Origin of the sequence: Pannonibacter sp. XCT-53 (assembly GCF_009915765.1) — a bacterium.
Lineage (GTDB): Bacteria > Pseudomonadota > Alphaproteobacteria > Rhizobiales > Stappiaceae > Pannonibacter > Pannonibacter tanglangensis.
This window is the reverse complement of the sequence record NZ_JAABLQ010000001.1, coordinates 621126-730866: the sequence shown is the minus strand read 5'-3', so window position 1 is coordinate 730866 and position 109741 is coordinate 621126. Positions and strand designations below refer to the sequence as shown.

114 protein-coding genes and 5 tRNA genes (2 of these 119 only partly in view) are annotated in these 109741 nt (G+C 66.6%); 58 read left to right on the top strand and 61 right to left on the bottom strand.

What is annotated here, in order from left to right:
* From rplK to GWI72_RS03395, 7 genes are all read right to left on the bottom strand, one after another.
* Positions 1-367, bottom strand: partial view of a 50S ribosomal protein L11 gene (gene rplK, locus GWI72_RS03425; protein ID WP_161675645.1) — the 5' portion only. It extends 65 nt beyond the left edge of the window; only the first 367 of its 432 coding nucleotides appear in the window; the start codon lies at positions 365-367; the stop codon falls past the left edge of the window.
* 146 nt (positions 368-513) lie between these two features.
* A complete protein-coding gene (nusG, locus tag GWI72_RS03420) occupies positions 514-1047 on the bottom strand; it encodes a transcription termination/antitermination protein NusG (protein ID WP_161675644.1) in 534 nt (177 codons plus the stop codon).
* Positions 1048-1085: 38 nt separating this feature from the next.
* Positions 1086-1283 (bottom strand): preprotein translocase subunit SecE, encoded by a 198-nt coding sequence (gene secE, locus GWI72_RS03415; protein WP_161675643.1) that lies wholly within the window; start codon positions 1281-1283, stop codon positions 1086-1088.
* A gap of 105 nt (positions 1284-1388) precedes the next feature.
* Positions 1389-1464: transfer RNA gene (locus tag GWI72_RS03410), tRNA-Trp, on the bottom strand.
* A 118-nt stretch (positions 1465-1582) separates the two neighbouring features.
* On the bottom strand, positions 1583-2773 hold the full coding sequence (tuf, locus tag GWI72_RS03405; RefSeq protein WP_161675642.1) for an elongation factor Tu: 1191 nt from the start codon (positions 2771-2773) through the stop codon (positions 1583-1585).
* Positions 2774-2948: 175 nt separating this feature from the next.
* Positions 2949-3022: transfer RNA gene (locus GWI72_RS03400), tRNA-Gly, on the bottom strand.
* Positions 3023-3044: 22 nt separating this feature from the next.
* Positions 3045-3129: transfer RNA gene (locus GWI72_RS03395), tRNA-Tyr, on the bottom strand.
* A 543-nt stretch (positions 3130-3672) separates the two neighbouring features.
* On the opposite strand from GWI72_RS03395, the gene GWI72_RS03390 reads away from it, so the two are divergent.
* From GWI72_RS03390 to GWI72_RS03380, 3 genes are all read left to right on the top strand, one after another.
* Complete coding sequence (locus GWI72_RS03390; protein ID WP_161707868.1) at positions 3673-4242, top strand: MarR family winged helix-turn-helix transcriptional regulator; 570 nt, start codon at positions 3673-3675, stop codon at positions 4240-4242.
* Positions 4243-4380: 138 nt separating this feature from the next.
* Positions 4381-4887 carry a PaaI family thioesterase gene (locus tag GWI72_RS03385; protein WP_161675640.1) on the top strand — a complete coding sequence of 169 codons (507 nt, stop codon included), beginning with the start codon at positions 4381-4383 and terminating at the stop codon, positions 4885-4887.
* 113 nt (positions 4888-5000) lie between these two features.
* The gene (locus tag GWI72_RS03380; protein ID WP_179956011.1) at positions 5001-5894 is read left to right on the top strand and encodes a TrmH family RNA methyltransferase; all 894 of its coding nucleotides are present in this window, start codon (positions 5001-5003) and stop codon (positions 5892-5894) included.
* Between the two features lie 164 nt (positions 5895-6058).
* Here GWI72_RS03380 and GWI72_RS03375 read toward each other — a convergent pair whose 3' ends face one another.
* On the bottom strand, positions 6059-6541 hold the full coding sequence (locus GWI72_RS03375) for a hypothetical protein (RefSeq protein ID WP_161707867.1): 483 nt from the start codon (positions 6539-6541) through the stop codon (positions 6059-6061).
* Complete coding sequence (locus tag GWI72_RS03370; RefSeq protein WP_161676117.1) at positions 6541-6855, bottom strand: antibiotic biosynthesis monooxygenase family protein; 315 nt, start codon at positions 6853-6855, stop codon at positions 6541-6543. Before GWI72_RS03370 ends, GWI72_RS03375 begins: the two co-directional genes overlap by 1 nt.
* Before the next feature lie 187 nt (positions 6856-7042).
* Here GWI72_RS03370 and GWI72_RS03365 point away from each other — a divergent pair, with 187 nt between their 5' ends.
* Positions 7043-8248: a GTP-binding protein gene (locus GWI72_RS03365; RefSeq protein ID WP_161707866.1), complete on the top strand. Its 1206-nt coding sequence runs from the start codon at positions 7043-7045 to the stop codon at positions 8246-8248.
* 233 nt (positions 8249-8481) lie between these two features.
* A tRNA-Thr gene (locus GWI72_RS03360) sits at positions 8482-8557 on the top strand.
* Positions 8558-9598: 1041 nt separating this feature from the next.
* Here GWI72_RS03360 and GWI72_RS03355 read toward each other — a convergent pair.
* The 8 genes from GWI72_RS03355 to GWI72_RS03320 all read right to left on the bottom strand — a co-directional run bounded on the left by GWI72_RS03355 (position 9599) and on the right by GWI72_RS03320 (position 16506).
* The gene (locus GWI72_RS03355) at positions 9599-10228 is read right to left on the bottom strand and encodes a recombinase family protein (protein WP_161707865.1); all 630 of its coding nucleotides are present in this window, start codon (positions 10226-10228) and stop codon (positions 9599-9601) included.
* A 393-nt stretch (positions 10229-10621) separates the two neighbouring features.
* The gene (locus tag GWI72_RS03350) at positions 10622-10849 is read right to left on the bottom strand and encodes a hypothetical protein (RefSeq protein ID WP_161707864.1); all 228 of its coding nucleotides are present in this window, start codon (positions 10847-10849) and stop codon (positions 10622-10624) included.
* 59 nt (positions 10850-10908) lie between these two features.
* Positions 10909-12957, bottom strand: a complete 2049-nt coding sequence (locus GWI72_RS19980) for a hypothetical protein (RefSeq protein WP_209000047.1) — start codon at positions 12955-12957, stop codon at positions 10909-10911.
* Between the two features lie 184 nt (positions 12958-13141).
* Complete coding sequence (locus GWI72_RS03340) at positions 13142-13453, bottom strand: hypothetical protein (RefSeq protein ID WP_161707863.1); 312 nt, start codon at positions 13451-13453, stop codon at positions 13142-13144.
* Positions 13450-14526, bottom strand: coding sequence for a hypothetical protein (locus GWI72_RS03335; RefSeq protein WP_161707862.1), 1077 nt, complete (start codon positions 14524-14526; stop codon positions 13450-13452). The genes GWI72_RS03340 and GWI72_RS03335 overlap by 4 nt, the downstream gene beginning before the upstream one ends.
* Positions 14523-14762, bottom strand: coding sequence for a helix-turn-helix domain-containing protein (locus GWI72_RS03330; RefSeq protein WP_161707861.1), 240 nt, complete (start codon positions 14760-14762; stop codon positions 14523-14525). The genes GWI72_RS03335 and GWI72_RS03330 overlap by 4 nt, the downstream gene beginning before the upstream one ends.
* 127 nt (positions 14763-14889) lie before the next feature.
* Positions 14890-16017 carry a hypothetical protein gene (locus GWI72_RS03325; RefSeq protein WP_161707860.1) on the bottom strand — a complete coding sequence of 376 codons (1128 nt, stop codon included), beginning with the start codon at positions 16015-16017 and terminating at the stop codon, positions 14890-14892.
* A 231-nt stretch (positions 16018-16248) separates the two neighbouring features.
* The gene (locus GWI72_RS03320; protein WP_161707859.1) at positions 16249-16506 is read right to left on the bottom strand and encodes a helix-turn-helix domain-containing protein; all 258 of its coding nucleotides are present in this window, start codon (positions 16504-16506) and stop codon (positions 16249-16251) included.
* A 105-nt stretch (positions 16507-16611) separates the two neighbouring features.
* Here GWI72_RS03320 and GWI72_RS03315 point away from each other — a divergent pair, with 105 nt between their 5' ends.
* The 4 genes from GWI72_RS03315 to GWI72_RS03300 are packed head-to-tail and all read left to right on the top strand — an operon-like array spanning position 16612 to position 17917.
* Complete coding sequence (locus GWI72_RS03315) at positions 16612-16959, top strand: hypothetical protein (protein ID WP_161707858.1); 348 nt, start codon at positions 16612-16614, stop codon at positions 16957-16959.
* Between the two features lie 15 nt (positions 16960-16974).
* Entirely contained in the window at positions 16975-17412 is a 438-nt protein-coding gene (locus GWI72_RS03310) for a hypothetical protein (RefSeq protein WP_161707857.1), read from the top strand.
* Between the two features lie 11 nt (positions 17413-17423).
* A complete protein-coding gene (locus tag GWI72_RS03305; RefSeq protein WP_161707856.1) occupies positions 17424-17585 on the top strand; it encodes a hypothetical protein in 162 nt (53 codons plus the stop codon).
* A 50-nt stretch (positions 17586-17635) separates the two neighbouring features.
* A complete protein-coding gene (locus tag GWI72_RS03300; RefSeq protein ID WP_161707855.1) occupies positions 17636-17917 on the top strand; it encodes a type II toxin-antitoxin system HicB family antitoxin in 282 nt (93 codons plus the stop codon).
* Between the two features lie 31 nt (positions 17918-17948).
* On the opposite strand, the gene GWI72_RS03295 is transcribed toward GWI72_RS03300, so the two are convergent.
* Positions 17949-19265 carry a tyrosine-type recombinase/integrase gene (locus tag GWI72_RS03295; RefSeq protein WP_161707854.1) on the bottom strand — a complete coding sequence of 439 codons (1317 nt, stop codon included), beginning with the start codon at positions 19263-19265 and terminating at the stop codon, positions 17949-17951.
* Between the two features lie 618 nt (positions 19266-19883).
* On the opposite strand from GWI72_RS03295, the gene GWI72_RS03290 reads away from it, so the two are divergent.
* Both GWI72_RS03290 and gndA read left to right on the top strand, forming a co-directional pair.
* Entirely contained in the window at positions 19884-21320 is a 1437-nt protein-coding gene (locus tag GWI72_RS03290; protein ID WP_161707853.1) for a DUF4214 domain-containing protein, read from the top strand.
* Between the two features lie 243 nt (positions 21321-21563).
* Positions 21564-22973: an NADP-dependent phosphogluconate dehydrogenase gene (gene gndA, locus GWI72_RS03285; RefSeq protein WP_161707852.1), complete on the top strand. Its 1410-nt coding sequence runs from the start codon at positions 21564-21566 to the stop codon at positions 22971-22973.
* Positions 22974-23118: 145 nt separating this feature from the next.
* Here gndA and GWI72_RS19975 read toward each other — a convergent pair whose 3' ends face one another.
* Complete coding sequence (locus tag GWI72_RS19975) at positions 23119-24432, bottom strand: hypothetical protein (protein WP_209000046.1); 1314 nt, start codon at positions 24430-24432, stop codon at positions 23119-23121.
* 223 nt (positions 24433-24655) lie between these two features.
* On the opposite strand from GWI72_RS19975, the gene GWI72_RS03275 reads away from it, so the two are divergent.
* From GWI72_RS03275 to GWI72_RS03260, 4 genes are all read left to right on the top strand, one after another.
* Positions 24656-25249 carry a nitroreductase family protein gene (locus GWI72_RS03275; RefSeq protein ID WP_161707851.1) on the top strand — a complete coding sequence of 198 codons (594 nt, stop codon included), beginning with the start codon at positions 24656-24658 and terminating at the stop codon, positions 25247-25249.
* Positions 25250-25252: 3 nt separating this feature from the next.
* Positions 25253-25858: a flavin reductase family protein gene (locus tag GWI72_RS03270; protein ID WP_161675634.1), complete on the top strand. Its 606-nt coding sequence runs from the start codon at positions 25253-25255 to the stop codon at positions 25856-25858.
* Positions 25859-26142: 284 nt separating this feature from the next.
* Positions 26143-27141, top strand: a complete 999-nt coding sequence (locus tag GWI72_RS03265) for a transglycosylase SLT domain-containing protein (RefSeq protein ID WP_161707850.1) — start codon at positions 26143-26145, stop codon at positions 27139-27141.
* A gap of 105 nt (positions 27142-27246) precedes the next feature.
* Positions 27247-28398: a DUF2336 domain-containing protein gene (locus GWI72_RS03260; RefSeq protein ID WP_161707849.1), complete on the top strand. Its 1152-nt coding sequence runs from the start codon at positions 27247-27249 to the stop codon at positions 28396-28398.
* 74 nt (positions 28399-28472) lie between these two features.
* Here GWI72_RS03260 and GWI72_RS03255 read toward each other — a convergent pair whose 3' ends face one another.
* From GWI72_RS03255 to GWI72_RS03245, 3 genes are all read right to left on the bottom strand, one after another.
* Complete coding sequence (locus GWI72_RS03255) at positions 28473-29009, bottom strand: Hpt domain-containing protein (protein ID WP_161675631.1); 537 nt, start codon at positions 29007-29009, stop codon at positions 28473-28475.
* A gap of 93 nt (positions 29010-29102) precedes the next feature.
* Positions 29103-29885 (bottom strand): NAD kinase, encoded by a 783-nt coding sequence (locus GWI72_RS03250; protein WP_161675630.1) that lies wholly within the window; start codon positions 29883-29885, stop codon positions 29103-29105.
* 113 nt (positions 29886-29998) lie between these two features.
* Positions 29999-30463, bottom strand: a complete 465-nt coding sequence (locus tag GWI72_RS03245) for an Lrp/AsnC family transcriptional regulator (protein ID WP_161675629.1) — start codon at positions 30461-30463, stop codon at positions 29999-30001.
* A gap of 166 nt (positions 30464-30629) precedes the next feature.
* Here GWI72_RS03245 and GWI72_RS03240 point away from each other — a divergent pair, with 166 nt between their 5' ends.
* Positions 30630-31649 (top strand): 1-aminocyclopropane-1-carboxylate deaminase, encoded by a 1020-nt coding sequence (locus tag GWI72_RS03240; RefSeq protein WP_161707848.1) that lies wholly within the window; start codon positions 30630-30632, stop codon positions 31647-31649.
* 174 nt (positions 31650-31823) lie between these two features.
* Here the strand turns inward: GWI72_RS03240 and GWI72_RS03235 are convergent, their stop codons facing one another.
* The 4 genes from GWI72_RS03235 to GWI72_RS03220 form a co-directional block, all read right to left on the bottom strand.
* On the bottom strand, positions 31824-32708 hold the full coding sequence (locus GWI72_RS03235) for a 1-acyl-sn-glycerol-3-phosphate acyltransferase (protein WP_161675627.1): 885 nt from the start codon (positions 32706-32708) through the stop codon (positions 31824-31826).
* A 142-nt stretch (positions 32709-32850) separates the two neighbouring features.
* Positions 32851-34833: a threonine--tRNA ligase gene (gene thrS, locus GWI72_RS03230; RefSeq protein WP_161675626.1), complete on the bottom strand. Its 1983-nt coding sequence runs from the start codon at positions 34831-34833 to the stop codon at positions 32851-32853.
* A 197-nt stretch (positions 34834-35030) separates the two neighbouring features.
* The gene (gene yidD / locus GWI72_RS03225) at positions 35031-35369 is read right to left on the bottom strand and encodes a membrane protein insertion efficiency factor YidD (RefSeq protein ID WP_161707847.1); all 339 of its coding nucleotides are present in this window, start codon (positions 35367-35369) and stop codon (positions 35031-35033) included.
* Between the two features lie 194 nt (positions 35370-35563).
* A complete protein-coding gene (locus GWI72_RS03220) occupies positions 35564-36007 on the bottom strand; it encodes an iron-sulfur cluster assembly scaffold protein (RefSeq protein WP_161707846.1) in 444 nt (147 codons plus the stop codon).
* Between the two features lie 584 nt (positions 36008-36591).
* Here GWI72_RS03220 and folE point away from each other — a divergent pair.
* Together folE and hisI are read left to right on the top strand one after the other, a co-directional pair.
* On the top strand, positions 36592-37227 hold the full coding sequence (folE, locus tag GWI72_RS03215) for a GTP cyclohydrolase I FolE (protein WP_161675624.1): 636 nt from the start codon (positions 36592-36594) through the stop codon (positions 37225-37227).
* Between the two features lie 395 nt (positions 37228-37622).
* Positions 37623-38084 (top strand): phosphoribosyl-AMP cyclohydrolase, encoded by a 462-nt coding sequence (gene hisI, locus GWI72_RS03210; RefSeq protein ID WP_161707845.1) that lies wholly within the window; start codon positions 37623-37625, stop codon positions 38082-38084.
* Positions 38085-38227: 143 nt separating this feature from the next.
* Here the strand turns inward: hisI and GWI72_RS03205 are convergent, their stop codons facing one another.
* Entirely contained in the window at positions 38228-38659 is a 432-nt protein-coding gene (locus GWI72_RS03205; protein ID WP_161675622.1) for a CBS domain-containing protein, read from the bottom strand.
* A gap of 122 nt (positions 38660-38781) precedes the next feature.
* Positions 38782-39477 carry a rhomboid family intramembrane serine protease gene (locus GWI72_RS03200; RefSeq protein WP_244314192.1) on the bottom strand — a complete coding sequence of 232 codons (696 nt, stop codon included), beginning with the start codon at positions 39475-39477 and terminating at the stop codon, positions 38782-38784.
* A gap of 652 nt (positions 39478-40129) precedes the next feature.
* Between GWI72_RS03200 and GWI72_RS03195 the strand changes: the two genes are divergently transcribed.
* The 3 genes from GWI72_RS03195 (at position 40130) to GWI72_RS03185 (ending at position 42619) form a co-directional block, all read left to right on the top strand.
* The gene (locus GWI72_RS03195; RefSeq protein ID WP_161675620.1) at positions 40130-40768 is read left to right on the top strand and encodes a PAS domain-containing protein; all 639 of its coding nucleotides are present in this window, start codon (positions 40130-40132) and stop codon (positions 40766-40768) included.
* A 98-nt stretch (positions 40769-40866) separates the two neighbouring features.
* Entirely contained in the window at positions 40867-41511 is a 645-nt protein-coding gene (locus GWI72_RS03190; RefSeq protein ID WP_161675619.1) for a PilZ domain-containing protein, read from the top strand.
* A 490-nt stretch (positions 41512-42001) separates the two neighbouring features.
* Positions 42002-42619 carry a transglutaminase-like cysteine peptidase gene (locus GWI72_RS03185; RefSeq protein ID WP_208995763.1) on the top strand — a complete coding sequence of 206 codons (618 nt, stop codon included), beginning with the start codon at positions 42002-42004 and terminating at the stop codon, positions 42617-42619.
* A 164-nt stretch (positions 42620-42783) separates the two neighbouring features.
* Here GWI72_RS03185 and GWI72_RS03180 read toward each other — a convergent pair whose 3' ends face one another.
* Together GWI72_RS03180 and GWI72_RS03175 are read right to left on the bottom strand one after the other, a co-directional pair.
* The gene (locus tag GWI72_RS03180; RefSeq protein ID WP_161675618.1) at positions 42784-43311 is read right to left on the bottom strand and encodes a gamma carbonic anhydrase family protein; all 528 of its coding nucleotides are present in this window, start codon (positions 43309-43311) and stop codon (positions 42784-42786) included.
* A gap of 25 nt (positions 43312-43336) precedes the next feature.
* A complete protein-coding gene (locus tag GWI72_RS03175; RefSeq protein WP_208995762.1) occupies positions 43337-43663 on the bottom strand; it encodes a DUF6949 family protein in 327 nt (108 codons plus the stop codon).
* A gap of 219 nt (positions 43664-43882) precedes the next feature.
* On the opposite strand from GWI72_RS03175, the gene GWI72_RS03170 reads away from it, so the two are divergent.
* Positions 43883-44566 (top strand): hypothetical protein, encoded by a 684-nt coding sequence (locus GWI72_RS03170; RefSeq protein ID WP_161675617.1) that lies wholly within the window; start codon positions 43883-43885, stop codon positions 44564-44566.
* Between the two features lie 130 nt (positions 44567-44696).
* Here GWI72_RS03170 and GWI72_RS20100 read toward each other — a convergent pair whose 3' ends face one another.
* Complete coding sequence (locus GWI72_RS20100) at positions 44697-44918, bottom strand: DUF3126 family protein (protein WP_161707843.1); 222 nt, start codon at positions 44916-44918, stop codon at positions 44697-44699.
* Positions 44919-45291: 373 nt separating this feature from the next.
* Positions 45292-46125: a serine O-acetyltransferase gene (gene cysE, locus GWI72_RS03160; protein ID WP_161675615.1), complete on the bottom strand. Its 834-nt coding sequence runs from the start codon at positions 46123-46125 to the stop codon at positions 45292-45294.
* Positions 46126-46325: 200 nt separating this feature from the next.
* On the opposite strand from cysE, the gene GWI72_RS03155 reads away from it, so the two are divergent.
* A complete protein-coding gene (locus GWI72_RS03155; RefSeq protein ID WP_161707842.1) occupies positions 46326-47114 on the top strand; it encodes an enoyl-CoA hydratase in 789 nt (262 codons plus the stop codon).
* Positions 47115-47306: 192 nt separating this feature from the next.
* Here GWI72_RS03155 and GWI72_RS03150 read toward each other — a convergent pair whose 3' ends face one another.
* Positions 47307-48185 carry an alpha/beta fold hydrolase gene (locus tag GWI72_RS03150; RefSeq protein ID WP_161675613.1) on the bottom strand — a complete coding sequence of 293 codons (879 nt, stop codon included), beginning with the start codon at positions 48183-48185 and terminating at the stop codon, positions 47307-47309.
* Positions 48182-48934, bottom strand: coding sequence for an alpha/beta fold hydrolase (locus tag GWI72_RS03145; RefSeq protein WP_161707841.1), 753 nt, complete (start codon positions 48932-48934; stop codon positions 48182-48184). Before GWI72_RS03145 ends, GWI72_RS03150 begins: the two co-directional genes overlap by 4 nt.
* 239 nt (positions 48935-49173) lie before the next feature.
* Here GWI72_RS03145 and GWI72_RS03140 point away from each other — a divergent pair, with 239 nt between their 5' ends.
* The 6 genes from GWI72_RS03140 to GWI72_RS03115 all read left to right on the top strand — a co-directional run bounded on the left by GWI72_RS03140 (position 49174) and on the right by GWI72_RS03115 (position 53632).
* Entirely contained in the window at positions 49174-49419 is a 246-nt protein-coding gene (locus tag GWI72_RS03140) for a zinc-finger domain-containing protein (RefSeq protein WP_161675611.1), read from the top strand.
* A gap of 91 nt (positions 49420-49510) precedes the next feature.
* Positions 49511-50710, top strand: coding sequence for an FAD-dependent monooxygenase (locus GWI72_RS03135; protein WP_161675610.1), 1200 nt, complete (start codon positions 49511-49513; stop codon positions 50708-50710).
* Between the two features lie 133 nt (positions 50711-50843).
* Positions 50844-51605, top strand: a complete 762-nt coding sequence (locus tag GWI72_RS03130; RefSeq protein ID WP_161675609.1) for a competence/damage-inducible protein A — start codon at positions 50844-50846, stop codon at positions 51603-51605.
* A gap of 128 nt (positions 51606-51733) precedes the next feature.
* Positions 51734-52243, top strand: a complete 510-nt coding sequence (gene gpt, locus GWI72_RS03125; protein WP_161675608.1) for a xanthine phosphoribosyltransferase — start codon at positions 51734-51736, stop codon at positions 52241-52243.
* Between the two features lie 185 nt (positions 52244-52428).
* The gene (locus GWI72_RS03120; RefSeq protein ID WP_161707840.1) at positions 52429-52836 is read left to right on the top strand and encodes a hypothetical protein; all 408 of its coding nucleotides are present in this window, start codon (positions 52429-52431) and stop codon (positions 52834-52836) included.
* Positions 52837-52939: 103 nt separating this feature from the next.
* Positions 52940-53632 carry a L,D-transpeptidase gene (locus tag GWI72_RS03115; RefSeq protein ID WP_179956010.1) on the top strand — a complete coding sequence of 231 codons (693 nt, stop codon included), beginning with the start codon at positions 52940-52942 and terminating at the stop codon, positions 53630-53632.
* Positions 53633-53789: 157 nt separating this feature from the next.
* Here GWI72_RS03115 and sfsA read toward each other — a convergent pair whose 3' ends face one another.
* The 5 genes from sfsA to GWI72_RS03090 all read right to left on the bottom strand — a co-directional run bounded on the left by sfsA (position 53790) and on the right by GWI72_RS03090 (position 57603).
* Positions 53790-54491, bottom strand: coding sequence for a DNA/RNA nuclease SfsA (sfsA, locus tag GWI72_RS03110; RefSeq protein WP_161707839.1), 702 nt, complete (start codon positions 54489-54491; stop codon positions 53790-53792).
* Positions 54492-54498: 7 nt separating this feature from the next.
* Positions 54499-55944, bottom strand: a complete 1446-nt coding sequence (locus GWI72_RS03105) for a TrkH family potassium uptake protein (RefSeq protein ID WP_208995760.1) — start codon at positions 55942-55944, stop codon at positions 54499-54501.
* A 245-nt stretch (positions 55945-56189) separates the two neighbouring features.
* The gene (locus tag GWI72_RS03100; RefSeq protein ID WP_244314191.1) at positions 56190-56873 is read right to left on the bottom strand and encodes a copper uptake system-associated protein; all 684 of its coding nucleotides are present in this window, start codon (positions 56871-56873) and stop codon (positions 56190-56192) included.
* A gap of 118 nt (positions 56874-56991) precedes the next feature.
* The gene (locus GWI72_RS03095; RefSeq protein WP_161707838.1) at positions 56992-57444 is read right to left on the bottom strand and encodes a hypothetical protein; all 453 of its coding nucleotides are present in this window, start codon (positions 57442-57444) and stop codon (positions 56992-56994) included.
* 74 nt (positions 57445-57518) lie between these two features.
* Positions 57519-57603: transfer RNA gene (locus tag GWI72_RS03090), tRNA-Leu, on the bottom strand.
* A gap of 281 nt (positions 57604-57884) precedes the next feature.
* Here GWI72_RS03090 and map point away from each other — a divergent pair.
* From map to GWI72_RS03075, 3 genes are all read left to right on the top strand, one after another.
* A complete protein-coding gene (gene map, locus GWI72_RS03085) occupies positions 57885-58712 on the top strand; it encodes a type I methionyl aminopeptidase (RefSeq protein ID WP_161675604.1) in 828 nt (275 codons plus the stop codon).
* Positions 58713-58750: 38 nt separating this feature from the next.
* On the top strand, positions 58751-59461 hold the full coding sequence (gene radC / locus GWI72_RS03080) for a RadC family protein (protein ID WP_161675603.1): 711 nt from the start codon (positions 58751-58753) through the stop codon (positions 59459-59461).
* Between the two features lie 114 nt (positions 59462-59575).
* The gene (locus GWI72_RS03075; RefSeq protein ID WP_161707837.1) at positions 59576-61840 is read left to right on the top strand and encodes a putative bifunctional diguanylate cyclase/phosphodiesterase; all 2265 of its coding nucleotides are present in this window, start codon (positions 59576-59578) and stop codon (positions 61838-61840) included.
* An 82-nt stretch (positions 61841-61922) separates the two neighbouring features.
* On the opposite strand, the gene meaB is transcribed toward GWI72_RS03075, so the two are convergent.
* On the bottom strand, positions 61923-62876 hold the full coding sequence (meaB, locus tag GWI72_RS03070; RefSeq protein WP_348272634.1) for a methylmalonyl Co-A mutase-associated GTPase MeaB: 954 nt from the start codon (positions 62874-62876) through the stop codon (positions 61923-61925).
* A 4-nt stretch (positions 62877-62880) separates the two neighbouring features.
* Entirely contained in the window at positions 62881-65544 is a 2664-nt protein-coding gene (gene ppdK / locus GWI72_RS03065) for a pyruvate, phosphate dikinase (RefSeq protein ID WP_161707836.1), read from the bottom strand.
* Between the two features lie 310 nt (positions 65545-65854).
* Here ppdK and GWI72_RS03060 point away from each other — a divergent pair, with 310 nt between their 5' ends.
* Both GWI72_RS03060 and GWI72_RS03055 read left to right on the top strand, forming a co-directional pair.
* A complete protein-coding gene (locus tag GWI72_RS03060; protein WP_161707835.1) occupies positions 65855-67654 on the top strand; it encodes a tetratricopeptide repeat protein in 1800 nt (599 codons plus the stop codon).
* A 7-nt stretch (positions 67655-67661) separates the two neighbouring features.
* Positions 67662-68576: a 4-(cytidine 5'-diphospho)-2-C-methyl-D-erythritol kinase gene (locus GWI72_RS03055; RefSeq protein ID WP_161675599.1), complete on the top strand. Its 915-nt coding sequence runs from the start codon at positions 67662-67664 to the stop codon at positions 68574-68576.
* Between the two features lie 212 nt (positions 68577-68788).
* Here the strand turns inward: GWI72_RS03055 and GWI72_RS03050 are convergent, their stop codons facing one another.
* Positions 68789-69745: a polyprenyl synthetase family protein gene (locus GWI72_RS03050; RefSeq protein ID WP_244314265.1), complete on the bottom strand. Its 957-nt coding sequence runs from the start codon at positions 69743-69745 to the stop codon at positions 68789-68791.
* 244 nt (positions 69746-69989) lie between these two features.
* Between GWI72_RS03050 and GWI72_RS03045 the strand changes: the two genes are divergently transcribed.
* From GWI72_RS03045 to GWI72_RS03035, 3 genes are all read left to right on the top strand, one after another.
* Complete coding sequence (locus GWI72_RS03045) at positions 69990-70220, top strand: putative signal transducing protein (protein ID WP_161707834.1); 231 nt, start codon at positions 69990-69992, stop codon at positions 70218-70220.
* Positions 70217-71005, top strand: coding sequence for a tRNA1(Val) (adenine(37)-N6)-methyltransferase (locus GWI72_RS03040; RefSeq protein ID WP_348272633.1), 789 nt, complete (start codon positions 70217-70219; stop codon positions 71003-71005). Before GWI72_RS03045 ends, GWI72_RS03040 begins: the two co-directional genes overlap by 4 nt.
* A 134-nt stretch (positions 71006-71139) precedes the next feature.
* Complete coding sequence (locus GWI72_RS03035) at positions 71140-71469, top strand: NHLP leader peptide family natural product precursor (protein WP_161707833.1); 330 nt, start codon at positions 71140-71142, stop codon at positions 71467-71469.
* A 155-nt stretch (positions 71470-71624) separates the two neighbouring features.
* On the opposite strand, the gene GWI72_RS03030 is transcribed toward GWI72_RS03035, so the two are convergent.
* Together GWI72_RS03030 and GWI72_RS03025 are read right to left on the bottom strand one after the other, a co-directional pair.
* On the bottom strand, positions 71625-71897 hold the full coding sequence (locus GWI72_RS03030) for an usg protein (protein WP_161675594.1): 273 nt from the start codon (positions 71895-71897) through the stop codon (positions 71625-71627).
* 133 nt (positions 71898-72030) lie between these two features.
* A complete protein-coding gene (locus GWI72_RS03025) occupies positions 72031-72570 on the bottom strand; it encodes a c-type cytochrome (RefSeq protein ID WP_209000044.1) in 540 nt (179 codons plus the stop codon).
* Between the two features lie 286 nt (positions 72571-72856).
* Between GWI72_RS03025 and GWI72_RS03020 the strand changes: the two genes are divergently transcribed.
* Both GWI72_RS03020 and GWI72_RS03015 read left to right on the top strand, forming a co-directional pair.
* Positions 72857-73813 (top strand): AAA family ATPase, encoded by a 957-nt coding sequence (locus GWI72_RS03020; RefSeq protein ID WP_161707832.1) that lies wholly within the window; start codon positions 72857-72859, stop codon positions 73811-73813.
* 4 nt (positions 73814-73817) lie between these two features.
* Positions 73818-75056 carry a vWA domain-containing protein gene (locus tag GWI72_RS03015; RefSeq protein ID WP_161707831.1) on the top strand — a complete coding sequence of 413 codons (1239 nt, stop codon included), beginning with the start codon at positions 73818-73820 and terminating at the stop codon, positions 75054-75056.
* A 42-nt stretch (positions 75057-75098) separates the two neighbouring features.
* Here the strand turns inward: GWI72_RS03015 and GWI72_RS03010 are convergent, their stop codons facing one another.
* From GWI72_RS03010 to GWI72_RS02995, 4 genes are all read right to left on the bottom strand, one after another.
* The gene (locus GWI72_RS03010) at positions 75099-75824 is read right to left on the bottom strand and encodes an LrgB family protein (protein ID WP_161707830.1); all 726 of its coding nucleotides are present in this window, start codon (positions 75822-75824) and stop codon (positions 75099-75101) included.
* Complete coding sequence (locus GWI72_RS03005) at positions 75821-76204, bottom strand: CidA/LrgA family protein (RefSeq protein WP_161675590.1); 384 nt, start codon at positions 76202-76204, stop codon at positions 75821-75823. The genes GWI72_RS03010 and GWI72_RS03005 overlap by 4 nt, the downstream gene beginning before the upstream one ends.
* A 110-nt stretch (positions 76205-76314) precedes the next feature.
* On the bottom strand, positions 76315-76845 hold the full coding sequence (locus GWI72_RS03000) for a L,D-transpeptidase (protein WP_161675587.1): 531 nt from the start codon (positions 76843-76845) through the stop codon (positions 76315-76317).
* A gap of 171 nt (positions 76846-77016) precedes the next feature.
* Positions 77017-78117: a branched-chain amino acid ABC transporter substrate-binding protein gene (locus GWI72_RS02995; protein ID WP_161707829.1), complete on the bottom strand. Its 1101-nt coding sequence runs from the start codon at positions 78115-78117 to the stop codon at positions 77017-77019.
* A 325-nt stretch (positions 78118-78442) separates the two neighbouring features.
* Between GWI72_RS02995 and GWI72_RS02990 the strand changes: the two genes are divergently transcribed.
* Both GWI72_RS02990 and GWI72_RS02985 read left to right on the top strand, forming a co-directional pair.
* A complete protein-coding gene (locus tag GWI72_RS02990) occupies positions 78443-78955 on the top strand; it encodes a flavin reductase family protein (protein ID WP_209000043.1) in 513 nt (170 codons plus the stop codon).
* Between the two features lie 146 nt (positions 78956-79101).
* Positions 79102-80127 carry a P1 family peptidase gene (locus GWI72_RS02985; protein WP_161675585.1) on the top strand — a complete coding sequence of 342 codons (1026 nt, stop codon included), beginning with the start codon at positions 79102-79104 and terminating at the stop codon, positions 80125-80127.
* Positions 80128-80200: 73 nt separating this feature from the next.
* Here GWI72_RS02985 and GWI72_RS02980 read toward each other — a convergent pair whose 3' ends face one another.
* The gene (locus tag GWI72_RS02980) at positions 80201-83713 is read right to left on the bottom strand and encodes an indolepyruvate ferredoxin oxidoreductase family protein (protein ID WP_161707828.1); all 3513 of its coding nucleotides are present in this window, start codon (positions 83711-83713) and stop codon (positions 80201-80203) included.
* Positions 83714-83867: 154 nt separating this feature from the next.
* Here GWI72_RS02980 and GWI72_RS02975 point away from each other — a divergent pair, with 154 nt between their 5' ends.
* Positions 83868-84347 (top strand): Lrp/AsnC family transcriptional regulator, encoded by a 480-nt coding sequence (locus tag GWI72_RS02975; protein WP_161675583.1) that lies wholly within the window; start codon positions 83868-83870, stop codon positions 84345-84347.
* Between the two features lie 61 nt (positions 84348-84408).
* The gene (locus GWI72_RS02970; RefSeq protein ID WP_161707827.1) at positions 84409-84933 is read left to right on the top strand and encodes a hypothetical protein; all 525 of its coding nucleotides are present in this window, start codon (positions 84409-84411) and stop codon (positions 84931-84933) included.
* Here GWI72_RS02970 and GWI72_RS02965 read toward each other — a convergent pair.
* On the bottom strand, positions 84917-86161 hold the full coding sequence (locus GWI72_RS02965) for an FAD-dependent oxidoreductase (RefSeq protein WP_161707826.1): 1245 nt from the start codon (positions 86159-86161) through the stop codon (positions 84917-84919). The genes GWI72_RS02970 and GWI72_RS02965 overlap by 17 nt on opposite strands.
* Positions 86162-86255: 94 nt before the next feature.
* On the opposite strand from GWI72_RS02965, the gene GWI72_RS02960 reads away from it, so the two are divergent.
* The 3 genes from GWI72_RS02960 to GWI72_RS02950 all read left to right on the top strand — a co-directional run bounded on the left by GWI72_RS02960 (position 86256) and on the right by GWI72_RS02950 (position 88759).
* Positions 86256-86795 (top strand): hypothetical protein, encoded by a 540-nt coding sequence (locus GWI72_RS02960; RefSeq protein WP_161707825.1) that lies wholly within the window; start codon positions 86256-86258, stop codon positions 86793-86795.
* Between the two features lie 76 nt (positions 86796-86871).
* Complete coding sequence (purB, locus tag GWI72_RS02955) at positions 86872-88200, top strand: adenylosuccinate lyase (protein WP_161675580.1); 1329 nt, start codon at positions 86872-86874, stop codon at positions 88198-88200.
* 4 nt (positions 88201-88204) lie between these two features.
* Positions 88205-88759, top strand: coding sequence for an RBBP9/YdeN family alpha/beta hydrolase (locus GWI72_RS02950; RefSeq protein ID WP_161707824.1), 555 nt, complete (start codon positions 88205-88207; stop codon positions 88757-88759).
* Between the two features lie 46 nt (positions 88760-88805).
* Here GWI72_RS02950 and GWI72_RS02945 read toward each other — a convergent pair whose 3' ends face one another.
* Positions 88806-89579, bottom strand: a complete 774-nt coding sequence (locus GWI72_RS02945; RefSeq protein ID WP_161675578.1) for an HpcH/HpaI aldolase family protein — start codon at positions 89577-89579, stop codon at positions 88806-88808.
* 225 nt (positions 89580-89804) lie between these two features.
* On the bottom strand, positions 89805-90128 hold the full coding sequence (locus GWI72_RS02940; protein WP_161675577.1) for a DUF1476 domain-containing protein: 324 nt from the start codon (positions 90126-90128) through the stop codon (positions 89805-89807).
* A 275-nt stretch (positions 90129-90403) separates the two neighbouring features.
* Between GWI72_RS02940 and purC the strand changes: the two genes are divergently transcribed.
* From purC to speB, 5 genes are all read left to right on the top strand, one after another.
* Entirely contained in the window at positions 90404-91201 is a 798-nt protein-coding gene (gene purC / locus GWI72_RS02935) for a phosphoribosylaminoimidazolesuccinocarboxamide synthase (protein ID WP_161675576.1), read from the top strand.
* Positions 91202-91377: 176 nt separating this feature from the next.
* Complete coding sequence (gene purS / locus GWI72_RS02930; protein ID WP_106752908.1) at positions 91378-91617, top strand: phosphoribosylformylglycinamidine synthase subunit PurS; 240 nt, start codon at positions 91378-91380, stop codon at positions 91615-91617.
* 66 nt (positions 91618-91683) lie between these two features.
* Positions 91684-92355 (top strand): phosphoribosylformylglycinamidine synthase subunit PurQ, encoded by a 672-nt coding sequence (gene purQ, locus GWI72_RS02925; protein WP_161707823.1) that lies wholly within the window; start codon positions 91684-91686, stop codon positions 92353-92355.
* A gap of 33 nt (positions 92356-92388) precedes the next feature.
* A complete protein-coding gene (locus tag GWI72_RS02920) occupies positions 92389-92637 on the top strand; it encodes a DUF2164 domain-containing protein (protein WP_161675574.1) in 249 nt (82 codons plus the stop codon).
* Between the two features lie 401 nt (positions 92638-93038).
* Complete coding sequence (gene speB, locus GWI72_RS02915) at positions 93039-94010, top strand: agmatinase (RefSeq protein ID WP_161707822.1); 972 nt, start codon at positions 93039-93041, stop codon at positions 94008-94010.
* 79 nt (positions 94011-94089) lie between these two features.
* Here speB and GWI72_RS02910 read toward each other — a convergent pair whose 3' ends face one another.
* The gene (locus GWI72_RS02910) at positions 94090-95457 is read right to left on the bottom strand and encodes a methyl-accepting chemotaxis protein (protein ID WP_161707821.1); all 1368 of its coding nucleotides are present in this window, start codon (positions 95455-95457) and stop codon (positions 94090-94092) included.
* A 268-nt stretch (positions 95458-95725) separates the two neighbouring features.
* Here GWI72_RS02910 and purL point away from each other — a divergent pair, with 268 nt between their 5' ends.
* The 4 genes from purL (at position 95726) to GWI72_RS02890 (ending at position 99136) form a co-directional block, all read left to right on the top strand.
* On the top strand, positions 95726-97924 hold the full coding sequence (gene purL, locus GWI72_RS02905; RefSeq protein WP_161707820.1) for a phosphoribosylformylglycinamidine synthase subunit PurL: 2199 nt from the start codon (positions 95726-95728) through the stop codon (positions 97922-97924).
* 97 nt (positions 97925-98021) lie between these two features.
* Complete coding sequence (locus tag GWI72_RS02900; protein ID WP_161675570.1) at positions 98022-98255, top strand: BolA family protein; 234 nt, start codon at positions 98022-98024, stop codon at positions 98253-98255.
* A gap of 62 nt (positions 98256-98317) precedes the next feature.
* Positions 98318-98638, top strand: a complete 321-nt coding sequence (grxD, locus tag GWI72_RS02895) for a Grx4 family monothiol glutaredoxin (RefSeq protein ID WP_161675569.1) — start codon at positions 98318-98320, stop codon at positions 98636-98638.
* 207 nt (positions 98639-98845) lie between these two features.
* The gene (locus tag GWI72_RS02890) at positions 98846-99136 is read left to right on the top strand and encodes an antitermination protein (protein WP_161675568.1); all 291 of its coding nucleotides are present in this window, start codon (positions 98846-98848) and stop codon (positions 99134-99136) included.
* Positions 99137-99365: 229 nt separating this feature from the next.
* Here GWI72_RS02890 and ttcA read toward each other — a convergent pair whose 3' ends face one another.
* Together ttcA and GWI72_RS02880 are read right to left on the bottom strand one after the other, a co-directional pair.
* Positions 99366-100343, bottom strand: a complete 978-nt coding sequence (gene ttcA / locus GWI72_RS02885) for a tRNA 2-thiocytidine(32) synthetase TtcA (protein WP_209000042.1) — start codon at positions 100341-100343, stop codon at positions 99366-99368.
* 183 nt (positions 100344-100526) lie between these two features.
* Positions 100527-101234 (bottom strand): substrate-binding periplasmic protein, encoded by a 708-nt coding sequence (locus GWI72_RS02880; protein ID WP_161707819.1) that lies wholly within the window; start codon positions 101232-101234, stop codon positions 100527-100529.
* A 201-nt stretch (positions 101235-101435) separates the two neighbouring features.
* Between GWI72_RS02880 and GWI72_RS02875 the strand changes: the two genes are divergently transcribed.
* Complete coding sequence (locus GWI72_RS02875; protein ID WP_161707818.1) at positions 101436-102161, top strand: peptidase; 726 nt, start codon at positions 101436-101438, stop codon at positions 102159-102161.
* A gap of 81 nt (positions 102162-102242) precedes the next feature.
* Here GWI72_RS02875 and rpsD read toward each other — a convergent pair whose 3' ends face one another.
* The 3 genes from rpsD to GWI72_RS02860 form a co-directional block, all read right to left on the bottom strand.
* A complete protein-coding gene (rpsD, locus tag GWI72_RS02870; RefSeq protein WP_161675565.1) occupies positions 102243-102860 on the bottom strand; it encodes a 30S ribosomal protein S4 in 618 nt (205 codons plus the stop codon).
* A gap of 271 nt (positions 102861-103131) precedes the next feature.
* Entirely contained in the window at positions 103132-103920 is a 789-nt protein-coding gene (murI, locus tag GWI72_RS02865; protein ID WP_161675564.1) for a glutamate racemase, read from the bottom strand.
* Positions 103917-104780, bottom strand: a complete 864-nt coding sequence (locus GWI72_RS02860; protein ID WP_161709077.1) for an RNA methyltransferase — start codon at positions 104778-104780, stop codon at positions 103917-103919. Before GWI72_RS02860 ends, murI begins: the two co-directional genes overlap by 4 nt.
* A gap of 326 nt (positions 104781-105106) precedes the next feature.
* On the opposite strand from GWI72_RS02860, the gene GWI72_RS02855 reads away from it, so the two are divergent.
* Complete coding sequence (locus GWI72_RS02855; protein ID WP_161707817.1) at positions 105107-107317, top strand: NADP-dependent isocitrate dehydrogenase; 2211 nt, start codon at positions 105107-105109, stop codon at positions 107315-107317.
* Positions 107318-107904: 587 nt separating this feature from the next.
* Here GWI72_RS02855 and GWI72_RS02850 read toward each other — a convergent pair.
* Genes GWI72_RS02850 through cutA form a run of 3 tightly spaced genes read right to left on the bottom strand, consistent with a single transcriptional unit; the run spans position 107905 to position 108800 of the window.
* Complete coding sequence (locus GWI72_RS02850) at positions 107905-108174, bottom strand: Txe/YoeB family addiction module toxin (RefSeq protein WP_161707816.1); 270 nt, start codon at positions 108172-108174, stop codon at positions 107905-107907.
* Complete coding sequence (locus GWI72_RS02845; protein WP_106752926.1) at positions 108171-108422, bottom strand: type II toxin-antitoxin system Phd/YefM family antitoxin; 252 nt, start codon at positions 108420-108422, stop codon at positions 108171-108173. Before GWI72_RS02845 ends, GWI72_RS02850 begins: the two co-directional genes overlap by 4 nt.
* 60 nt (positions 108423-108482) lie before the next feature.
* A complete protein-coding gene (cutA, locus tag GWI72_RS02840; RefSeq protein ID WP_161707815.1) occupies positions 108483-108800 on the bottom strand; it encodes a divalent-cation tolerance protein CutA in 318 nt (105 codons plus the stop codon).
* Between the two features lie 129 nt (positions 108801-108929).
* Here cutA and GWI72_RS02835 point away from each other — a divergent pair, with 129 nt between their 5' ends.
* A protein-coding gene (locus tag GWI72_RS02835; RefSeq protein ID WP_161707814.1) for an NADP-dependent isocitrate dehydrogenase crosses the window boundary here: on the top strand, positions 108930-109741 show its 5' portion. The gene runs 403 nt beyond the window's last position; the window shows 812 of its 1215 coding nt (coding positions 1-812); its start codon is at positions 108930-108932; the stop codon falls past the right edge of the window.

Sequence of the window (109741 nt, the reverse complement as noted above, 5' to 3'; positions counted from 1 at the left end):
CGTCGTTGGCGTTGAGGTCCTTCATCTTGGCCAGGGCGATGTCACGCACCTGCGCCTTGGAGACCTTGCCGACGAAACCGCCCTTGCCCGGGGTCTTGGAGCCGGACTTGATGCCGGACGCCTTCTTGAGGAAGAAGCTCACCGGAGCCGTCTTGATCTCGAACGTGAAGGAACGGTCGGAGTAATAGGTGATGACGACCGGGCACGGAGCGCCCTTCTCGATATCCTGGGTCTGCGCGTTGAACGCCTTGCAGAACTCCATGATGTTGAGACCGCGCTGACCCAGCGCCGGACCGATCGGGGGCGACGGCGTGGCGGAGCCAGCCGACACCTGCAGCTTGATGTAACCTTCAATCTTCTTCGCCATACTGCTCTCCTATAAGCATGCCGGGCGACCGGCTTTCAGGAGCGGGTGGTCCGGATCGGCAGCCCGGCGAAGGCCTGCCTTTCCCACCACCCATTTGATGCGGGCGCCTCAAACGCCCGCAGCGGCCACGAGGGCCGCTGTCCGGATCAGCCGACCTTGTCGACCTGACCGAATTCGAGTTCCACCGGGGTCGGACGACCAAAGATCGACACGGCCACCTTGAGGCGCGCACGCTCGTCGTCGACTTCCTCGACAATGCCGGAGAAGGACGCGAAGGGACCGTCGGACACGCGCACCTGTTCGCCGATCTCGAAGCTGACCGAGGGCTTCGGCCGCTCGACACCTTCCTGGACCTGGTTGAGGATGCGCAGGGCCTCCTTCTCGGAGATCGGCTGCGGCTTCTGGTCCGCGCCAAGGAACCCCGTCACCTTCGGCGTGTTCTTGATCAGATGGAAGGCCTCGTCGGTCATGTCCATCTTCACGAGCACGTACCCCGGGAAGAACTTGCGCTCGGCATCGACCTTGCGACCCCGACGCACCTCGACGACCTTTTCCATCGGCACGAGGATTTCCTCGAACAGATCGGAGAGCCCCTTCTGCGCGGCTTTCTCGCGAATGGACTCGGCCACCTTCTTCTCGAAATTGGAATAGGCGTGCACAATGTACCAGCGCTTGGGCATGAGCTCAGATCCGCATCTTGTTTCGTGAATACCGAACGTCAGTTGCCAAGTCCAAGCAACAGGCTCACTCCCCACCCCATCAACTGATCGGCGAGCAGGAAGAAAATAGACGCAATCAGCACCATGAGGAAAACCATGGTGGTCGTCACAGCCGTTTCGCGCCGCGTCGGCCAGATAACCTTGGCCGTCTCGGCACGCACCTGCTGGATAAACGTGAAGGGATTCGTCTTGGCCATTCCGGTTCCGGTCTTGTCACGACGAGCGGGCGCGCAGAATCCTCCGCGCGCCCCGCCCGAGTGGTCCTGTTTAAGGCCTCGGCGGCCAAACTGCAAGAACAAAAATGGCAGGGGCAGCAGGGCTCGAACCCGCGACCTGCGGTTTTGGAGACCGCCGCTCTACCAACTGAGCTATACCCCTGCACGGGCGGCGGATCACGCCGCCCAATTCCTGTCCTGTCTACCCTCAGACCTGCCCGTTTGGCAAGTGAAATCAGAGGGTAAGCGGCGCCGGTTCACAACCGGCGCCAGGCATCACCTTACTCGATGATGGAGGCAACGACGCCGGCGCCGACGGTGCGGCCGCCTTCGCGGATGGCGAAGCGCAGGCCTTCTTCCATGGCGATCGGCACGATCAGCGACACGGTGACGGAGATGTTATCACCCGGCATCACCATCTCGGTGCCTTCCGGCAGTTCCACGATGCCCGTCACGTCGGTCGTGCGGAAGTAGAACTGCGGACGATAGTTCGTGAAGAACGGCGTGTGACGGCCGCCTTCTTCCTTGGTCAGGATGTAGGCTTCGGCCTTGAACTTCTTGTGCGGCTTCACCGTACCCGGCTTGCACAGGACCTGGCCACGCTCAACGTCCTCACGGCCGATGCCGCGGATCAGCGCGCCGATGTTGTCGCCAGCCTGGCCCTGGTCCAGGAGCTTGCGGAACATCTCGACGCCCGTCACGGTCGTCTTCTTGGTGTCGCGGATGCCGACGATCTCGACTTCCTCGCCAACCTTCACGATGCCGCGCTCGACGCGACCGGTCACCACGGTGCCACGGCCGGAGATCGAGAACACGTCTTCGATCGGCATCAGGAACGGCTGGTCGATCGGACGCTCCGGGGTCGGGATGTAGGCGTCGACAGCGTCCATCAGGGCGCGGATCGCGTCACGGCCGATCGCCGCATCGCGGTTCTCGACAGCCGCCAGGGCCGAGCCCTTGACGATCGGAATGTCGTCGCCCGGGAAGTCGTAGGACGACAGCAGCTCGCGCAGCTCCATCTCCACGAGGTCCAGAAGCTCTTCGTCGTCGACCTGGTCGACCTTGTTCATGAACACCACCAGAGCCGGCACGCCGACCTGACGGGCGAGCAGGATGTGCTCGCGGGTCTGCGGCATCGGGCCGTCAGCGGCTGAGCACACCAGGATCGCGCCGTCCATCTGGGCGGCACCGGTGATCATGTTCTTCACGTAGTCGGCGTGACCCGGGCAGTCCACGTGGGCGTAGTGACGGTTGGCCGTCTCGTACTCGACGTGGGCGGTCGAGATCGTGATGCCGCGGGCCTTCTCTTCCGGCGCGGCGTCGATCTGGTCATAGGCCTTGGCGACAGCGCCGCCGACTTCCGCCAGCGTCATCGTGATCGCTGCGGTCAGCGTCGTCTTGCCGTGGTCAACGTGGCCGATCGTGCCAATGTTCACGTGCGGCTTCGTGCGCTCAAACTTTTCCTTCGCCATCGGCGTCGCTCTCTATCCGTTACGCGGTTCAGTCGTTTAGGTTCGAGGCGGGACGCTTTCCGGCCGCTGCGGTCGCCATCTCAGGCGCCCCGGAGGCAGCGAATTGCTTCCCGTTCTGTCCAGGACCCCGGGACAGGGCCTGCCCGTACCGGTCACTCTGATCGGCACCCAGTGATGGAGCGGGTGAAGGGAATCGAACCCTCGTCATCAGCTTGGAAGGCTGCTGCTCTACCATTGAGCTACACCCGCTGACCCGGACTTCGGGAGACGATGGTGGAGGAGGTTGGATTCGAACCAACGTAGGCTTAGCCAACGGATTTACAGTCCGTCCCCTTTAGCCACTCGGGCACTCCTCCATTCCGTCGCGCCTCTGTCCGAAGCAGTCAGGATGGCTTCACAGACCGCCCCGCCGCGAGGGCGGGGTGTCCTGTGGCGCGTGTTATGCAGATGTGCCTTCGCCGTGTCAACGCCGATTTGTCCGGCGGGCCGAATTTTCCGCTCCCCGCTCCCGCGAAGCCTGCAAAAGCATCGGGAGATACGAACTTAATGATTGTTTTCCTTGGGCTTTCGACTGTTTCCACAGGCGCGGACGCAAGCCGCTGAAGCCAGCTGCGTCCCGCGACGTGGCCGGCAAGGCACCGGGACGTCGCGCAAGGATGGGGCAAGCAGGCGGCGGGCATAGGCAGGCATGTGGGCTGAAATGAGGGGCTGACATGGGGGACTGAAACGGCGGCTGGCATGGGGCGACCTGCCGCGCGTCGCAAGTCCTGGTCGCCCCTCCGCCCGGGCCCGGCCCGAAGGCGACGAGAATCAGGCAGGCGACGGCATATTGCAGTTGCAAGAGACGCCGCGATGCGCTCTTGTACCTGCAATACTTACATCACGACCTCGGACGCGCCATGTCGCAGCCACCGGATCCCGCAAGCCAGCGCCCCGCCGATGACGCCGGCACCGACCTCGGCATCAGCACTGGCACCGACCTCGCCCGTCCGACCCCGGCCCTCCCGGGACCGGACAGCGCGACCACGCCGGACGCCGAAACCATGGCACGCCTCTGCCTGGGGCTCGCGGTCCGCCGCACCTCCAATCTCGTCACCCGGCATTACAATGCGCATCTGGCGGAGACCGGTCTGGAGGTGACCCAGTTCTCGCTGCTGGCGGGCATTGCCTCCGGCAAGCCGGCCTCGCTTGGCGACCTTGCGGGGCTGCTGTCGATCGACAGGTCCACGTTGACGCGCAACCTGCGCCCGCTCCAGGCAGCCGGCCTGATCGACCTTCAGGCCGCACAGGGCCGCCGGCAGCTGCCGACGCTGACCGAGAAGGGCGAGACGGTGCTGCGTGCGGCCTCCTCGGCATGGCTGCGGGCCCAGACCGCCCTTGTCGACACGCTCGGGCCAGAGGACACGGCCGCGGTCCGCGCCAGCCTGAGGCGTCTGCGCGACGCGGCACGCCGCCCGGGCGTCCCCTGAGCCCGTCCGGCCCGGTGCGCAGGCCTTGCGAGGGCCGCGCCGCGGGGCCGCCCTGCCCGCCCGCTGCCTCCGGCTGTCGGCCGGCGTGATGCCGGCCGGATCACCCTGCCCTTGAAACTGTCCGAACGGAGACCTTGCATGACCCCTTCCGATGCCTTCCCCGACCTGTCTGGCCACGATCTCGGCGCCCTGCCGCTCGACCGGATCGCCACGCTTTCCGGGCTCGAGATCTTCGAGCACATGAAGGCGGGCCGCCTGCCCGCCCCGCCGATCATGGTGACGATGCAGATCGTGCTGGAGGAAGCCGAACAGGGACGGGCCGTGTTCATCGGCCGTCCGGGCGAGGCGCACATGAACCCGCAGGGCACCGTGCATGGCGGCTGGATCTCCACCATCCTCGACACCGCCATGAGCTGCGCCGTGCATACGGAACTGAAGCCGGGCGAGCTTTACACCACCACGTCGCTGACCGTGAACATGGTGCGCCCGCTGATGCCGGGATCAGGCGCCGTGCGCTGCGAGGGCCGCGTCGCCCATCGCGGCAGCCGGCTCTCCACGGCGGAGGGGCGTCTGGTCGACGCCAGGGGGCGGCTCATCGCCCATGGCACCGTCACCTGCATGATCCTGCCGCTGCAGGCAGCCTGAAGCGGGCGGTGCCTGCCCCCGTCAGTTCCCCCGTCCGGACGGCCGGCGCGGAAAACCGGGCGCGTCGTGAAATCGCGGTTCAATCGCACCGCGATTGCCAGTATGACAGCGCAATGAGTGACGAACCGACCAAACGCCCCCGTTCTGCCGGCCCTGCCGGCTTCCGCAAGTCTGGCGCCGCCGCAGGCAGCGGTGACCGCGCCCCCTGGGAGCGCGATCGCCCCGCAGGCGGCCCCGGGCGCGGCCCGGGCAAGGGCTTCGTGAAGCCGCAGCCGCGCCGCCCCGGCCTGCCGCCGGAAGGCCCGGTGCTGCTCTACGGGCTGCACACAGTCGAGGCGGCCTTTGCCAACCGCGAACGCCGCCGGCTGAAGCTCTACGCCACGGAAAACGCGATCAACCGGTTGCAGGAACGCGGTGTCGCCATCGACGTTCCGGTGGAGATCACCGCGCCCCGCGCCCTCGACCGCATGGTCACGAAGGATGCCGTGCACCAGGGCATGATCCTGGAAGCCGATCCGCTCCCGGCCTACGGACCGAAAGAGCTGAAGGGGGCAAGGCTGATCCTCGCGCTGGACCAGGTCACCGATCCGCACAATGTGGGCGCGATCCTGCGCTCCGCCGTGGCGCTGGCCGCCGATGCCGTGGTGACCACGGAACGGCACGCGCCCGAGGAAGGCTCCGTCCTCGCCAAGTCCGCCTCCGGCGCCCTCGACATGATCCGTCATGTGCGGGTGAAGAACCTCGCCAAGTTCCTCGACGAGATGGGCGAACAGGGCTTCTTCCGCGTGGCGCTGGACAGCGACGGCCCGGCCACGCTGGAAGAAACCGCCTTCGGTGACCGCACCGTGCTCGTGCTCGGCTCCGAAGGCAAGGGCGTGCGGCCGGGCGTGCGCGCGGCCTGCGACACGCTCGCCCGTCTCGACATGCCCGGCGCGATCCGCTCGCTCAATGTCTCCAATGCGGCGGTGCTGTCGCTCTACCTCGCCCGCACAAAGATGGGACTTTGAAGCAGGCAACAGGCCCGGACCTTCCCCCCGTCATCCCGGCCAAGGGTCAGCGCCGAGCCGGAATGACACAGAGGGTTTTTTCAGCCGCCTGAAGCCCGGGACGCTCCGCTCCCGGTTCACCCGGCCTGAACCCGCCAGGTTGACCTGAAAGAGCACCAGGCGGGTCACGCCGCGCGTGCGATCAGTCGCCGGTCAAGCACAGCGGCCAGCCGCTCGGCCTCGGCCAGCACGGCTGCCGTGGGTGCGCCTTCGGTCAGGATCAGCGCATCCACCCGTGCCGGACGGGCCGGATCCTTGCGCGCCGCGCGGACCAGCGTGATGACCTTCGCCTCCGCCTCCGACAGGCGCGAACGGCAGCAGGGGCAATGGGGATCGCGGAAGCGGAAGGTGGTGCGCCGGGTGACGCGGATCGCGCGCATCAGCTGCATCACGGCAACGGCCACCTCGCCGCCGACCGCCGGCCCGAAGGCATCAGCCGCCAGCACCAGCGCCTGTTCCCAGCTGTGCGCCTGCGGCCGGGCATAGGTCAGGCAGAGGTAGCGCAGCACCTGCAGCACCGCCTGTTCGTCGCGCGCCAGCAGCATGGCCGCGCCGCCGTCACAGCTTGGACCACCTGCTGCCGGACCGTCCTTCGGGGTCTCGTCCATCACGCGCCCTCGACGGCGGCAAAGCCCTCGAACTGGGGCGGACCGGCATAGAGGTCCTTGTTGCCGCCGGCGTTGCGATGGGCCTCGCGGAACTGCTCGGACTTTGTCCAGGCCAGGAAGTGCTCGCGGCTTTCCCACACCGTATGCGAGGCATAGAGCGTGATGCCGGCCTCCGCATCCGCCGGTCCCTGCAGCAGGTGGAAGCTGCGGAACCCGGCCATTTCGGACAGGCGCGAGTCACGCCCCTTCCAGACGGCCTCGAACTCCGCTTCCTTGCCGGCCTTCACCTTGAACCGGTTCATGGCGATGAACATGCGGGCTGCCCTTTCGTTCCGGCGCGCGGCGATCGCGCGCAAATACATGACAATTGCACTCATATTTTCTGTTGCTCGCCAGGTCAAGCACCGCGCTGTGGTCAAGCTGCCGCAGGCCTTGGCAAGCGGACACGGGCCGGCTATAGACGTGTAACGTTATTACATTTTAATCCGCAGGAGGGAGATCATGACCAAACGCCTGCCGGTCACCGTGCTGTCGGGGTTCCTCGGCGCGGGCAAGACCACGCTGCTGAACCACGTCCTCGCCAACCGCGAGGGGCTGAAGGTCGCCGTCATCGTCAACGACATGTCGGAGGTGAACATCGACGCCGCCCTGATCCGCGACGGCGGCGCCAACCTGTCGCGCACCCAGGAAGCGCTGGTCGAGATGACCAACGGCTGCATCTGCTGCACCTTGCGCGATGATCTGCTGGTCGAGGTCCGGCGTCTGGCGGCGGAAGGCCGCTTCGATTACCTGCTCATCGAATCCACCGGCATCTCGGAGCCGCTGCCGGTCGCCTCCACCTTCGAGTTCCGCGACGAGGAGGACCAGAGCCTCTCCGACGTGGCCCGGCTCGACACCATGGTCACCGTGGTCGACGCCGCCGGCCTGCTGGCCCACTTCGCGTCCGTCGACAGCCTCACCGACATCGGCCAGTCGCTGGGCGAGGACGACACGCGCACGCTGATCGATCTGCTCACCGACCAGATCGAGTTTGCCGACGTGATCGTGCTCAACAAGGTCTCCAGCGCCACGCCCGCCGATCTGGAGGCCGCCCGCAAGATCATCCGCTCGCTGAACCCGGAGGCACGGCTGGTGGAGGCCGACTTCGGCCGGGTGCCGCTCTCCGACATTCTCGGCACCGGCCGCTTCGACTTCGAGCGCGCCCACACCCATCCGCTCTGGTACAAGGAACTGAACGGCTTCGCCGATCACACACCAGAGACCGAAGAATACGGCATCCGCTCCTTCGTCTTCCGCGCGCGCCAGCCCTTCGACCCGGAAAAGCTGCAGGCCTTCATCAACCGCTCCTGGCCCGGCGTCGTGCGCGTCAAGGGCTTCTTCTGGCTCGCCACACGGCCGGACTTCGTCGGCGAACTGTCGCAGGCCGGCGCACAGGTGCGCACCGAAAAGCGCGGCCTCTGGTGGTCGGCGGTGCCGAAGTCCTACTGGCCGGACCATCCCGACTGGCACCGGTCCATGCAGGGCTACCTCGACCCGGTCTGGGGCGACCGGCGGCAGGAGCTGGTCTTCATCGGCTGCGACCCGATGGACGAGGAGGCGCTGCGGCGGGACCTGGCCGAGTGCCTCGTGCCCGCCAAGGGCTTCACCCCGGCCGCCTGGCGCCACATGGCCGACCCCTTCCCCCTCTGGAGCAAGTCCGCCGCCTGAGGGCCCAGACCGCAAGACTGACAAGACCGGCCAGATCGGCAAGACCGGCCAAACCGACAAGACCGGTCGGACAGCGCCCGGCGGCGACGCCGGGCGCAGCCACCGCACGCGGGTGCTGCCCGAGGCCCCCTCCCGCCGCTTGCCCATCCGCCCGTTGAAAACCGTGGCGAAAGGGGTGCACCGACGCCCGCTTTCTGCTAAAAGCCCCCCATTCGGCCACAACGCGCCACGGCGCCGGTATAGCTCAGCAGGTAGAGCACCTGATTTGTAATCAGGGGGTCACGGGTTCGAACCCTGTTGCCGGCACCAATAAAATCAACAACTTAGCGTCATTCCGGCTTACATCCTGATAGCCCGTATAAGCAGTATATAAACACTGCACTGCCTTCCCCTTTCCCTTCACGCTGATTCCCTTTTTCTCTATTTCATTAAAGAAGGGTCGTCATCGTCGTCATGGTCGTCATTTCCGTTTGATTTCAAATACTTAGGAAGTGACGGGGGTTGTCAGCGGTCGTCATTCGGTCGTCATTGCGCCTCGCACAAGTCAGCCCAGCGCCTCGCCCATGGGTTGCGCTTTAGGCGAGACTCCGGCTCAACCATCTGATTTGTTTAGTTGTTTAGGCTTTCACATCAGGGACAGACTGCCGGAATTCGGCAGGTCATCGCCCCCGCTAGGGGCAAGGTCTTTGTACGGTCCCTAAGACCGGGGGGTATCCGTTCACCTCGACGCGTGTACCCGTGCAAGCGTGTATCACTTGCACAGCGCTCCACTGGTGAAATGCTGGGCCCTTCCGGCCCGTGAGGTATCGCGGGAAGCCGTACGGTCCCTTACCGGCCCCATCCTATTGCAGACAGCTGCGGCAGCTTGCCGGGCTCGGGAAGTAGGGGGCGCGGGAGAAGGGGAAGCCTCAGGCCAATTGCGTGGCTGTTTGACAAGTAAACGGCAATGCCCGTTTGATTTCACTGCAAAGAACGCTGGGGGGGGGGGGCGGCATGAGAAAGGAAATTGCTTGTGATGCACTAAGGCGGGGTAAGCGGATAAAGCTCTGCTAAGATGGGCTTGAACGCATTGTTGAAGTCCATGCGGTGGGGCTCAACAAGCAAAGACAAGAAGTCATGTTTGTGTGGCAGGTCCGGGGCGGCAGCGAGAGTGGCGAACAGACAGGCTGGAAACTGCTGATCCTCGATAAAGTATCGCTAATGCAAGTGACAGATGAGAAGTCAACCGCAGTGCGCGATGCGAAAAATAGGTCAATCAGCACAATGACCCATGTTTATTGTGAGATATGAGTAGATCAAGAGAGAATTATTGATTTTCAGTTTTGTAATATTAATTAAACTCCATCAATTTTAGGCGCTTGCGTCTTCTTTCATCTTCTTTGCGAGCTTCGCAATCGTACCCTTAGCAGCTCCCGTTGCTGCCATGATCATTGACCAGCTGTCGCCACGCTCCAGCATCCGCGCAATCGCGGCGTTGCGTGCCTCGTTCGCCGGACGCCCGGTGTACCGACCGTCAGCCTTGGCCTTTGCGATACCTTCAGCTTGCCGCCGCCGCCGGTCCGCATAATCCTTCCGGGCAATCGCGGCCAGCATGTCGAGCATCATACCGTTGATTGCCTCTGCCATGCGGCTGGAAAATTCGTCGGTTGCCGTGGCGCTGGCGAGCGTCCAGCTTGTCGGCAGGTCCAGGGCAACGACTTTCACGCCTCGGGCAGAAATCTCAGCCTTGAGCCGGTTCCAGTCATCACCGGACAGGCGGGACAGGCGGTCAACCTGTTCGATCAACAAAATGTCACCAGGCTCGCAATCGGCCAGAAGGCGGAACAGCTCGGGACGGTCGAGGCTTGCGCCGCTCTCGTTCTCGATGTAGCGCGCAGCAATCTTCAGACCGCGTTCCTTTGCGAAGGCGTCGAGGGCAGCGCGGGCGCGGGTGGCGTCCTGTTCCTTGGTGGATGCACGAAGATAAGCCCGGACCAACATAAGAACCCCATCGGTCTATTTTGTGTGGTTCAATATGTATCGGTCTATTTAGGGTTATGCAAATGCCTTTTTGCACCAACGCTTTGCGTGGTGCAAAAAAGGTATACCCGAAATGACCAGAAGGCAGTGTCACGCGCGACCGGCGGACGAAGGCAAAGACCGAATGGCAATTTCGCCTCAGCGTACGGCCTGACCTTGGCCAAGTCCGCCGCCTTCTGCCAATATCCGGACACAGCGTTGAGGCATTGGAAATGGCCCGTGGCAGGCCCGAGCGGCCATCCGCCAGACGAATACGAACCGCAGTGCCAAGCGCTGCGGCGGCAGGGCGGAAGTCGGTTGCTACTCTATGCCGTCTGGCTGGACCAGCAGCAACCTAGTCCGGCCAATCGTCCCTCAGGCCCGGCCCCGTGGCCCCAGCGCGCGCTGGGCTGCCTCGACATTGGCAAACCATCCGGACGGCCTGGGAAGCCCGGCAAGCCAGGTCTGCAAGGCCTCCCGGCTGGCCTTTGCCTCTTGCGGTACCACGGCCAGGCGAATGACCGCCGCGAAGAGCGCCGCGTCGTCCGCTTCTTCGAGAATAGCGGGCACGGTATCAGGGGCGATGATGATTGCGACGGGCAAGGGAGGCTCCAATTCAAAATGCAATTTACCAAAACACACTATTCCACCCGCCAATCTGATCAAAGCCATGTGATCAAGATCGTCCGGCTTCCAGCGGCCCGGCGCTTCTCGACCGCTATGCCCTTTGCCCGCAGGAGCGGGGCGGCGCGGGCCACGGCATCGCCAAGCGTGTTGGGCTTGAGGGGCAGGAACTTGCCTCCCGTCGCATCCTCCGCACCCAAGCGCGTAAGGGCAGCAAGCAAAGCCGTTGCGGTCCCTTCCCAACGCCCGGTCGGGTGTTCCTCGATCATTAAACGCTCAATTGCCACGGCAACCGGATCGCCCTCAAACACGGCTTCCGCCGTCTCGCGGCGGTTGGCTTCATACGCTGTCATGAAGTCGCCAGCTGTCCAGCCAAGGCCGGGTTCCGCTGCTGCGATGAGCCGGGCGAAGTCTGCCATGCGCGGGGCCCGCTCAAGCTTGGTCGCGTCATAGCGCCGAACAGCCGCCGCGACCGCATCGAGCAACGCCCCGATAATGCCAGGGCGAACAGCTTCCCACGCCGCCCAGAAATCATCTTCAGACTGCCGGGCTGTCTCGTCGATGCGAAGCAGGCGCACGGTTAGCGACCGGTCCGCCATGTCCGCCCGCCCCGTCAAGGACGGGATGCCGTTGACCAGCACTGGGCGCGATCCGGCAAACCAGAACGGTTCAGCATCGGAGTGAAGCTTTCGGGTCAAAAAGCCGCTGCCGGTCGAAAGGCGACAGACGGAATCGCTGAACCAGTTTTCCACTTTCGACAGATTGTCGAATGACAGGACATGCGATGATATCGCCATCGTGAAGAGATCGCGCTCGTCTTTCGGCTGTGCCAGCCCGGAGACTGCCGAAGGGTCTACCAAGCCCCGCAGCAGACGCGCCATTGTCGATTTGCCGGAACCCTGTTCACCACCCAGGGCAAGCACCGGAAACGCACTGCCGCGCCCCCAGAGGGCCGCGACGAGCCAGGCAACGATTAGCCTGAAGTCACCGTCGTCAGCGTTGATGAAACCACGCAGTTCCTCAATTAAATGCCCGGCTTCCGGCTCCGGCAGGGCGTGCATGGTTTCGCCCCGCAGGAACTTGACCGAAGGACGGGCGACGACTTCCCAGCCGTTGCCAGTGATCCGGACCGCCCGCCAGGCGTCGTCACATAGGTCGAGCCAACAGGCTTGCCCGTCCCATGCCGTTCGCAAAAACGTCTTGTGACAGGGGCCCTCCTCAATTGCCCGCACCTGAAGCACCCGCAACGCATCGGCCAGCATTTGCCCGGCAGGCGCGTTCCCGGTCGCGCGGTAAAATTGACCCGCAGCCCATCGCGCAAAGGCGGCGCTGTCGAGCCGCCAATGTTCCAAATGCCCGTTCACTGGCACCGTCGCGAACCCGACCTTCTCCGGCGAGTGCCACAGGTCCGCTGCATCCAGTGATGCAAGAAACGCATCGCGCTTCGGCGGGTTCTTCCGCTCCCGGCGTTTTCCGCGCCCCCCTTGCTTCGCGGTGTCGGCAGGGTTGTCCGGGGCCGTCTCGGGAGCCGGTTCCGGCGCGGTGCGCATGGCTGCATTAACTGGCGCAAAATCATTCCCTAGTGGCGCGGGTGCGACTTCTTTAGCGGTCGCCAACAGATGCAGAACTTTAGCCGTGTGCCAGCGTTCTTGAACGGCGTCTGCCGCATCCCACCCCTTCGCCACGCCTTGCGGCGGCTCGATCACGCGAAAGGACACAGCCCCCGCCGCCAGGGCGAGCCGGGCCACCTCGTCGGCATAGGCCCGGCCCGGCGCGTCCGCGTCCGGCCAGATGACCACCGCCCGCCCAGCCAAGGGCGACCAGTCAGACTTCGCTGCCGCCTTGCCGCCACCGCTTGACGTAGTAGCGACGTGATCCGGCAACAGCACCGCTGCCGCGTCCGCCGCCTTCTCGCCCTCGGTCACAATAACGACCGCGTCCGGGCGCTGGGCGAGCCGGTCGAGGGCGTACAGGGGCCGGTTTTCGGGAATGGCCGTCCAGCGCCACCCTTCGCGCCCGGCGACATTTCGGCACCAGGTTAAAGGCACGACATCCTTGCCGCCATCCGGCTTTTCGAACCGGGCCACGAGGGCGAGAACCGCGCCTGCGGCATTTCGATAAGTCCAAACTGCGGACGGCCTGCCCTTCGTCGGGTGTTCCCTCGGCGGCTTCGGTGCGCTAGGCGGCACAGGCAGCACCGGGAGCCAGGCAGGCACCGCCGCCGGGGCGGCAGGGGCCGGGCTGGCGCTGCTGGAGATCGGGGCAAAGGGGTCAATCGTCATAGGCCATAACCCCCACCATACCGGCCACCTTTTCCGCCGCCTCGGGCTGCTTTAGCTCGAACAGGAAGGCAGCCAGCGCGACGAGATCGCGCCCGCCGTCACCAGTGGCGAAGTCAGCCCACTTGCCCGTAGACAAGTTGACCTTGAGCGATCCATGCCGCCGGTCGCCCCGCTTCGGATTGCGCGCGACCCACTCGACGCCCTCGCGCCGTCCGTCCGGCAGCCAACGGCTGACGATCCCCGGCGCGGCCGCCAGCGCCGCGCTCGCCACTCGTTCGAAGTTGATGCGGCGGCGCTTCATTCTGCCGCCTCCGCAACAGGAACCACCGTTGCAGGCCGGATCGCCTCGCAAAGGCCCGTCGCCAGCGTGGCCCGCGCCAGCCCGTCGAGCGGTAAGCCCAGCGCGGTCGTCAGGATGCGTTCTGCCCACCACCCGGCATAGACACCCGATACCAGAGCCAGCAAGGACAGAAGGTCGTGCCCGTGGGCGGCAACCGCCTCGCCGTGCAGCCGGAACCGACCGGCCCAGCGTCCACCGGCTAGAACCGACAGGCGCGCCTCGCATTTGCCGTGGACATAGACAAAGCCGCTGTCCCGCAGTTCCCCACGGGGAAAAACGGTAACAAGGAGCGCCGCCATGAGGGGCCCCAGGGCGACGGAACGCGGGCGCCCGCTTGCAGTCAGGCGGGTGAGCGCACCTTGATCGAAGATCGCAGGTCGCGCCGTGGCCGGTTCCTTTGCGGCCAAGCTGTCGAAGAAGTCGCGGAAGGCGTGACGCGTCAGGCCGGACACCCGCCAGCCGGTTGCAGCGGACAAGACACGCGCGGCATATGTTCCCGCCGAAAACCCGCTCAACAGCGGCAGCAGGGAAAGCAGGTTTGCCCCGCAACGCGGCATCCCGCTTGGATCAGGGTAAAAGTCCCAGCCGCCGAGATGACCGACTTCAACCCGCACTTCCGGTGTCGCGACCGCATAGGATGGCACGCGCCAGGAGCCCTTCACGATCCGTCCACCCGGCAGCGCGGTCATGACCAACGCGCGCATCAGTGGCGCAAACTGCCGGTCTGCGGCGTGAAGCCGTGCGATAAGCCGGGCATCCGCCAGGGGGGCGAACGAGCCAATGGCAGCTCGCTCGTCCGCCATCGGCTCCGGCGAAGTCCACAGCCGGTATCCGTTGAACCGCATCGACCGCGCCAGCGCGTCGGCGCAATGCGGAACCCGCCAGCCGCCCTCCGGCCCGCCGTGGCGATGGATCGCGCCACAGGCTGGGCACGGCTGGACGATCAGCGCCCGGCCAACCGGAACCGCGACCAGGTCGAGCGCCGAACACTCGGCAAAGCGTGCCACCGGCGCAACGCTATAACCTGCCGTCATGCTGCACCGCCCGCGCGCTGGGCGTCCGCTTCTGTTGTCGTCAGGAAGGTCGCAGCTGTGAATTCAAGAAGATCAGCGCGACGATACCGGACCAGTTTGCCCACTTTGACGAAGCGCGGGCCACCGCCGCGCACGCGCCAGGCTTGCAGGCTGCGGCGCGAGACGTGAAGAAACTCTGCTGCCTGAGCTTCAGTCAGCAAAGCGGACGGATCGGGGGAGAAGTTCTGTTGTGTCATCTGTGCCTCATCGAAACCAACGCACTGAATCGCGCGATGTGCGATGAAGCTGCCTGTGCATCGACCTAAAGTCGTCCAGCTAACCCCCCGCTAACGGGCCAAGGGTTCGCCGGAAAAAGCGTGCACGCTAAAGAACTTCGTAAAACTTACGAATTGTTGCTGGCAATATGAGGAATTCATAAGAATTCCTGAAAATTTCATTTTGCATTTTCGCGGCCTCCTCGTCAAAATTTATCTCTCGGAATATCTTTGCCGTTTTTTCAACTAGGTCTTTGTTTGCAAGAGGTTCATTTTTTCTTCTAATCCGCTCGGGAAACTCGGCGGAAGGGTCCATGTCATCCCAATAAACAAGTTCGGCAGCATCAAGGAACGCCGCGAAATCGCCATCTGTCGTACTCGTCGGATGACTTCCCGTCAGGTAGTAGTAAGCCGCAGCCATGTGCGCGGCAAAAGCACGCCGCCGCCAGACGGGCCGCGCACCGCCCGTATCACTCAGACTGTTGAGCCATGTGTTGGCATGGGTGGCCAGTCCTTGCACGAAGGCCAGGTGTTCACGCACGGATTTGAGCCGGAAGACTTCACTTCGCTTGAACGTCTTGACGCCAAGGCTCATCATTTCGTCATTCCGGCCACGTTTAAACTTGACGAATTCTGCAGTTTGCTCATCAAGCAGATAATCGTCATCGTGATCCGGCTCAGTATAAAGTAAATCTATGTCATATTCATCAATTAATTCTTCGATTAGCGTCAGCGCATCGGTCGCATCAGCTGCAGCCTTTTCAATCTCGGCAACTCTTTCGCGAAGAACTCTTTTGTTCATATCAGTTTTATCTTTATACACTGCCTCCACACCATCGGCGTGGCAGTCGTGCGCGTAGTAGATCGCCCAGCGCACCCAGAAGTAAACACACTTTGACTTCAATTCGATATCGTTCATGCGTCTGGTTTGCTTGCTTCGATCAACAAACCGCTGAACCCATTCGTCCAATTGGTCGAGTTTGGGCCAGGGGTCCGAAGGCTTTTGCATCCACACCCAGCCCGGCGGCAGGGGAAAGTGGTCATGGCGATCAAATGGCATGACATAAAGGTTTTCGCCAAAGAGCCGCCGCCATAGATTTCGCTGCCTAATCGAGCGTGAAACGTAAATCTTGTCTTGCCGTGAAAGACTATCAAAGAAATCTGCCTTGGCTGCAGCCTCGTCTACTTCCCTTTGGACCCAGTGAAGATCATAGTATCCTTTTAGTCCCACATTCATAACAAGACCTCAGAATAGATGATTTAATCAGATATTTGGCATCGAGGCATTTTGCCCAGCCGCACCAGGTCAACCCCGTCAACCGTCAACCGGTGGCGTCAACCCCGTCAACCGCGTCAACCCAACATTTTAGGCGGGGTGTCTGGCCCTTTTTCGGGGTCTTTCCGCCCGTGGCGCGGGTTTGCGGCCAAACGGTCCCTAAAGGTGGGGGGGTGTCGGCAGGGCAGACCATCACCCCTCGACCGCGTCCCGCCGCAGGCGCACCCCAACACCGCCGGAGGCATCGGCGGCCAGGAACTCGACGCCCGCAGCTTCGAGCGCGCCTTGAACGGCTTGGATCGTATCCAGCCCACTGCTGAGGGTACTGCCGCCCCGCGCTTCCATTTTCCGGATCGTCCCAACGTTGACGCCTGCTGTCGTGGCAAGAGCGATCTGCTCTACCCCAACAAGCGCCCGTGCCGCCTTCAGCTGATTTCCCGTCGATAGCATTTCGGACCCCAAAATAGATTTGATAACTATTATCGTAGCTATCAGGTTGACACTTCGTTACGAGTGGTTGTGATAACTATCATAATAACTTTGAGGCGCAAAGCGATGCTGTTCAACCGCTCCACCATCTTCCGCCAAGCATGGGCCAACGCTCGGACCATCCATGCGAACTTCCGCCGCAACGAGCGCCTGTTCGGCCCCGCGCCGTCCTTGCGGTCCTGTTTCAGCAAGGCGCTGCGGGAAGCATGGGCAACGGCCAAGGCCGAAGCTGCCGCCGCGCAGGCCACACAGGCAGCCCGCACCGCCGCCGCAGCCCTGCCGTCCGTCGAGCGCACGCGCCTTGCCGCCGCCGCACAGGACGCCTTGGCCCGTCTCGTTTTTTCAGACGCGCCCATGGCAGCGATCGCCAGCCGCCGGGATGCCCTCAACGCCCAGCTTGCAGCCTTCAGCTGACCGGAGATCGAACCCATGCAGATGCAAAACACTTGCCCTGTGACGGTCCTTGGCATTGAAGCTGACACACTCAGCGCCCTTTATGACCGCCTTGACGAGGCCGGGCGGCTCGCCCAGCCGGAAGCCCGCGACGGGGCCGCCGGGCTCATTGATGCGATTGCCGCAATCGAACACCTCGCCTCGCACCGCACACCGGAAAGCTTCGCGGGGGCCTACTTTAAGGTTTTGCTGATCGTCACGGACCTGAACGACCTGACCAACTGGCCGGACAGAACCGGCCCGGAGCGGGCGGACCTTGAGCGCCGGATGAAGCGCAACATCCGCCACTTGCTCGACTTCCTCAGGCCCCATGCCGGGCCGGAAGTCGCCCTGTTCGACCGCGACGAACAGCATATTGCGCGCCACGCCCAAAGCCCGGACGAAATGCGGCAGCTGCTGGCAACGGCCAAATGAAGGATCGCACCATGACACAGCACACAGACCAGCTGTCAGAACTGATCGCGGATTACCGCGCGGGCATCGAGGACACGATTGAACTTCTCATCACGCTCCTTGACCGGCTCGACGGCGACAGCGATCTTGAGCCCGAACCCGAAGAAGGCCTTGGCATCTACCGGGATTTTTGAAACGTCGAAGCTGACGCCATAGTGAGTGCCAGGGCAAACGAGGAACTGAGATGAATCGCTACGTCGCCTTTTTGCATCAGGACGAAGGCCCCGGCTACGGCATCTCCTTCCCCGATTTTCCCGGCTGCATCAGCGCTGGCGAGACGCTTGATGAGGCCGTTAAAATGGGCACTGAGGCGCTTGCCGCCCATGCGGAAGTCATGCGCGATTATGGCGAAGTGATCCCGCTCCCCCGTGACCTTGACGCCATTCTGACAGACGACAGCCTTGCCGAATGGCTGGAAGGCGCGACCTTTACCCACGTGCCCCTCATCATGGACAAGGGCGCGTAACGCGCCTAGCGCCGCCCCACCTGAAGGGCTGCTATCCCTGTTTCGGCACACGCTTAGGGGGCGGTTTTCTTTTTGCGGCAGCCAGGTCAATTACCTCTGCCGGCGCTTTTTCCCCCTTCAATCCGGCCTCAATCCGCGCGCCGACAGCATCCGACAGAACCCGGATCGGGTCCGCATCGGGGCTCACGTACCGGCTCGTCATTGTCAGGTTCGAATGCCGCAGCAGATGGGAAATCATGAAGGCGTTGCTCCCAGCCTGTCCGGCGAAGGTTCCGACCGTATGTCGCAAATCGTGCAGGCGCACGTCATCGAGCCCCGCATGGGCGCGGATGCGCTGCCAGGCATTTTCAACCACCTCTTTGGACACGTGCCGCTTGGTGTCCGCATCACGGGGCAGCACCCAAGGCCCGCGCCGGGGCAGCCCGGCCAGGACAGCCAGCGCGCCCGCACCAACCGGATGCGCCCGCCGCCCGCCGCCCTTGCGCGCGGGGAAAGCCACGGTCCCAGCTTCCGCGTCCACGTGCACCCATTTGAGTTCCAGCACCTCTGACAGCCTTGCTCCCGTCAGCAAGAGCAACCGGACTGCCGCGATAGCGGGAGCGCTCACGGCCGCACGCCGGGCTTCGGTGTCCTTGGCAAGGTGCTTCAGCGCGTCGCCTTCCGCCTTGACCTTCCAGGGCAACCCCTTGGCTTCCGCTTCGTCCAGCGCCGCCCCAAGCCGGGCCAGCTCATCCATGTTCAGGAAGCGCTCACGTTCGGTTTCAGCGTAGCGCTTGACCAGCCGTGTCGGGTTAGAGTTTTCGGGACGGATGCCCCAGGTTTCCGCCAAATTGAATGCCTTTGACAGGATCGCAAGGGCGAGGTTCGCCTGTCGCGGCGTGTCCGCCAGGGCTTTGTGCAGCTTGACCACATCCGCGCGCGCGAAGCTCGCCAGCTTGTTCTTGCCGATGCGCGGCTTCAGAACCTTCTCGACCACCCGTGTTGCGTGAACGAGCGTGGTAGCAGCGTTGTGCACCTCGACATGCTCGGCGAGGTACTTGTCCAGCAAGTCGGCAACGGTTTCCGCCGTCCGCAGTGCCTGCCGTTCTGCCGCCGGATCACGGCCCATTCGCACCTCGACCAGCTTTGCAGCAGCCAGTTTGCGCGCCTGATCCGGCGCAAGCTCACCGTGGCGGCCAATTACCATCCGCCGCGTCCGTCCCGCCTCTGTCCGATAGGCGAGAACATAGCTCTTCACCCCCGCCGGAGTGATCTGCAAGCCAAAGCCTTTCAGGGCATCATCCCACAAAAAGCTAAGCTTTTCCTGAGGCTTGGCGGCATCGACAACCCTTTTGGTCAGGTTGGGCATCGCAGTTCCGGGCCTTTCTGTCCGATGACGACCATGACAACCCCTGCCAAAACAGTGACGACCTTAAATCATTGTAAAACAACAATAATGACGACCATGACGGCAATGACAGCCTTCGCCATATACTACATAAACGTAAGCTCGCACGTTGCACCCGGCCACGCCGCCAGGTCGAACCACCCACCCTCTGCGAGCTTTCCATATAAGCACCGTATAAGCAGAAGGTGTCAAATTGCATCGCAGACCATCGCAAGCGCTTCATGCTAACTATTTGATTTTGCGTAATCCGTAGTAACCAATCGTATCAGGTGATACATATAAGATGAGATTTGTAATCAGGGGGTCACGGGTTCGAACCCTGTTGCCGGCACCATTTTCCCGATCCCGCTCCGCCTGACCTGGCGCCCTGATGCGAGCCTGAGGGCTTGACCGGTCAGGACGCCCCAGACCCATCAAAACGCGCAGGTGTTGTCCGGGACCAATTGCAGATTGTCACATTCGGGTGTCCCGCAGTAGATAGGGTGTCGGCCTCAGGACAGTCTGTCCGTCTGGCCGCATGTGTCCTGCCGCCGGCCGGATGCCGGCTGCCAGACAGGCAAAACGCGCGGAGCAGAACGGATGCCGATCGCCGGATCCCATTTCAAGAACAGCTACACGTTCACGATCACCGGGATGACGGCGAAGTACGAGGGCTTGCGCCCTGCGCTTGAAGCCAATGCCAAGGCTGTGATCGAGTATCTGTCGAACCATGTCGCCTGGCGCGGCACGCTTGACTTCGTCCTGGCGCTGGAGACGCCGACGACCGAGCACAAGGATGGACTGCTGCCCTCCTACGGTGGCCGGGACGCTGCAACGGGACATACCTTCGCCGGCGCGGAGGCCCTGACCGGGCGCGACGCCAACGGCGCGGACTTCGATGCGGGCGCCTCCCTCTATCCCGCCCTCGACGGGACACTGCGGAACTACGGCTCGCCACTCTACATCGACCCCGCGCCCAATGTCCTGGCGAAGCCGGTCATCCCGGCCGGACACCATGACTTCTTCTCCATTTACCTGCACGAGGTCCTGCATTCGCTCGGGATCTGGTCAACGGCGCAGCACGGTGACAGCGTTTTCGGCAAGACGACCTTTGACGGGCTGACGGTGCAGCGCAACGGCCAGTGGTTCTTTGCCGGGCCGGAAACCCGCAAGCTTCTCGGGCAGGATCTGCCCCTGGACACACAGGGGTCGCGCGACCACTACGCCACCAAGGTCAGGCCGGACGGGCAACCCGATCCGGTCGATCGCGGCCTGATGTGGCAGTTCGGCAATTACGAGCAGAACCGCTGGCAGCTTGGCCAGGTCGACCTCGCCATCCTCAAGGATCTGGGCTTCACCGTTGCCAATCTCGACTGGCTGCAACGGACGGAGCCCGACGACCGCGACCTGTTCAAGGACCGGATCCTGACTGGCGACGGCGGCAACAACCTGTTCCGCGGCGGACAGACGCCGGATGTCGTCGACGGCAAGGGCGGCATCGACATCTTCTACGTCGCCGCCCCGCGGGCCCTGTCGACCCTGACCCTGTCGGGCAAGGGGGCCGTGCTGGCCTCGCCAGGCGGGGGCATCGACACGCTGACCAGCATTGAGCGCATCGGCTACCAGGATGGAACCCTGGCAGTCGATCTCGACGGCAATGCGGGACAGACCTACCGGCTCTATCAGGCCGCCTTCGCCCGGACGCCGGACACCAAGGGGCTGGCCCACAATGTGGCCCTCATGGATGAGGGGCTCTCCCTCAAGGCCCTCTCGGCCGGCTTCATCGGGTCGGCCGAATTCATCCAGCGCTACGGCCAGTCCACCTCCGACACGACCTTCGTCAACGCCCTCTACATGAATGTTCTCGGGCGGACTGCGGATGATGCGGGGCTGAAGGGATGGCTCGACCGCCTCGGCAACGGCAGCTGGTCCCGGCCGGATGTGCTGATCGGCTTCTCGGAAAGCGCCGAAAACAAGGCGCTGGTCGGCAGCGCGATCGCCTCGGGGATCTGGCTGGGGGCGGACGTCAGCATCTGACCGGCAGGGAGACGGCACGCCGACGCTCGGGTCTGCCGCGCCTCCCTCCCGCTTTTCCCCGCATCCGCCCTTGACCACCCGCGCGTGAAAATGTCAGGGGGAGGCGGATGGCCGGGCGGGTGTGCGCGTCGGCCGCGAGACATCTTTGCGAACCGGTCCGGCGCGCAAGCCGGCAGCAGGCGGTGATCCCCGGGTCGCGGCCGTGCCTGTCGTGCTCCAAGCGCCGGCAACAAAGGACCCACGATGGCCAGCACGCTTGCTGAGATCGGCCTCATCGGCCTTGGCACCATGGGTGCCGCCCTTGCCCTCAACATCGCCGAAAAGGGCTTTCCCATCGCGGTGTTCAACCGCACGACGGAGGTCACCCGCCGCTTCCACGCCGAAGCGGGCGCCCTGGCGGCCAATGTCATCCCGACCGAGAGCCTGGCCGATCTGGTCGCCAGCCTGAAGCGGCCGCGCGCGATCATCCTGATGGTTCCCGCCGGTCAGGCCGTGGATGACCAGATCGCGGCGCTGGCGCCCCTCCTCGACAAGGACGACCTCGTCATCGACGCGGGCAACGCCAATTTCCACGACACCAACCGCCGCGCGGCGGCTGGCCTGCCGATGCGCTTTCTCGGCCTCGGCGTGTCGGGCGGCGAGGAAGGCGCGCGCCATGGTCCCTCGATCATGGGCGGCGGCCTGAAGGCCGACTGGGACCGGGTCTCCCATATCCTGGACGCGATTTCCGCGCGGTACCAGGACATTCCCTGCGCCACCTGGATGGGCGAGGCCGGCGCCGGCCATTTCGTCAAGGCGGTGCACAACGGGATCGAATATGCCGACATGCAGATGATCGCCGAGATCTACGGCATCCTGCGCGACGGGCTGGGTCACACGGCCGGCGACATCGGGGCGCTGTTTGCCGCCTGGAACGAGGGCGTGCTGCGGTCCTATCTCGTTGAAATCTCGGCTGCCGTCTCCGAGGCCACCGATCCGGCGACGGGCAAGCCGATGCTGGACGTGATCCTCGACAGCGCCGGCCAGAAGGGCACCGGCCGCTGGACCGCCATCGAGGCGCAGCATCTGGCAACGCCGGTGCCGGTGATCGAGGCGGCCGTGATGGCGCGCAACGTCTCCGCCCGGCTGGACGAGCGCAAGGCGGGCGAGGCCCGCTTCGGCGCGGCGCCCAAGCGTCTCGCCGGGGCAGACGCGCCGTCCGCGGCCACGCTGGAACAGGCGATGATCGCCGGCAAGATCCTCTGCTATGCGCAGGGGTTTGCCATGATCTCGGCAGCCTCCGACAGCTTCGGCTGGTCGCTGCCGCTGCCGGAGATCGCCCGCGTCTGGCGCGCCGGCTGCATCATCCGCTCGGACATGCTGAACGACATGGCCTCGGCCCTGACCGAGAACCCGGGCCGCAACCTGATCCTCGCGCCTGATTTTGCCGCAAGGCTCGAGGCGACCATTCCGGCCCTGCGCCAGGTGGTGGCGCTCGGCGCGCTGAACGGCCTGCCGGTGCCCGCCCTTGCGTCGGGTCTGGCGTGGTTCGACCTGATGCGGACGGCCCGCGGCACGGCCAACATGATCCAGGCGCAGCGCGATTTCTTCGGCGCGCATGGCTTCGACCGGCTCGACGGCCGCGACATCCACCATGGTCCCTGGGGCAGCTGAGCCCGGACGGCCCGGCGCCTGATCCGGACCAACGGGCGAACACACCGGAGGGCTCCGCAGCGATGCGGGGCCCTTCGGGTTTTGGCAAGATGCGGAAGCAAGCGGTCGCCGCCCGGCCAACAGGCCGCGCGCCGGGTGCCCGGGATCAGTTGGAGGTCGACACGCTGCGGGCCAGGACCTCGACCTCCCGGTCCTCGCCGGAGACGACCGTGAAATTGCGGCTGTAGTTGGTGCCATTGTTGCGGGCGATGACTTCATACTCGCCGGCCGCCAGGACGAAGGCCGGAAAGGCACCGGTCTCTTCCACGACGATGTCGCCACCGGGCGTCAGGACCGTCCAGCCGGTGTTGGCGATCGCCTCGCCGCCGGCCTCGTTCACCAGCTTCAGCGTGATCTCCGCCGCCTCGTGGAACAGGGTGGCCGAGGTGAGCTTGCCCGCATCGACGCTGAGGTCCGCGCGCACCACCGCGTTCACCTCGCCATAGCGGCTGGCCACATGGTAGGTGCCGGAATTGAGCCGGACGATCGCGTCCGGCTTCACGCCACCGACGATCAGGTTCCGCTCGCCCTGGGTGTTGTAGTCCATGCCGTAGATGTCGAAGCGAATGTCCTCGGCCGGCAGCGGATCGTCCGCGCTGAGGCCGGCCTCGAGACGGATGCCCCCGGCGTTCAGCACCACGGTCTTGGAGTAGACACCACGCCCGACCACCAGCCGGTTGGTGACCCCGGCAAAGCCGTAGGACGTGTGGATCAGATAGGCGCCCGGATCGAGGCGGAACTCCGCATCGCCGCCCATGGCGGTGGCAATCAGTTCCAGCTCGCCGTTGTCCCTCGGCGTCTCGGAATAGACGCGCCAGACCAGACCGTCCGTGATCTGCGCGCCGCCCTCGGTGAGCCGGGCCACCAGATAGACTGCGCCCTTCTGCGTTTCCTCGATGTCGCCGGGACCGAGCGCGCGCGAGGGCGCGTAGGGCAGCAGGGTGCTGTTGAAGCCCGGCGACGGCGCCGCTGTGGCCGGAGCGGCTGGCCTGGAATTGGGCTGGGATCCGGGCTGCGATCCAGACTGGGAACCGGGCTGGGCACCCGCAGCCTGGCCGGCACCGGCGGCCGCGCCTGTCGGGCCGTCAAGCGGGTTGGGCAGACCGGTCACGGCCGGCGCATTGGGATCGGGCTTGGCTTCGGGAGCCGGCGGAAGGGCTTCCCCCGTATCCTCCTGCGCGCCGGTGCCCGGATCACCGGCACCGTCACTGCCTGATCCGCCCCCGCCAGGGCTGCCGGGACCATCCGGGCCGGGCCTGTCTGCCGGACCCGGTCCCCCCTCGCCACCGGGACCTGCCGCCTCGCCGGCCGGAGCGGAGCGGTCCTGCGCGCCAGCCGGCATCGGTGCGGGCGCGAGCAGGAGAGCCAGCACCACGGCGAGGGCCTGCACCGGCCGGACGAGCGCCTTCAGTTCGGTCATCGGTTGGGTCAAGCCTTGGCAGTCCCTGTTGTGTTCGGTTCCCGGACGCACGTCGGGCGGCGTCGCCGGAGCCTGCGCCAGCGCAGGGCGGGGCAGGCCGGAAAGACGGGATAGAGGCCCGAAAATCAGGCGAATTCAAGTCTGATGCAAGTGCGGTTGACAAGGCGGCGGGAAAGCCGTCCAGATGCGCTCCCGTCCTGACAGTTCCCGGAACAGCGGATCCATGTCCTCCCACACCCCTGCCCGCCCCGAAGTCCTCGAGTTCCTGCTGAGCCGCCGGTCGCATCCGGCCGTCAGCCTCACCGCCCCCGGCCCCGACGCGCCGACGCTGGAGAAGATCCTGACCGCCGCCGCGCGCGTGCCGGACCACGGCAAGCTCGCCCCCTGGCGCTTCGTGCTCTACCAGGGCGACGCCCGCGCGCGAATCGGGCTCCGGCTGGCGGAGATGGCGGAGGCGCGCTTCGGTCCGCTTGACGAGGCACGCCGGCAGCAGGAGCTGACGCGCTTCACGCGCGCGCCGCTCGTCGTCGGGGTCTTTTCCCGCGCGGCCGTGCATCCCAAGATCCCGGTCTGGGAGCAGGAGCTGTCCGCCGGCGCGGTCTGCATGACGCTCGTGACGGCGGCCACCGCCGCAGGCTTCGGCGTACAGTGGGTGAGCGAATGGATCGCCTTCGATGCCGATGCCATCGCCTTCCTGGGCGGCCAGCCGGATGAAAAGGTCGCCGGCTTCGTGCACATCGGCACCGCCTCGCAGCCGCCCTTCGAGCGCCCCCGTCCCGTGCTGGCCGACATCACCAGCACCTGGACCGAGGCCTGAGCGATGTTCTTTGCCCCCGGAGAGCACAAGGCGGCCGGACTGTCGCACAATCCGTTCAAGGCGCTTGTGGCCCCCCGCCCGATCGGCTGGATCTCGACGCTGGACGCCGAGGGGCGCGCCAACCTGGCGCCCTACAGCTTCTTCAATGCGGTCGACGATGCGCCGCCGATCGTCATGTTCTCCTCCAGCGGCTGGAAGAACACGGTCGCCAATGTGGAGGCAACGGGTGAGTTTGTCTGCAACATCGCCACGGAGGATCTCGCCCGGCAGATGAACACGACCTCGGCCAGCGTGCCGGCCGGCGTTGACGAGTTCGAGCTGGCCGGGCTTGCCAAGGCCCCTTCCCGGCTGGTCCGTGCGCCCCGGGTGGCGGCGGCCAAGGCCGCGCTGGAATGCCGCCTGCTGCAGGTGGTGGAGCTGACCGCGCTGGACGGGACCGCCTGCGACGCCCGCGTCGTCTTTGGCCAGGTCATCGGTCTGCATGTCAGCGAGGATGTGGTTGTCGACGGCAGGATCGACATGGCCCGCCTTGGCCTCCTCGCACGGCTCGGCTACATGGACTATGCCGTGACGCGCGAGGTCTTCGCGATGAACCGTCCGGGGGCGTGAACCGCCCTCCCTGGCAAAACTGACCTTGCGGGATCAGGCGAGCGCGTTAAGGTTGGCGCTGGCCCGAGTCGCCTGGCCGCGGCAGTCCGGGGCGCTGCAGGCGCTCCCGTCGCGCCGCTCCGGTGCCCGCCGCCCTGCCCCACCTGTCAGGATTGACAGGAGTATCGGCGGCGAAGCGGTTGAAAAGACGCCTCTTTTCCCCCATGCATCTCGCGCGTTAACCATTTGTTAACCATTATGGCTCGATCTTAACCATAGTTAACAAACATCGAGGAGACGGCGTCATGCGTGTTGCAGATACCACCTCGATCGCGTCCCGGATCGAGCAGGCATTCCAGACGGCAAGCACCAGCACGGGGACGTCCTTTGACTACCTGGTGAAGACGGCTGCACGCGAATCCTCGTTCCAGCCGGCCGCCCAGGCCAGCGCCTCGACCGCCACGGGCCTGTTCCAGTTCGTCGAGCAGACCTGGCTCGAGACAGTCAAGGAATCCGGCGCGCAGCATGGCCTGGAGGCCTATGCGGCCCAGATCGAGCGCACCGCCAGCGGACGTTACGCCGTGGCGGACCCGCAGATGCGGCAGGAGATCCTGGACCTGCGCAAGAACCCGGAAATCTCCTCGCTGATGGCCGGGGCGCTGACCCAGAAGAACGCCGGGTTCCTGCAGGAGCGGCTGGGCCGGCCGGCCAGCGACGGCGAGCTCTATATCGCCCATTTTCTCGGCGCCCAGGGCGCGACCCGGCTGATCACCGGTGCCAGCGTTTCACCGGACGCCCGCGCCGATGCGGTTTTCCCCGCCCAGGCCAAGGCCAACCGCGCGATCTTCTATGAGCGTGACGGCTCGCCCCGCAGCCTGTCGGAGGTCTATGCCAATCTCGTGGGCAAGCACGAGAACTTCTCGCTGATTGCCAATGCCAGCACCGTTTCGCCGCCCGCCGCCAAACCGGCACCGACGGCCGTGCTCGCCTTTTCCGACGAGGCCTCGCAGCGGGTGGACAATGCCTTCCGCGCGACCGACACGAACGCCCCGTTCGAGGCGCTGTTCCGCACCGAAGGCACCGAGACCGCAGCCAGCATGGATGCGTCCTTCCTGTCGGCCTTCGCCAGCGTGCCCGAAGGCCGCCCCTTTGACCGGGCGGTGGGCGGCTCGCGCATGGTCGCCCAGGTGACCGGCAACAGCTTTGCCCAGTCCTTGTTCCAGGACGGCGGCCCGCTCGACCTGACCGGCTTCCTGAGCTACCGCGAGCGCGACGAGGGCAAGGACCTGATGCCGCCGGTGTAAGCCGGCTTCATGCCCGCAGCCGTTATGGTGAACCGAACGTTAAGCCTTTGCATGGCACGCTCCTGACATGGATTGCGTGCCGCAGGGTCAAGAGTTCGGTCAGCCATGATCATTCGCCAGTTTCTTCAGTGGATCGACACCGCACCGCCCGCAGCCCGGGCCGAGGCGACCGGTGCGCTTGCCCGGGCCTTCCTGCATTCGCCGTTGTCGGCGGAGGACCGCGCCGCCGCCGAGGCTGCGCTGACCTGGCTGCTGGATGACCCGGCGCCGGAAGTCCGGTTTGCCATGGCTGATGTCTTCGCCCGCCGGGCAGACGCGCCCCGCCATCTCGTCCTGTCGCTGATGCATGACCGCAGCGAGATCGCCGCGCTCGTCGCCGGCCACTCGCCGCTGGTGCCCGACAGCGACCTGATCGATCTGGCCGCCGCAGGCGATCTCGCGGTGCAGATGGCGATTGCCGCCCGATCCGACCTGTCGGCGCCCGTTGCCGCGGCGCTGGCAGAAGTGGCGCCGGCCTGCGTCTGCGCCGTCCTGCTCGACAACGAGACCGCCCGGCTTCTGGCGTTCAGCCTGTCGCGGCTGGCGGAGCGCTTCGCGACCGAGACGGACCTGCGCAACCGCCTGCTTGCCCGTCCCCATCTGCCGCTGCCGGTGCGCCACAGGTTGCTGACCGCCCTGACGGAAGGCCTGCGCGCCCGCGCGGTCGTCCTGGTCGGCTCGGACCCGGACGAGACGGCAACCTATCTGGACGAGGCCCAGGAACGGGCAACGCTCGTGCTGTGCAGCCAGGCCGGCGAGGACGCGTTGCCCGCCTTTGTCGAGCACCTGCGTGCGAGCGGCCAGCTCACCGCGCGTCTCCTGATCCGGGCCACGGGCACCGGTGACCTGCCGCTTCTCACCACCAGCCTGGCACTGCTCACAGGACAGGACCGCCGCAAGGTCGCCCTGCTGCTCGAAAGCGGACGCGAGGCGGCGCTGCGCGCCCTCATGACCAGCGCCGGACTGCCCGCCCGCACCCATGCGGTGCTGGTGCCGGCCCTCATTGCCTACCGGACGCTGGAGGCGGATCCCCGCGAGATGGCCGCGCCCCTGCTCGTTCGCCAGGTCATGGACCAGGTGGCGCGCACGCTCGAATCGGACCCGGAGGCGGCAACGGCAGCCGGCGAGGATCTCGTGCAGCTCGTGCGGCTTCTGGCGCTCGAGGCGGCCCGCAGCCAGGCCCGTCACTTTGTTGAAAGTTCCCGCCAGGCAGCATGAGAGCGGCATGAGGCAGGCGTGAGGCATGGGTCGCGCCGGCCAGGCCTCGACCGAAGGGCGCGCGGCGTGCCGGGTCAGGCGTCGGGATCGACGGCCCGCCGCAGATAGTCCGCCGTCACCTCGCGCAGCCGCTCAAGCAGCTGCACACCGAGCCTGTTGCTCTCGTCGCGTGCCTTCTCGCTCACCATCGCCCGGATCGCCTCGACGTGCTGACGCAGCAGCACGGCCGGCACCTGCTCGAGCGCCGGCACCGTCTCGATGAGATGGCACAGGCTGCCGGCCACCGACCCGACGAGCGGATAGCCCAGCGTCTGCGACTGGCCCTTGATGTTGTGGGCGGCCTGATACAGCGGATCGAGGGTCTCGCGGGACAGGCCATCCCGGTCGATCGCCTCCCAGGCTGTCCACAGCGCGGCCGCCTCGGTGTCCATCCAGCCATCGAAATGACCGGAGAGGCGCTGCAGTGCGGCCTCGGCCGCCTTGACCGGATCGAACCTGGCCGCCTCGCGCGGACTGAGGACACGCACCTTCTTGCGCAAGTCCTTCGGCGGCGTCACGAATTCGACATCGCTGCCGAAGTCCTGCTCGTCGGACTGGTCGTTGCCGGACATGTTTGACTCCTCTGGGAGAGCCAGCCCCACCCCGGCCAGCCATTGCAACCTGGGAGGAAGCTTGCCGTCTTGAGGCTAAAAAAGCGTTGCGCCTCAGTACCGGAACATCTCGCTCAGGATGCGCTCGTCCCAGCCATGCTCGGGATCGAACATCATGACGCAGGACGAGGCGGTGTCCTCGCGCACGCTGACCTTCGACACGTTGCGGATCTCGGTGTGATCGGCTGCCGCACTCACCGGCCGCTTGCCCCCTTCCAGCACCTCGATGTCGACCACGGCCCGGTTGGGCAGCAGCGCGCCACGCCAGCGCCGTGGACGGAAGGCGCTGATCGGCGTCAGCGCCAGGAGCGGCGCCGAGATCGGGAGAATCGGGCCATGCGCCGACAGGTTGTAGGCCGTGCTGCCGGCCGGAGTGGCAATGAGGCAGCCGTCGCATATCAGCTCGTCGAGCCGGCGGCGACCGTCAACGAAGATGCGCAGCTTCGCCGCCTGGTAGGTCTGGCGCAGCAGCGAGACCTCGTTGATGGCACGCGCCGTGTGATGACCGCCGGACTGGTCCACCGCCTGCAGGAACAGGGGATGGATCGTGGTCACGTCGGCGGCGGCAAGCCGCGCCAGCAGGTCCTCCTCCCGATACTCGTTCATCAGGAAGCCGACGGACCCCCGGTTCATGCCGTAAATGGGAATGCCGGAGTTCATGAAGCGGTGCAGCGTCTGCAGCATCAGCCCGTCACCGCCAAGCGCGACGATGACATCCGCATCCTCGGGCGAGGCATTGCCATAGCGGGCGGCCAGCGCCGTCAGGGCCTGCGTCGCCTCGTCCGTATCGCTGGCCACCAGCGCGATATGTCCTGGCCTGATCTGTGGTCTGGTCATCGCACGTCCCGGCCTATGCCCTTGACCCGCCTTACCGAACTGCGGGGAGGCCCACTAAACAGCATCCCGCCGCCCGCGCCAAGTCTCGTGCAGGCCGAACGGGTACGCCCGGATCAGAAGTCCAGGGGGGCGTTGTCGATGACCTCCTTCATGACGAAGAAGGTCCGCGTCTGGCGCACCCCGGGCAAGGCGATCAGCGCCTCGCCATGCAGACGGTTGAAATCCGCCATGTCGCGCACCCGGATCTTGAGAAAGAAGTCGAAATCGCCCGCCACAAGATGGCAATCGAGCACGAAGGCCAGACGCCGCGCCGCGGCCTCGAAGGCGGCAAAGCTCTCGGGCGTCGAGCGGTCGAGCTCGACACCGACGATCACCAGCGCGCCCCGCTCGACCTTCTGCGGGTTGATGTCGGCGCGGATCGCGCGGATGTAGCCGTCCTCGATCAGGCGGCGGACGCGGCGGTGGCAGGTCGCGGCGCTGACATGCACCGCATCCGCCAGCTCGGCATTCGACATCCGGCCATCCTGTTGAAGAAGCTTGAGAATCTTTCGGTCGATCCGGTCCAGATCATCAGCCATGAAAGATCCTTTCAGAAATGACGGATTGGATTCAGCATTTGCGACAGACACTGTCCTGTCATGACGAGAATGCAGCAGAGAGAGCCGCAACTCTGAAAGGACCTTCGGCGAAGCGCGATGCTAGCGTCAAGCCTGCATCCCCCGCCTTTCAGCACAGGAGGTCCCCATGCTGCATCTCGACAGGTTCCCGCGTTACCCCCTCACCTTCGGTCCGACACCGATCGAGCCGCTGCCGCGTCTCAGTGCAGCCCTCGGCGGCAAGGTCGCCCTCTATGCCAAGCGGGAGGACTGCAATTCCGGCCTCGCCTTCGGCGGCAACAAGCTGCGCAAGCTGGAATACATCGTGCCCGACGCAATCGCCTCCGGGGCCGACACGCTGGTCTCCATCGGCGGCGTGCAGTCCAACCACACGCGCATGGTGGCCGCGACGGCCGCCAAGATCGGCATGAACTGCGTCGTGGTGCAGGAAAGCTGGGTTCCGCACGAGGATGCCGTCTATGACCGCGTCGGCAACATCCTGCTGACACGCCTGATGGGGGCCGACAGCCGCATCGTGCCGGACGGCTTCGACATCGGCATCCGCCGCAGCTGGGAAGACGCGATCCAGTCGGTGAGGGACGCCGGCGGAAAGCCCTACGGCATTCCCGCCGGCGCCTCGGTCCACCCTCTCGGCGGGCTCGGCTATGTGGCCTTTGCCGAGGAGGTGCGGGCGCAGGAGGCCGAGCTGGGCTTTGCCTTCGACTACATCATTGTCTGCGTGGTGACGGGATCGACCCAGGCCGGGATGATCGTCGGCTTTGCCGCCGACGGGCGGGCCGAGCGGGTCATCGGCATCGACGCGTCCGGCACCCCCGCCCAGACCCGCGCACAGGTGCGCGAGATCGTCGACCGCACCGCCCATCTGGTGGAGCTGGGCCGACCGGTCCGCGATGCGGAGATCGTGATCCTCGAGGACTACGCCTATCCGGCCTATGGCGTTCCGAGCGCCGAGACAAACGCGGCGATCCGGCTGGCGGCGCGCACCGAGGCGATGATCACGGACCCGGTCTACGAGGGCAAGTCGATGCAGGGGATGATCGACCTCGTCCGCAAGGGCTTCTTCCCGGAGGGCGCGAAGGTGCTCTACGCCCATCTCGGCGGCGCCCCGGCGATCAACGGCTACAGCTACGCCTACCGCAACGGCTGAGGCGCGCCGCCAGAGGCACGCAGCCCCTGGCGCACGCAGCCCCCGGGCGCATGAAGCACCTTGCAGACGAAGGAAATTGCCGACGAAGTACCTGGCAGACGAAGTACCTGGCAGACGAAGGCCCGGCACGCTGGTGCGTGCCGGGCCCGTGATCCTCGCGCCTCAGCCGGCGGATCAGCTCATCTTTTCCTTGAGCGGCGCGACGATGCGCCGCTCGAACCAGTTGCGCGGAGGCTGCTGCACCGGGCTCGGGGCAAGCTCCAGCACCCGCTCCTGCAGATAGGCCATGACGCCGTTCTGGTCCTTGAAGCCGGCGACATCCTCATAGGGCACGGGCTTGCCGACCCGGACCACGATGGCCGAGCCGAGAATGCGCCGGAACTCCCGCACGAGCAGCGCCAGCCGCAGCGTCAGCGAGAAGCCGCTGACGAAATGGAACAGCGGCGAGTTCTGCCCCTCGAAATAGATCGGCAGCACGGTTGCCTTGGCAGAGCGGATCATCTTGGCGGTAAAGTTCTTCCAGGGGAGTTCCTCGGCCCGCCCGAAGGGCTTGCGGGCCGTGGCCACTCCGCCACCCGGGAAGACGATGACGGTCACGCCTTCCTGCAGCAGCCGCAGCGCCTCGCGCCGGGTGTTCATGTTGGTGCGCAGCGCCTCTTCCGTTTCCTCGAAGTCGACGGGCAGCGAATAGGGCCGGACTTCCGGCACCTTGAGCAGCTCGTTGTTGATGAGGATCTTGAACGGACGGCCAAGCTGCTCGGCCAGCGACAGGATCGCCAGCCCGTCACCGATGCCGTAGGGATGATTGGCGATGATGACCAGCGGTCCGGACGGCAGGTTGGCCGGCGGCCATTCGCCCGAGGCGAACCACACCCGCAGGTCGATCAGGCGCAGGAGCTCGGTCCAGATCTGCGGCGACACGCCGACGGCCGCCGCTTTCCAGTGTTCATAGATGGCCAGAAGCCGCTTGCGGCCGGACAGGCCCTCGACGCCCCGGATCACCCAGCGCTTGAGCGGGGGATGGGCTGGATTGGCATAGCTGAATTCCGCGTGTTCCACCGCCTGGATCCATCAGCTTCTGGCTGCCCGCCGGCAGCCGCACCCACGTCTGTCGATCAGCCTGCGCAAGGCCGACCGGTCTGGCAAGCGCCGCAGCGGGAGAAAATCCCGCCACGGCAAATTTTCTGTGAGCAGGCCGGCGTCAGCGGGCCGCGCGCTTGAGGTCCGGGGCCACCGCTTCCTCGACAAAACCGGCAATGGCCGCCTCGAGCGCCATCGAGGTCTGGTCGGACGCCCCGAGCCGGCGGACGTTGACGGTCCGCTCCTCGGCCTCGCGCTTGCCGCAGACGACGATGACAGGCACCTTCGCCAGCGAATGCTCACGGACCTTGTAGTTGATCTTCTCGTTGCGAAGGTCAAGGTCCACGCGCAATCCTGCCTTGCGCATTGCCTCATGCACCTCGCGGGCATAGTCGTCCGCATCCGAGGTGATGGTGGCGACGACGACCTGCTTGGGCGCGAGCCAGAGCGGGAAGTGACCGGCAAAGTTCTCGATCAGGATGCCGAGGAACCGTTCCATCGAGCCGCAGATGGCGCGGTGGATCATCACCGGCGTCTTCTTCTCGCCGTCCTTGTCGACAAAGAACGCGCCGAAGCGCTCCGGCAGGTTGAAGTCCACCTGGGTGGTGCCGCACTGCCACTCGCGGCCGATGGCATCCTTGAGCGTGTACTCGAACTTCGGCCCGTAGAAGGCGCCCTCGCCGGGCAGGATCCCGGTCTTGATGCGCCCGCCCGACTGCTCCTCGATCTGCTTCAGGACGCGGGTCATCACCTCTTCGGCATGATCCCAGAGCTCGTCCGAACCGACGCGCTTTTCCGGACGGGTCGACAGCTTGACCACGATCTCGTGGAAACCGAAGTCCTCGTAGACCGACAGGATCAGGTCGTTGATCTTCAGGCACTCGGCCGCCATCTGCTCTTCCGTGCAGAAGATGTGCGCGTCGTCCTGGGTGAAGCCGCGCACGCGCATCAGCCCGTGCATGGCGCCCGAGGGTTCATAACGGTGCACGACACCGAATTCCGCCATGCGCAGCGGCAGATCGCGGTAGCTCTTGAGGCCATGCTTGAAGATCTGCACGTGGCCGGGGCAGTTCATCGGCTTCAGCGCGAAGATGCGCTCGTCCTCGGCATCCGGATCGGCGCACTGCACGGAGAACATGTTCTCCTTGTACCAGCCCCAGTGACCGGAGGTCTCCCACAGCGAGGTGTCGAGCACCTGCGGCGCGTTGACCTCGTCATAGTCGCCCGACAGGCGGCGGCGCATGTAGGCGACCAGGCTCTGGAACAGGCTCCAGCCCTTGGCATGCCAGAACACGACGCCCGGGCCTTCCTCCTGGAAGTGGAACAGGTCCATTTCGCGGCCGAGCTTGCGGTGATCGCGCTTCTCGGCCTCTTCCAGCATGTGCAGGTAGGCCTTCAGGTCGGCCTCATTTGCCCAGGCGGTGGCATAGATGCGGGTCAGCATCTCGTTGTTGCTGTCGCCACGCCAGTAGGCCCCGGCGACCTTCATCAGCTTGAAGGCGTCCCCGATCTGGCGCGTGGAGGCCATGTGCGGGCCACGGCAGAGATCCAGCCACTGGCCCTGACGGTAGATCTTCAGGTCCTGGCCTTCGGGAATGGCATCGACCAGCTCGACCTTGTAGGTCTCGCCCTTGGCGGCAAAGTAGCGCTTGGCCTCCTCGCGGCTCCAGACTTCCTTCGTGAAGGCTGCCCCGCGCGCAATGATCTCGCGCATCTTCTTCTCGATGACCGGCAGGTCCTCGGGCGTGAAGGGCCAGTCCTCGCGGGTGTCCGGATGCACGCGCTTGAAATCGTAGTAGAACCCGTTCTCGATCACCGGTCCGATGGTGACCTGGGTCCCCGGCCACAGTTCCTGCACCGCCTCGGCCATCACGTGGGCCGCATCGTGGCGGATCAGCTCGAGGGCGCGCGGGTCCTCGCGGGTCACGATCTCGATGCGCGCATCGGCCGTGATCGGGTCGGACAGGTCGCGCAGCTCGCCATCGAGGGTCATCGCCACGGCCTTCTTGGCCAGCGACTTGGAAATGCCCTCGGCGACCGCCGCACCCGTGGTGCCGGCGTCGTAGGAGCGGATGGAATTGTCGGGGAACGTCAGATGGATCATCGTCGTCTCCTGCTCACTCCTGCAGACGAGGCAGGTAAGCGTTGGGGGGTCAAAGGACGGCGTTTCCATACGGGATTTTGCCGGAGGCGGCAACCGCAGGCGGGCGCAGGCTCCGGCTTCGCACCGGGATGATGCGCCGCGGCAACGAAAATAGATCGCGGCTGCAACAGTTTGGCGACAGCCGGTGCAGCCGTCCGTTACAGCCAGCGCTGGTCGGGCGGGATATGGGCACCGGTCCAGCGGCCATAGCGCCAGGGCAGATACCAGCGCGCCGACGGCGGCAGCCCCTCGGGCACCGGATCATGCCCGGAGGCGCCATAGGGGTTGCAGCGCAGGATGCGCGACAGGCCGAGCCAGCCGCCGGCCCAGAAGCCGAAGCGCAGGATCGCCTGGCTGGTGTAGTCGGAACAGGTGGGCAGATAGCGGCAGCCCCGCCCCATCAGCAGCGACAGCGAATGCCGATAGACCCAGATGAGCCCGAGCGCGAGCCGGGCCGCCGGCGATGGTCGCCCCGGCCCGAACAGGGACAGCGCCACGCCACCCCCGGTGCCGGCCCGGGCCGCAGGGTCCGTATCGGGCAGGCTGGCCTGCCCTGTCCGGATCGACGCTGTCCGGATCGGGCCTGTCTCGGTCGGGCCTGTCTGGGTCGGGCCTGTCTGGGTCGGGCCTGTCTCGGTCAGGCAATGGCGGCACATGGTCGACTCCGGCCTGTCCTTCCGTCGAGGCGATGTCAGGTCGCGGCCGCAGGGGCGGTCTCGAGCTGGTCGAGCGCCGCAACCACGGCATCGAAGGTCAGCAGCGTCGAGGCGTGACGGGCCTTGTAGTCGCGCACCGGCTCGAGGAACCGGAAGTCGGCAAAGCGGCCCTCCGGCGGCGGCCCGTTTTCCTTCAGCATCGCGGTGACGGTCCGGCGCAGCGCGCGCAGCTCCGCCGACGACGCCCCGATGATCGTCCTCGCCATGATGGAGGCCGCCGCCTGCCCGAGCGCGCAGGCCTTCACGTCCTGCGCGAAGTCCGTGACCACCCCGTTCTCCAGCTTGAGATCGACCACCACGGTCGAGCCGCAGAGCTTGGAATGGGCCTTGGCCGTCGCATCGGGCTCGGCCAGCCGGCCAAGCCGGGGAATGTTGCCCGCGTAGTCGAGGATCCGGGCATTGTAGATGTCGTCGAGCATGGGCACTCCAGAATGGACACACCGGGACGGCCGGACGGACCCGATCAGGCAGGCCAGACCGCACCTCCCGGATCAAGCAACCCGGACCAGATGACCCGGGCCAGACACCCTGGTCCAGACACCCTGGACCAGACAACCCGGACCAGACAACCCGGACCAGAGAACCCGGACCGTGTAACCCGGGCCGCCTCCGGAGGGGCACACCTGCCGCCCGGAGCGGATCGACCGCGACCGGTCACCTTTGCGTGATGCCGGACCACGGACATGCCGGAGCAGCGGGCGTCTGCGGGCCATGGGGTCTGCAGGCAATGGGGTCTGCGGGCCATGGGCGTCTGCCGACAGCGGGCCGCCGCGACCGTCCGTGTCGCCGCTTTTGCACGCTGCCGCAACCGTCTATATAGAGCGTCGCACGTTCCGGTGCAGCCCGCCAGATCGCAAGAATGCCGTAACCCCGGTTACAGGATCTTCACCCTCCCGGCAGGAGCCGAGCCCCGGAATGCCAGTCCCGGCACCACGGCCAGTGATCCGGATTGCGGCAGGGCCCGTACTTGACCCATGATGTGACCAGTGAACGAGGACTGACCATGGACGCCATCCTGAAGCCGGCAGACAAGACCGCCGCCCGCAAGGCTCCGCACGAACTCGTGCGCCCGAGCCGTGAGGAAGCCGAAGCGGCAGTCCGCACGCTTCTGGCCTATCTGGGCGATGACCCGGAGCGCGAGGGGCTGCTCGACACGCCGAAGCGCGTGGTGAAATCCTATTCCGAACTCTATGCCGGGTATTTCGAGGACCCGGTCGAGCACCTGAAGCGTACCTTCGAGGACGTGGGTGGCTATGAGGACATGGTGCTGGTGCGGGGCATCCCGTTCCATTCCCATTGCGAACACCACATGCTGCCCTTCATCGGCACGGCGCACATCGCCTACTACCCGAACGGGGGCGTCGTCGGCCTGTCGAAGCTCGCCCGGGTGGTGGACATCTACGCCAACCGCCTGCAGACCCAGGAAAACCTGACGTCGCAGATCGTCTCGACCATCGACGAGCACCTGCAGCCCCGCGGGCTCGCCGTGATGCTGGAAGCCGAGCATCAGTGCATGACCATGCGCGGTGTGCAGAAGGCCGGCGTGTCGACGATCACGACCCAGTTCACCGGCGTGTTCCGGGACGACCCGGCCGAACAGGCGCGGTTCCTGACCCTGATCCGCGGCGGCGCCCGCTGATCGCGCCGCACTGAGGCGCTTGCGGCATCCCTCGACCGGATGCGCGCGCACGGTCTTCAGGCCCTGCCGGAGCAGCCCGGCGGGGCCTGATCCGTTTCGGCGGGCCGACGGTGCCGGCGGCCGGTCCGGCTTCCGGCTGGCGAACCGCGCGGATGTAATGGTATGACACTGCCGACGCCGGCCGCGCCCGTCCCGCCTTCTCCGGAAGCGGGGCAGGCCCTGCCGGCAAACCGGACCAGTCCCGTCCCGACGCCGCCTGGTCCGCGACGCAAATCGCCAGGCCGGCCCCCTCCTTCGTCCGCGGACGGCGGAGGTCCTGCCGTCATGGGGCGAGCGGAGCCAAGGCTCCGCCGTCCCTCCCCGGGGGCCCGCACCGCCAGCAACGAGGTGTTCACGTGTCCATCAAGGACTTCGAGCCGCGCGGCTCACGCACGGAGGTCGAGAATGGCCTCTCCTTCCAGCCCAAGTTCGACGAACTCGGCCTGATCGCCGCCGTGGTCTGCGACGCCACGAGCGGTGACCTGCTCATGGTCGGCTACATGAATGCCGAGAGCCTGCGCAGGACCATCGAAACCGGCGAGGCCTGGTACTGGAGCCGCTCGCGCCAGGAGTACTGGAAGAAGGGCGGCACGTCGGGGCAGGTCCAGACGGTGCGCGAGATCCTGACCGACTGCGACCAGGACGCCCTGTGGCTGAAGGTGGACGTGGGCGGCAACGGCGCCACCTGCCACACCGGTTACCGGTCCTGCTTCCACCGCGCCCTGGTGCCGCATGATGACGGCCGCGTCGGCCTGCGCCTCGTGGAAGACCACAAGGTCTATGACCCGTCCGAGGTCTACGGCCACAGCCACGGCTGAGCCTGGCAAGGGCCTTCAGGCCCGGGCTGCCGCGCCCCGACACGAACGCCCTCGGTCTGCCGCCAAGGCCCTGCGCCTGCCGCCAGACAAAAAAGGGGACGGCCGCACGCCGTCCCCCGATGTGGTTTCGGAGGGAAGCCGGCTCACGCCATGGCGATGTAGTGGCGCATCTGCTCGGCTTCCTGTTCGACCTGGGCGATCCGGTGCTTGACGATGTCGCCGATGGAGACAAGACCGATCACCCGTCCGCCGGAGACGACCGGCATGTGACGGAAACGCCCGGAGCTCATGCCGGCCATGACGGAATTGATCGTGTCGGTCTCGCTGCAGGTCACAACGGCACGGGTCATGACCGTCGAGACCGGCTGCTGCAGGGCGGCCGGCCCCTGTTCCCCGATGACGCGCACCACGTCCCGTTCCGAGACGATGCCTTCGATGTGACCGGCCCCGTCGGTGATCACGATCGCACCGATGCGCTTTTCGGACAGTGTCTTGCAGATGTCGCCGAGCGGGTCGGAGGCCCGGGCCGTGACGACGTCGCGGCCCTTCTGGTTGAGGATGCTGGCAACCGTCATGTGCACTCTCCCTTTTGTCTGTCCGCGTCCCGCTTCGCGTCTCCTCCTGCGAAGCGGTATGACCGCATGATGACAGCAAAAGAGCGCGGGGCGCAAACGCTGCGTTAGGACGAAGTTAACCCTCAGCCGCGCCGGCGCAGCGGGTCCATCAGGGGAAAGGCCAGCAGTCCGGTCACGAAGCCGCCGACGTGAGCCTCCCAGGCAATGCCGCCGCCACCGGTCAGCGCGTCGCCCCACAGGCCGAAGACAGTGTTGAGGATGAACCAGACCGCAAAGTAGAGCCGCACCTGGCGGTTGGCTGCCAGTTCGGCCAGGGTCATGCGTGGAACGCGGTAGGCCGCCGGATCCGAACGGTGCCCCCCGCCCAGCGGGCCGCCGCGCTGGAAGATGAACATCAGCGCCCCCGCGGTCAGGCCGGAAACCGCCGCCGAGGCCCCGACAACAGGCCTGAGGTCATCGGCATGCAGCGCCAGATGCAGCGCCGCGCCACCGACCGCGCAGGCAACGAAGAAGGCAAGGAAGCTGAACGTGTCGAAGCGCCGCGCCAGCGCGCTGCCGAAGGCGACGAGCCAGGCAAGGTTGAAGATCACATGTTCCCAGCCCCCATGCAGGAAGGCATAGGTCACGAAGCTCCAGACATCCGCGCCGCCATGCGGCAGCTCGGCCGCCAGCGGCGTCCCGGCGTAGCGCAGCGGCCAGAAGGCGAAGGCCAGCAGCAGATCGAAATCCTGGTCAGCGCTGAGCAGCCACTGCCGCCCGGCCTCGATGCCGATCATGATCGCCGCAAGCGCGAGGATGACGGTGGGGACGTTGAACATCGGAGCGGGCGCCTCGGGCCCCCGGACGGGAAATGGCTGGTTCATGTGATCCTGGTATCCGCTTTCCCCTTGTGCCGGGCTGGTGTGCCGCGCGCGGGGACTGCCTGTGGATGTGGTCCGGAACCGGGCCGCTGGCAAGCGGAAGAGTGATCACGTTCGGGACAAGGGTAAACGCAGGACCGGTGCGCAGCCGGGCGTCCGGCGCAGGTGAAGGCGCTCGCCCCCTGGCACGAGCCCCGAAACAGGGCGCGCCCGCCACCGGCAAACCGGTGACGGGCGCTGCTCCTGTCGCGTCCCCGCGCTCCCCTCGTAACTCGTGCGCCGCCGCAGGACCGGCCTGCTTGTTTCAGGTCTCGCGTCATCTGCTGGCCCCAGAGTGTCACATCAAGACGTAACGGCAAGTGAAAGGTTCGATTAACCTTAACAGACCCCTAACGCCCGAGCGGTCGTGACCGCGCCGGCCCGCCCTCTCCCCGCCCTCCCCTCGCCCAATCCTTGCGCCTTCCGCGCCCTGTTCGCCCCTTGCCCGCGTCGTGTCCCGGCTGGCACGCCACGTGCTTGGTAAACGCAAAGTAACGATTTCGGCCCGCCCGCTGTCCCGCTTCGGAACACGGACCGGCCATGGGATGCGCCAGGAAGGATCAAGGGGATCATGAAGCACGCCATCAATCGCACCCTGTACCAGTACTGGGACGAGCTGCGCGGCTCGCGGACGGCGCCGAACCGGTCGGAGATCGATCCGGGCCGGATCCGCACGCTGCTGGGCGACACCTTCATCCTCGAGGCCGTCGACAAGGACACCTATCGCTACCGCCTCGCCGGCACCCGCCTGTGCTCGACCCATTGCCGCGAGCTGAAGGGCCGCAATTTCCTGCGCGGCTGGGGCGACAAGGACCGCGAGGCGATGGCAACGATGCTGGCTGCCATCACCGATGACGCGGCAGCGGCGGTGCTGGGCATCGACGGGCACACGGAGCGCAGCCACGTGCTGAAGATGGAAATGCTGCTGCTGCCGCTGCAGGTTCCGGGCGAAGGTCGCAGCCGCATCCTGGGAGCCTGCGCCTATTTCGAGCGCCCCTACTGGCTTGGCCTGCATCCGATCCTGAGCCAGTCGATTTCCAGCCTGCGGCTCATCTGGCCGGACGAGCGGCCGTCGTTCCTGCTCAATGGCGGCGAGGGCCGCAGCTCCGTGCCGACGCTGCCGCGCCACACCCCGGCCGTACCGCCCGCGCTGCTGGGAGCGGCACGGCAGGTCCGCCACCTGACGGTGATCGACGGCGGGAAATCCTGATCCGGTGTCGTGAAATCACCGGATGTTAACCCTCCCTGCCTAACGTTGCCGGTGCGGCATCCGCATGTGCGGGTGCCGGGAAGAGGACCAGGGACCCCATGGCGCCCGCGCAGGCAGCGAAACTGTCGATCTCTCTTGCCAACAAGGGCACCGACCGACGCCGTCACCAGCGGGTCCGGGTGAACATCCTTGGCCGCTTCATGCTGGAGAACCGTCAGGAGTATCCCTGTCAGGTGATCAACATGTCGCCCGGCGGCATGGCCATGATCACGCCGGTTGCCGGTCGTGTCGGCGAGAAGATCGTCGCCTATCTCGACCATATTGGCCGGGTGGAAGGGCGGATCGCACGGGAGATCGAGGGCGGATTCGCCGTCGAGCTGAACGCCACGCCCCGCCGCCGCGACAAGCTCGCCTCGGTCCTGACCTGGCTTGCCAACCGGCACGAGCTGAACCTGCCGGAAGACCGCCGCCACGAACGCTTCGTGCCGAAGAACCCGGTCACCCGGATCGTGCTGCCCGACGGCACCGCCTACATGTGCCGGATCCTCGACGTGTCCCTGTCGGGTGCTGCCCTGTCCTGCCCCGCGCGGCCGCCCATCGGCACGGAACTCGGCATGGGCAAGATGCGCGCCCGCGTCGTCCGCCATCTGGAGGACGGAATCGCGGTGGAATTCGCCGTGATCCAGAACCGCGCGCTGCTTGAGCAGCACATTTCCGGGGAAGACACGACCCCGGCCGGCTGACGCCAGCCCCGCGCGGGCTTGCCTGACATCTCGCAGCCCCTGCACGCGGCGGCCGGGTTTCCCGGGCCGCCTTCTTCCTGTTTGCGCTCCGGTTCCGGGTGTCCTGCACCGCCCGTCCCCTCTCGACGGGCGCAGGCGACCCCGCAGCAGCAGGGAATCCGGCAAAAAATCCCGGACTTGCGCGGATGGTTTCCGCAACCCTAATGGCCTTTTCGACCCTTTTCCGCCGGCCCGGCGCCGCCCGGCAGGCACGGCCGCGACCGGCGACCAGCCCCCTTGAGAGGCCGAAAGACATGGCGCGTCAGCCGCTTGGCAGAAGGTCGATAAAATTTGACTCAAAAGAGCCGACAACTTGAAGCGACATTGAATCAAATTCAAATAAAACTCATGTAAATTACAAATAGAAATTACAGAAACTCTGACCGCGCGACTTATAACCAAGTAAAAATCGGACTGTCATGTTGTTTTCAGCCTTGGGGAGGGCGACAACATGAGTTCGAAACCGAAGTTCAAACTTGTTCTTGCAGCGACCTGCCTCTCGACCGTGATGATGGCATCGTCTGCATCCGCAAATCCAGGCCGCTTCATGGCCATGTCCGGTGTGGCGTCTGCACCCGTGGGTCACCAGACCTTCTGCAGCGAAAACCCGGGTGCCTGCACCGGGGGCACACAGAAGCCGGTGGTGGTGAAACTGTCCGAACAGCGCTGGAACGAGCTGCTGCAGGTCAACGACACCGTCAACAAGTCGATCCGTCCGGTGACAGACAAGGTGCTGTTCGGACAGGTGGAATACTGGACCTACCCGACCGCGGGAGCAGGCGACTGCGAGGAATATGTGCTGGAGAAGCAGCGCGTCCTTGCAGCGGCCGGATGGCCGGCAAGCGCCCTGCTGATCACCGTCGTCAAGGACCTCAACAACGAGGGCCACGCGGTGCTCACGGTGAGGACGGACCAGGGAGACGTCATCCTGGACAACCAGATCGAGGCTGTCCTGCCATGGTATTCGACGCCGTACCGCTATGTGAAGCGGCAGTCGACGACAGATCCGTCCCAGTGGACGGCCATTTCCGACACCCGCGTCACCACGGTGGCCAGTATCGGGAAGTAACCTTCAGGGAGACCTGACGCAGTCCGGCCCGGTCGCGTCCCCACCCTCCCCATCCCTACCACGACCGGGTCGTGGGAGCCGGCTTGCCCCCGCAAGCCGGCTCCCGCCTTTTTCAGGCGGCAGCAACGGGTCCTGCTCTCCCGCGCGGCCGCGCGGGACAGACCTCACAGCATCTCCAGCCCCGCGCGATAGCGGCGCCAGTTGCGCACATAGCCTTCGGCCGAGCGGGTGTTGCGGACAGCGGCCTCCGCATCGAGGCTGCGCACGATCCGCCCCGGCATGCCGACGACAAGCGAATTGTCCGGGATGTCCTTGCCTTCGGCCACCAGCGCATTGGCGCCAATGATGCAGTTGCGACCGATGCGGGCCCCGTTGAGGATCGTCGCCCCCATGCCGATCAGCGTGTTGTCGCCGATGGTGCAGCCATGCAGGATCGCCTTGTGACCGATGGTGCAGTCCGCCCCGATGGTCAGCGGATAGCCGAGGTCGGTGTGCAGCACCGCCCCGTCCTGCACATTGGACCGGGCCCCGACCAGGATCAGCTCGTTGTCGCCGCGCAACACCGCGCCGAACCAGACGCTTGCCTCCTCCTCGAGGCGGATGCGTCCGATCAGCTGCGCGTCCGGCGCGACCCAGGCCTCGCCGCTGTCCGGCAGCACGGGCCGGATGCCGTCGATTGCATAGAGTGGCATTGGGTCCTCCCTTCCCTTCGACCCGTCAGAGCCCGGGGGCGAGCCCGATCACGAGCCGCATCATCACGAGGCCCGAGCAGACGCTCCACATGCCCGCAATGGTGGACGAGGCAACGAGCCAGCCGATCGGCCGGTTCTCGATGCGACGGCCCCGGATGGCGTTGCGCATGATGATGAAGGGGCCGGCGAAGGCGCACATCAGGAACGAGCCGACGGTGCCGACGGCCGATTCGAGGCTGACCTGGAAACGGGGCGGACGGTTGGTCACGAGCTGGTAGAAACTGCCAATGACGCCGGCGGCGACAAAACCGGCGCAGCCCATATAGACAGCCAGAATAAGCTCGAAAAACACGCGTTAACCCCCTGTTAACCATTGAGGCAGAAGCTGCCGGAACGAGTTCGAGGGGTCAAGTGCAATCGTCGTGCCGATTCTGTCGGAACGCTTAACCGAATAGAAACCCTAACGAATGCTTAAATGCGGCCCGGCCCGGGCATCCCGTCCTGAAACGTCTGTCTCGCATTGGCACGCCCGTTGCGGCACAGGCGCTCCCGTGCGCGGGGGGACCGGATGATGCTGCCGACCGCACTGCCCCGGCCAACCGGCTGCAATCCCCTGCATTTCCTGGCCATGACGGGCCTGCTGGCCCTGCTGGCGGCCGCCTACATCGTCCATGTCGCCAGCGGCTGGATCGCGCTCGCCAGCGCGGGCGACACGCGCACCTCCAGCCCCTATCCGCTGGCCCTGCAGGTGGGCGAACACCGGTTCCTGGTGCCTGCCAACATGGTGCCGCGGGCGGAGCAGCGCAATCCCGACCTGCAGCAGGACCGGCTGGTGCTGGAAATGACCTGGCCTGCGCTTGCCGGCTACGCGGGCGGCACACCGGACGCGGAAACCCTGATCACGCTCGACCTGATCGCCTCGCGCCAGGTGGAAACGCTGGGCGAGCGGCTCGACAGCGTCTACCGGCGCCTTGCCGGCGCGCACGAGTTCCGCGGCCCGGCGGGCCTGTCGCTGATCGACATGTCCGGCCGTGCCGGCGCCGGCAACGACGTGATCGTGTTCGAGGCCAGCGAGCGCGACGGCTTCATTGCGCGCTGCCAGACGCCCGAGCAGGGCGTGGCCCGCTGCTTCCGCGACTTCCGGCTGGCACCGGACCTGGTCGTCAGCTACCGCTTCCAGCGCAGCGCGCTGGCGAACTGGGGACGCATGGACCGCCGCATCATCGACCGCATCTCGGCGATGCGGCTCGACTGACAGCCCTTCCCGGCAGAAGACATGCAAAACCCCGGCCTGGGGCGGGGTCCGGGGCCGGGGTCCGGAGCTGGCCCGCAGGCCGGCAGTCTGCCCGTGCGGAGGGGACCCGACGGCCCCGTCCCTGCAGGTCTCAGTCCTCGTCTTCTTCCAGGTCCATCTCGAGGATGGCCATCTGGAAGTTCCAGCTCAGCTCATCGTCCTCGTCGTCGCGGAACACGACCCCGATGAACTCATCGCCGATGAAGACCTCGGCCGAGTCATCCTTGCGCGGACGCGCCTGGACCTTGATGGCCGGCAGGTTGAACTTGCGGCGCAGATACGCCTCGATCTTCTTGATTTCGTCGGATTTCACGTTGTCGCTCCTTGTCGGGCCAAAAGGCGGTGCCCGATGATCTGTGGCCCCTGACGGGAGCCGCGGCCGCTTGACCGGCCCGGATGCGGGCCGTGTGACAGCTGGCGAGGCTCCTGTCAAATCCGCGCGCGACCCTACACGAACCCGAAGGACAGCCAACCGCGCAGTTCGGCTATCCCCGTGATCCTGCGCCCCCGCCACGTGCGGAGGGCCGCGTCAGGCGGCCCAAGTCAGGCTGCCCACGTCAGGCGGCCCAGGTCAGGCGGCCCAGGTCAGGCGGCCCAGGTCAGGCGGCCCACGTCAGGCCGCCACTCCGGGGACCCACTTCTGGGACCCGCTTCGGCCGACGGGCGGCAGGACTTGCTGAGGCCGTTCAGCCCGCCTGTTCCTTGTCGGCAATGATCTGGTCCATCGAGCGGGCCGGTTCGGCGCAGCCCGCCTGCCCCACCACCCGCGCCGGCACGCCGGCGACCGTGGTGTTGCACGGCACGTCCTGCAGCACGACCGACCCGGCGGCGATGCGCGAGCAGCGTCCGATCTCCAGATTGCCGAGGATCTTGGCCCCGGCACCGATCAGCACGCCCTTGCGGATCTTGGGATGACGGTCGCCCTGGTCCTTGCCGGTGCCACCAAGGGTCACGCCCTGCAGGATGGAGACATCGTCCTCGATCACGGCCGTCGAGCCGACGACAAGCCCGGTGGCATGGTCGATGAAGATGCCGCGCCCCACCGGCACGGCCGGATGAATGTCGACCTGGAAGACTTCCGACGACCGGCTCTGCAGATAGAGCGCAAAGTCGCCGCGTCCCTGCCGCCACAGCCAGTTGGCCAGACGATGGGTCTGCAGCGCGTGGAAGCCCTTGAAGTAGAGGACCGGTTCCAGCAGCCGGTTGCAGGCCGGGTCCCGGTCGAACACGGCCATGATGTCGACGCGGAAGATCTCTCCCAGGTCCGGCTCGCTCAGCAGCGCCTCCTGGTAGGTCTGGCGGATCAGCGAGGCAGAGACGACATCGCGGCCGAGCCTGTCACCGAGGCGATGGATGACGGCATCCTCGAGGCGCTGGTGGTTCAGCACCGTCTCGTAGACGAAAGACGACAGCGCCGGCTCATCCAGCACCATCTTCCCTGCCTCATCGCGCAGCTGCTGCCAGACCGGATCGTGCAGGGCGATGGCTCCGGCCGTCTGCCGGACAGGGGTAGTCACCATGGCTTGTCTCCTTTGCGGGCCCACCGGTGCAGGCCGCCGTTGGCGCCAGTCTAGCACAAGGCGGGGCAGCGCCATACCATTGGCCGTCTTGAACACCAACAAGGTTCCGGTCCACTTAACCGCCGGCGCAGTTTTGACAAGAGTGCCGGACACGGCTCGCCGTCGCCCCGCAACCCGCCTGAGACCGCAGGACCCTTCCCATGCAGCAAGATCATTCGCCCGGCCAGATCCGTTGCCACGTCGAGGGCGAGATCGGCTGGCTCGTCATCGACAATCCCGACCGGCGCAACGCCCTGTCGCTGGCCATGTGGCAGGCCGTGCCGGAGGCCGTTGCCCGCCTGACCGCGGATCCGGCGGTGCGCGTCATCGTGCTGCGCGGAGCGGGCGAGGAGACCTTCGTCGCCGGGGCGGACATCTCCGAGTTCGAGACCCTGCGGGGCAATGCCCGCGACGCGCGCACCTACGAGGCCGTGAACGTGGCGGCCTTCGACGCCCTGCGCGCCACGCCCAAGCCGACCATCGCCATGATCCGGGGCCACTGCCTTGGCGGCGGACTGGGACTCGCCGCGGCAGCGGACCTGCGTGTCGCGGCACAGGGCAGCAGCTTCGGCATCCCGGCCGCGCGCCTGGGCCTCGCCTATCCCCCGACCGCGCTGGCCGACATCGTCGCCCTGACGGGGCCCGCCCGGGCCCGCGACCTGGTCTTCACCGCCCGGCGCGTTTCGGCCGAGGAAGCGCATCGCATCGGCCTGCTGGACCGCCTGGTTCCGGCCGACGCGCTGGAGACCGCCGTCCGCGAGCTGGCCGGCACGGTTGCCGCCAACGCCCCGCTCACCATCGCCGCCACCAAGGCCGCGCTGGCCGCCCTGACGAACGGCGATCTGGCGGCCGCAGAGGCTGCCGCCGAACGCTGTTTTGACAGCCGCGATTTTGCCGAGGGCCGAAGCGCTTTCCTGGCCAAGCGCACACCGGACTTCATCGGCAGCTGATTCTGAATCAGAACTTGAACAGATGCAAGGAAACGACGGCAACGAATTGAATTGTCAGACTTTTCCCAGAGTTTCTGAATCAGTGCGGCAAGCAGGTGATTCTGTCTGTCAAGCCGGCGCGGACCTTGATGCGCCGGCCCCGCCAGGGCACTGAGGGGACTGCCGAAGGGACGGCAAGAAGGGACTGGGGCTTCAGGGATGGACCGGCGACAGGTCCCGCAGGAAGCCGATCAGCGCCTCGCCGAAGACATCGTTGCGATCGCCGGCCACCATGTGGCCGGCTGCCTCCACATCGACGAAACGGGCCTGCGGCACCATGGCCCGGAACTCCTCGACATGGGCCAGCGACACCAGCTCCGACCGGCCACCACGGATCAGCAGCACCGGCAGGGACAGGCGGCGCGCCGCGCTGACAAGCTCGTCTTCCGCCATGGCGCGGGACACATCACCATCGCCATGGCGGGCAGAGATGAACTTCGGATCCCAGTGCCAGCGCAGCCGCCCGTCCGGCGTCCGCCGGAGGTTCTTGGCCAGTCCGTCGAGCGACCCGGGTCGCGGCCTGTGCGGCAGATAGGCGGCAATCGCGTCTGCCGCCTCCTCGACGCTGGCAAACCCGTCTTCCATGCGCTCGGACATGAAGGCGACGATGCGCGACACCCCGTCGAGATCAACCCGGGGCGTGATGTCGACCAGCACCAGCGCAGCGAGCGTGCCCGGAGCCTGGTGCCCTTCGGCGAGGATGCCGGCCAGCCCGCCGAGAGACGCTCCGACCAGCACGGGCGGCCGGCCGTGTTCCTGCGTGATCTGGCCGGCCACGGCGACGAGATCGCGGCCGAAATCCCCGAAGGCATAGCGGCCGGAGGCGACCCAGTCGCTTTCCCCGTGTCCGCGCTGGTCAAGGCAATAGGCGACATGGCCCGCAGCCGCGATGCGCTGTCCGGCTCCGGCCCAGGCGTGGCGGGTCTGGCCTCCGCCATGCAGCAGCAGCACCGGCGCGCCGTCCGACCCGAAGCGGTCGGCCACCAGCCGGTTGCCGTCGGCCCCGGCAAAACAGCGCACCGGCCCGCTCATGCCGCCTCCGCCAGGAAGTCGAGGACCCCTTGCTTGAAGACCTTGTCGCCGACGGCAACCATGTGGTCGCGGCCGGGGATCTCGAGGACGCGCGCATCCGGGATCAGCGCCGCCAGATCCTCCGGCGATCCGGCAATGTCGTCCTTGCTGCCCACGGCAACCAGCACGGGGCGGCGAATGCGCGCGACGTCATCTTCCGAGATCTTCTGGCGCGAGGAGCGGATGCAGGCCGCCAGGGCCCGGCGGTCAGACCTGGTCTGCTCGGCAAAGGCGCGGAAGGCACGACCGGTCCGGTCGGGAATGTCGGCAAGGCTCTCCGCCTCAAGCCCCCGCGCGATCGGCTCGGGGTCCCCGACGCCGCTGACCATGCCGTAGCCGAGACCGCCGAAGATGACCCGGCGCACCCGCTCCGGGTGGTTCAGGGTGAGAAAGGCGGAAATGCGCGCGCCCATCGAATAGCCCATGAGGTCGACCTGGGCGAGACCGAGATGGTCGAGCAGGCGGCGGGCATCCTCGGCCATGATCGGCGCGCCATAGTCGGCCGGATCGTAGAACTTGCTGCTGTCGCCATGCCCGCGGTTGTCCAGCGCGATCACGCGGCGACCATCCTTGCGCAGCAGGTCGACCCACCCCGGATAGGCCCAGTTGACGGTCTTGTTGGAGGCGAACCCGTGGATGAGAAGGATCGGATCCCCCTCGCCCTCGTCCAGATAGGCGATCTCGACGCCGTCCGACGAAAACTTGAGCATGTGCACCTGACGCTTACGTTAAAGGAAAACGGATACCCCACACCTTACGCAGTCCCGCTGGCCGCGCAAAGCCCGGAATGGCTGCAGCCGGTTCGCCTGCCCCCGACTTTCGCGGGGGAGAAACGCGGCCGCACCTGCGGCCAATGGCGCAAACCGGTGCAAAGCCCCTACCCATCCGCGCCGCAAGACAGTATGGTCCGGCCATCTTCGTCGTTAAGTCAGACATTTGGACAGGTGCCATGGCGGATCATGTTGTCCCGCATTTCCAGAACACCAGCGGCCACGAGTGTGTCGAGATCGGCGCGCGTGAATTCATGTGCATCGGCGCCAACCCGCCGTTCGATCATCCCCATGTCTTCCTGGATCTGGGCGATGACGACCAGATCGTCTGCCCCTACTGCTCGACGCTGTACAAGTACAACGCGTCGCTGAAGCCGGGCCAGTCCGAGCCGTCCGATTGCGTATGGGTCCCGGTCGCAGCCTGAGGCGCATCGCCCTCCGCGCTGGCCGGTCCGGTGATCCGGGCCGGTCGCCCTCTCCTGCCGCAGCCCGGCTGCGTCCGTGCAGGCCTTGTCCATGACACATCCCTCCTCCGACGCGCCCGTCGTGATCCTGGGTGCCGGGATCGGCGGCCTGACCGCAGCCCTGACACTGGCGCGTGCCGGCTACCGTGTTGACCTTTTCGAGCGCACCGAGCGCCTGCTGGAAGTGGGGGCCGGACTGCAGCTGTCGCCGAATGCGCTGCGGGTGCTGGACGGGTTCGGCCTGCTGCCGGCCCTGAAGGCGCGATCCGGGGAACCGGCCACCGTGCGCATCCGCAGCGCCCGCAACGGGCGCGATCTCGCCCGGGTGCCGCTGGGTCCCGTCGCCCGCGAGCGCTATGGCCTGCCCTATCTCGTGCTCCATCGGGCCGACCTGCAGCAGGTGCTGGTGCAGGCCGTGCGCGAGACAGCCGCGATCCGCCTCACGCTGGGCGCCGAGCTCGGTCCGGTGCAGGAGGCCGGCGACGGCCTCGACATCCAGGTGATCACGCCGGAGGGGGACCGCCAGTTGCGGGCCGCCGCGCTGATCGGCGCCGACGGCGTCCGCTCGCATGTCCGCCAGCAGATCATGGGCGGCCCGAAACCGTCATTTTCCGGCCGCACCGCCTACCGCGCGACGCTGCCGGCGGATGAGGTGCCGGACGAGCTCATGACCGAGACCGGCCTCTGGCTCGGCCCGCGCGCCCATCTCGTGCACTATCCGGTGCGCGCCGGCCGCGAGTTCAACATCGTGGCCCTGGTCGAAGAGGACTGGACCTCGACCGGCTGGTCCGAGCCGGCCGACCGGGACCGCCTTCTTGCCCGTTTTGCCGACTGGCCGTCAGACATCCGCGCGGTGCTGTCCCGGCCCGACGGCTGGCTGCGATGGGCGCTGTGCGCCGTCGATGCCGGCACGCCCTGGGTCAAGGGCCGCATTGCCCTGCTCGGCGATGCCTGCCACGCGATGCTGCCCTTTGCCGCGCAAGGGGCAGCGATGGCCATCGAGGACGCGGCTGTCCTGGGTCGCGTGCTGCAGGGCGCGCGGGACATTCCTGCAGCCCTCGCCCGCTATCAGCAGCTGCGCCAGCCGCGCACCGCGCAGGTGCAGCAGGCTGCCGCCACCAATGCCTCGATCTATCACCTCGGCTGGCCGGCCTGTCTCGCCCGCGATGCGGTGCTGCGCGCCAGCTCGCCCGAGCGGCTGCTGAAGCGAATGGACTGGATCTATGCCTGGCGGGACAGCGCCCCCGCTTGAGCCGGACCCGCGCTTGCGATAAACGCTTTTCTCTGGTCTTGCGCACAGGCGGACGGCCGGCGGCCGGCAGCTTCCGGCAACCGTTGCCGGTCCCGGCCTTGCTCAGGTCCAGCCAGTCGCGCGAGAGGACTGAATGGACGACGCAACGCCACAGACCGTGACAGCCGCCTTTCTCGTCATCGGGGACGAGATCCTGTCGGGACGCACAAAGGACAAGAACATCGGCTATATCGCCGACTTCCTGACCATGTCCGGCATCGACCTGATGGAAGTGCGCGTGGTGCCCGACATCGAGGATCGCATCGTCGAGGCGGTGAACGCGCTGCGCGGCCGCTACGACTATGTCTTCACCTCGGGCGGCATCGGGCCGACCCATGACGACATCACCGCCGACAGCATCGCCAAGGCCTTCGGTGTCGCCATCGACCACGATCCCCGCGCCATGGCGATCCTCGCCGCCCATTACCCCCCCGGCGAGTTCACCGAAGCCCGCCAGCGCATGGCGCGCATTCCGCTTGGTGCCGACCTGATCGAGAACAAGGTGTCGAAGGCGCCGGGCTTCCGGATCGGCAATGTCCACGTGATGGCCGGTGTTCCGAGCATCATGCAGGCCATGCTCGATGCGATCGCCCCGACGCTGCGCACCGGACGCAAGATCGTGTCCCGGACCGTCGATGCCGACATTCCCGAAAGCCGCATCGCCGACGCCCTGCGCCAGATCCAGGCCGACAACCCGGACGTGATCATCGGCTCCTACCCCCGGACCAACGACGGGCGTTTCAGCACACAGGTGGTGCTGCGCTCGCGCGAGCCGGACCGCCTCGTCCCGGTCGCAGCCGCCGTCGAGGCAGCCGTTGCCGCTGCCGTCGCGGCCGCGCAGGCGGCGAGGGGCTGACCGTCCGTCCCGTCACCCCAGCCGTTCCACCCGCCAGGCCGCCCGAACCGCCTTTCCGACAGGCCCCTTCCGACAGGCCCCTTCCGACCGCTCCCCTGAGACCGGTCCCGCCCACAAGGACATGAGACATGGAAAACCCCGAACAGAACAAGGCCTTCCCGGTTTCCTGGGACCAGTTCCACCGCGACGCGCGCGCCCTTGCCTGGCGCCTGTCGGGCCAGGGCGAATGGCAGGCGATCGTCTGCATCACCCGTGGCGGGCTGGTACCGGCGGCCATCGTCGCGCGTGAACTTGGCATCCGCATGATCGAGACGGTCTGCATCGCCTCCTACCATGACTACGAGAACCAGGGCTCGCTGCATGTGATCAAGCCGATCGACCCGAAGGTGGTCGGACTGGAAGGCGGCGACGGCAATGGCGTGCTGGTGATCGACGATCTGGTGGACACCGGCAAGACCGCCCGCGTCGTGCGCGAGATGCTGCCGAAGGCGCATTTCGCCACCGTCTATGCCAAGCCGATGGGCCGGCCGCTGGTCGACACCTTCGTGACCGAAGTGTCGCAGGACACCTGGATCTATTTCCCCTGGGACATGGGCTGGCAGTTCCAGCCGCCGCTCAACAAGAACACCGCCGGCTGACGCGGCGGTCGGGGGCCCCGCCCAACCCGGCCCGGCCCAACCCGGCCCAACCCGGCCAAGCCACGCCAAGCCTGGCGCGACCGAAATGCAACACCGGGCAGAAAAGTTGCTGCCCGGTGCCCCTCACTGTCTTGTGACCGGTCGTCGTCCCGATCCGCGCCACATTCTGTGGCGATGCGGGGCACATGACTGGTTCGACCTTCCTCCCGGCGCTCGTGTGGTGCGGACGGCTTCTCGCCGTGGCCGCGCTGATGATGGTCGCCCTGCGTCCGGCGGCGAGCCTGGCGGCGCAACCGGTCGTGACCGCGGGACCGCAGCTCGTCGCGGGCCTTCTGCTTGCGTCCCTGCCGCTCACCGCCGTCACCGGGCCGCGCCGCGCCGATGGCCAGCAGACCGGCACCGGCGCGCCCAAGCGCTGCCTGTACCTGCAATGCGCGGATCTGGTGCGCGTTCAGACCTCCGATCTGGAACAAGCGGGCCGCCCGGACATTGTCCCTCTCGGACGCTCGCCCCACCGCGCGGCCCGTGATCCGCTGCTGGAGACGGAGGTTCCGCCGCCGAGACGGACGTCCACGGGCCAACCAGTCGTCTGACCGCCGGATCCTTAAGTTCCCGGCAAGTTGAATCTGAGACACAGGACACAACGTCCGGCCGCCGCCCCGGCCCGGACATGCGCCATAATTCCGAGGTCGTTGCATGTTGATCTCCCGCCGCCATTTTCTGGTTGCCGCTTCCGCCACCCTGCTCGCCGGCTGCACCACCCGCTACACCCAGCCGATCCCGACGCCGGGCATGCCCTACGAGCCTTACCAGCCGTCAGGTCCGCGCATCCCGGAGGAGTATCTGCGCATGTACGGGCCGATGCCGCAGGAGCGCTTCCCGCTGCCGGCGGTGGACCTGCGCAAGGTCAATCCGATCTACTACCGCCAGGTCGTGGACTATCCCTCGGCGGAGCCGACCGGGACGATCATCGTCGACACCCCAAACCGCTTCCTCTACCTGACGATGGAAGGCGGTCGCGCCATGCGCTACGGCGTGGGCATCGGCCGCGCCGGCTTTGCCTGGGGGGGCACGGCCCGCATCGCCTACAAGCGCGAATGGCCGCGCTGGACGCCGCCGGCGGAAATGATCGCGCGCCAGCCCGAGCTGGAGGAATATCGCAACGGCATGGAGCCGGGGCTGACCAATCCGCTTGGCGCCCGCGCGCTCTACATCTTCGAGGGCAACCGCGACACGCTGTACCGCATCCACGGCACGGCCGAGTTCTGGACGATCGGCACCGCCGTCTCCTCGGGCTGCGTCCGCCTGATCAACCAGGACATCATCGACCTCTACAACCGCGTGCCCAACGGCACCCGCGTGGTCGTGATCCAGGGCAACGCCGTCTGAGCCGCAGCAGACCGCGGTCGAACGCTTCGAGGGGCTGTCCGCAAGGATGGCCCCTTCCCGTTTGTGACACACACCAACCGAGATGCCGGGCGTGCGGCGCCAGGCTGGGCGGGCCGGGCGTGCGGCCTGGTGGGCCACCCCGCTCAGGCCATCCCGCTCAGGCCACCTCGACCTCGCGCTCGACGCGGATCCGATGCGGGGTCACGGAGCAGCCGAGCGCCAGCACCTCGACGCCGGCCGCACGCGCCTCGCCAAGGGCGGCCGCATAGGCCGGATCGATGTCGGCTGCCATCGACAGGCGGTCGCAGTCGGGCCGCTGGACCAGATAGACCATCACGGCGCGATGCCCCTCGGCCACCATCGCCGACAGCTCGCGCAGATGCTTGGCCCCCCGGTCGGTGACCGAATCGGGGAACTCTGCCAGCCCGGCCTGCCGCATCAGATGCACGTTCTTCACCTCGACATAGCAGCGGGGCCGGTCGGGATGATCGAGCAGGATGTCGATGCGCGAGTTGAGGCCGTAGCGGACCTCGCGACGCAGGCTGGCATAGCCCTCAAGGCCCCTCGCACGACCGGCAAGGATCGCCTCCTCGACAAGACGGTTGGGATGGGCGGTGCTGATGCCGACCAGCACGCCGTCGGCCTCGATCAGCTCCCAGCTGAGCGGAAGCTTGCGCGCCGGATTGTCGGAGCGCGACAGGTAGACCCGGGATCCCGGTGCGTTCAGGCCGAGCATGGAGCCCGGGTTGGCGCAATGGGCCGTGACCTCGCTGCCGTCCTCGTCCAGGATCACGTCGGCGAGGAAACGCTTGTAGCGGCGCACCAGCCGGCCGCTGATCAGGGGGCGGTCAAAATCCATGGCAGCCTCAGTTGGACCAGAAATCGGGGTCGATGAGCACGAAGACGACGATCAGCTCGAGCCGGCCGATCAGCATGGCCGCGGAGAGGATCCACTTGGCCGGGTCCGGCAGGGCGCCAAAGGTCCCGTCGGGACCGACCAGCGGCCCGAGCGCCGTGCCGATGTTGCCGACGGCACTGGCGGAGGCGGACAGGGCGGTGACGAAGTCGATGTCGAAGGCCGCAAGCGCCAGTGCCACAGCCGCCACCGTGCTGATGTAGAGCACCAGATAGACGAGAACCGCGGCAGACAGGTCCGGCGTCAGCCGCGCCTTGCCGAAGTTCTCCGCCGTGACCCGGTTGGGCCGCACCATGCGGCGCAGATGCGAGCGCACCGCGGCCAGCAGCACGAGATAGCGGAAGATCTTGATCCCGCCCGACGTCGAGCCGGTGCAGCCGCCGACGAAGGCGAGCATCAGCACCAGACCGACGACCGGCCCGCCCCACTGGGTATAGTCGCCGATGTAGAAGCCCGTGGTGGTGATGAGCGAGACCACGGTGAAGGTGGCCGCCCGCAGCGCATCGAGGAAGCCCAGATCGCGCGTGGCCCCGAGATAGACGGTGAGCGCGAAGGAGACCATCGCGATCAGGGCGATGAGCGCCCGCACCTGCGGATCCTGCCAGAGCTGCAGCGGCGCCCCCCGGATCGCCTGGATCACCAGGACGAAGGGCAGCGCGCCGGCAAGCATGAACAGGATGCCGACCCAGGCCACGCCGGTGTCGGCGTAGTGCTGGAACGACCGGTCGTGGGTGGAGTAGCCGCCGGTCGCCAGCGTCGTCATCGCGTGGTTGATGGCGTCGAACCCGGTCATCCCGAAGACAAAATAGCCGGCAGCGCAGAGCGCGGTGAGCCCGCCATAGACCACCACCATCAGCCGGATCAGCTCGACCGACCGGCTGACGATCTTGTCGCCGCCCTCGCCGCTCTCGCTCTGGAACAGCTGCATGCCGCCGACCCGCAGGAACGGCAGCAGGAAGATCCCCATGACCGCGATGCCGATGCCGCCGGTCCATTGCATCATCGAGCGCCAGATCAGGATGCCGGGCGGCAGGGAATCAAGTCCGGTCAGCACCGTGCCGCCGGTCGTGGTGAAGCCGGAGACCGATTCGAACACCGCATCCGACACGCCAAGCCCCAGCCAGAAGAACGGCAAGGCGCCGAACAGCGGGATCGTCGTCCAGGCCAGCACCGTCAGCAGGAACGTCTGGCGCATGTTGAGCCCCTTCTTCAGGGAGCCCTCAACGGCAATCGCCAGCAGCATGCCGACCAGCCCGGTCAGAAAGGCCGAAAACACAAAGGCTTGCCAGTCCGCATTCTTGTTGGCCACATCGACGATGGCCGGCACCAGCATCACGGTGGCAAGCGCCACGTACAATATGCCCAGCACGTAGAGAATGGGGCGCAATGCAATCACGTCAGCCAGGTCCTTCACAGCGGTGCAGGACGCCCGGCCGACTTCATGTCCGGACCGCAAGCCCACCCCCGCGCCGCGACATTGCCCCGACGGGCGGCGGCTGTCGAGCCCGCCATCCCCGCATTTCAGCAGGGGCAGTCCGGGTGAGGCCCGCGCCGCGCCCCCTGACGCCGACGTTTCGGACCCGGACCAGCCGGACCAGCTGGCAGCGCCGGACAGGTCCTGTCCGGCGCCGAGCGTGCGCCTCAGGGCTTTGCTGCAGCCGGCGCAGTGCCATGGCCTGCACCCTGCGCACCTCCATGCCCGCCCGAATGTCCGCCCGAATGCCCGCCAGCATGTCCACCCCCGTGGCCATGCGCCTCGCCCTCGACCATGACGGTGCCCTCGAAGCTTGCGAAGAGCGCCAGCGTCTCCGGTGCGATCGAGGCTTCGGCAGACGCAAGGTTCGCGGCAAGAGTTCGGGCATCGTGTTCCGCAATGCCGATCTGCTGGAGGACCGTTGCATCCTTCAGGCTGTCGCCGCTGCACAGGTGAATGCTCCAGCCGTCAGCCTTCTGCTTCAGAAGCGCCCGGCCGCCCCGGCCATCCTGTGTCCAGCCGGCAATCGCCCAGCCTCCGGCGACAACCACCGGCGCAACGGCGAGAGGCTTGCCCTCGCTCTCGAAGATGGACTTGAGCTTGACCGGGATGTCGACCTGCGGATCGCCGGTGACGGCAACGGCCTCAGCTGGGGCGGCATGTGCCGCATGGGCTGCGTGACCGGTCTGGTTCTGGGTGCCGTGGCCGACCTGCCCGTGACCAACCTGCCCGTGACCAACCTGCCCGTGACCAACCTGTTCGGGGGCGGGCGGCGTCTTGGTGCCATGGGCGGCGGCGGGAAGGCAAAGCAGGGCCATCACGGCGGTGCTGGCCAGAAGGGACTTGAACATGGGTGTATCCTGTCAACCGAAAAGGGAAATGCGGCGACACCACGTCAGGCGCGTCGCGCGCGACCAGGTCGCCCGGGCCGCCGGCAGTCCACGGTTCGGATCAGCGGCGGAGAGGGTGTCAGATGTTCAGGAGATGGCGGGGTGGCGCGCGCGGATCGCCAGGCTGCCTCGGGTCCGACCTTGCCGGCACGGCGTGGACCCGGACGTCGAGAACGCGGGGGGGCGAAGCGACAGGCTGCGCCACCCCAGCCGGTGGAGACGGGAGGGCAACCGAGGCCGAAAGCCGGCACGCCTCGCAGGCCGGGCCGGGCGCCGCCTTGTCCTGATTGTGCGTGTCCGGTGCCAGCGCATGGCACAGGACCGGCAGGCTGCCATCCGGCAGGACATAGGCGGAGAGGTCGACGCCGGCTGCGGACCGCAGGACCTGCTGCGGCGACTGGATCACGGCCGAGGTCTGGGCAACAGGCCGGTGCCCATAGGCCAGGACAACCAGTGCCAGGGCGCAGGCAATGCGCATCAGCACCGGAAGCGCGGCCAGTCCCCTCGCCAGGATGTTGGTCCATGCCTGCATGACATCTCTCCCCCACTTTGCGATACCGCGCGAGGGCGGTGACCTGCAAGCCCCGTCAAGGGGACGGCCGGGGCTGGTGCGGACGGCGGGACTCGAACCCGCATGTCAGAAGACGGCAGATTTTAAGTCTGCTGTGGCTACCGGTTTCACCACGTCCGCGGCGAGACGGCATCACCTAGCGCCGTGGATGCGGCTTCGCAAGAGCCTGACGGCACATTCGGGCACTGGCGAACAAAATGCCGCCCTCTCCCCGGAAGCTCTTTCCTTGCGCGATGGCACCGCGCATATTAACGGGGAAGACGACGGCACATGACATGAACGACGAGACCTCTCCGGGAGCCCGCACGATGCGGCGGCGCATCCTAGATCGTTTCCGCCTTTCCTCCCGGCGGATCGCGACACGGCCGAGGCCCGAACAGACACGGACATTATCTTCGCACATGGTCACCTATATCGACGCGGCGACGGCTCCCCTCAAGAACACCGGCCAGGTGCGCCTGTACGGACCCGATGACTTTGCCGGCATGCGCAAGGCGGGCGCCGTGACGGCGGCCTGTCTCGATGCCCTGGCCGATGTCGTCAAGCCGGGGGTGACCACCCAGGAAATCGACGATTTCGTGCAGGCCTTCGGCCGCGAGCACAACGCCCTGCCGGCGACGCTCTACTACCGCGGCTACACCAAGTTCTCCTGCACCTCGATCAACCACGTCGTCTGCCACGGCATTCCCAATGACAAGCCGCTGCGCGACGGCGACATCGTCAACATCGACGTCACCTACATCGTCGACGGCTGGCATGGCGATTCGAGCCGGATGTATCCGGTGGGCGAGCTGAAGCGCGCGGCCGAGCGGCTGATCGAGGTCACCTACGAGAGCCTGATGTTGGGCATCGCCGCAGCCAAGCCCGGCAACACCACCGGCGACATCGGCGCGGCGATCCAGACCTTCGTCGAGCGCGAGCGCTGCTCGGTGGTGCGCGACTTCTGCGGCCACGGTCTCGGGCGCCTGTTCCACGACACGCCGAACATCCTGCACTACGGCCGGCCCGGCGAGGGCGTCGAGCTGAAGCCCGGCATGATCTTCACCATCGAGCCGATGGTGAACCTCGGCCGGCCGCAGGTGAAGGTGCTGAGCGATGGCTGGACCGCCGTCACCCGCGACCGCTCGCTGTCGGCGCAGTTCGAGCATTCCATCGGCATCACGCCCGAGGGCTGCGAGATCTTCACCCTGTCGCCGAAGGGCCTGCACCGGCCCGGCTTCGACCGGTAGGGACGCCCCGCCCCCGACCCAGCCAGAAGGGAGACGCCATGGCCGAGGATGACACCGGATTTTCCGATGCCCCGGCCCCGGCGCACTATGTCGGTCATCGTGACCGGCTGCGCGACCGGTTCCGCGACCACGGCGCGGACGGCTTCGCCGATTACGAGCTGCTGGAGCTGGTGCTGTTCGCCTCCATCAAGCGGGCGGACACCAAGCCGATCGCCAAGGCCCTGCTGGCGCGGTTCGGGTCCTTCGCCGGCGTGCTTGCGGCGCCACGGGCGCGCCTCATCGAGGTCAAGGGGGTCGGCCAGCGCGTCGCCGACGATCTCAAGATCCTGCAGGCGGTCGCCAAGCGCTATGCGAAGGGCGAGGTCAACACGCGCGATGCCCTCTCCTCCTGGTCCAAGGTGATCGACTATGTGCGGGCAGCCAGCTCGCACGAGGAACGGGAAGAGTTCCGCATCCTGTTCCTCGACAAGAAGAACGGCCTCATCGCCGACGAGGTGCAGCAGCGTGGCACCGTCGACCATACTCCGGTCTATCCGCGCGAGGTCATCCGCCGGGCGCTGGAACTGTCGGCGACGGCACTCATCCTCGTCCACAATCACCCCTCCGGCGACCCCACGCCCTCGCGGGCCGACATCCAGATGACGCGCCAGATCATCGAGATCGCCAAGCCGCTGGGCATCGAGGTGCATGATCACATCATCGTGGCACGCGGCACCGAGCTGAGCTTCCGCGGCATGCAGCTTCTCTAGCAAAACGCTGCGGCACTTCAACCAGCAGTGATTAGAAGACTTTTAACTAAACCTGTCGCCCTTTCATTAAGGCATCTGCGCTAGCGTCTCGCGAGCAAGATGGGGTGGGTGCAGATGGAATTCGACTCCAACGCGGGAAACGGACGGATCGTCAACACGATCATCATGCCGGTGATCGGCATCGTGGTCCTGGCGGTCCTGTTCGTGTTCGCCATCCTGGTGTGGTCGTCGAAGGTCACCGACGAGGCGGCGGTCACCAGCCAGAGCAACCTGCTGCGCGAAGCCATCCAGCTCCAGCTCGACCAGGTCGCCAAGCAGCAGGAAGGCGCGGCTGTCTGGGATGACGCCTTCTTCCGGGCCGAACGGGGACTGGAAAACCGCGACTGGCTGCGCCATCACGTGGCGGCCTGGCTGGCGGAAGGCTACGGCCACAGCCGCAGCCTGATCCTTGATTCCGACCGCTCCGTGCTGGTCGTCTACGACCGCTCCGGCGACACGGGCTGGGCCAGCGAGGCGCTGCTGAACGCCCTGAAGGGGCCGATCGCGCGCGTGCGGGCACGCTACATCAACAGCTTCGTGATGACGCCGTCGGGCACCTACAAGTTCCAGCCCGTCTACCGCAACTTCCACCATTCGCTGTTCGAGACCGGCGTGGTGCGGATCGACGCGGCCCCCTACTACTTCTCGGTCACCGCCATCGCGCCCGACCTGCACACGATCGGGGCCGACCGCGAACCGCCGGCCGTGATCGTCAGCTTCGTGCCGCTCAACAGCCTGACCCTCGGCCGGCTCGCCGAAATGGCCGGTCTCGACGGCATCGCGGCGACGCAGCCCACCAACACGCGGCCCGGCATGGCCGACATCCTGCTGAAGGATCCCGGCAACACGCCCGTGGTGCGGCTCAACTGGAACCCGACCCAGCCGGGCTCGGCAATGCTCAACCGGCTGCTGCCGGTGATGGTGATCCTGGCGCTCGCCATCGCCGTGCTCACCGCGGTGCTGCTCAACTACGCCCGGCAATCCACCCGCCGCCTTGCCCGCAGCGAGGCCAAGGCGGTCTATGCCTCGCAGCATGACAGCCTCACGGGCCTGCCGAACCGCGACTTCTTCACCCGCATGCTGACGCAGGCGCTGGCAGCCCAGACCGACGAGCGCGACCTGACGGCGGTCGTCTACATCGATCTCGACCATTTCAAGGACATCAACGACACGCTCGGCCATGCCGCCGGCGACGAGGTGCTGCGGGCCGTAACGGCACGGCTGCGCGGGGTCGTCCCGCCGACCGGCCTGCTGGCCCGGATCTCGGGCGACGAGTTCGCCATGGTGCTGAGCCAGTGCTCGTCGCGCGCGCTGATCGAATACCAGCTGAGCCGGGTGCAGGACGAGCTGATCCGCCCCGTCAAGGTGGCCGGCACGGAGCTGTTCGTCAGCCTGTCGATGGGCGCGGCCATCGCGCCGCAGGACGGCACCGGGGCCGGCGAGCTGCTGCGCAAGGCCGACATCGCCCTCTATGACGCCAAGGCCAATGGCCGTGGCCGCTGGTCGTTCTTCGATCCGGCGATGGAGGAATATGTCCAGACCCGCGACAACATTGCCCGCGAGCTGCGCCGGGCCATCGACAACGATGCACTCGCCGTCGCCTACCAGCCGCAGCTGTCGTCGAAGACGGGAAAGATCACCGCCGTCGAGACACTCGTGCGCTGGACCCATCCCGAACGCGGGCCGATCAGTCCGGCCAACTTCGTGCCGATCGCCGAGGAGACCGGCCTCATCAACGACCTTGGCCTGTGGGTGCTGCGCCGCGCCTGCCGCGATGCGCATCTGTGGCCGGACGTGATGATCTCCGTCAACATCTCGCCGACCCAGTTCCGCCACCCCCGCTTCATCGACCAGCTGATCGAGACCCTCGCCTCCTATGACCTGCCGCCGTCGCGGCTGGAGATCGAGGTGACGGAATCGGTCTTTGCCGGCAAGGACGCGGCGGTCCTGAACGTGATGAAGCGCCTGCGCGAGCTGGGCGTGAAGATCGCGCTGGACGACTTCGGCTCCGGCTACTCGTCGCTGAGCTACCTGCGCCGCTTCCCCTTCGACATTCTCAAGATCGACCGGGACTTCATCCTGCCGGCAGGCGACTCGGCCCAGGCGCAGGCGATCCTGCGCACGATCATCGACCTGGGCGAGGCGCTCGACATGACGGTCGTTGCCGAGGGGATCGAGACGGCCGAGCAGATGGACTTCCTGACCTCGATCGGCTGCGAGCGGCTGCAGGGCTATTTCATCAGCCGGCCGGGGCCGGCCGAGGAGGTGGCCCCGATGATCGTCAGCGGCGCCATCGACAGCCGCGTCAAGATGTCGACGGGGCGGCTGCGCGCCGGCTGAGTCACCGGCACGGACGCCCCACGCCCGTCCGGATCTGTCCTGACGCCCAGACGGCAGGCGGCGGCGTCCGCGAGAGCGTTTCCTAGAGGAGGCCGAGACGCCGGTCGAGATCGGCACGGATCCGGGCCATGGCCGCAAAGGGTCCGCCGGCGGCCGCCAGTTCACCGGCCACATCAATGCGGCTCGCCCCGGCCCGGCCGTAGCGCGTCAGGACGTAATCCGACACCCAGTCCGTCTGCTGCCGGGCCCGGCGTCCGGCCCCCTGCCCGCTCGAGGCAAGCCAGGCGCGGTGCGCGGCAATGGCCTGCATCAGCTCGCCCGTGCCCGTGTCCTCCACGGCAGAGACCGTCAGCACCGGAACCTTCCAGCCGGACGCGGACAGGCGTGACAGGCTGAGCGCCCCCTCCACATCCGACTTCGCGCGGGCCGCCGCAGCGCCCATGTCGGCCTTGGTCACCACGATGATGTCGGGCAGTTCCATCACGCCAGCCTTCATGAACTGCAGGCTGTCGCCGGAGCCCGGCTGGATGCACAGAACGAGCGTGTCCACGGCAAAGGCTACATCGGCCTCGGACTGACCGATGCCGACGGATTCGACGATCACCTGCTGGCGCGCGGCCCGCATCAGCGCGATGGCCGCAATGGCATGATCGGACAGGCCCCCCAGGCGGTCCCGGGCGGCCATCGACCGCACGAAGATGCCCTGGTCCTCCGGATCCGTCGCAAGCCGGGTGCGGTCCCCCAGCAAGGCACCGCCGGTCAGACGCGACGAGGGATCGACAGCCAGCACGCCCACGGTCTCGCCGGCCGCCCGGAAGCTGCGGATCAGGGCGTTGGTCAGCGTCGACTTGCCGACGCCGGGCGGTCCGGTGAGGCCAAGCGCATGGCCGGCGCCGGTTGCGACCGCCAGGTCGAGCAGCGCCGCCAGCGCGGCGCTGCCCTCTTCCGCCTCAAGGCGCGACAGGGCCCGCGACAGGGCCAGCTTGCCACCGGCCCGCAGACGCTCCAGCTCTGCACGGGCTTCCGCCGCGCCCACCGGCTCAGGCCTTCTTCAGCGCGGCCTGGGCAGCAGCCAGCCGGGCGATCGGCACGCGGAACGGCGAGCAGGACACGTAGTCGAGGCCGACGCTCTCGCAGAAATGGATCGAGGCCGGATCGCCGCCATGTTCGCCGCAGATGCCGAGCTTGATCCCGGGACGGGTCTTGCGGCCGCGCTCGGCCGCGATGCTGATCAGCTCGCCCACGCCATCCCGGTCGATGGAGACGAACGGATCCTGCTCGATCAGTCCCTTCTGCTGGTAGGTGCCGAGGAACGAGGCCGCATCGTCGCGCGAGATGCCGAAGGTGGTCTGGGTCAGGTCGTTGGTGCCGAACGAGAAGAACTCGGCCGATTCCGCGATGTCGCCGGCCCGGAGCGCCGCACGCGGCAGTTCCACCATGGTGCCGACCTGATAGTCGATCGTGACGCCGGTCTCGGCCGCGACGGCCTTGGCCATGGCATCGATACGGCCACGCACCAGATCAAGCTCGGCCTTGAGCCCGACCAGCGGCACCATGATCTCCGGCACGACCGGCGCACCGGTCTGGCGCCCGGCCTCGACAGCCGCCTCGAAGATGGCGCGGGCCTGCATCTCGGCGATCTCGGGATAGGAGACGAGCAGACGGCAGCCGCGGTGGCCCAGCATCGGATTGAACTCCGACAGCTCCAGCGCCCGCTCGCGCAGCTTGTCCGCCGCCACTCCCATGGCCTCGGCCACTTCGGCGATCTCGGCATCGGAATGCGGCAGGAACTCGTGCAGCGGCGGATCCAGCAGGCGGATCGTCACCGGCAGACCCTTCATGATCTCGAACAGCTGCACGAAATCGTTGCGCTGCATCGGCAGGAGCTTGGCAAGCGCGGCGCGCCGTCCCTCCTCGGTGGCCGACAGGATCATCTCGCGCACCGCCAGAATGCGCTCGCCGTCGAAGAACATGTGCTCGGTGCGGCACAGCCCGATGCCTTCGGCGCCGAAGTCGCGCGCGACGCGCGCATCGGCCGGGGTCTCGGCATTGGCACGGACCTTCATGCGGCGACCGCCGTCGGCCCAGGTCATCAGGGTGGCGAAGTCACCCGACAGGGAGGGCTGCTGCATCGGCACCTCGCCGATGAGGACCTGACCGGTGGAGCCGTCGATGGTGATGACCTGCCCCTTGTCCAGCGTCTTGCCGCCGGCGGACACGGTGCCGCTGCGGTAGTCGATGCGCAGGGCGCCCGCGCCGGACACGCAAGGCTTGCCCATGCCGCGTGCCACGACGGCCGCGTGGGAGGTCATGCCGCCACGGCTGGTGAGGATGCCCTCGGCCGCATGCATGCCGTGGATGTCTTCCGGGGAGGTCTCGACGCGCACGAGGATGACCTTGCGCCCGGCGGCCTTGGCCTGCTCGGCCTCCTCCGAGGTGAAGACGATGGCGCCGCAGGCCGCGCCCGGCGAGGCAGGCAGGCCGGTGACGAAGATGTTGCGCTCGGCCTTCGGATCGATGGTCGGGTGCAGCAGCTGGTCGAGCGCGGAGGGCTCCACGCGCAGCACGGCCTCCTTCTCCGTGATCAGGCCTTCGGCCGCCATGTCGACGGCGATCTTCAGCGCGGCCTTGGCCGTGCGCTTGCCGGAGCGGGTCTGCAGCATCCACAGCTTGCCGCGCTCGATGGTGAACTCGAGATCCTGCATGTCGCGGTAATGGGCTTCAAGCCGGTCGCAGATGCGCACGAACTCGGCATGGGCCTCGGGCATCAGCCGCTCCATCGACGGACGGTCGGAGCCGGCCTCGATGCGGGCCTTCTCAGTGATGTCCTGCGGCGTGCGGATGCCGGCCACCACGTCCTCGCCCTGGGCGTTGACGAGGAACTCGCCGTAGAGCGCCTTCTCGCCGGTGGACGGATTGCGGGTGAAGGCAACGCCGGTGGCCGAGGTCTCGCCCATGTTGCCGAACACCATCGCCTGCACGTTCACGGCCGTGCCCCAGCTGGCCGGAATGTCATGCAGGCGCCGGTAGGTCTGGGCGCGGTGCGTCATCCAGGAGCCGAACACGGCGCCGATCGCGCCCCAGAGCTGCTCCATCGGATCCTGCGGGAACGGACGGCCCAGCTCGGCCGCCACCAGATCCTTGTAGCGCTCGATGATGCCGGCAAGCTCGGCCGCCGACAGGTCAGTGTCGAGCACATGGCCGGCCTCGTCCTTCACCTCCTGCAGGATTTCCTCGAAGGAGTGATGGTCAACGCCAAGCACCACGTCGCCATACATCTGGATGAAGCGGCGGTAGCTGTCATAGGCAAAGCGCTCGTCGCCCGAGCTGGTCGCCATAGCCTTGACGGTCTCGTCGTTGAGGCCAAGGTTCAGCACGGTGTCCATCATGCCGGGCATGGAGACACGGGCGCCGGACCGCACGGACACCAGCAGCGGATGGGTCCTGTCGCCGAAAGCCCGGCCCGTCAGCCGGCCGATGTCGGCCAGCGCCGCCTCGACCTCGGCGGCGAGCTCCGCCGGATAGGACTTGTCGTGATCATAGTACCAGGTGCAGACCTCGGTGGTGATGGTGAAGCCCGGAGGCACGGGAAGACCCAGATTGCTCATCTCGGCGAGGTTTGCCCCCTTGCCGCCGAGCAGGTTCTTCATGCCGGCGTCGCCTTCTGCAGCGCCGTTGCCAAACCCATAGACCCACTTGGTCATTCCCGCCTCCCGTCCTCACAGCATGTCCTGCCGGTCTGTCTTGGCCCCGGGCCGGGGGACCCGGCTGCCCGGAGCTGGCGTATTCCTGCTACGCCAGGGTGCCCCGACACAAGCGATTTTTGCACTGCAAACGAGCAAACGTGACGAGAGCCGGCTTGGCAATTGGTCTATACTGAAAACAGGTTTGACCGGGAAATCCGGCATGGGGCCGGACCTGCCTTGCCCCGTTGCCACAAACCCGCCACTCTCATCTGGGTTCACTTGTTCCCGGTGAATCGCAAAGGCTTCGGCCCATCGCCTGCGAGGTTGAATGACGAACGTGACCAACGCCCCGGGGAAACCCCGGACGACCTACCGCTCCCGCCTGCGGGTGTTGCTGACCACGACCCTCGTCGCCCTTGCCCTGCCAAGCCTCAGCCTGCCTGCCCTGGCAAACAGCCAGCCGGAGCCGCCGCGCTACGGCACGCCGGATGATCTCAACATCACCCTGTCGGGCAGCTACCTGTCCGGCCGGCTGGCCACGCGCCTCAACGACTTTGCCTCGGCAGCCGCCTTCTTCGAGGAGACGCTGGCGACCGACCCGGACAATGTCGACGTCCTGGAACGGACCTTCATGCTGAAACTGGCCAATGGCGAGATCGACATCGCCATGGAGCTGGCCGCCGACATGGATGCGCTGAAGGTCAGCAATTTCCTGGCCCATGCGGTCACCGCCATCGGGCACGCGCAGGACGGCAAGTTCCGCACGGCGAGCTCGGCGCTGAAGGCCGACCCGGGCGGCGGGCCGCTGGCGGAACTGACGCTCACCATCACCAAGGCCTGGATGGAGGCCGGAGCCGGAGAGGTCGACAAGGCGCTCAAGCGCATCGACGGGCTGAAGGGTCCGGAGTGGTTCGACGTGTTCAAGGCCAACCATGCCGCGCTCATCGCCCAGAATGCCGGCCGGCCGAAGGTCGCCCTGGAGCGCATCGAGGCCGCCTACAACGCCGACCGGGGCGCCCTGCGGGTGGCCGATTCCTATGCCCGCCTGCTCGCCGCCAACGGCCGCAAGGCCGACGCCCTGACCGTGCTCGACGAGTATGACGAGCTGGCACCCGGCCATCCGGTGCTCAAGCGCACGCGCGAGCTGATCGAGAGCGGCAAGAAGATCCCGCCGCTGGTCCGCTCGCCGATGGTGGGCATCGCCGAACTGATGAACGGTCTCGGATCGGCCATCGGCCGCGACGGGGCCGAGGAACTGGCGGCCGGCTACCTCAACCTGGCGCTCTACCTCGACCCGGATGCTGATTTCGCGGCCATCGCCCTCGGCGGGCTCTACGAGCGGATGGACAATCCCGGCCGCGCCATCGAGGCGCTGGAGCAGGTGCCGGATACCTCGCCGCTGAAGCGCGACGCGGAAATCCAGGTCGGCCTCAACTACAATGCCATGGACAAGGTGGACGAGTCGCGGGCGCACCTCGAGGCCCTGATCAAGCAGGATCCGGGCGATCTGGAGGCCGTGATCTCGCTCGGCAACGTCCTGCGGTCGCGCAAGATGTTTGCCGAGGCCGAAAAGGTCTATTCGACCGGCATCGATTCGCTGAAGGAGATCGAGCCGCAGCACTGGGCCCTGTTCTACTATCGCGGCATCTGCCGCGAGCGCCTGAAGCAGTGGGACAGCGCCGAGGTTGACCTGCGCAAGGCGCTCGAGCTTTACCCCGACCAGCCGATGGTGCTGAACTATCTCGGCTATTCGCTGGTCGACCAGGGCCTCAAGCTCGACGAGGCGCTGGAAATGATCAAGAAGGCGGTGAGCCTGCGCCCGAGCGACGGCTACATCGTCGACAGTCTCGGCTGGGCCTACTACCGTCTCGGCCGCTACGACGAGGCGGTGACCGAGCTGGAGCGGGCCGTGGAGCTGCGGCCGGCAGATCCGGTGATCAACGACCACCTCGGCGACGCCTACTGGAAGGTGGGCCGGCGTCTTGAAGCCCAGTTCCAGTGGAACCACGCCCGCGATCTCGATCCGGAGCCGGAAGAGCTGCCCAAGATCCTCGACAAGATCGCCAACGGGCTGAAGGAGACACCGGCACCGCCGACGGCGTCCAACGCGACCGGCAACGGCGGCTGACCGACGCATGACGGAGAGGGACGAGACCGGGCCGGTGCGGCGCGGGCCGCCGCCGCCCCGGGTGCAGCTTGCCCGCGCCAAGGTCAATCTGGCGCTGCATGTCACCGGCCGGCGAGCCGACGGCTACCATCTTCTCGACAGTCTGGCCGTATTCCCGGCCATTGGCGACGTGCTGCTGGCCGAGCCTGCCGACCAGCTTGACCTGGCGGTGGAAGGCCCCTTCGGTGCGGAGCTGCGGGACACGCCGCCGGAGGCAAATCTCGTCCTGCGGGCTGTGCGTGCGCTCGCGGACGCGCTGGCCATGCCCGTTCCCGCCCTGCACCTGCGCCTGACCAAGCGGCTGCCGGTGGCCTCGGGGATCGGTGGCGGATCGGCCGATGCGGCTGCGGCCCTGCGTCTGGTCGCCAGCCACGCCGGACGCGACGTCCCCGCCGAGGTGCTGACGCGTGTGGCGGCCGCCCTCGGAGCCGATGTTCCGGTGTGCCTCGCACAGGCAGCCCGGCGCATGCGCGGGATCGGCGATGACCTCGCCCCGGTTCCGCCCCTTCCGCCCCTCGGTCTGGTGCTTGTCAATCCACGCCAGCCTGTGGCCACCCCAGCGGTGTTCAAGGCGTTGCAGACGCGGGACAACCCGCCGTTGCCGGATCTGCCCGAGGCCTTTGCCGACGCAAGGGCCCTGACCGGCTACCTCGCTGCCACGCGCAACGATCTGGAAGCGCCGGCGCAGGCCCTCTGCCCGGCCATCGGCGAGGTGCTGGAGGTCCTGCGTGCGCAGGACAGGGTTGCGCTGGCGCGGATGTCGGGCTCGGGAGCGACGTGCTTTGCCCTGTGCGCGCCCGGCGATGTGAACGCCCTGACGAACGACCTGCAGCGCGCCCATCCCGGCTGGTGGGTCGCCGGCAGCCCGGCCCTTCAGGCCTGACGTCCCGAGCCGATGCGCCAGTTCAGCGTGCCGGTCGGGCGTGCTGGTCCGGCGTGCTGCTTCCGTGCGGCTTGCCCGGGGCTGGTGCCCTGCTCCGCCTTTCCTGGCCTGCGTTCTCTGGCCTGCCTTCCCCGGCCCCTGCCGACGTCCGGCGGTCCACCCGGATCGAGCGGGCCGCTTGAGGATGTCCGGGCAGCGTCGGCGGCTCGGGCTCAGCTCACGCGGGCGATGCAGAACTCGACGGCGTCACGCAGCGCCTGACGATGCGGCGTATCGGGCAGCGCCTCCAGCGCCGCAATGGCGCTCGCGCCATAGTGGCGGGCCCGGCGGATCGTCTCGTCGATCGCCCCCAGCCTGCGCAGCAGCGCGATGGCATGGTCAAGATCGCCGTCCCGGATGTCGCCCTGTTCGAGGCAGCGCTTCCAGAACGCACGGTCCTCGTCGGAGCCGCGCTCCAGAGCGACGACGATCGGCAGCGTGATCTTGCCCTCGCGGAAGTCGTCGCCGACCTGCTTGCCGAGATCGGCGGACGAGCCACCGTAGTCGAGGGCATCGTCGACGAGCTGGAAGGCGAGACCAAGGTCCATGCCGTAGCGCCGGGCAGCCGCGCAGATCTCCGGGCTCTGGCCGGAGATGACCGGTCCGACCTCGGAGGCGGCTGCGAACAGCGCCGCCGTCTTGGCCTCGATCACCTTCAGATAGGCCGCCTCGCTGGTCTCGATGTTCTTGGCGGCACCCAGCTGCATCACCTCGCCCTCGGCGATGATGGCAGACGCCTCGGCCAGGATGCGCAGGGCCTCGAGCGAGCCGACATCGACCATCATCTTGAAGGCCTGACCGAGCAGGTAGTCGCCGACCAGCACGCTGGCCTGGTTGCCCCAGAGCTTGCGCGCGGCAAGCTTGCCCCGGCGCATGTCGCTCTCGTCCACCACATCGTCATGCAGCAGCGTGGCGGTGTGCATGAATTCGACGCTGGCTGCCAGGATGACATGGCCGTTGCCGGCGTAGCCGAACATGTCCGCCAGTGCCAGGGTCAGCATCGGCCGGAGACGCTTGCCGCCAGAATCGATGAGGTGCTTGGCAATGATCGGGATCAGCTCGACGTTGGAGCCGGCCTTCGACAGGATCAGTTCGTTGACCTTCTGCATGTCGGCGGCAACGAGATCCATGAGCAGCTGGATACCCGGCTGGGCCTGGCTTTTTTCGGCTGCGGAAGCGACAAGGGCTGCCAAATGCAACTCTCCCAAGGGCGTCTGGTTTGGGCGGACAATAGGCACCTCGGCGGTCCGGGGCAAGGGAGCATTCATTTGACAACCCGTTGAACAGGCTTGTCCACGGCTCAGAACCCGTCATAAACCTTTCACCCGGGCAGGATCTGGCCCGAGTTCACCTCATGCAGAGGCCGCGATCACCATGGAAGAACTGCTCAGAACGAATGATCCGGTGATCATTTCTGTTGTCGAGTCGCTGCTGGGCGAGGCCGGCATCGCGCATTTTGTCGCGGACGGGAACATGAGCATTCTGGAAGGCTCGCTCGGGGTCATCCCGCGTCGCGTCCTGGTTGATCGCGACGAGATCGAGGACGCACGCGGCCTGATGCGCGATGCCGGGCTCGGACATGAACTGAGCGAGCCCCGGGCGTGACGCCGGAGAGCGGCACCACCCGCGACGCGTTCCTGGGCGGCCTCGTGATGGTGGAACAGCCTGCAAAAGGCCGTCACCGGGCGGGTCTTGATGCCGTCTATCTTGCCGCTGCCCTGCCCGAGGGCACGTCGGGCCATGTGGTGGATCTGGGGGCCGGTGTCGGCACCGCCGGGTTCTGTGCCGCCGCGCGTCTGCCCGGCATCCGCGTCACGCTGGTCGACAATGATCCGCTGGTGCTGGAGCTGGCCCGCCGCAGCCTGACCGATCCGCTGAACGCGGCCTTTGCGGGCCGTGTCGCGGTGCTTGCGGCCGACATCACCGCCAAGGGCAGCGTTCGCCATGCTGCCGGCCTGACGCCGGGCATGGCCGATCACCTGATCATGAACCCGCCCTACTACCCCGCGCATCAGTTCCGCTCCTCCCCGGCCAGCCGCAGGGCGGACGCCCACATGCTGGACGAGCGCGGGCTGGAGCCCTGGGCGCGCACCGCGACCGACATCCTGCGCGAGGGCGGATCGCTGACGGTCATCTTCCGCGCCGACGGCCTGCAGGACGTGCTGGACGTGCTGCAGGGCCGCTTCGGCGCCATCGACATCATTCCCTTGCGGCCGCGCCCGGACGCCGCCGCCACCCGCATCCTGCTGCGCGCCATTCGCGCCAGCCGCGCGCCCTTGCGCCTGATGCCGGGCTTCGTGCTGCATGACGGTGACGGCTCGGACTTTCTCCCCGAGGCGCGGGCCGTGATGCGCGACGGCAAGGGGCTGGAGCTGCAGCCGAGACCTTGAGTGGCAGATTTGGGGTCAAACGCCACGGCCAAAGGGCTCTTCCCGTAGATCTTGGCACGAGGATGCTTCGGCAGCGTCACGACGACGATGACGAGGCAGACCTGACTGCATGAGAACTACAAAGGAGTACGCGCATGTCGGAAACTGATCCGCTTATCCAGGCCCGCCAGCACATCGAGAAACACCTGATCAAACGGGCCTCGACCGATGCCGCCTTCCGCGAGCTGCTGAAGTCCAACCCGCATGCGGCCATCAAGGAGCTGATCGGCTCCGACCCGATCCCGTCCTACAAGATCACCGTGATCGAGGAAGCTCCGGGCGAAGCCGTTCTCGTGCTGCCGCGGTCGATCGCCCAGGACGAACTGCCGGATGAACTGCTCGACTTCGCGTCCGGCGGCGTGAGCTTCTCGTCCTTCATCCTCTACGGCCCCCCGTACCCGGAAGGCAAGGGCTGCAGGAAGTAAGACACCTGGACGTCACCTGCATTGGCAAGGTGAAGTCAGGGCCGCCTTCCGCGTCGCATTGATGACGCCGGGCAGGTGCGGACCGCCACACTTTCTGGCACCGGACGGACGGGCAGAACTGACGCTCTGCCCGCTTTTTCATGCACCCGTCGGCGTCAATGGATCAGGAATTCGCCCTTGGCGTAGCGCACGTCCATCGGGCCGATCAGGTCCTTGTGCGCAACGCGGACCGAGTGGATCAACGCCTCGATCTCCCGCTCCCAATAGGCCAGGAAGCGGCGCAGCTCGGGGAACTGCGGCGCCTTGTCCTCGGTCTGCCAGACGAAGCTCTGCAAGAGCGCCGGATGGTCCGGCATGCGATACAGGATCTCGGCGGTCAGGATGCCGTAGCCGGCGAACTGGCGGCGGAAACTCTCACTTGCCTGCATGGATCACCTCTTGACGTGGTTGCCACGGGGAAAGTGTCACGCCGGCGAAGTAAACGCGCAATTAAGAAATCGACATATCATCTGAAAGTTCAATATGTTAGCAGCATGTCTGCATGAGTGCTGCCAGCATCCGTCAACGCGCGGCCGGCCCGCCCAGCGACTTCAGATAGGCCACGAAAGCGTCGATTTCCTCCGGGTCAAGGACCAGCTCGGGCATGTTCTCGTGGCCCGCGACGATGCCTTCGGCAAGGCTCTCCTCCAGCTGCTCGACCGGATAGCGCCGCCACAGGTCGCGGAAGGCCGGCGCCGTCGCCATGGGGCTGCGGTCGTTCAGGCCAAGGGCGTGACAGGCGCTGCAGTTCATCTCGGCGATCCCGCGCCCCAGCTCGACCTGGCTCAGCTCCGCCTGGGGTCCCGTGGGGGCAGCAGCGAGGGTCTGGCCGGACGCGGCACCAGCTGTCGCAGCAGCACCGAGGCAAGCTGCGGCCCCCAGCAGCCCGACAACGGTCAGGCCAGAGACGGTCAGGCTGGCGATGGTCAGGCTGGCGATGGTCCGGCCGGCCCCCTGACGGCCAGCCGCACGAAGGCCTGCCAGCCGACGAACGACGGCAAGACCGGACAGCCGCTTCCGGTCCGTGCCGTGCGCCTCGTTCTCCCTGATCCCGAATCGCATCGCTCTCTCCCTGCATGCTGCGTGCCCCAGCAGGACACCGGCCTGCGCCCCGCACAAGTCCGGCAAAACCCCGAGCCGCGCCCGCACTGGCCCGCCCGAACTGGCCCGCCCGCCGGCACGCCCGCCGGCGGCACGGCCGCCTGTCCGGCGGGTGAGACGGTTTGCCGGCGGGCAGAACTTTCACTGCTGCCAAAGCAGCGCCAGCCCTTATATGCTGCTGCTGCGGGAGACCCCGCCAGATGCCGCCCCCTTGCGCCGGAGAGCGGCCGATGTTCCGGGAGACGCCATGACCGACGACGTTCCAGCCGAGCTGCCTGCCTCCATCGACGCTACGCTTGCCCTGCTCGACGCCGGCGGCTACGTCGCCGACCGGGCGCTGGCGACGGTCCTGCACCTGTCGCTGCGCATGGGCCGGCCGCTGTTCCTCGAGGGGGAAGCCGGCGTCGGCAAGACCGAGATCGCCAAGGTCCTGGCGACGACCCTCGGCCGCGATCTCATCCGCCTGCAGTGCTACGAGGGGCTGGACATTTCCGCCGCCGTCTACGAGTGGAACTATGCCGCGCAGATGGTGGAAATCCGCGTTGCCGAGGCCTCCGGCGACACCGACCATGCCACCTTGTCACGGTCCATCTTCGATGAGCGCTTCCTCATCAAGCGCCCGGTTCTCAAGGCCCTGGAACCTTCGCTGAAGGGACCGCCGGTGTTCCTGATCGACGAGCTGGACCGCGCGGACGAGGCCTTCGAGGCCTTCCTGCTGGAAGTGCTGTCCGACAATCAGGTGACGATCCCCGAGCTTGGCACCATCCGCGCCGCCGAGCCGCCGATCGTCATCCTCACCACCAACCGCACGCGCGAGATCCATGACGCGCTGAAACGGCGCTGCCTCTACCACTGGGTCGACTACCCGGATGCGGAGCGGGAGCTGGCCATCGTGCGGCGCAAGGTGCCCGGCGCGGCCGACCGGCTGACGGCGGAGATTGTCGCCTTCGTCCAGCGCCTGCGCGCCAGCGAGGACCTGTTCAAGCAGCCGGGCGTGGCCGAGACACTGGACTGGGCCACGGCCCTGACGGAACTCAACGAACTGGCGCTTGATCCCGACATGGCCTCCGACACGCTGGGCGTGCTGCTGAAGTATCAGGACGACATCGAGCGGGTGCGTGGCTCACGGCTGCGCCAGATCGTCGAGGACATCCGCAAGGAAGGCGCCCGCGACCTCGGCCAGCGCCCGGCGGGCGGGGCCTGAGCCGATGACCACGGCGGCACCGGCGACGACAGACGCGGAGCGGCGCGGACGGATGGTGGAAAACATCGTCCATTTCGCCCGCACCCTGCGCCGCGCCGGACTGCCCGCCGGCCCGGCCACCGTGGTGGACGCCGTGCGTGCGGTCGAGGTCAACGGCATCGAGAGCCGCGACGACCTCTACTGGACGCTGCATGCCCTGTTCGTGCAGAAGCGCGAGCACCGGGTGCTCTTCGACGAGGCCTTCCGCATCTACTGGCAGAGCCGCGGGCTGATCGAGAAGATGCTGGCGATCCTGTCGCCCGTCGCCCCGCCGCGGGGCGCGCCGGAAAAGGCCAAGGCCGGCCAGACCCGCGTGTCGCAGGCCTTCCAGGCCGCGCGCGAGCGGCGCGAGACTCTGGCCGAGCAGCCCGAGGTGGAGGTGGATGCCCGCTTCACCGTGTCGGGCCGGGAATTGCTGCAGGCCAAGGACTTTGCCCAGATGACCGCCGCCGAGATCGCCGAGGCGAAGGCGGCGCTGCGGGCCATGCGGATCCCGAAGGACCTGATCCTGCATCGCCGCCGGGTCGCCGCCCCGCGCGGCCAGATCGATCCGCGCCGCACATTGCGCGCGTCCCTGCGCGCCGGTGGTGCCATCATCGACCTGAAGCACCGGGCGCGGCAGGAAAAGCTGCCCCCCATCGTGGCGCTCTGCGACATTTCCGGGTCGATGAGCCAGTACAGCCGCATCCTCCTGCATTTCCTGCACGGGATGACGGAGACCCGGCGCGACGTGCACACGTTCCTGTTCGGCACGCGGCTCACCAACGTCACCCGCTCACTGCGCATGAAGGACCCGGACGAGGCGCTGGAGGCCTGCTCGGCCGGTGTCGCCGACTGGTCCGGCGGCACGCGCATCGCCACGGCGCTGCACCTCTTCAACCGCCACTGGTCGCGCCGGGTGCTCTCCGGCGGGCCGACCGTGCTGCTGATCACCGACGGGCTGGAGCGGGAGACCGACGAGGATCTTGCCCGCGAGATGGACCGGCTGCACCGCTCCTGCCGCCGGCTGATCTGGCTCAACCCGTTGCTGCGCTTCGACGGTTTCGAGCCCAAGGCCCGCGGCATCCGCGCCATGCTGCCGCATGTCGACGAATTCCGCGCCGTCCATTCGCTGGAGGCCGTCACCGATCTGGTGAAGGCCCTGTCGGGAACCGGAAACACCGACGCGAAGGTCGATCCCAGAGCCTGGCTCGGGGGGCGGTAGGAGCGTCGCGCGGGACGGAGCGTCCTTGCCGCGCCCCGGCGCTCAGAAGATCCAGCCCCAGACGAGCGGCAGGAGCAGCGCGGTGGCAAGCGCGTTGAGGCCCATGGCAAGGCCGGCAAAGGCGCCTTCGAGATCGCTCATCTGCAGGGCCCGGGCGGTGCCGATGCCATGCGCCGCCGTGCCGATGGCCAGCCCGCGCGAGGCCGGATCGCGCACGCCGAGGAGCGTCAGCAGCAGCGGGCCCAGCGTGGCACCGATCACCCCGGTGATCATCACCAGCACGGCGGTGAGAGAGGGCAACCCGCCGAGCTTGTCGGCAATGCCCATGGCAACGGCGGCCGTGACCGACTTCGGCGCGAGCGAGGCGAGAATGTCCGGCCCGGCCCCGAAGAAGGCACCGATGGCCACCGCCGTTGCCGCCGCCACCGCGCCGCCCGTGAGCAGGCTGACCGTGATGGCAAGGGCCGAGCGCCGCACCCTCTCGATCTGCCGGTAGAGCGGCAAGGCCAGCGCCACGGTGGCCGGTCCGAGCAGGAAGTGGACGAACTGCGCGCCCTCGAAATAGGTGCGATAGTCGGTGCCGGTGACGAGCAGCAAGCCAACCAGCAACAGGACTGCCAGCAGCACCGGATTGGCAAGCGGGCTGAAACCGGCCCTGGCCGAGATCCACATGCCGCATTGATAGGCGATCAGCGTCATGGTCAGCGCCGTCAGCGGGCTGGCGGCGAGATAGACCCAGAGCTCCGTCAGGCTGGCCGGGGCGCTCATGACCGGTCCCCCGTCTCGCCCCTGCCCTCACCGGCACGGGCGCGCTGGCGGCGGGTGAGCAGATGCATCAGGACGCCGGTGACGGCGATGGCGATCAGCGTGCTGCCGAGAAGGGCTGCGCCCAGCGCCCGGGCCTCCTGCGCGATCAGCCCGACATGCAGCACCACGCCAACACCGGCAGGAATGAACAGCAGCGACAGGTTGGAAAGAAACGCATCCCCCACCCGCGTCAGGCCCTCCGGAATGCCGCCCCGGATGACGAGCCCGGCAAACAGCAGGATCATGCCGATCACGGGCCCCGGCATCGGCAGGCCAAGCCCGACGACAATCAGCTCGCCCGCGAGCTGGCAGACGAGAATGACAGTGAGATAGAACAACATCGCCCGCTCCGGCCCCTTCAGGAATCAAGGCTCCAGAGTGTGCGGGCCAGCCGTCAGGCACAAGGTGGCAATGGGGCGCGGGAAGAGTCCGCCTTGTTGAGCTGCCCGCCTTACGGCAGCGCCACGACCGGCGTGTTGACGGCGACGCGGTGGAACAGGTCGGCGATGTCGTCGTTATGCATGCGGATGCAGCCGTAGGAGACCGGGCGGCCGATGCTGTCGGGGCGGTTGGTGCCGTGGATGGCATACTCGCCGCCGGACAGGGTCAGCGCGGCAATGCCCATCGGGTTGTTGGGCGCGCCGCCGGGAATGCGGTCCGGCAAGGACGGGATGTCACGCTTCACTTCGGCCGGCGGGATCCAGGCTGGCTTGACATACTTGCCGTCGATGAAGGTCTGGCCGGTCCAGCTCTTGCCGCGCTTACCGACCGCAACCGGATAGGCGAGCGCCCTGCCCTGCCCGACCACCAGATAGAGACGCCGCTCGCCGTTGCGCACCACGATGGTGCCGGGGGCAAAGCGCGGATCCTCGAAATGCACCAGCGTGCCGCCCGCCTCGGCAGGACGGGTTGCCGTCACCAGCGCACAGACGGCGAGAAACAGCGCCACAGCCATCGAGAGCGGCGCAAGGAACGCGCTCATTGCCCCGGAGCGGGACGCGCGTGCCGGACGTGCCGCACTTGGTGTCGCAAAAGGGCTGGATCCGCCGTGACCTGCCATGGCCTCCACCTGTCTCTGCCGAGGGTCAGGGGCGCAGCCTAGCAGCCGCGCGGCGGTGTGGCAGCCATCGGCAGGGAAAAGATGAAGGAAGGGTTAATCGGTCCGGGCCACGGGCCGGAACGCGCCCTCACGCCAGTCGTAGAAGGCAAAGCCCGGCAGATCCGCGTCCCCGGAGGGCAGGAAGCGCAAGGGCCCGAGAACGGTCTCGAAGCGCCCGGCCTGCAGCGCCGCAGCCACGGCCATCCCGTCGGGACTGCCGGCTTCGGCGACTGCGGTCGCGTAGAGCTCCACCGCGGCATAGGCCGGAAGCGTGTAGCCCAGCGCCTCGTCCTTGCGTGCCCTGAGACGCTCGACCACCGGCCGAGCGCGCTCCAGGCCCGTGGCATCCGGAAGGAAGGCAACCCGGATGCCCTCCGCGGCCGCTCCGGCCGCGACCCCGTACTCGGTGCCCATCACCGCATCGCCGGCAATCACCGGCACCGACAGGCCGAGACCGTCCATGGCCGCCTTCAGGGCGCCGGTGTCGGCGCCATGGGCGGCCACGAACAGCGCGTCGATCTGTTCCCCTTTCAGGGTCGAGGCAAGACCGCGGAAATCCTTTTCGCCCGGCTCGAAGGTCAGGTTGACGGCCTCGCGCAATCCGCCGGCGTTGATCCTTTCCTTCACTGCATCGGACAGCGCCTTGCCGTAGGCGCTGCGGTCGGCAATGAGGGCGACCCGCGCTGCACCGAACTCGGACAGGAGCAGATCGGCAATCGCCCCGGCCTGGGCATCGTCGCGGCGTGCCAGACGGAACAGGCCCGGTCCGGCCCGGTCCTCCGTCAGGCGCGGCGACAGGGACGCGGGGCTGATCTGGACGATGCCCGCCGCCGCATAGACACGGGCTGCCGCCTGCGAGGCCGCCGAACAGACATGACCGACCACCAGACGTACCTTGCTGCCGACGAGCTGGTTGGCAACGGCTTCCGCCTTCTTCGCCTCGCAGCCGTCATCGACCGCCTCAACCTTCAGCTTCTGACCGGCGATCCCGCCACGTGCGTTGACGTCGGCGACGGCTTCGCGCACGCCGGACAGGAGCTGCTGGCCAAGCGGCGCGAAGGGACCGTTGAGCGGGGCCGCGACACCGATGACCATGTCGGCCGCTGCCGGAGCCTGCGACAGGGCGCTGCCCATGACCAGGGCCGCAAGTCCCAAAGCAACCCGTCCGATCCGCCACGTCATGCCCACTCGACCCCTGCCCGACACCTGACCGGGCTGCGGCCTGCTCCGCCCCGGCGCTACACTGTGTCCCTCCTGTACAGTCTGCTGCACGCGCGCGCATCCCTTAAGTGCAACCGGCCCGGCCTCAGCTTGCCCGGCGACGAAAATTTTCTCCAACCAGTCGTTTACCGCAAGGTGCCAGACTGACACGAGCGCGTTATATGCTGCCTCTCGTGGTCATCTGCCCCCTGTCCGGCGGCTGTCAGGCCCGTTTGTCCCGCGCTTCAAGCGCCAGCCGCAAGGGAAGACCTTTCCACCCATGTCCCAGTCGCATGCCGCAGATGCCTTGCCCGCCGTCGACGTCCCGCGCTTTCGCGAGGCCATGAGCCGCATTGCCTCCGCGGTGCACGTGCTCACCACCGACGGCGCATCGGGCCGCTGCGGGGCCACGGTGTCGGCCGCCTGCTCGCTGACCGACGCGCCCCCGGCCCTGATCGTCTGCGTCAACCGCACCAGCCGCATTCATGCGGCCGTGCTCGAGAACCGCGTCTTCTGCCTCAACACGCTGGCCGGCCACCAGAGCGCCCTGTCCGACATCTTCGCCGGGCGCGCCGGCGCCGACATGGAGCCGCGCTTTGCCGCTGCCAGCTGGGAACAGCTGGTCACCGGAGCCCCGGTCCTCAGCGACGCGCTGATGAGCGCCGACTGCAGCCTGCTCCAGGCCCATGACGTCGGCTCCCACACGATCTTTGTCGGCGCCCTCAAGGCGGTGCAGCTCGGCAGCGCCGCCGAGGCCCTCGTCTACAAGGGCCGCGCCTACCACAGCCTGTGACCGGCTGACCGCGACGCAGCGCCACCCTTGCGCTGGCGGCAAAAGCCGCGCAGGCTGGCCTCTCGCCGCTGCCGGTGTCCGTCGCCGCGCAGCTCCCCGAAAGCCCGCAAGCCCGCCCTCCGCGCGGGGCGCGAGGGAGGCAGACCTTGGCCAGACCGACAGGCGCGCCGCGCAACCTGATCACCGACGTGCCGGGGCTCTCCGTCGGCTGGGCCGATGACCATGATCTCAAGTCCGGCGTCACCGTGATCCTGCCCGACCAGCCGGCCGTCGCCTCGGTCGCCATCCATGGCGGTGCTCCGGGCACGCGCGAGATCGCCTTGCTGGAGCCGGAGCAGACGGTCGAAGCCGTCGATGCCATCGTGCTGGCCGGCGGCTCCGCCTTCGGCCTCGATGCCGGCGCGGGCGTGCAGGGACGACTGGCGGAAATGGGGCGCGGGTTCCAGGTCGGACCGGTGCGCGTGCCGATCGTTCCCTCGGCGATCCTGTTCGACCTGCTGAACGGCGGCAACAAGAGCTGGGGCGACGCTGCCCCTTACCGCGATCTCGGCCGCGCGGCGCTGGACACGGTCTCGCGCGACTTCCCGCTCGGCTCCCATGGGGCCGGCTGCGGCGCGACCACGGCCAACCTGAAGGGAGGCCTCGGCTCGGCATCGATCCGCCTGGACAACGGCGTGACGGTCGGGGCGATTGTCGCCGTCAACGCACTCGGACGGGCAACCGTCGGCGATACGCGGCATTTCTGGGCGGCACCCTACGAGCGGGACGGCGAGTTCGGCGGTCTCGGCTATCCCGCGCCGCTGCCGCCGGATGCCGTCGACGTGCGGACCAAGCTCGATGCGCTGTCGGCCGGCGCCAACACCACCATTGCCGCCGTCGCCACCGACGCGATCCTGACCAAGGCCGAGGCCAAACGGCTGGCCGTGATGGCCCATGACGGGCTCGCCCGCGCGCTGTGGCCGGCGCACACGCCGCTGGACGGGGATCTGGTGTTTGCCCTGTCGACGGGGCAACGCAAGCTCGAGCGGCCGATGGCGGACATGGTGCAGCTGGGGGCTGCCGCCGTGTCCACCCTCGCCCGCGCCATTGCCCGGGGCATCTATCATGCAACGCCGGCCCCGGGGGATCCGGTGCCGACCTGGCAGCAGCGGTTCGGCGGGACCCGCGCCTGAACGGCCACCGGTCGCTGCAGCCCGGGCGCGTGCGCGCGCCCGGGACAGGCTGGACGATCCGCCGGGAGGCGGCTTACTCGGCCGCCGCCATGAAGCCTTCCGGGCCCGTTCCGGCCACAAGCTTCTGCATCAGCTGGCTGCGCTTGGCCTCGGCCTTCTCAAGGTTGGCCTCCTTCACCGGACCGAAGCCGCGGACCAGATCCGGCACGCGGGCGATCTCGACCAGCAGGCCGTAGTTGGCCGTGCCGAGATGACGGGTGATCACGGCGACATCGGCGCTGTAGCTGTCGACCAGCGCGCGCTCGGCCTTGCGTTCGGCGCTGTAGCCGAAGATGTCGAGCTTGCTGCCGCGCAGCGACTTGAACCTCGACAGCAGGCGGAAGGCAGAGAAGATCCAGGGGCCGAAGGCGATCTTGGCCGGACGGCCGGTCTTCGGGTCCTTGCGGTGGGCCAGCAGCGGCGGGGCGAGCAGGACCTTCACCTTCTTCGGATCGTCGAACTGCGCCATCAGCTTGGTCTTGAAGGCCGGATCGGCATAGAGGCGGGCAACCTCGTACTCGTCCTTGTAGGCCATCACCTTGTAGAGCATGTCCGCGACCGTCTCGGTCAGGCGGAAGGTGCCCGGGCCATGCGTCGCATCGGCCTTGCGCAGGTCCGCCACCAGCGTGCTGAAGCGGGCCGCATAGGCGGCATCCTGATAGGCGGTCAGCTCGCCGACATAGCGGGCGATCTTCTCGTCCAGCGTCTCGGCCGCCGGCTTCTCCTGACCCGGCAGCGCCGAGAGGATCTGCTGCGGTGCGGCTGCCAGCACGCGCCCGGCACGGAAGGCCTTGATGTTGCTGGCAACGGATGCGCCGTTCAGCTCAAGAGCCGCCTCGATCGCCTCGGCCCGGACCGGCAGGCCGCCGGCCTGATAGGCCATGCCGACCAGCATCATGTTCGCATAGATGGCATCGCCGAAGAGCTTCTCGGCAACGCTGGCCGCATCCACGGGCAGGCAGGTCTGCGAGGCGGCCTCGAGCGACTTCAGCATGCGTGCCTCGTCGAAGGACAGCGTCTGCTTCAGCACGAATTCGGCCGTCGGCGCGACGCGGGTGTTGGCGACGCTGAGCAGCACCGCGCGGTTGGCCAGCGCGAGCTGCTCGGCATTGGTGGCCACCACCATGTCGGAGGCGATCAGCACGTCAAGCGCCGCGGTGGGCACGCGCGGCCCCTCGATCTCGCGCTCCAGCGAGGCAAAGCGCACGTGCGAGGTCACCGGACCGCCCTTCTGCGCCAGACCGGTCATGTCGAGCGTCGAGGCCTGAATGCCGTCGAGATGCGCGGCCATGGCCAGGACAGCGGAGATCGTCGTCACGCCCATGCCGCCGATGCCGGCGACGAGGAGGTTGCGGGTGCGTTCCAGCCCCGGCAGCGTCACCGGCGGCAGGCCGGCCAGCATCGCGTCGATGTCGAGGCCCTTGGTGGTGGCCTTGCGCAGCGCCGCCCCCTCGACCTCGACGAAGGACGGGCAGAAGCCCTTCACGCAGGAGAAGTCCTTGTTGCAGCTCGACTGGTTGATCTGGCGCTTCTCGCCGAACGGCGTCTTCAGCGGCTCGACCGACAGGCAGTTCGACTGCACCGAGCAATCGCCGCAGCCCTCGCAGACGCGGTCGTTGATGAACAGCCGCAGGTCCGGATCCGGGAAGGAGCCCTTCTTGCGGCGACGGCGCTTCTCGGCCGCGCAGGTCTGGTCATAGACGATGACCGTGACGCCCTCGACCGTCTGGAACTCGCGCTGCACGTCCATCAGGAAATCGCGGTGCACCACCTGGGTCAGCGGCGCGAGGTCGCTGCGGCCGATGTAGGCGTCCGGATCTTCCGAGACGACGGCGATGCGCTCGACACCCTCGGCCTCAAGCTGGCGGGTGATCTGCGGCACCGTCAGGTTGCCGTCATGCGGCTGGCCGCCGGTCATGGCGACGGCGTCGTTGTAGAGGATCTTGTAGGTGATCGGCACCCGGGCGGAGATCGCCTGGCGGATGGCCAGAATTCCGGAATGGAAATAGGTGCCGTCGCCCAGGTTCGCAAAGACATGCGTGTCGTTGGAGAAGTCCTTCTGGCCGACCCACAGCACGCCCTCGCCGCCCATGGCGATCTGGCCATCCGTGGTGCGGCCGGCCTGCTCGGTCATGGCGTGGCAGCCGATGCCCGGCAGCGAACGCGAGCCCTCGGGGGTCTTGGTCGAGGAGGAATGCGGGCAGCCGGAGCAGAAATACGGCACGCGCGCCGCACGTTCCGCGTGGCCCTGCGCCCACATCACCTGCATCGTCATCTTCTCGGCGACGCCGCGCATCTCGTCGCTAACCACCTCGTCGGGCAGGAACTTGAGCAGGGCCTGGATGATCTCGGCCGCCGACAGTTCCAGCACATCCGACAGGAAATGCGAGCCATCCGGCGTGCGCTTGCCCCAGATCAGCGGCCGCGAGCCTTCCGGCCAGTGATAGGAGATCGACTTGATCTGCGGTTCCATGAAGGCCCGCTTGTGCTCGACGACGAGCAGCTTCGACAGGCCGCGCCCGAATTCGGAGAATGCCTGCGGCTCAAGCGGCCAGGGCATCGCCACCTTGTAGACGGCAAGGCCGATGTCGCGGGCCCGGGCCTCGGAAATGCCCATCAGGTCCAGCGCCTGCAGCAGGTCGCGGAAAGCCTTGCCGGTGGCGACGATGCCGAAGCGCGGACGGCTGGCCCCGAAGGCGACATGATCAAGCCGGTTTGCCCGGACATAGGCCTGGGCCGCAGGCAAGCGCACATCGCGCAGCAGGCGCTCGGTCTCGAGACGGTTGCCGAGCAGCAGCACGCGGTTGAGGTCCTGGTCGTCACGCGGATCGAACTCGGGCCGCAGGAAGGACAGCCGCTCCGGACGCACCGAAATGGTGGCCGAGGCATCCATCGTGTCGGCAAGGCAGATGATCGCCGCCCAGAGGCCGGAAAAGCGCGACAGCTCGAAACCGTGCAGGCCGTAGTCGAGGACATCCTGGATGTCGGCCGGATTGAGCACCGGCATTTCGGCATGCTCGAAGAAGAATTCGCTCTGCGCCGGCAGGATCGACGACTTTGCGAGATGATCGTCACCAGCGAGGGCCAGCACGCCGCCGTGCCGGTCGACGCCGGAGGCATTGGCCTGCTTCAGCACGTCCCCGGCGCGGTCGACGCCGGGCGCCTTGCCGTACCAGATGCCGAAGACGCCATCGAAACTGGAGCCGCGCCCATGCTGGCGGACCTTCTGGGAGCCCCAGACGGCGGTGGCACCGAGTTCCTCGTTGACGCCCGGCTTGAACACCACGTCATGGGCGGAGAGGTGACGGCGGGCGCGGGTCAGCTCGGTGTCGTAACCGGCGAGCGGCGAGCCGCGGTAGCCGGAAATGAACCCGCCGGTCTTGAGCCCGGCCGCGCGATCCAGGCGCTTGCGGTCGAGCGCCAGGCGCACCAGGGCCTGGATGCCTGTCAGATAAATGCGTCCATCCGTGGCAGAATACTTGTCTTCCAGTGAAATGGACTTGCCGGGCTTGTTTTCGTGCGCAACGATGGGTGCGTGAGCGTTCATCGGATCCCCTCCTCGGCCGGTCGTCCGGCGGGTGGTCAGCGCCGTCAGAACTCAGCCCTTCTACCGACCAATATCCTCCTTTTCCGCAGCGATTTCTGTGCTATTGTGCCGCCACAAGAGCCCGAAGTGGCGCAATCCTTCCAAGAAGCCGGGAATGACTGAAAATTTTCTCCTCGATCCATCGGACATTCGTGTCTTGCGGGTGCTCCAAAGGGACGCCTCACAATCCATTGCCGAAATTGCCAAGGCTGCCGGGATGAGCCAGACGCCGTGCTGGCGTCGCATCAAGAAGCTGAAGGAAATGGGGGTCATCCGCCAGGTGGTGGCCGTCGTCGACCGGGAATCGGTCGGTCTCGGCTTCGTGTCCTATGCCTTCGTGAAGCTCACGGTGCCGAGCCGCGAGAACATGGAGACCTTCGACAAGCTCGTGCATCACTGGCCGGAAGTCGTCACCTGCGAGCGGATCACCGGCGCGGTCGACTATCTGATCAAGGTCGTCACCGACGACATCAAGGCCTATGACAACTTCCTGCGGCTGAAGCTCCTGGACAACACGCTGGTCTCCGACGTGCAGTCCCGGATCGTGGTCAACACGGTGAAGGACACGGTGGCGTTGCCGCTGCGCGAGCGCTGAGCACATTCATCTGCTTTTAAAACGTAGAAAGATCAAAGCAGCCACAGGAAAAAATCAATCGATGCTAGAAATCGCCGGAGGAATTCTAATTGCAGTATTTGTAATTTGGATGATACCGGTGATTTTTGCCTTTCTGATTTTAATAGCAAGACCTACAGCGATTACGATACTTGTATTGATTGCGGTTTATTTGCTATTCCTTGGAATCGAATTCATATATCAGCAGTACAAAAATGATCCAAGATTTTTTTTAACTGTACTAGGATCAACTCTAATAGCTACCGGAATTATTATAGTTTACATTTTTTGCAAAGAAGAATTCCAATTTTTAGGGTGGGTAATATTTAGAGTAGCGACTCACGCAGCGGTGTCAATTTTTGGTATACTGCTGCTGGTCAAGTCAATTCCTGATATTTTATTTGACGATATACAGTATCTAACCCTGATCATGGCCGCGGCTGGAGCAGCATTGCTCTTCATCGGCCTTCTAGGCATGATGGGCGCATCAAAAATCCTTCAAAAGCAATTGACGGAGCTAAAAAAAGGGCAAACGCTCAAGGTCGACTCGGCTAAGCGAACCGATTAGGCGACAGCGGGCCGGGGTCCACGAACGGGACCTGGCCGGTGATCATCTCCGCCACCAGCCGGCCGGTGACCGGCCCGAGCGTGAAGCCCACGTGGCCATGGCCGAAGTTCAGCCACAGGCCCGATTCGCCGGGCGCCGCCCCGGTGACGGGCAGCGAGTCCGGCAGGCAGGGGCGAGCGCCCATCCAGGGCTCTGATTCCACCGGGATGCCGAGCGGCAGGATCTCCCGCGCCTTGGCCAGCGCGCGCGTCACCTGCACCGGCGAGGGCGGCGCATCGCGGTCGCGGAACTCGATGCCGGTGGTAAGCCGGATCCCCTTCTCCATCGGCGTCAGCACGAAGCCGTTTTCCAGATCGACAACAGGCCGGGTCAGCGACACGTTGGCCGGAGGCTTGTAGTGCAGGTGATAGCCGCGCTTGACGATCATCGGGAAGCGCAGGCCGAGGGTCTTCAGGAGGTCCGGGGCCCAGGGCCCGAGACAGATGACGGCGGCCCGCCCCCACACCGGCCCGCGATCCGTGGCCAGCGCCCAGCCCCCGCGCGAGCGGCTGAGCCGCCGGGCGTCGCCGAGATAGAGATGCCCGCCCCGGTCGGTGACGGCCTTGGCGAAGGCTTTTGTCACACCGCCGGGGCTGGAGACCGACTGGCTTTCCGGCCAGAACACGCCGCGGCAGGTGTCCGCCATCAGCGCCGGTTCCAGCTCGTTGATCTCCAGCGGGCCCAGCTCCTGGTATTCGGCGCCGAAGATCCGGGCGAAATGCCGTTCGGTTTCGCCTGCCCGGTAGGCCGCCTCGGTGCGGTAGAGATGCAGCCAGCCGGTCTTGCGGTAGAGCCGCTCGCAGGACGCGAGCGCCGCCAGTGTCTGGTGCTCGGCGACCGCGTGACGCTCGAAACTGTCGATGGCATGGGCAAAGCGCTGCAGCGCCGGCCGGGCCGATTCGCGGCGCAGCGCCCTGAGCCAGGGCAGGATGCGCAGGACCGTCTTCAGGTCGTAGTTGACCGCAGGCGTGCGCCCGAGGACGATATCGGCAAGGAAGCGCCAGTCCTCGGGGAAGCCGATCGGCACGAAACCGTTGCGTTCAATGATGCCGGCGTTGCCATGGGAGGTTTCCTCGCCGGGTTGCCGGCGATCGACAAGGGCGACGTCAAGCCCCTTGCGCTGGAGCTGCAAGGCCGTCGAGGACCCGACGATACCAGCCCCCAGCACGATGACGTCTACACTTTGCACTCCCGCACCTGCCCGCGACGGTTCACCGGATGTTGCCACCGGCATTCTCCGGCATATACCCTGAAACGCAACAAGACACAGGGATAATTCCGCAATGAATTTCAAGGCGCCGGCCGCGAGAAGCCGCGAGGTGCTGCTGGCCGCGCTGATCTGGCCCCTGGTGACGGCGGGGCTGGCGAGCCTGCACCTCGTCCTGGCCGAGGAACCGCTGACGCCGCGGGCCGTCGCCCTCATCGGGCTTTTTGCCGTCGGCGGGCTGGCGGGGGCCATCGTCGGCTGGCCGCTGGCGCTGTGGCTGTCGGACTGGCGGCGGGTCCCGTCCGCGCGCTTTGCCGCCCTGTTCCTGTGCCTCGGCCTTGCCACGGTCGGGGCAACGTCCTTCCTGTATTTCCTACAGTTCCGCGCCTACTACGCCCAGTGGCACCAGCCGACACTGTCGGTCGGCTGGGTGATCGAGACGCTGGTCACCGGCCTCAACGCCGCCTATCTCTTTGCCATCGACGGCCTGCGCATCCTGCTGCCGGCCGGGCTGCCGCTGCTGGTGGGGGCAGCGGTCGTGTTCGTGCGCCGGCGCCAGCGCGAGGACCAGGAGGGCTGCCGGCCAGACGGGCTGCGGGGCGGACTGCGGGGCTGACATCCGGGCTGATTGAGGTTCCGGGCGGTTCCTGCTATTGCGACGCCCAACGCTCCCCCGATAGACGAGGCCCGCGATGATCCCGCGCTATTCCCGCCCCGACATGGTCGCCATCTGGTCGCCAGAGACGAAGTTCCGCATCTGGTTCGAGATCGAGGCCCATGCCTGCGACGCGCTGGCGGAACTGGGCGTGATCCCGAAGGACGCGGCAAGAACCATCTGGGACAAGGGCGGCAAGGCCACCTTCGACATCGAGCGCATCGACGAGATCGAGCGCGAGACCAAGCATGACGTCATCGCCTTCCTGACCCATCTGGCCGAGATCGTCGGTCCGGATGCCCGCTTCGTGCACCAGGGCATGACCTCCTCCGACGTGCTCGACACCTGCTTCAACGTGCAGCTGGTCAAGGCGACGGACCTGCTGCTGAAGGACATGGACGCGCTGCTCGCCGCACTGAAGCGCCGCGCCTTCGAGCACAAGGACACGGTCACCATCGGCCGCTCGCATGGCATCCACGCCGAGCCGGTCACCTTCGGCCTGAAGCTCGCCCAGGCCTATGCCGAGTTCGACCGCTGCCGCACCCGCCTCCTGCATGCGCGCGAGGAAATCGCCACCTGTGCCATCTCCGGCGCGGTCGGCACCTTCGCCAACATCGACCCGCGCGTCGAGGAACACGTCGCCGAGGCCATGGGCCTGAAGGCCGAGCCGGTCTCCACCCAGGTCATCCCGCGCGACCGCCATGCGATGTATTTCGCCACGCTCGGCGTCATCGCCTCGTCGATCGAGCGCCTTGCGACCGAAGTGCGCCACCTGCAGCGCACGGAAGTGCTGGAAGCGGAGGAGTATTTCTCCCCCGGCCAGAAGGGCTCCTCGGCGATGCCGCACAAGCGCAACCCGGTGCTGACCGAGAACCTCACCGGTCTGGCCCGCCTGGTGCGCGGCTACGCCATCCCGGCGATGGAGAACGTGGCCCTCTGGCACGAGCGCGACATCTCGCATTCCTCCGTCGAGCGCATGATCGGCCCGGACGCGACCATCACGCTCGACTTCGCCCTGGTGCGGCTGACCAACGTCATCGACAAGCTGCTGGTCTATCCGGAGCGCATGATGGGCAACATGGACCGCCTCGGTGGCCTGGTGCACTCGCAGCGCATCCTGCTGGCGCTGACCCAGGCCGGCTCCTCGCGCGAGGATGCCTACCGTCTCGTCCAGCGCAACGCCATGAAGGTCTGGGAGAGCTACCAGGTCGCCGGCAGCGCCTCGGTCGACTTCCTGACCGAGCTGCTCAACGACGCCGACGTGCGCAAGTATCTGTCGGAAGACGAGATCCGCGCCCGCTTCGACCTTGGCTACCACACCAAGAATGTCGACGTGATCTTCAAGCGGGTATTCGGCGAGGCGTAAGGCGATGAAGACGGCAGAGGCTGAGATCCTGCTCATCCCCGGCTTCGGCAATGCCGAGGCCGGCCACTGGATGCGCCGCTGGGCGGACAAGATCTCGACCGCCCGGGTGGTCGAGCAGGACAACTGGCTGACGCCGTCGAAGAAGGTCTGGATGGAGAACCTGCGCGCCGAGATCGGGAAGGCCACCCGGCCGGTCGTGCTGGTGGCCCATTCGCTGGGCTGCGTTCTCGTCGCCCATGGCGCGCAGGGTCTGCCGCAGGAGAAGGTCAGGGGCGCGTTCCTCGTCGCCCCCTCCGACTGGGACCGCCCGGGCCTCGTGCCGGAGTTCGACGGCGGCGACTTCGTGCCGGTGCCGCGCCTGCCCCTGCCCTTCCGCACCCATGTGGTCGCCAGCCGGAATGACGCCTACTGCGACTTCGAGGTCGCGCGCGGGCTGGCCATGGCCTGGGGCGCCACGCTGCAGGACGCCGGTCACGCCGGCCACATCAACCTGGAAAGCGGGCACGGCCCCTGGCCGGAGGGCATGATGTCCTTCGCCCATTTCATGGCGCGGCTGTAACGCCGCGCCAGTCAGCCGGCTGCGCCCTGCCCTGCACGCCCTCTTGTCACCCGATCCGCGCCAGCGTGTCCTTCAGCGCGGCGGAGAACAGCGTCAGGTCGACGCCATGGGCGATGAAGCTGTAGCCCATGTCCCGGGCCTGGGCGACGCCGGAGGCCTCGAGGCAGAAGATGCCGGCGATCTTGCCGGCCGCGCGCGTGCGTGCGGCGATATCCTGCGCGGCTGCCATCGTCAGGGGGCCGCCCGGATCGAGCCTTGCCCCCTTGTTCAGCGTCAGCGAAAGGTCGCTCGGCCCGACGAAGATGCCGTCAATCCCCGGCTCGGCAAGGATGTCGTCGAGTGCGGCGATGGCCTCCGGCGTTTCGATCATCGCCAGTGACAGAAGCTCGGTGTTGGCACTCGCCAGATAGTCGGCGGGCGACTTGCCGGCCAGCATCGCGCCGCGCTGCGGTCCCCAGCTGCGCGCGCCAACCGGCGGGTATTTCATCGCGTCGGCAAAGGCCCGCGCCTCGGCGGCGGAGTTGATCATCGGGGCGATGACCAGCTCGGCGCCGAAATCGAGCGCCCGGCTGGCCGTGCCCGATTCGCCGACCGGAATGCGGACGGCCCGGTGCGCACCCGAAAGCGCGATGGCCGCCAGCCCGTCCCGCAGGCTGGCAATGTCATGCATGCCATGCTGCATGTCGAGCGTGACACACGGATACCCGGCCCGGCCCATGACTTCGGCGAGGATCGGAACGGCCAGGTTGGACCAGGCGGTCACGATGGTTTCGCCCGCACGCAGACGCGTGGCGAGGCTGGGCTGGGGTGCATTGGACATGATCTTGGATCCCTGAACTGTCTCGACCGCGTAGCGAGAGGTTCGCCAGCGCCGTCCGGTTGGAGCGGGATCAAAGCCGGTTCGCACCGCGCCGGCAAGCCATGCGACACCGCAGGCTGTCCGGCACCCTCAAACAAGTGCACCGCTGGTCAAGACGCGCGTTTGCGGAGCCCAAAAACAAAGACCCCGCCGAAGCGGGGTCTCGAAGGCTCATCGGAGAACGGCTTATTCGCCCTTCTGGATCTGGTCGATGGCGGTGTGCATCAGCTCGTCCATCGTGCGGCGGATCTGGTGGTCGGACTGGTCGACGGACCCGTTGTCGAAATCGGCCCGGATCTTGCGGAACACGTCCTCGTCGCCGGCTTCCTCGAAGTCGGCGCGCACGACTTCCTTGGCATAGGCTTCCGCCTGCTCGCCGGACAGGCCAAGCCGTTCGGCCGCCCAAAGGCCAAGCAGCTTGTTGCGACGGGCCGTCGCCTTGAAACGCAGTTCTTCGTCATGGGCAAACTTGCCCTCGAAGCCCTGCTGACGGTCATCAAACGTGCTCATCGGGTGCCTCCTCACTGGCGGACAGGTGGTCTGCTCCCCATATGGGGGCTCATTCGGGCTTCTCAATATCGTCCGCTGTCATTCAAATCAACGCGCTATCGCCGCAATTAAGCAGTCGTGCGGAGGTTCGGGAAAAGACCGGCCCGCGCTCATTGTGCTTTTGCGAAGGATCGGTTAAGTTCCGCGCCGCTAATGCGGGGCTAAATGTCGATACCGAGGGGATTGGTCAGCGCACGCGACACCCGGAATCAGACGCCAAGGAGCATCCCGCCTCGATGGATTTCCTCAAACGAACACGGTACGTGCCCATGAATCGCCGCCGGCGCATCTATGAAGGCAAGGGCAAGATCCTCTATGAGGGCCCGGAGCCTGGAACCTTGATCCAGCATTTCAAGGACGACGCGACTGCCTTCAACGCCAAGAAACACGAAATCGTCGATGGCAAGGGCGTCCTGAACAACCGGATCTCGGAATACATCTTCAACCAGCTGAACGGCATGGGCATTCCGACCCATTTCATCCGCCGCATGAACATGCGCGAGCAGCTGATCCGCGAAGTCGAGATCATCCCGCTGGAAGTCGTGGTGCGCAACGTCGCGGCCGGCTCGCTCTCTTCGCGCCTTGGCCTCGAGGAAGGCACCCAGCTGCCGCGCTCGATCATCGAGTTCTACTACAAGAGCGACGCCCTCAACGACCCGATGGTCGCTGAAGAGCACATCACCGCCTTCGGCTGGGCCACCCCGCAGGAGCTCGACGACATCATGGCGCTCGCCATCCGTGTCAACGATTTCCTGTCCGGCCTGTTCCTCGGCGTCGGCATCCGTCTCGTCGATTTCAAGATCGAGTGCGGCCGCCTGTTCGAGGGCGACATGATGCGCATCGTCGTTGCCGACGAGATTTCCCCGGACAACTGCCGCCTGTGGGACATCACGACCAACGAGAAGATGGACAAGGACCGCTTCCGCCGCGACCTCGGCGGCATGCTCGAGGCCTATCAGGAAGTCGCCCGCCGTCTGGGCATCCTGAACGACAACGAGCGCCCCGGCGGCACCGGCCCGACGCTGGTGCAGTAAGCATCCGGCATCGCGCCCCCGAAACGGAAAACCCCTGGCGAACACTTCGCCGGGGGTTTTTGCTTTTCCGGGTGCCGCGCGGGTCCTTGGCTCTTTCGCGCCTGGCCTCTCTGGTGTAAGGAGCGCGCAACGGAAGGCCCAGCGCGGCCGAGGCGATCAACGGAAAGACGACAGCGATGAAGGCACGTGTCACCGTCACCCTGAAGAACGGCGTTCTGGATCCCCAGGGCAAGGCCATCGAGGGGGCGCTGGGCGCGCTCGGCTTCGGCGGCATCGGCGGCGTGCGCCAGGGCAAGGTCTTCGACATCGAGCTGAGTGACCGGGACGCGGCCAAGGCGCGCGAGGAAATCGCCGCCATGTGCGAGAAGCTGCTCGCCAACACGGTGATCGAGAACTACGCCATCGAGATCCTCTGAAGCGGAGGCAGCCGGCCCTGCCGCTGCTGCTCAAGGCGCAAACCAGACCAACGGGGAACCGAGATCATGAAGTCCGCCGTCATCCTCTGCCCAGGCCTCAACCGCGACCGCGACATGCTCTATGCGCTGGAGACGATCACCGGCCGCAAGCCCGCAACGGTCTGGCACACGGACACCGACATCCCGGACGTTGATCTCATCGTCATCCCGGGTGGCTTTTCCTACGGCGACTACCTGCGCTGCGGCGCCATTGCCGCGCGCTCGCCGGTGCTGCAGACCGTGATCGAGCGCGCCGCCAGGGGCGTGCATGTCCTGGGCGTGTGCAACGGCTTCCAGATCCTCACCGAGGCGGGCCTTCTGCCGGGCGCCCTGATGCGCAATACCGGCCTGAAGTTCATCTGCAAGGAAGTGAAGCTCAAGACCGTCAACGCCCGCACCGCCTTCTCGAATGCCTTCCAGGAGGGCGAGGTCTGGCGCTGCCCGATTGCCCACCATGACGGCAACTACTTCGCCGACGCCGAGACGCTGAAGGCCATCGAGGACAACGGCCAGGTCGTGTTCCGCTATGCGGATGGCCAGAACCCGAACGGCTCGCTGAACGACATTGCCGGCATCGTCAACGCCAAGGGCAATGTCCTTGGCATGATGCCGCATCCGGAGAACCTGATCGAGGATCTGCAGGGCGGCCGCGACGGCCGCAAGCTGTTCGAAAGCCTCGTCGGCCAGCTGGTCGCCTGACCAGAAACACCAAACCCGGCGCGGGGACAGGACATGAGCAAGCTCGAACTGCCCCGCGACCTCCAGAGTGACATCGCCAGCCGTCTTGCCGCCTTCTGCCGCACCGAGCTGGACATCGATCTTGGCAACATGGACGCGCTGCGTCTCCTCGATTTCCTGAGCCAGGAAGCCGGCAGCGCCTTCTATACACAAGGCGTGCGCGACGCCGCCGCCCTCGCCGCCCGCCGCTTCGACGATCTCAGCGACGATCTCTCCGCCCTGGAGCGCCACGACCGGCGGTGAGACACCGAGCGGTTGGCGATCAGAAACCCGCCCTCGCCGGTGTTGCACAAACTGACCGCGGCCCCCCTCTCCCCCCTTGAGGGGGAGATGTCCGCGCATGCGGACAGAGGGGGGTGCAGCGCCGCCGCGCTGTTCCACCTTCACTCTTTCCTGACAGGCCCAATACCCCCCTCTGCCCCCGACCGGGGGCATCTCCCCCTCAAGGGGGGAGAGCATCCGGCTCCTGACCACTCCGGGACGACAAACAGCTGTTCGACTGAAGGGACCAGGGCCTTCCACTCGACGTCCCGACTTGGCGGGCACGCAGTCGCTGCCCTTGCCGCTCCCCTCCCCTTGCCGCCCCCCTCCCCTTGCCCCTCCCGGTGCCGATGTGCATGCTGGCGCAAAACGGGGGTGGACTGATGACGGGCGATGACTTCTTCCAGCCGGTGTCCGGCTTTGACCTGCCGCGCTTTGCCGGAATACCGACCTTCATGCGCCTGCCGCATGTCGGCATTGCCGACGACCGCGCCGCGGATGTCGACATCGGCCTGATCGGGGTGCCCTGGGACGGCGGGACCACCAACCGTGCCGGCGCCCGCCATGGTCCGCGACAGCTGCGCGACCTCTCGACCATGATCCGCCAGGTGCATCCGCACACGGGCGTCAATCCGTTCAGGCTGGCGCGCTGCGCCGATCTTGGCGATGCGCCGGTGAACCCGGCGGATGTGCAGGACGCGCTGGCCCGCATCACGGGCTTCTACGACCAGGTGATGGATCTCGGCATCACGCCCCTGTCCGCCGGCGGCGACCATCTCGTCTCCCTGCCGATCCTGAGGGCCCTCGCCCGGCAGGGGCCGCTCGGGATGGTCCAGTTCGACGCCCACACCGATCTCTTCGACGGCTATTTCGGCGGCTTCCGCTACACCCACGGCACGCCCTTCCGCCGCGCCATCGAAGAGGAGCTTCTGGATCCCGAACGGGTCATCCAGGTCGGCATCCGCGGCACCATGTATGACGGCGAGGACATTGCCTGGGGCGAGGCCCAGGGCGTGCGCATCATCATGATCGAGGAACTGATGGAGCGCGGCGTCGAGCATGTGATGGACGAGGTGCGCGAGCGCGTCGGGCGCGAGCCGACCTATGTCACCTTCGACATCGACGGCATCGATCCGGCCTTCGCCCCGGGCACCGGCACGCCCGAGATCGGCGGCTTCACCTCGTTCCAGGCACAGCGGATGATCCGCAAGCTCTCCGGTCTCAACCTCGTCGGCGCGGATCTGGTCGAGGTATCGCCCCCGTTCGATCCGTCAGGCGGCACCGCCTGGCTCGGCGCATCGCTGCTGTTCGAGCTCCTGTGCGTGCTCGCCACGGCCCGCGAGGCAGCCGCATGACATGAAAAGGCATCCTGCGCCCGGGGGCGACAGGATGCAAGGTGGACAGGCAATCAGGCGAACGGGACCTGCAGGCAGATCAGGCCCTGAGCAGCCCGTCGATGTGGCGGATGACCTCCTGCGAGGCCTTTTCCATCTCGGCCATGGCTTTCAGCGCACCATCCTTGTCGCCGGCGGCATGCAGGCTGGCGGCCTGCCGGCCGAAGCGGTGCACCGCCTCGTGGACCGGCAGCAGCGCCGCGAAGGAGGGATGGTTGCGCAGTTTCGGATCGCGGACCCCGTCGTACCACTTGCCAAGCCGGCAGGAGTGGTGATCGTTGAGCTCGTCGCTGTGCAGGTTCTTCAGGCCGACGAGCAGTTCCGAGAGCCGCTTCTTCCACAACAGGTGATCGGACTTGGCGCGATGCAGCACATAGTTGCGGATCTCGCGCTTGTCGAGCTCGGCAAACTGCGCGGTGATGATGGTCTCGGAACTGCCGACCGCCCGGATCACGCTGTCGGCATGACCGGCCGCCGTCTCGGAATGGCGGGCGACCGCGTGCAGGCCCTTCGCAATCTCGCGCACGGCCTCGCTCTGCTGGCTCAGCAGGCCGGCAATGGCATTCATCCGCGAGGTGTTGCCGCCGACATGGTCCAGGACCGAGCCGATCTTGGAGGCCGCGTCTTCCGACTGCTCGACGCTCTCGCCCACGAGACCCTGGACGTCGTCGACCGCCGCCATCACCTCGCCGACATGCACCTGCAGGCGCTCGATGCGGGCGCGGATGTCGTCGGTCGCCTTCTGCGTCTGACCGGAGAGCTGCTTCACCTCGCTGGCCACGACCGCAAAGCCCTTGCCGGCTTCGCCGGCACGGGCCGCCTCGATGGTCGCATTGAGGGCGAGCAGGTTGGTCTGCTGCGCCAGACCGTCGATGGTGGCGACGAAGGTGCCGATCTGCTCGGCCGCGAGCGCCAGCTGGCGCGCGCTCTCGCTCATCTTGTCGAAGGAATCGCCGATCTGCCGCGAAGAGATCGCGGCCTTGCGGGTGGCACCGGCGCCCGAATGCAGCGACTCATGCGCCACCTCCATCGAGGTCGCCGCCTCGTTGGCGGTGTGCGAGATCTGCTCGATCGACGCGGTCATCTCGTCGACGCTCGCCGCCATCACCGAAGCCTGCCGGTCCGTGGCCCGGATCTCGCCGGTGATGCGGGCCGTCGCGGCCATGGCCTCGCTGGCCTGGACCGAAAAGTCCACCGTCTGGCCCAGCTGCGTCTCGTCCTGGCGCGCCAGCGTCGCTGCCAGCGAGGTCAGGGCAACCGCGATGTCGGCCGGCAGCGCCTCGATCCCGCTCAGCGGGGCGCGGGCTTCCAGGGCGCGCAGGGCGCTGACGATGGCCACGACGGAAAGATCAGGGGCTTTGCTTGCGGCAGTCTCGGATGCGGGCGTGGCAGTCTTGAAACGAAACATGGTCTTCCCCTTCGTCATTTCTAACGATAGCTACGACGACAGGCTGAACGAAGACTTAACGCAAGGCGCCAGGCTCGAGAAAATGACGCAGGGTCATCCTGGACTTGGTGCACACCGCCGCCGGCAAGCAGGGACGCCCCACCCCGGCGGCAATCCGCGCCAAGCCTGTGCTTTTGACCCCCGAAGCCCTCCCATTCCCGGCGGTGATCTGTTAAAGGGGGCTCGAACCGCCCCCGGCACTGTCCCTTGCGCAAAGAAGCGGATGCCCATGATCCCGAACGACATCAAGATCACCCCGGACCTCGTCGCGGCCCACGGCCTGAAGCCCGACGAATACCAGCGGATCCTCGACCTGATCGGCCGCGAGCCGACCTTCACGGAACTGGGCATCTTCTCGGCCATGTGGAACGAGCACTGTTCCTACAAGTCCTCGAAGAAGTGGCTGAAGACTCTGCCGACCAGCGGTCCGCGCGTGGTCCAGGGACCGGGCGAGAATGCCGGTGTCGTCGATATCGGGGATGGCGACGTGATCGTCTTCAAGATGGAGAGCCACAACCACCCCTCCTACATCGAGCCCTACCAGGGTGCGGCGACGGGCGTCGGCGGCATCCTGCGCGACGTCTTCACCATGGGCGCACGTCCTGTTGCGGCGATGAACGCGCTGCGCTTCGGCGCGCCGGACCATCCGCGCACGCGTCACCTCGTCTCCGGCGTTGTCGCCGGCGTTGGCGGCTACGGCAACTCCTTCGGCGTGCCGACGGTTGGCGGCGAGGTGGAGTTCCACGCCCGCTACAACGGCAACTGCCTCGTCAACGCCTTTGCCGCCGGCCTCGCCAGGAAGGACGGCATTTTCCTGTCCAAGGCGGAAGGCGTCGGCCTCCCCGTCGTTTATCTCGGTGCCAAGACCGGCCGTGACGGCGTCGGTGGCGCCACCATGGCCTCGGCCGAGTTCGACGACAGCATCGAGGAAAAGCGCCCGACCGTTCAGGTGGGCGACCCCTTCACCGAAAAGTGCCTGCTGGAAGCCTGCCTTGAGCTGATGGCGTCCGGCGCGGTGATCGCGATCCAGGACATGGGCGCGGCCGGCCTCACCTGCTCGGCCGTCGAGATGGGTGCCAAGGGCGACCTCGGCATCGAGCTCGATCTCGACATGGTGCCGGTGCGCGAGGAGCGCATGACCGCCTACGAGATGATGCTGTCGGAAAGCCAGGAGCGCATGCTCATGGTGCTCAGGCCGGAGAAGGAAGAGGAAGCCAAGGCGATCTTCGTCAAGTGGGGTCTCGACTTCGCCATCGTCGGCAAGACCACCAACACGCTGCGCTTCATCATCAAGCATCAGGGCGAGGTGGTTGCCGACCTGCCGATCAAGGAACTCGGCGACCAGGCGCCGGAATATGACCGCCCGTGGATCGAAAGCCCGAAGCGCCCGCTGCTGGCTGCAAGCGACGTGGCCGAGCCGGCCGACTATGCGGATGCGCTGGTGAGGCTCGTCGGCGGGGCCAACGGCGGGTCGCGCCGCTGGGTCTATGAGCAGTATGACACGCTGATCCAGGGCAACACGGCCCAGCGTCCCGGCGGCGATGCGGGCGTCATCCGCGTCAATGGCGCCGGCAAGGGCCTCGCCTTCTCCGCCGACGTGACGCCGCGCTACTGCGAGGCCGATCCGGTCGAAGGCGGCAAGCAGGCCGTCGCCGAAGTCTGGCGCAACCTGACCGCCGTCGGCGCCGAGCCGCTCGCGATCACCGACAACCTCAACTTCGGCAACCCGGAAAAGCCGGAGATCATGGGCCAGTTCGTCGGCTGCATCAAAGGCATCGGCGAAGCCTGCCGCGCTCTCGACTTCCCCGTCGTCTCCGGCAACGTCTCGCTCTACAACGAGACGCATGGCCAGGCCATCCTGCCCACCCCGGCCATCGCCGGCGTCGGCCTGCTCGATGATGTCACGGTCAGCGCCAGCATCGCCTTCGCGCGCGCCGGCGAGACCATCCTGCTGATCGGCGGCCAGGGCAGCCATCTGGGCGCCAGCCAGTATCTGGCCGAGATCCTCGGCCGCGAAGAAGGCGCACCGCCGCCGGTCGACCTGGCCGCAGAGCGCCGCAACGGGGACCTGGTGCGCGGCTGGATCCGCGCGCGCCGCGTCACGGCGGTGCATGACATCTCCTCCGGCGGCCTTGCCGTGACCCTGGCCGAGATGGCCATGGCTGGCGATCTCGGCGCGCAGGTCCGCATCGAGGGGCCGGCCCACGCCGCCCTGTTCGGCGAGGACCAGGGCCGCTACGTGGTCACCGTCCCCGCCGACGCGGCCGATGCGGCCATCGAGGACGCGCTGGATGCCGGCATCGACATCCGCCGCCTCGGCACCACCGGGGGAACGGATTTGACTGTCGAGGGCATCCTCACCATATCCGTTGCAAAGCTGCGCGCGGCGCATGAAGAATGGTTCCCGGCCTTCATGTCGGCACGGTGAACCTGAGGGGCACACGCCGCCGGCAAGGAAACGCACAGGGCCTGACGGCCAACGCCGTCAGGTCATCCGGAATTCAGAGGGAAAAAGGGTCTGACCGATGCCGATGGACGCGAATGAAATCATCACCCTGATCAAGGCCGCCCTGCCGGACGCCAAGGTCGAGGTGCGCGATCTGGCGGGCGATGGCGATCACTATGCAGCCAACGTTGTCTCCGAGGCCTTCCGCGGCAAGAGCCGCGTCCAGCAACACCAGATGGTCTACCAGGCCCTGAAGGGCAACATGGGCGGGACGCTCCACGCCCTGGCGCTGCAGACCAACGCACCGGACTGATCCCGTCCGAGGGACACCATTCCTGCGGGCCGCCTGCGGCCCGTTCTCACAAGGATGAAGCGATGAGCATTCAGAACTGGATCAAGAACGAAGTCGAGACCAACGACGTGGTGCTGTTCATGAAGGGCACGCCGAACTTCCCGCAGTGCGGGTTCTCCGGCCAGGTCGTGCAGATCCTCGACTATCTCGGCGTGCCCTACAAGGGCATCAACGTGCTCGAGGACGCCGAGCTGCGCCAGGGCATCAAGGACTTCACCAACTGGCCGACGATCCCCCAGCTCTACGTCAAGGGCGAGTTCGTCGGCGGCTGTGACATCGTCCGCGAGATGTTCCAGAACCAGGAACTGCAGGCCCTGTTCGCGGAAAAGGGCGTCGCGGCCTGACCCGCGCGCCCTCTGGCGCGGCCTGCAACCAGAAATCTGTGGACCGGCTGCCCCAGCGTCAGCCGGTCCTTTGCTGTCAGCTAGGCAAATTTTGCCGAGCAGCCTAACCTGAATGGCAGGTGAATGCCGGATTCAGGGTCAGTACAGTCGTGTACCGCCATTCTCCGTACCAAGACCGGACCAGCCGGATGTCAGGGAGCGGGGACGATGCTGAAGACCACCAGCCTTTTTGCTTTTGCCGCATCGGCGCTCATTGTCAGCGCCGTGGCCGTTGCCAACACGCCCGGCCTGCTCGGCCAGGACAACGAGCTGACCCGCGTCAGCTGTGCCAGCGTCATGCTGTTCGTGCCGGCCCAGGGCCGTTCTGCCGAAGACCTCTGCCAGCCGCATGGCGGTGTCGCTGCTGCCGGATCGCGGCCGGCGAGCGAGGGCGTCGTGGTGTTGATGCGCAATGCGCCCGCCGGCGGCTTCAAGGGCCGCTACGAGGCCGGCTCCTGATCCGGCCGGCGAAGCCGCGGATCGCCCTGCCCGTCTGACCGGCTCGTGCGGCCACGCAAGGCCTGGCCGCCCGGATCGCGCCAAAGCGAGGATCCCAGTTCAGGGCGTCCAGTCCCGGGCGACCAGTCCCGGCTCGCCGTTTCGGGGGGCCATTGCGGGGGAACCGGTCTCGGGATCCGAGTGCGAAGCTGCCGGCCCGGGCCCAGCCCGGACCAGCGATGCCACCGTCCTACTCGGCCGCAAACAGGTTCCGCGTCATCGCAAGACCGGCGCCGCAGGGTTCCTCGTTGTCGCGCGCTTCCTTGCCGGTGCTCTCGCCGGGGCGCACCGAGACGAAATCGAACAAAGTCCGGTCGAGGAGATGCGACGGCCGGGTATGGGCCAGCGCCCGCGCCATGACGCCCAGGCGGCCCGGAGAGGCACGTTCCCAGTCCATCAGCATGCGCTTGACCTCCTCGCGCTGCAGGCCATCCTGCGAGCCGCAGAGGTTGCAGGGAATGATCGGAAACTGCATGGCTGCCGCATAGCGTGCCACGTCGCTCTCGGCGCAATAGGCGAGCGGACGCAGCACCAGCAGGTCCCCCTCGTCATTGACCAGCTTGGGCGGCATCGACGCCAGACGCCCGCCGTGGAACAGGTTCATGAAGAAGGTCTCGAGGATGTCCTCGCGGTGGTGCCCCAGCACGATCGCCTCGCAGCCCTGCTCGCGCGCGATCCGGTACAGGATGCCGCGCCGGAGCCGCGAGCACAGCGAGCAATAGGTCTTGTGCGCCGGGATCTTCGCCGTGACGATCGAATAGGTGTCCTCGCGCACGATGATGTTCTCGATGCCGTTCTTCTCGAAGAAGGCCGGCAGGATCTCGGGCGGGAAGCCGGGTTGCGCCTGGTCCAGATTGCAGGCCAGCAGGTCCACCGGCAGCAGGCCGCGCCATTTCAGGTCCATCAGCACGGCCAGCAGCGTGTAGCTGTCCTTGCCGCCCGACAGGCAGACGAGCCAGCGGGGGCGCTTCTGATGCGCGTCCGGCGGCACCATGCCGTAGTCGTCGATCGCCTGGCGCACCTCGCGCAGCAGCCGCTTGCGCAGCTTCTTGAACTCCACCGTCGACGGCGCAGCCCTGAGCATCGCCGGGCAGTCGGCATCCGCGCCCCTGTCCGTGTCGGTATCCGTGTCCAGGGAAGGATCGAGCTGTTCGTTCGCAAGGGTCATCGTGGGATCCTGATCGCTGACCGGCGCCTGAGGCGGCGCACGCAAGCCGTCCGGGGTGCTATGCCGTTCCCTCCGGCGTTTGTAAAGGGCCGCGCCCGCCCGCGCCCCCCGCAAAAAGAAAGGCCGCCCGGAGGGGCGGCCAGTTGAGAGGAGGCTTGGGAGGAAAACAGGCAGGCAAACCGGTTACTGATACTTGGCAAGGATGGCGGCCTGCGTGCCGTCGTCGATCATCGACTTGAGCGCGGCGCGCATCTTCTCCAGCGTGGCCGGATCGGTGTTGAGGTTGCAGGCCATCGACAGGGTGGTCTCGTTGATGACGAACGCCTCTTCGACGGCGGCACCGGTCTTCTTCAGGTTCTCGTAGAAGGAGCCCGACACGGCCACCAGATCGACACGACCGGCCTCGAGCTTCTTCAGCGTCTGCTCGAGATTGTTGGCAGGATCAATGGTGGGGAAGCCGGCGGTCTTCAGAAGATCCTCGGTGTAGTCCTTCGCCTGGGTCCCGATCCGGAAGGTCTTGGCCTCGTCAACCGTCTTCGGCGCGACGCTGGAGCCGGCCTTGCGGATCAGGATGGTGCGGTCCACGAACAGCGGCTCGACCCAGGTGAAGCGCTTGTCCCGTTCCGCGCTGTGGGAGGCGGTGAACACGCAGGTGTTCGGGTCCTTTTCGGCCAGGCCGATCGCCCGCGACCACTGCATCATCTCGGCCTTGTAGGGAACGCCGGCACGCTTCATCAGCTCGAAGACCTGATCTGCACCGATGCCGACGATCTTGTCGCCCTCCATGAAATTGTAAGGCTTGTAATCTTCGGTCGTCAGCGTGATTTCCGCTGCGTTGGAATGTCCCATGAAGCAGACAAGAGCAATTGCAGAGAGCAGGATCTTCTTCATTCCAGCAGTCCTCCGAGATCTTACGGGGCAGAGATATTGTCCGCCTGATGAGTTGACCTTGCGTCAGATTTATTGCGCGAGCGTTACCGCAACCGTCGACTGCACCCCTCTTGCGCCGACAAAATGCGCCCTGCGTTAGCTTTGGGGTCACTTCCGTGAGACATGGTTAGAATTGGTTATCGAGCAGGCGAGCAATTCGACATGACGTATTGTCTGGGCATTCTCCTTGAGGACGGGCTCGTGATGGCCTCCGACTCCCGCACCAACGCGGGCGTGGACCAGATCGCGACCGTGTCCAAACTGTCGACCTTCGCCACACCCGGCGAACGGGTGATCACGGTCCTGTCGGCTGGCAACCTCGCAACCACCCAGGCCGTGATCTCGTCGCTGCGCCACGCCTGGGGCAACGGCGATCCGCACCGGGACCTCACCCTTGCCACGAGCCTGTTCGACGCCACCCAGAAGATCGGCGACTGCCTGCGCGACGTGCTGGCCCGCGAGGCGAGCTTCGTCCACCCCTATGGCGATCCCTCGGCCTCCTTCCTGGTCGGGGGCCAGATCGCGGGGGAAGCCCCCCGGCTGTTCCAGATCTATTCGGCCGGCAATTTCATGGAAGCCTCGGAACGCACCCCGTTCCTGCAGATCGGGGAGACGAAGTACGGCAAGCCGATCCTCGACCGCCTGCTGCGCCATGACACCGGCCTGCCGGAGGCGGCCAAGCTGACGCTGCTGTCCTTCGATGCGACAATGCGCTCCAACCTTTCGGTGGGCGCCCCGATCGACCTTCTGCTTTATGCCCGCGACACGCTCGAGGCGCGCCGCCTGCGCTCCTTCGACGAGGGCGATCCCTATCTGGCGGGCCTGCGCCAGGGCTATGCGGCCGGGCTGACAAGCCTCGTGGCGGCCTTGCCGACGCCGGACATGTAGCGCCGGCGTGCCGCACCCCGGCACAAAAGCAAAAAGGCCGCCCGATGGGCGGCCTTCCTGTTTCTCCGGTAACCGGACCGATCAGCGCGAATAGAATTCGACGATCAGGTTCGGTTCCATCTGGACCGGGTACGGCACTTCGTTGAAGGCCGGGATGCGGGTCAGCTTGACGGTCATCTTGCCGTGGTCGACTTCCAGGTACTCCGGAACGTCACGCTCGGAGGACTGGGACGCCTCGAGGACGATGGCGAGCTGCTTGGAGCGCTCACGCACCTCGATGACGTCGCCCGGACGGCAGCGGTAGCTGCCGATGGTGACGCGCTTGCCGTTGACCTTGACGTGGCCGTGGTTGACGAACTGACGCGCGGCGAACACGGTCGGAACGAACTTGGCGCGGTAGACGACCGCGTCGAGACGGCGCTCCAGCAGACCGATCAGGTTTTCGGAGCTGTCGCCCTTCATGCGCGACGCTTCGACGTAGGTCTTGTGGAACTGCTTCTCGGAAATGTTGCCGTAGTAGCCCTTGAGCTTCTGCTTGGCGCGCAGCTGCACGCCGAAGTCCGAGAGCTTGCCCTTGCGGCGCTGGCCATGCTGGCCGGGGCCGTATTCACGCTTGTTGACCGGGCTCTTCGGGCGACCCCAGATGTTCTCGCCCATGCGGCGGTCAATCTTGTACTTAACGCTGTGGCGCTTCGACATCGCTGTTTCCTTGTGTCGTTTGGCTCATTTTAAGGAAACGCGCCCTCCTTTACCGGATCGGCCGCAGCATCTGCCGGGGCGATCTGATCGACAGGGGTCCAGCTGAACGGCGCCGGCTGGAAAGTCCCCACGGGTGCGTGCACCGGCGAGGCCAGGCCCCGCACGGATCGCGGGTGAATAGACGAGACGGCCGGGATTGTCAAACCCGCCTGCGCGCCCGCGGCTCGAAAACCTCCGGATACCCGCCGGACACCGTGCAAGCCCCCGGTGCCTAGACCAGTGGCGACAGGCCGAAGCCCTGCACCAGACGCTGCGTGGCAAAATCGGGGGCGTCGGAGGTGAAGACGACGCGGTCCGGACGGGAATCGGCCTTCAGCCGGTCGAGCGGCGGCACCAGCCGCCGCGCCTGACGGGCGATGGCCTCGGCCGGATCAAGCCAGTCGACGGGCCAGGGCGCAAGACGGCGGAACACGTTCACGAGGAAGGGATAATGCGTGCAGGCCAGCACGACGATGTCCGTCCGCGCGCCCTCCTTCTCGTGGAAGCAGTCGCGGATCTCGGTCAGCACCTCGGCATCGGCCAGCGTCTCGCCGCGGATATAGGCCTCCGCCATGCTGGCCAGCCGCGCGGAGCCGACAAGGCGGACGTGGCACTGGCTGGCGAAGGACTGGATCAGGTCGCGCGTGTAGGCGCGCTTCACGGTGCCCGGGGTGGCCAGCACGGAGATGAGCCCCGAGCGGGTGCGCTCCGCCGCCGGCTTGATTGCCGGCACCGTGCCGACAAAGACCGTGCCGGGAAAGGCCGCCCGGAGGTCGGCACCGGCCAGCGTGAAGGCCGTGTTGCAGGCCACCACCGCGATCTCGGGATCAAAGCGGTGCAGCAGGTCCTTGAACAGGGTGAGAAGGCGCGACTTCAGCGCCTCCTCCTCCCAGCCGCCATAGGGAAAGCCGGCATCATCCGCCACATAGACGAAGCTGCGCTCCGGCATCAGCACGCGCGCCTCGCGCAGGACCGTCAACCCGCCGATCCCCGAATCGAACAGGAGGACGGGCCGGCTCATGCGCCGTCGCGCTCGGCCGGCGTGTCGTCAGCCGCACCGAGGTCGACCGCCCCGGCCGTGCCCTCCCCGGCCTCGTCCTTGCGCGGGCGCGTCGGGCGACCTTCCAGCGCGGCGATGATGCCGCGCAGGGTCTTCACCTCCTGGTCGGTCAGCTCGGCCTTCTGGAAGATGTTGCGGATGTTGCGGATGATGTGCGGACGCCGCTCCACGGGCCGGAAAAAGGTCACCCGGTCCAGCGCACCTTCCAGATGGTCGAACAGGCGCAGAAGATCTTCCTTCTTCGCCGGCGGATTGGTCTCGGTGTCGAGCGTGAAGGGCAAGGCGCCGCTGGTCGCCGTCTTGCGCCATTCATAGGCACAGACCAGCACCGCCTGGGCAATGTTCAGCGAGGCGAAGTTCGGGTCGACCGGCAACGTCAGGATCTCGTCCGCCAGCGCGACTTCCTCGTTGTTGAGACCCCAGCGCTCGCGCCCGAAGATGTAGCCCGTGGCAAGGCCCTCGGCTCCGAGCCCGGTCACCTTCACTGCGGCCTCGTCGGGGCCGCGCACCGGCTTGGCCACTTCGCGGGAGCGGGCCGTCGTCGCATAGACGAAGGTGAGATCGGCGATCGCGGCCTCGAGGCTGTCGAAGACCTGCACCTTGTCGATGACATGGTCGGCGCGCGAGGCTGCCGCCCGGGCCTTCTCGCTCGGCCAGCCGTCGCGCGGGTTGACGATGCGCAGGTCGACGAGGCCGAAGTTGGCCATGGCACGGGCGGCCGTGCCGATGTTCTCGCCGAGCTGCGGTTCACACAGGATCACTGCCGGCGGACGGACACCGACGGTCAGTGCTTCCTCGTTGATGTTTGCGTTGCGTGTCATGATGGCCGGGATGTAGCGGAACTCGAGCCGAAATTCCAGCAGATCGCGGTGCGGACGCAAGGCCCAGACAGCGATCACACCGGTTGGACCGCAGGAGCGACCTGAAAGGCGATCCGCGACATGTCCGGGCAGGCTGGCGGCGGAGCGGTCGCCCGCGTCCGGCTTTCGTTTGATTGCCTTTTTGACCCCGGTTGTTAAAACACCCAGAACTTTCGCGGGCCCGAGGCTGGCGAAAAATTGCGCACAATTGTATACGCAGTACGAACTCCGATCCGGACCGGCCCCCCGGTCCTGTGTCCCGTCACCGTCTTTGGGAAGCGACAGACATGGCCGACATCATTTACACCAAGGTCGACGAAGCGCCGGAACTGGCGAGCGCCTCGTTCCTTCCGATCATCAAGGCCTTCACCGGCCCGGCGGGCATCTCCATCGGCACCAAGGACATCTCGCTGGCCGGCCGCATCCTCGCCAGCTTCCCGCAGTATCTGACCGATGCGCAGAAGCAGCCGGACGACCTGGCCGAACTCGGCCGCCTGGTGATCGAGCCGGATGCGAATGTCATCAAGCTGCCGAACATTTCCGCCTCGCAGCCGCAGCTGAACGCCGCGATCAAGGAACTGCAGGCCCAGGGCTATGCCATCCCCTCCTACCCGGACGCGCCCGCCACGGACGAGGAAAAGGCCGTCAAGGCCACCTACGATGCCATCAAGGGGTCGGCCGTGAACCCGGTGCTGCGCGAAGGCAACTCCGACCGCCGCGCGCCCAAGGCCGTCAAGGAATTCGCCAAGAAGAACCCGCATTCGATGGGCGCCTGGGCGCCGACCTCCAGGACCCATGTCGCCACCATGGGCAAGAACGACTTCGCCGCCAACGAAAAGTCGGTCACCATCGCGGCCGCCTCCGCCGGCACCGCCAGGATCGAGCACGTGGCCAAGGACGGCACCGTCACCGTTCTCAAGAACAACCTGAAGCTTGACGCCGGTGACGTGCTCGACGGCACGTTCCTGAGCGCCAAGGCGCTCGACGCCTTCCTCGCCGCCGAGATCGCCGACGCCAAGGCGCAGGGCATCCTGTTCTCCGTCCACCTCAAGGCGACGATGATGAAGGTCTCCGACCCGATCATCTTCGGCCATGTGGTCAAGGCCTTCCTCAAGGACTTCTTCGCCAAGCACGGCGCCGCGCTCGCAGCCGCCGGCGTCAACCCGGATCTCGGCCTTGGCGATCTGGAAGCCAAGATTTCCGCCCTGCCGAATGCTGCCGAGCTGCAGGCCGATCTGAAGGCCGCGCTCGACGCCGGCCCGGCGCTCTACATGGTGAACTCGGACAAGGGCATCACCAACCTGCATGTCTCGTCCGACGTCATCATCGACGCCTCCATGCCGGCCCTCATCCGCGCCGGCGGCAAGGGCTGGGGCCCGGACGGCAAGGAACACGACACCAAATGCGTGATCCCGGACAGCTCCTATGCCGGCGTCTATGACGCGGTCATCGAATTCTGCAAGAAGAACGGCGCGCTTGATCCGTCCAAGATGGGCACCGTGCCGAACGTCGGCCTGATGGCGCAGAAGGCCGAGGAATACGGCTCGCACCCGCAGACCTTCAAGGCCGCCAGCGACGGCACCATCCGCATTGTCGACGCGGCCGGCACCACGCTGATCGCGCATGAGGTCGAGGCCGGCGACATCTGGCGCGCCTGCCTCACCAAGGATGCCCCGATCCGCGACTGGGTGAAGCTCGGCGTCAGCCGCGCCCGCCTCTCCGGCATGCCGGGCGTGTTCTGGCTGGACAAGGCCCGTGCCCATGATGCGGAGCTGATCAAGAAGGTGGAAGCCTACCTGCCGGAGCACGACACTTCCGGTCTGGACCTGCAGATCATGTCGCCGAGCGAGGCTGCCCGCTATTCGACCGAGCGCATCGCCAAGGGTCTCGACACCATTTCCATCACCGGCAACGTGCTGCGCGACTACCTGACGGACCTCTATCCGATCCTGGAAGTCGGCACCTCGGCCAAGATGCTCTCCATCGTTCCGCTCATGAACGGCGGCGGCCTGTTCGAGACGGGTGCCGGCGGCTCTGCGCCCAAGCATGTGCAGCAGCTGATGGAAGAGAACTACCTGCGCTGGGATTCTCTCGGCGAGTTCTGCGCCCTCGGCGCCTCGCTGGAGCATCTGGCCAACGTCAAGTCCAACGCCAAGGCCCAGGTCCTGGCCGACACGCTGGACGGGGCCATCGAGAAGCTGCTCGACAACGACAAGTCGCCGCAGCGCAAGGTCGGCCAGCTCGACAACCGCGGCAGCCACTTCTACATCGCCCTCTACTGGGCGCAGAACCTTGCCGCGCAGGACAGGGACGCCGAGCTGAAGGCGCACTTCGCCCCGATCGCCAAGGCGCTGACCGAGAACGAGACGAAGATCGTCGCCGAGCTGAATGCCGTCCAGGGCAAGCCCGTCGATCTCGGCGGCTACTACCATGCCCCGGCCGACAAGGTCGCCGCCGCCCTGCGCCCGAGCGCCACGCTGAACGCCATCATCGGCTGAGATGCTCGTCTGCTGTTGAAACGGAAAAGGGCGGTCCCACGGGCCGCCCTTTTTGTTGATGACGAAGCCTCTTTAGTCATCCCGGACGCAGCGAAGCGGAGATCCGGGACCGGAGAGCCAAGGTCTCTTTGGGGTTCCCTGACCGAAACATTGACGCCTCGACCCTCCGGTCCCGGCTCGGCGCTCCGCTTGGCCGGGATGACGACGGTGAGGGAGAAGTTTGTCATCAACCTCGAGAGCGGCTCCACCGGCCGCCCTTTTTGTTGGGCACGCTCGCTGCGGCGCTGCTCGATCTGCTCAGTGGTGGACCAAGGCCCCCTCTCCCCCCTTGAGGGGAAGATGTCTGCGTCAGCAGACGGAGGGGGTGGCGGCGTTGCAACACAATCCGGCTCAAGTCGGCGTGGAGAGGCAGAACACCCCCCTCTGCCCCCTCCGGGGGCATCTCCCCCTCAAGGGGGGAGAGGGCGCATGCGGCAAGGCCTCGACGCGTCGTCATGTGTCCTGCGACAACAATCGCAAGACAGCGGGCAGCCCCCTTGTGAACTCCGCCTTGCCTCCTATCCGCGCTGTCCTGCGTAGCAGCACTCTCAATAATGATAGCGCAGCTGTGCGATCTCGAGGCTTTGGGTGATGTCCTTGCCGCTGACCCGATAGACGAAGCGGTGATCATCCGTGATGCGGCGCGACCACCAGCCCGTGAGGTCGCCCTTGAGCGGTTCGGGCTTGCCGATGCCGGAAAAGGGTTGCCTGCGCGTTGAAAGGATCAGGATGTTGACCCGTTCAAGCCCCTTTTCCCGTCCGGGTAACTGCCACCAGAGATAATCGTCCCAAGCATGGTCGGAAAAGACGAGCTTCACAGGTCGATCTCGTGCTCCTTGCCTTCACCGGCTGTCAGCTGGGCAATCGAAGCCTGCAGCCGCCGCGCGTTCTCCGGGCTCTTCTGCAGATGCAGCGTTTCCTGGATCGCGTTGAACTCGTCGAGCGACATGATCACGACGGCCTCCCGCTTCTTGCGGGTGACGATCACCTCGACGCGGTCATGAATGACCCGGTCCATCACGTCCTTCAAGGACGCGCGAGCATCGGTGTAGGTGATGACGTCCATGACACAGCTCCTCATTGGGCTGAATTATATGCACAGAATTCTGTACACTTCAACGATCCGTCACGTTTTGGGATCAACTTCCCCCCGCACCCAGTCCAGATAACCGGCACTCCCGGTTACCACCTCGAAGGCGTAGATCGCCGGAAGGTCATAGGCATGCAGTTGCCGGATCAGCGTCTCCAGCGCCGGATAGGCCTCGGCCGTCGTCTTCATCGTCAGGCGGAACTCACGCCCTTCCTGCACGTCGCCCTGCCAGACATAGATGCTGGCGATCTCCTCAATGTGGACGCAGGCCGCCAGCCGCGCCGCGACACAGGCGCGGGCAATTTTCTGCGCGTCTTCCCGTGTTTCCGTCGTCGTGCACACCGCAAGCGTCATCATCCTGTCCTACCCTTCCGCTCGACCGCCCCATCCGGCAAGATGCCGATCCGGCAGCCCCTTGCCTGAACGGGAACAAAATCGTATACAGCCGCACACAATCTCTCATCCCCAGACGAGGCCCGACCCATGGCAAAGATCAAGGTAGCGAACCCGGTCGTCGATATCGACGGCGACGAGATGACCCGCATCATCTGGCAGTTCATCAAGGACAAGCTGATCTTTCCCTATCTGGACCTGACCCTCGACTATTACGACCTGTCGATCCAGAAGCGCGACGAGACGGAAGACCAGATCACCGTCGACGCGGCCAACGCGATCAAGAAGCACGGCGTCGGCGTCAAATGCGCAACCATCACCCCCGATGAGGCGCGCGTGGCCGAGTTCGGCCTGAAGAAGATGTGGAAGAGCCCGAACGGCACCATCCGCAACATCCTCGGCGGCGTGATCTTCCGCGAGCCGATCATCATGAGCAACGTGCCCCGTCTGGTGCCGGGCTGGACCCAGCCGATCATCGTCGGCCGCCACGCCTTCGGTGACCAGTACCGCGCCACCGACTTCCGGTTCCCGGGCAAGGGCAAGCTGACCATCAAGTTCGTCGGCGACGATGGCGCCGTGATCGAGCATGACGTCTATGACGCACCGTCCGCCGGCGTCGCCATGGCGATGTACAACCTCGACGACTCGATCATCGACTTCGCCCGCGCCTCGTTCAACTACGCCCTGCAGCGCGGCGTGCCCTGCTACCTGTCGACCAAGAACACGATCCTCAAGGCCTATGACGGCCGCTTCAAGGACCTGTTCCAGGAGGTCTTCGACCGGGAATTCAAGGCAGCCTACGAGGCCAAGAAGATCTGGTACGAACACCGCCTGATCGACGACATGGTCGCCTCGGCGCTGAAGTGGTCGGGCGGCTATGTCTGGGCCTGCAAGAACTATGA

Coding starts and splice junctions, on each gene's coding strand:
- grxD (WP_161675569.1), top strand. CDS start 98,318: ATGAGCATTCAGAACTGGATCAAGAACGAAGTCGAGACCAACGACGTG.
- GWI72_RS03025 (WP_209000044.1), bottom strand. CDS start 72,570: ATGCGATTCGGGATCAGGGAGAACGAGGCGCACGGCACGGACCGGAAG.
- GWI72_RS03250 (WP_161675630.1), bottom strand. CDS start 29,885: ATGACCAGACCACAGATCAGGCCAGGACATATCGCGCTGGTGGCCAGC.
- GWI72_RS02960 (WP_161707825.1), top strand. CDS start 86,256: ATGAATTTCAAGGCGCCGGCCGCGAGAAGCCGCGAGGTGCTGCTGGCC.
- GWI72_RS03135 (WP_161675610.1), top strand. CDS start 49,511: ATGACACATCCCTCCTCCGACGCGCCCGTCGTGATCCTGGGTGCCGGG.
- GWI72_RS03270 (WP_161675634.1), top strand. CDS start 25,253: ATGTTCTTTGCCCCCGGAGAGCACAAGGCGGCCGGACTGTCGCACAAT.
- GWI72_RS02950 (WP_161707824.1), top strand. CDS start 88,205: ATGAAGACGGCAGAGGCTGAGATCCTGCTCATCCCCGGCTTCGGCAAT.
- GWI72_RS03340 (WP_161707863.1), bottom strand. CDS start 13,453: ATGAAGCGCCGCCGCATCAACTTCGAACGAGTGGCGAGCGCGGCGCTG.
- cysE (WP_161675615.1), bottom strand. CDS start 46,125: ATGGTGACTACCCCTGTCCGGCAGACGGCCGGAGCCATCGCCCTGCAC.
- GWI72_RS02940 (WP_161675577.1), bottom strand. CDS start 90,128: ATGAGCACGTTTGATGACCGTCAGCAGGGCTTCGAGGGCAAGTTTGCC.
- GWI72_RS03220 (WP_161707846.1), bottom strand. CDS start 36,007: ATGCTCGACGACATCTACAATGCCCGGATCCTCGACTACGCGGGCAAC.
- GWI72_RS03300 (WP_161707855.1), top strand. CDS start 17,636: ATGAATCGCTACGTCGCCTTTTTGCATCAGGACGAAGGCCCCGGCTAC.
- GWI72_RS02910 (WP_161707821.1), bottom strand. CDS start 95,457: ATGTTTCGTTTCAAGACTGCCACGCCCGCATCCGAGACTGCCGCAAGC.
- GWI72_RS02970 (WP_161707827.1), top strand. CDS start 84,409: ATGCTAGAAATCGCCGGAGGAATTCTAATTGCAGTATTTGTAATTTGG.
- GWI72_RS03145 (WP_161707841.1), bottom strand. CDS start 48,934: ATGCTCAAGTTTTCGTCGGACGGCGTCGAGATCGCCTATCTGGACGAG.
- GWI72_RS03150 (WP_161675613.1), bottom strand. CDS start 48,185: ATGAGCGGGCCGGTGCGCTGTTTTGCCGGGGCCGACGGCAACCGGCTG.
- GWI72_RS02945 (WP_161675578.1), bottom strand. CDS start 89,579: ATGTCCAATGCACCCCAGCCCAGCCTCGCCACGCGTCTGCGTGCGGGC.
- purB (WP_161675580.1), top strand. CDS start 86,872: ATGATCCCGCGCTATTCCCGCCCCGACATGGTCGCCATCTGGTCGCCA.
- nusG (WP_161675644.1), bottom strand. CDS start 1,047: ATGCCCAAGCGCTGGTACATTGTGCACGCCTATTCCAATTTCGAGAAG.
- GWI72_RS02890 (WP_161675568.1), top strand. CDS start 98,846: ATGCTGAAGACCACCAGCCTTTTTGCTTTTGCCGCATCGGCGCTCATT.
- GWI72_RS03075 (WP_161707837.1), top strand. CDS start 59,576: ATGGAATTCGACTCCAACGCGGGAAACGGACGGATCGTCAACACGATC.
- GWI72_RS03245 (WP_161675629.1), bottom strand. CDS start 30,463: ATGGCTGATGATCTGGACCGGATCGACCGAAAGATTCTCAAGCTTCTT.
- GWI72_RS03050 (WP_244314265.1), bottom strand. CDS start 69,745: ATGGATCTCGTTGCCGCCGACATGCAGAAGGTCAACGAACTGATCCTG.
- GWI72_RS03130 (WP_161675609.1), top strand. CDS start 50,844: ATGGACGACGCAACGCCACAGACCGTGACAGCCGCCTTTCTCGTCATC.
- GWI72_RS02990 (WP_209000043.1), top strand. CDS start 78,443: ATGTCCCAGTCGCATGCCGCAGATGCCTTGCCCGCCGTCGACGTCCCG.
- GWI72_RS03200 (WP_244314192.1), bottom strand. CDS start 39,477: ATGTTCAACGTCCCCACCGTCATCCTCGCGCTTGCGGCGATCATGATC.
- GWI72_RS02880 (WP_161707819.1), bottom strand. CDS start 101,234: ATGAAGAAGATCCTGCTCTCTGCAATTGCTCTTGTCTGCTTCATGGGA.
- murI (WP_161675564.1), bottom strand. CDS start 103,920: ATGAGCCGGCCCGTCCTCCTGTTCGATTCGGGGATCGGCGGGTTGACG.
- gpt (WP_161675608.1), top strand. CDS start 51,734: ATGGAAAACCCCGAACAGAACAAGGCCTTCCCGGTTTCCTGGGACCAG.
- GWI72_RS03190 (WP_161675619.1), top strand. CDS start 40,867: ATGGCGCCCGCGCAGGCAGCGAAACTGTCGATCTCTCTTGCCAACAAG.
- GWI72_RS03115 (WP_179956010.1), top strand. CDS start 52,940: ATGTTGATCTCCCGCCGCCATTTTCTGGTTGCCGCTTCCGCCACCCTG.
- folE (WP_161675624.1), top strand. CDS start 36,592: ATGGACGCCATCCTGAAGCCGGCAGACAAGACCGCCGCCCGCAAGGCT.
- secE (WP_161675643.1), bottom strand. CDS start 1,283: ATGGCCAAGACGAATCCCTTCACGTTTATCCAGCAGGTGCGTGCCGAG.
- GWI72_RS03305 (WP_161707856.1), top strand. CDS start 17,424: ATGACACAGCACACAGACCAGCTGTCAGAACTGATCGCGGATTACCGC.
- GWI72_RS02920 (WP_161675574.1), top strand. CDS start 92,389: ATGAGCAAGCTCGAACTGCCCCGCGACCTCCAGAGTGACATCGCCAGC.
- GWI72_RS03325 (WP_161707860.1), bottom strand. CDS start 16,017: ATGAATGTGGGACTAAAAGGATACTATGATCTTCACTGGGTCCAAAGG.
- GWI72_RS03010 (WP_161707830.1), bottom strand. CDS start 75,824: ATGAGCGCCCCGGCCAGCCTGACGGAGCTCTGGGTCTATCTCGCCGCC.
- GWI72_RS03275 (WP_161707851.1), top strand. CDS start 24,656: ATGTCCTCCCACACCCCTGCCCGCCCCGAAGTCCTCGAGTTCCTGCTG.
- GWI72_RS03390 (WP_161707868.1), top strand. CDS start 3,673: ATGTCGCAGCCACCGGATCCCGCAAGCCAGCGCCCCGCCGATGACGCC.
- GWI72_RS02875 (WP_161707818.1), top strand. CDS start 101,436: ATGACGTATTGTCTGGGCATTCTCCTTGAGGACGGGCTCGTGATGGCC.
- GWI72_RS03055 (WP_161675599.1), top strand. CDS start 67,662: ATGACGGAGAGGGACGAGACCGGGCCGGTGCGGCGCGGGCCGCCGCCG.
- GWI72_RS03155 (WP_161707842.1), top strand. CDS start 46,326: ATGCAGCAAGATCATTCGCCCGGCCAGATCCGTTGCCACGTCGAGGGC.
- GWI72_RS02975 (WP_161675583.1), top strand. CDS start 83,868: ATGACTGAAAATTTTCTCCTCGATCCATCGGACATTCGTGTCTTGCGG.
- GWI72_RS03180 (WP_161675618.1), bottom strand. CDS start 43,311: ATGCCACTCTATGCAATCGACGGCATCCGGCCCGTGCTGCCGGACAGC.
- GWI72_RS03195 (WP_161675620.1), top strand. CDS start 40,130: ATGAAGCACGCCATCAATCGCACCCTGTACCAGTACTGGGACGAGCTG.
- GWI72_RS02845 (WP_106752926.1), bottom strand. CDS start 108,422: ATGGACGTCATCACCTACACCGATGCTCGCGCGTCCTTGAAGGACGTG.
- GWI72_RS03030 (WP_161675594.1), bottom strand. CDS start 71,897: ATGCAGGCAAGTGAGAGTTTCCGCCGCCAGTTCGCCGGCTACGGCATC.
- GWI72_RS03330 (WP_161707861.1), bottom strand. CDS start 14,762: ATGACACAACAGAACTTCTCCCCCGATCCGTCCGCTTTGCTGACTGAA.
- purQ (WP_161707823.1), top strand. CDS start 91,684: ATGAAGTCCGCCGTCATCCTCTGCCCAGGCCTCAACCGCGACCGCGAC.
- radC (WP_161675603.1), top strand. CDS start 58,751: ATGGCCGAGGATGACACCGGATTTTCCGATGCCCCGGCCCCGGCGCAC.
- GWI72_RS03170 (WP_161675617.1), top strand. CDS start 43,883: ATGCTGCCGACCGCACTGCCCCGGCCAACCGGCTGCAATCCCCTGCAT.
- GWI72_RS03385 (WP_161675640.1), top strand. CDS start 4,381: ATGACCCCTTCCGATGCCTTCCCCGACCTGTCTGGCCACGATCTCGGC.
- GWI72_RS03120 (WP_161707840.1), top strand. CDS start 52,429: ATGACTGGTTCGACCTTCCTCCCGGCGCTCGTGTGGTGCGGACGGCTT.
- GWI72_RS03035 (WP_161707833.1), top strand. CDS start 71,140: ATGTCGGAAACTGATCCGCTTATCCAGGCCCGCCAGCACATCGAGAAA.
- map (WP_161675604.1), top strand. CDS start 57,885: ATGGTCACCTATATCGACGCGGCGACGGCTCCCCTCAAGAACACCGGC.
- GWI72_RS03100 (WP_244314191.1), bottom strand. CDS start 56,873: ATGTTCAAGTCCCTTCTGGCCAGCACCGCCGTGATGGCCCTGCTTTGC.
- GWI72_RS02860 (WP_161709077.1), bottom strand. CDS start 104,780: ATGACACGCAACGCAAACATCAACGAGGAAGCACTGACCGTCGGTGTC.
- purS (WP_106752908.1), top strand. CDS start 91,378: ATGAAGGCACGTGTCACCGTCACCCTGAAGAACGGCGTTCTGGATCCC.
- GWI72_RS03365 (WP_161707866.1), top strand. CDS start 7,043: ATGACCAAACGCCTGCCGGTCACCGTGCTGTCGGGGTTCCTCGGCGCG.
- GWI72_RS02855 (WP_161707817.1), top strand. CDS start 105,107: ATGGCCGACATCATTTACACCAAGGTCGACGAAGCGCCGGAACTGGCG.
- GWI72_RS03140 (WP_161675611.1), top strand. CDS start 49,174: ATGGCGGATCATGTTGTCCCGCATTTCCAGAACACCAGCGGCCACGAG.
- GWI72_RS03205 (WP_161675622.1), bottom strand. CDS start 38,659: ATGACGGTTGCCAGCATCCTCAACCAGAAGGGCCGCGACGTCGTCACG.
- GWI72_RS03265 (WP_161707850.1), top strand. CDS start 26,143: ATGCGTGTTGCAGATACCACCTCGATCGCGTCCCGGATCGAGCAGGCA.
- GWI72_RS03380 (WP_179956011.1), top strand. CDS start 5,001: ATGAGTGACGAACCGACCAAACGCCCCCGTTCTGCCGGCCCTGCCGGC.
- GWI72_RS03290 (WP_161707853.1), top strand. CDS start 19,884: ATGCCGATCGCCGGATCCCATTTCAAGAACAGCTACACGTTCACGATC.
- ttcA (WP_209000042.1), bottom strand. CDS start 100,343: ATGACCCTTGCGAACGAACAGCTCGATCCTTCCCTGGACACGGATACC.
- ppdK (WP_161707836.1), bottom strand. CDS start 65,544: ATGACCAAGTGGGTCTATGGGTTTGGCAACGGCGCTGCAGAAGGCGAC.
- GWI72_RS03000 (WP_161675587.1), bottom strand. CDS start 76,845: ATGAGCGCGTTCCTTGCGCCGCTCTCGATGGCTGTGGCGCTGTTTCTC.
- GWI72_RS02900 (WP_161675570.1), top strand. CDS start 98,022: ATGCCGATGGACGCGAATGAAATCATCACCCTGATCAAGGCCGCCCTG.
- GWI72_RS03355 (WP_161707865.1), bottom strand. CDS start 10,228: ATGTTGGTCCGGGCTTATCTTCGTGCATCCACCAAGGAACAGGACGCC.
- GWI72_RS03005 (WP_161675590.1), bottom strand. CDS start 76,204: ATGTTGTTCTATCTCACTGTCATTCTCGTCTGCCAGCTCGCGGGCGAG.
- GWI72_RS03320 (WP_161707859.1), bottom strand. CDS start 16,506: ATGCTATCGACGGGAAATCAGCTGAAGGCGGCACGGGCGCTTGTTGGG.
- GWI72_RS03185 (WP_208995763.1), top strand. CDS start 42,002: ATGAGTTCGAAACCGAAGTTCAAACTTGTTCTTGCAGCGACCTGCCTC.
- sfsA (WP_161707839.1), bottom strand. CDS start 54,491: ATGGATTTTGACCGCCCCCTGATCAGCGGCCGGCTGGTGCGCCGCTAC.
- GWI72_RS03375 (WP_161707867.1), bottom strand. CDS start 6,541: ATGGACGAGACCCCGAAGGACGGTCCGGCAGCAGGTGGTCCAAGCTGT.
- rpsD (WP_161675565.1), bottom strand. CDS start 102,860: ATGTCGAAGCGCCACAGCGTTAAGTACAAGATTGACCGCCGCATGGGC.
- purC (WP_161675576.1), top strand. CDS start 90,404: ATGGATTTCCTCAAACGAACACGGTACGTGCCCATGAATCGCCGCCGG.
- GWI72_RS03095 (WP_161707838.1), bottom strand. CDS start 57,444: ATGCAGGCATGGACCAACATCCTGGCGAGGGGACTGGCCGCGCTTCCG.
- GWI72_RS03370 (WP_161676117.1), bottom strand. CDS start 6,855: ATGTTCATCGCCATGAACCGGTTCAAGGTGAAGGCCGGCAAGGAAGCG.
- GWI72_RS03060 (WP_161707835.1), top strand. CDS start 65,855: ATGACGAACGTGACCAACGCCCCGGGGAAACCCCGGACGACCTACCGC.
- GWI72_RS02980 (WP_161707828.1), bottom strand. CDS start 83,713: ATGAACGCTCACGCACCCATCGTTGCGCACGAAAACAAGCCCGGCAAG.
- GWI72_RS19975 (WP_209000046.1), bottom strand. CDS start 24,432: ATGACCGAACTGAAGGCGCTCGTCCGGCCGGTGCAGGCCCTCGCCGTG.
- thrS (WP_161675626.1), bottom strand. CDS start 34,833: ATGATCCATCTGACGTTCCCCGACAATTCCATCCGCTCCTACGACGCC.
- GWI72_RS03295 (WP_161707854.1), bottom strand. CDS start 19,265: ATGCCCAACCTGACCAAAAGGGTTGTCGATGCCGCCAAGCCTCAGGAA.
- GWI72_RS03015 (WP_161707831.1), top strand. CDS start 73,818: ATGACCACGGCGGCACCGGCGACGACAGACGCGGAGCGGCGCGGACGG.
- tuf (WP_161675642.1), bottom strand. CDS start 2,773: ATGGCGAAGGAAAAGTTTGAGCGCACGAAGCCGCACGTGAACATTGGC.
- GWI72_RS03335 (WP_161707862.1), bottom strand. CDS start 14,526: ATGACGGCAGGTTATAGCGTTGCGCCGGTGGCACGCTTTGCCGAGTGT.
- purL (WP_161707820.1), top strand. CDS start 95,726: ATGATCCCGAACGACATCAAGATCACCCCGGACCTCGTCGCGGCCCAC.
- speB (WP_161707822.1), top strand. CDS start 93,039: ATGACGGGCGATGACTTCTTCCAGCCGGTGTCCGGCTTTGACCTGCCG.
- cutA (WP_161707815.1), bottom strand. CDS start 108,800: ATGACGCTTGCGGTGTGCACGACGACGGAAACACGGGAAGACGCGCAG.
- GWI72_RS03315 (WP_161707858.1), top strand. CDS start 16,612: ATGCTGTTCAACCGCTCCACCATCTTCCGCCAAGCATGGGCCAACGCT.
- GWI72_RS03255 (WP_161675631.1), bottom strand. CDS start 29,009: ATGTCCGGCAACGACCAGTCCGACGAGCAGGACTTCGGCAGCGATGTC.
- gndA (WP_161707852.1), top strand. CDS start 21,564: ATGGCCAGCACGCTTGCTGAGATCGGCCTCATCGGCCTTGGCACCATG.
- GWI72_RS03240 (WP_161707848.1), top strand. CDS start 30,630: ATGCTGCATCTCGACAGGTTCCCGCGTTACCCCCTCACCTTCGGTCCG.
- GWI72_RS03310 (WP_161707857.1), top strand. CDS start 16,975: ATGCAGATGCAAAACACTTGCCCTGTGACGGTCCTTGGCATTGAAGCT.
- GWI72_RS03045 (WP_161707834.1), top strand. CDS start 69,990: ATGGAAGAACTGCTCAGAACGAATGATCCGGTGATCATTTCTGTTGTC.
- GWI72_RS03260 (WP_161707849.1), top strand. CDS start 27,247: ATGATCATTCGCCAGTTTCTTCAGTGGATCGACACCGCACCGCCCGCA.
- GWI72_RS03020 (WP_161707832.1), top strand. CDS start 72,857: ATGACCGACGACGTTCCAGCCGAGCTGCCTGCCTCCATCGACGCTACG.